This window comes from Nocardia sp. CA-120079, assembly GCF_050955745.1.
Lineage (GTDB): Bacteria > Actinomycetota > Actinomycetes > Mycobacteriales > Mycobacteriaceae > Nocardia.
The window spans coordinates 5,424,933-5,539,545 of record NZ_CP192088.1; the positions used below are offsets into that span (position 1 = coordinate 5,424,933).

The window sequence follows — 114,613 nt, forward strand, 5'->3', positions numbered from 1 at the left end:
TGCGTGGCCCCCGATTCGGCCAAGCCCGAGAACAAGCAGTGGGCCAGTGAGCCCGCGATGGCGATCGATACGGGCGCGAAGTACACCGCGCAGCTGGAAACCACCTGCGGCACAGTTGATATCGCCCTGGAGGCCGCCCGCGCACCGCGCACGGTGAACTCTTTCGTATTCCTGGCCGGGCAGAAGTATTTCGACCACACCCAGTGCCACCGCTTGACCACTGCGGGCATCTTCGTCCTGCAGTGCGGTGATCCCACCGCCACCGGCACGGGCGGTCCGGGCTACCAGTTCCCGAACGAGAACCTGGACGGCGCCACCTATCCGGCGGGCACGGTCGCGATGGCCAATGCCGGTCCCGACACCAATGGCAGCCAGTTCTTCCTGGTCTACAAGGAATCGCAGCTACCGCCGAACTACACCCCGTTCGGCAAGATCACCGGAGGTCTGGATGTCTTGCAGCGGGTCGCCAACGCGGGCGCCGCTGGTGGCGAAGACGGTCGGCCGAACGCCGATGTCGTTCTGAACTCGGTGACCACCACTCAGGGCTGATCGACATAAGCTGATGGCGGTGTCGTCCACGGCGACACCGCCATCGGTCTTTTGGTGGGCCCCCGCGAGATCTGCGGCCCGACACTTGACTTGGAGTGCACTCCAGGTCATAGCGTTGGCAGTGCAAAATCGTCTAGTACCAGGGGATCACTTCATGGAACTCGGTTTTCACCTACCGATATTCGACATCGACGGCGGCACCACCGCCATTGCCGGCGAGTTGGCCAGGGTCGGCGCCGCGGCAGAGGCATCCGGTGCGACCTGGCTGTCGTTCATGGACCACTACTTCCAGATCGAGCCGACCGGCCTCCCGGCCGAGTCCAATATGTTGGAGGGCTACACCACCCTCGGCTATCTGGCCGCGCACACCTCCCGTATCGACCTCGGCCTGCTCGTCACCGGCGTGACCTACCGGCATCCCGGCCTGCTCGCCAAGATCGTCACCACCCTCGATGTCCTTTCGGGCGGCCGCGCGGTGCTCGGCATCGGCGCCGCGTGGTTCGAACGAGAGCATCGCGGGCTCGGTGTGCAGTTCCCGCCGATCGCCGAACGGTTCGAGCGCCTCGAGGAGACGCTGCGCATCTGTCAGCAGATGTGGGATCCGCAGAACAACGGCCCCTTCGACGGCAAGCACTACCAGTTGGCCGAGACGCTGTGCTCGCCGCAGCCGATCAACCAGCCCAAGGTGCTCATCGGCGGTGGCGGCGAACGCAAGACGCTGCGGTTGGTCGCGCAGTACGGCGACGCCTGCAACCTCTTCGGTTCCGCCCCCGAGGATGTCGCCCACAAACTCGACGTCCTGCGTCGCCATTGCGACGATGTCGGGCGCGATTTCGACGATATTCGCATCACCATCATGGCCAATAATCCGCGCCCGAATCCGGACAATCGCGACGAATTCGTCCGCCAGATGGCCGATTACGCCAAGCTCGGCGTGCACACCGTGATCATTATCCCGACCACCGGGTCCCCGGCGGCATGGATCGAGGGCATGGCGCCGGCGGTAACCCAACTGGCCGAACTCGGTTAGCGGCCGTACGGCACATGCTCTTTCGCAACGAAACAATACGAAAGGGCATGTGTCGTATCCGATCTCGTCACTGGCGAGCGACTCGAGTTCGCCTACCGTCGATGGCGGGTTCTCGATAGTCTGCTGACCTCTGTACCGAGCAGAGGAGCAGCCGTGCGTGCGAACTGTCGGAACAGCGATCGCATCCGCCTGAGAGCCGGGCGCACAGCGCCGGCAGCCGCGATACTGGCCGTAACGAGCGTCGGCCTGAATGCCGGTGCCGCGACACCGCATCCGTACCTGCAATTCCGTACCGAAGCCACCGCCACCACCGACCTCGTTCGCGCCACACGCACCGCCGATAAGGACCTGTCACCGCGTTGGACGGTCGTGGGCGTCTCCCAGGGCGGACACGCCGCCTTGAACACCGGCGCCCTAACTCCTACCTACGCGCCGGAACTCGACTTCCGCGGCACCGCCGCGCTCGCACCGCCGGCCAACGTGGAGCAGGCCATCGCACCCGCGGGTCCCTACATACCCCGCGTGCCCACCTGGCCGTACCGACCTCCGGTTACCGGCAGCGGCTGCTCATCACCCAGGGCGAGCAGGACGCCACCGTCCCCTTCCCCTCGACCGCCGCACTCCTGGGCCAACTGAGCGCCTCCGGAACCCGATACCAGTTGCGGAGCTACCCAACCGACCACCTGGGCATTGTCGAAGCCTCCTGGCCCCAACTGATCCCGTTCCTCAGCGGTCTGTTCACCATCGAATAGCACCGTGGGACAACGGATATCAATCCGAACTACCGTTCACGAAGTACACCGCTTCCCACAGGTGACCGTCGGGGTCGGCGAAGTAACCCGCGTAGATACCCCATGGGCGGGTGATGGGGTGGCGGATGATGGTCCCGCCCGCTTGCTCAGCATGTTCCAGGATGCGATCGACGTCCTCGCGGGAGTCGGCGAAGAAGCCGAGGCTCATCGGCGAGCCGGTGACTCGATCGAGGGCGATGCCCGCGTCCATCGCCAGGTCGGTGCGCGAGTAGAGCGACAGAATCAGGCCGTTGTCGAGAGTGAACATAGCGACCGACCCGCCGGGGTTCTGCTCGTCGCGGACGAACTCGGCGCCGATAATGCCCGGTGAGGAGAGGCCGAGACCGTCGCGGTAGAAGCGCAGCGACCGTTCGAGGTCACTTACGGCCAAGGTGCTCGCGCGGATGTTCGTTTTCATACCGGTCCTCCTGAGCTTCGGCCCCTGCCATGGTTCAGTCAAGGTGGGTGAGGTTCGGATGTCTTGAACGAATCGGACAATACGGCTGTTCAGTCGAGGCGAAGCAGCTCGGGCCAGACCTGTGACCAGTGCTGACGTGGGGTGCAGCGCCAAATGGTGACATCGCGGGTGATGTCCGGGTAGCCCAGGCGTGCGTCGACGCGGCCAACCGGGGTCAATTCGCTACAGGTGGCACGCATTTCGTCTTCGGCATTGCCGACCCACAGCACCGTTGTCGCGGAATCCGGTGGGGTGCCGAAGTATCCGAAACCGCGGTTTGGACTGTAGACGGCGGGCAGTCCATAGCGATCCCGGTCGACATCCAAAGCGCTTGCCTGCCAATAGGAATCGGCAACGATCACCGCGTTCGCGCGTTCGGCCGGTGGGAGAGCCCGGTAGGCGTCGGCGCTCGCCTCGCGCAACTCGGGCCAGCCGAACTTGCCGTACAGGCCGATCTCGATACCGGCCTCGGCTTGACTGTCGACCGGATCGATCGACGACTCGGATTGCCACGGCATCGTGAACACCGCGATCACCACCGAAATCGCGACCAGCGGGACAGTCGCATAGATTCGCCATCGTTCGGTGTATTCGGTCCAGCGCACCGCGCCCGCCGCCATGATCACCGCGTAGCAGCCGGCCGCGTAGTAGGGGCGACCGTTGGTCGCGATGAATGCCACAGCCAGCAGCAGGGGTAGCGGCGCGAGGAATCGGTACGGCCGCAACGTCTCCGAGCGGAACAGCGCCCAGATCCCCACGACCAACAGCACACCACCGAACAACCCGGCCGCGATCAGCGCCAGCGGCAGCCAGGTGTAGCGGCCACCGATCGTCGCCTGCTCCGCCGCGACCACCGCACCCAATCGCAGCTGCGGCCAGTCGTGCCGGGCCTGCCAGATCAGCGTCGGCGCCATGACCAGGACAACGAAACCCGCGCCCAGCCACAGCAACGGCCGCCGCAGCAGCTCGCGCGGACCGTAGATCGTCACGCCGATGGCGACGGCGATCCAGAAGAATGGAATCAGCCACTTCACCTGCATATCCAGCGCCGTGACCAGCGCGGCCCACAGCAACAGGCTGTTCCGGCGGGTGCGAACCCACCGGATCAGCAGCCAGCTGATCACCACCCACAACGCGGTATCAATCGTATTGGTGGCCAACTGAGTTCCCTGCACAAGCAGGAACGGCGAGGTCGCATACGCGGTCGCGCTCAATACCTGCGCGGTCCGCGACCCACCGAACTCCCGGGCGATCTGGGCACTGGTCAGCACCGCGGCAACGGTGACCAGTGCGGCCGGAATCCGCAGTGCCACCAGCGATCCCGGTGCCAGCACATCCATCAGCCGGGCGATCGCGGGCAGCAGTGGCCCCTGATCGGCATAGCCGAATCCGAGCCGACGCCCGGCCGACAGGAAATACAGTTCGTCACCGAAGTATCCGTATCGTCCGAGCGATGCGAACAGCATGATCGCCGACACCACGGCGATCGCGCCCACACCGAGCCACGCGAACGGCGGCGTAGTTTCGGCGTTATCTTCCTGCCGCACTTCACTTTCCACCACGGTGGTCATCACGTCCCCCCTTCCGGGTCGCCAAATCGAATAGTCGGCACACATGCGCCGAGTACGTCGTCATATCGAAGTCTTTCTCCCGAATCGCCCGTCCGGCCGCGCCATCGATGGCATCGCGGATCGACTTGGCCATGACCGCCGGATCGAAGTCGCCGAATTCGCCGGTGCGCTGGCCTTCCCGCATGATGTCGATGAGCGGTTGGATGATCTCCTGCTCCCCCTCCGCCGAGGCGAACCGCGGCTTTCCATCCGCATCACGCAGATTCAGCACCACATCGGTCAGCGCCGCGACATACTTCTTGTTCGCATCGATGAAGCCGAGATTCGTCCCGATATAGGCGAGCAACTGATTGCGGGGCCCGTCCGCCGCCATCACCGCGGGCGCGATGTGCTCGCCACCGGACACATACAGCTGGATCACCAGCTGCTCCATCAGCTCGTCCTTCCCCGCGAAGTGATACGAGATGACACCTTTGGAGATCCCGGCCTGCTTCGCGATCCGCGCCAGCGAAGCCCGCCCGTACCCCACCTCCGAAATGACCTCCACCGCCGAGGCAATGATCTGCCGCCGCCGCGCCTCCTCGATGAACGACCGCTGCCGACCATCCGTCCCATTTTCTGGCCGCATGGCCAAATTTTAATCCACCCGCCCAAATCCCCACATCAACCTCGAGAATGACCCTCGATTACCCCACGAGGATGACCCCGAAAACACCGAAGGGCCGCGCTCCCAGACGGAAGCGCGGCCCTCGGTTCGAAACCTACAGGTACTGACCTGTGTTCGACTCGGTGTCGATGGCGCGGCTGGCACTGGCGTTCTTGCCGGTGACCAAGGTGCGGATGTAGACGATCCGCTCGCCCTTCTTACCCGAAATGCGGGCCCAGTCATCGGGATTCGTGGTGTTGGGCAGGTCCTCGTTTTCGGAGAACTCGTCCACGATCGAATCGTAGAGATGCTGGATGCGCAGGCCGGGGTTGCCGGTGTCGAGTACCGCCTTGATGGCGTACTTCTTGGAGCGGTCCACGATGTTCTGGATCATGGCGCCGGAGTTGAAATCCTTGAAGTACAGGACTTCCTTGTCACCGTTGGCATAGGTGACCTCCAGGAAGCGGTTGTCCTCGCTCTCGGCGTACATCCGGTCGACGACCCGTTCGATCATCGCGCGAATGCACAGCCCCTTGTCGCCGCCGAACTCCTCGAGATCGTCGGCGTGCAACGGCAGTTGCTCGGTCAGGTACTTCGAGAAGATGTCCTGCGCCGATTCCGCGTCCGGCCGCTCGATCTTGATCTTCACATCGAGACGTCCGGGCCGCAGGATCGCGGGGTCGATCATGTCCTCGCGGTTGGACGCGCCGATCACGATGACATTCTCGAGACCCTCGACGCCGTCGATCTCCGAGAGCAGCTGCGGCACGACCGTGGTCTCCACATCGGAGGACACGCCCGAACCACGGGTGCGGAAGATCGAATCCATCTCGTCGAAGAACACGATCACCGGCGTACCCTCGGACGCCTTCTCCCGTGCCCGCTGGAAGATGATCCGGATGTGGCGCTCGGTCTCACCCACGAACTTGTTCAGCAGCTCGGGGCCCTTGATGTTCAGGAAGAACGACTTGGCTTCCTTGGCATCCTCACCGCGCGCCTCAGCGATCTTCTTCGCCAGCGAGTTGGCAACGGCCTTGGCGATCAACGTCTTACCGCAACCGGGCGGACCGTAGAGCAGCACACCCTTGGGCGGGCGCAGCGCGTATTCGCGGAACAGATCCTTGTGCAGGAACGGCAATTCCACCGCATCGCGGATCTGCTCGATCTGGCGACCGAGACCACCGATGTCGCCGTAATCGACATCGGGGACTTCCTCGAGTACGAGATCCTCGACCTCGGCCTTGGGAATCCGCTCGAAGGCGAAACCGGCCTTGGTGTCCACGAGCAGCGAATCACCCGGCCGCAGCTTGCGGATCGGCGAATCGGGATCGTCGAGATCATCGACCTCGGCGACCTTGGCCAGCGGACCCGCCAACCACACCACGCGCTCCTCGTCGGCATGCCCGACGACCAGCGCCCGGCGTCCGTCGTCGAGGATCTCGCGCAGGGTGCCGATCTCACCGACGGCGTCGAAGATTCCAGCTTCGACGACTGTGAGGGCCTCGTTGAGACGGACGGTCTGACCGTATTCGAGGGTCGAGGTATCGATATTGGGTGAACACGTCAAGCGCATCTTGCGGCCCGAAGTGAACACGTCGACCGTCTGATCCTCGTACACACCGATCAGAATTCCGTACCCGCTCGGTGGCTGACCCAGCCGATCGACCTCCTCGCGCAAGGCCACCAACTGCTGGCGCGCTTCCTTGAGGGTGTCCATCAGCTTGGTGTTGCGAATGGTCAGCGAATCGATGCGGGCTTCCAATTCCCGTGCGCGATCCGGCGAATCGGCAAGTTGCCTTCGGAGTGCAGCCGCTTCGGCGCGTACCGCCTCGAGCTCTCTCCAGGCCGCCGAATCCGAATTCTCGATGGGGCTCATGTGCTGCTCCTCCCAGTCCCGGTCTATTAACGCTACCGGGCGCGAACCGTTCTCGCTTTCCGACATGGTTTCGTCGTGATCACATCTGGGCTGCGGTCGACGGCGGATACACCATGTTAGCCTGCCCTAACCAGTCCACGGCGACGCGCTTCGCCGATCGAACCGAAAGGTTGCTGACGATGCTCCTTCCCGCCAGGACGCTGCGTACGTCCATGGTTATCGCCGCGGTGGCGATGGCCGCTACCGTCGGGCTCACCGGCTGCGGGTCCGACGACAAGTCCGATGCCAAGGCCACGAGTACCACTTCCGCCGCCGCGTCCACCAGCGCTGCAGGTCACGGCGACCACGGCAACGCCGCCGCACCCACCGCCGAAACGCTCACCGCCGTCCTGGATGCCCTTTCCGACCCGACGAAACCCACCTCCGAGAAGACCAAGCTGATCGTCGACGGCGAAAAGCGCGCCGCCAATATCGACCAGATGAACCAGGCGCTCGGCGGCTACGGCAAGCTCACCTACGCGGTCGCCGATATCACCACCAGCGGCAATTCTGCGACCGCCCAGGTCACCATCACCTCACCGCACGGCACCGCCCCCGCCATGCCCCTGACCTGGGAACACGTCGACGGCGCCTGGAAGCTCTCGGATGCCAGCGGCTGCCTGATGCTCGGCTTCGCGCAGGCGCCCTGCGTGCCGGCCTGATTCAGCCCTTCGACGGACGACGCTGCGGCTTCGGGGTGACCGTGCCCTCGGCGAGCCGCCGCGCGCTGACCAGGAAGGCGGTGTGGCCCTGCATGCGATGTTCGGGCCGCACCGCCAGACCGACCACATGCCAGCCGCGCACCATCGACTCCCACGAGCGCGGCTCGGTCCAGCACTCCTGCTCGCGCAGCGCCTCGACCACTTTCGACAATTGTGTGACGGTTGCCACATAGACGATCAGCACACCGCCGGGGACCAGCGCCTTGGACACGGCGGGGAGCGCATCCCACGGGGCGAGCATGTCCAGGACGACGCGATCGACCGGCGGTCCGTCGTAGGCGGCGACGTCCGCGACGGTGATCGACCAGTTGTCCGGCCGCTCACCGAAGAAGGTCTCCACATTGCGGATCGCGTGTTCGGCGTGGTCTTCGCGGATCTCGTAGGAGACCACCTGGCCCTGCGGGCCGACCGCGCGCAGCAGCGAGCACGTCAGTGCGCCGGAGCCCGCACCGGCCTCCAGTACGCGCGCGCCGGGGAACATATCGCCCTCGTGCACGATCTGGGCGGCGTCCTTGGGGTAGATGACCGCCGCACCGCGCGGCATGGAGAGCACGTAATCGATCAGCAACGGCCGCAACGCCAAATACGGTGTGCCATTGGTGGATTGCACGACACTGCCCTCATCGGCGCCGATCAGGTTGTCGTGTTTGATACCGCCGCGATGCGTGTGGAATTCCTTACCCGGTTCCAGCACCACGGTGTAGAGGCGCCCCTTGGCATCGGTCAGCTGTACCCGGTCCCCGATGGTGAATGGCCCGGTCCGTCTGGCCGTCATGTATCTCCGTTCGCTGGTCGTCGCTGCTGTCTGTCCTGAGTGGCACCGGCGTGTCGGTGCGCCCGGATAGCCTGCCAGGTATGCATCCGCCGGTATCCACGCCCCCTGCCGACACCGCGCGGGAGGTCGCGCCCGACCGTCCGCGTCCGGCGCTGTCACCCTCGCGGGCAATGGATTTCAAGCAGTGCCCGCTGAAGTACCGGTTCCGGGCGATCGATCGGATTCCGGAGCCGCCGACCCGGATCGCGGTGCGCGGCACGGTGGTGCACGCGGTATTGGAGGATCTGTACGGACTGCCCGCCGGGGAACGCCGGTTCGAACGGGCTGCCGAGCTTGTCGAGCCCGCATGGGCCCGGGTGCTGGCCGACAGACCGGAGAGCGCCGAAGTGGTCGCAGCGGACGGGCTGGCGGGCTTTCTCGGCGAGGTGCGCGCCTTCGTCGAGACGTATTACCGGCTGGAGGATCCGACCCGGTTCGATCCGGAGTCGTGTGAGTCGCGGGTGGAGGTCGAACTCGACGACGGTGTGCTGTTGCGCGGGTTCGTCGACCGCATCGATGTCGCGCCGACCGGTGAGCTGCGTGTCGTCGATTACAAGACCGGCCGGGCGCCCGGACTCGCCCAGGAGACCAAGGCGCTGTTCCAGCTGAAGTTCTACGCGCTGGTGGTGCTGCGCACCCGCGGCATCCTGCCCACTCAATTGCGGCTGATCTACCTGGCCGACGAACAGATCCTCACCTATGCCCCGGACGAGGACGAACTACTGCGCTTCGAACGCACCCTCTCGGCCCTGTGGCAGGCCATTCTGGCGGCCGGGCGGACCGGGGAGTTCCTGCCGAGCACAAGCTGGCTGTGCGGACATTGCAGCTACAAGAGTCTGTGCCCCGCCTTCGGCGGCACACCACCGGTCTATCCGGGCTGGCCGGACAGCGGCACCGGTGAGTCAGCGGAGGAAACCTTCGCCGAAGCGGTCGCCGACTAGCTCAGCCGACGAACAGATTCAGATCGAGGCCGTGCGAGCCGAGCGCGGCGATAACGCCGATGAGCACAACTACGCCGACGGCATCACCGATCACGATGAGCGCATTGCGAAGCCGCCACCACGCCCCGATCGACTCGACACTCGGTTTCATTGGGTTCTCCCCTGTCCGTGCTCGAACGGCACTGCCCGTCCGAGGTGTTCCATAGTTGTTTCGCCGAACACGCCCCCAGTGTTGACGGCGAAGCATGAAGTTTTCGTGAGTTCGGTCCTGAACTGAACGCACACAATGCCGCCGTGATGCTCGCCGGGGTAGCCGGCGAGCACCGAAACGGCAGGTTGCCGGTGCGGATCTACGCGGTGAAGTTGTGGAACAGCAGCACGGACAGGCCCAGGCCGACGGCCAGATTGAAGACGGCCGCGGATCCGAAGACCACGATCGGACGCCAGCCCGCCTCGCGCAGGCCGCGCAGCGAGAACTCCAGACCGATCGAGACGAATGCGAAGATCAGGAACCACGTGCGCAGATCGTTGACGATCGCGATATGCGCCGCGCCCGTCTTCTTGTCCACCGACTGCAGATACAGCGTGCCGACAACGGAGGCGGCAACGAATCCGATCACGAACTTCGGGAACCGCTCCCAGAACTGGCGCACCGACGGCCGGGCCGCACCGGGGATGCGCTCGACTCGGATCGTGAAGTAGGCGGTCAGCGCGATGGCGACAATGCCGATCAGCGCATTCTGGGTGGTCTTCACGATGGTGGCGATCTGCAGCGCCTTCTCCCCCGCGATCGCACCGGAGGCCGCAACCGCCGCGGTCGTATCGATATTGCCGCCGATCCACGCCCCTGCGACGGCGTCGGAAAGACCGAAAATATCAGCGAGCCAGGGCAATACGAAGATCGACGGCAAAGCGAAGATGATCACCAGCGATGCCGTGTACGCGATCTGCTCGCGTTTGGCCTGCACCGCCCCCGCGGCCGCGATGGCGGCGCTGACACCGCAGATCGAGACGGCCGAGGACAGCAGTGCGCGCAGCTTATCGTCGAGGCCGAGTCGACCGCCCAGCCACCACGTGAAACCGAAGACCGCGGTGATCAACAGCAGCGCCTGCACGATCGACGGGCCCGCCGCGGTCACCAGGATCTTCAGATTGATCGATGCACCGAGCAGCACCACACCGGTCTTGATGAAGAATTCGGTGCGAAAGCCAGCCGAAAGACGTTCCCGGAGATCGAGTTTCGCGAGTACGACATTGCCGATCAGGCCGATGGCAATGGCGTACACCGGGAATTCGACCGACTTGGCGATCCGGTTGAACGGTGTACCCACGGCCCACTGCGGCACGTGCGTGTCGAAGTACCGGGTCAGCGCGCCGAGCAGGACGACGGCCACGACGCCGGCTCCGATCTCGGCTACCGTGGGGCGTGAAATCGACTGCAGTGCAGCGGTTTCGGATCGGACCGCAGCCTCATCGACTGCGCCGGCCTCGGTCCTTGCGTCGCTCTCCGACATCACGGCACCAACCAATCAGGGATCGCGCCGATCAGGACCAGGGCGATGAGAACCAGGCCGACGATGGCGGCCAGCCAGTCCTCATTCCATGCGAATGTGCTGCCCGAAGGTTTCACGGGCGGTGTGTGCGACACGGTGGTACTCCTTGCATTTCCTCATCGAGGCCGCAACGTACCAATCAATCGCAGGTCAGCACACCGATTGCAATCGCAGTGAATCGATCACTCGCACAAAGCAACTCGGCCCCGCCGGGTGACGGGGCCGAGTGGACGAAATCGCGTCAGAAGGCGCGGCAGGACCGGATATCGAAGGCCAGGATCGCCTTCGCGCCGAGTTCGGCGAGCTGGTCCATCACCTCATTGCCCTGCTTGCGCGGCACCATGGCGCGGATGGCGACCCAGTTCGAATCGGCGAGCGGGGATACCGTCGGCGACTCGAGCCCGGGCGTGATCTTGACCGCCTCCTCCAGCAGCTCCTTCGGGCAGTCGTAGTCGAGCATGATGTACTGCTGACCGAATACCACACCCTGGATGCGCGCGATGAGCTGATTGCGGGCCCGTTCGTTTTGATCGGAGCCGGTGCGCTCGATGAGCACGCCCTCTGAATCGCACAGGGTCTCGCCGAAGGCGACCAGATTGTGCTGGCGCAGCGTGCGGCCCGAGCCGACCACATCGGCGATGGCATCGGCCACACCGAGCTGGATGGAGATCTCGACGGCGCCGTCGAGGCGGATCACCTCGGCCTCGATGCCGCGCCGCTGCAGATCGCTCAGGACCAGATTCGGGTACGAGGTGGCGATGCGCTTGTCGTAGAGGTCCTCGACCTTCCATTCGCGCCCGGCCGGGGCGGCGTAGCGGAAGGTTGAGCGGCCGAAACCGAGTGCGAGCCGTTCCTGTACGGGTGCACCGGAATCCAGCGCCAGATCACGGCCGGTGATGCCGAGGTCGAGCTCGCCGGAGCCGACGTAGATGGCGATGTCCTTGGGCCGCAGGAAGAAGAACTCGACCTGGTTTGCCGGATCCAGAACGGTCAGGTCGCGCGAATCGGTGCGCTTGCGGTAACCGGCCTCGGCGAGGATCGAGGTGGCCGATTCGGAGAGTGCGCCTTTATTGGGGACTGCGACGCGCAGCATAAGAGGGTCCTTTCGCCGGAAGTGAACTAGGGATAGACGCGGCGGCGCGAGCGACGGCCCCGGAGGCGGTAGCGGAGCGTAACCACGCAGGGGCCCGCGAGTGCCGCAAATTCAACACCGCCGTCACAGATGTCGGTACACGTCTTCCAGCTTCAGCCCGCGGCCCACCATCAGCACCTGGACCCAGTACAGCAGTTGCGAAATCTCCTCGGCGAGCGCCTCGTCGCCCTCGTGCTCGGCGGCCAACCAGATCTCACCGGCCTCCTCGAGCACCTTCTTACCCTGGAAATGCACGCCCGCGTCCAATGCCGCTACGGTCCCGGACCCCTCAGGGCGGCTGACCGCACGATCTTGCAGCTCGGCGAACAGGGTTTCGAAGTTCTTCACGGTGAGCATTGTTTCAGACGGGTATGCGGACCCGTTGCTCCGGCCCGGCGCCACCCACCAGGCGCACTCTTCGCACCCCTTGCGGCGACCACAAGGGGTGCGAAGCCATGCGTCAGGCCGCGGTGAGGAGGGCCTCCAGGTCCGCCACTGCGGTGCGCAGGTGGTCGGCGAAGGCGTACATCTCGTCGGCGACCGGTTTCGGGGTGGCCAGGTAGATGTTCCAGCGGTCCGGCAGCAGGACGTAGGCGGTGCCGATGCACTTCTGGCTGGTGGAGCCGAAACCGAAGTAGCGGATATTGACCGACGGGGCCGAACTGGTGCTCAGGTAGTCGTCGCGCATGATCGTCCAGCCGGGACTGGTGTAGAGCGGGATCGGTTCGGTGACGCCGAGTTCGGCGCCACGCCGCCGCTGGATCCACTCGAGTTCCCAGAGATGCTGTTCGGGCGCAGCACCCGCCTGACACTGCTTGGCGCGTTCGACATGCGCGCTCGCCGCGGTCCGCGCGGCAGCGAGCCGGTCGGCCTGCGCGACCGCAGGATCCTGCATGGCGTCGACGAAGGCCACCATCTCCGGTGTCACTACCCGCATGGCCTCGGTGCGGCCGTTGCGGTATTGCCGGGTGGCAATGGATTCGTAGGTGGCCCCGGTCAATCCCTTGCTGCGCCGGTGCGCCAGCTGATAGCTCAGCTGCGCGAACGCATCCGGTGATATGCCGAGCTGCTTCGCACGGGTGGTGCCGACCTCGAAAGATACTGTCGCGGTGGCATTCTCGGCCGCATACCGGGCGAACGCCGCTCCAGCAGCTGCGATATCGGTGCGCTGCGACTGATCGAGCACGAATTCGATCGGTTCGACCGGCGGCAACCCCTGCGGCTGCGCCCCGGCCCGCCCGGCGTGTTCGGCCGCCGGAGCCTGCAGCAGCGTGTCGACGAAGGACAGGATGGTGGTGCCGTCGAGACCGCAGTGCTCGATATTGATGCCGGCCTGACCATCGGCGAAGACGATGAACGATACCGACTTGTCGAACCAGCGGTTGGCACTGTCACCGTGCAGCAGCTGATCACAAGCCTGCAGTTCATCGCGGGGCGCGAAATCCTCCAGGCACAAGCCGAACAGCGCGGTCTCGATGGTGTCCAAGGCCGCGACATTGGCGGGTTCGGCCAGCAATCCCTGTCGACTGACGGCCCATTCGGCCCGCGCCTTGGTGGTCAGATGGCCGACGGCGGTGTCGGTGCGGGCCGAGCGCGCCCCTGCCTTGAGCACCGCGCGCAGTCCGTCGGCGAGATCCTCCAGCGAGTAGGGCACACCGTCCGGACCGATCACCTCCATCCGGAACATGCTGCCGTGGAAGAACACGACGATATGCCTCGCAGCCGAGGGTCCAGGCCATTCGTCGCTGTAGGGCACCCGCACGGAATCCTGCGTCTCCCCCGGAATCCGGGTCTCGGAGAACAGGTACTTGTTCTGCCACATCGACAGCTGCTGTCCACGCTGGGTCACCGGCGGGATCGCCTCGAGATCGAGCGCCAGCTTGTAATCGACCGCGGCCGTGATGATTCCGGCCGCCCGCTCCACCTGCGACGCGCCGGTGGAGGCGGCCAGTGCGGTGTCATCGCGGAACAGGAAGAAGAAGTTGGCATTCAATGCGATGCGATCGCGACGGCCCAGGTAGCGCGACGGCCAGAACAGATCCAGCCAGCTTCCGACACCGGGGGTGGCATCGTATTCGGCCAGTGCCGCGTGCAGCTTTCGGCCCGGACCATCGGGGCGAAGCAGGTCGGCGACCGCGGCTTCGGTGGTGGCGAATTCGTCGGCGGTCAGCAGTGGCGCACACCACTGCAGCAACCGCTCGCCGCTGTCCTCCAGCGTCGGCAGGGGCACCCTTGGCAGGTGGTCGTCGGCGGCGAAGGTGCGTTCGGTCAATGCGGGTCCTCGGGGTCGGCGTGTTTCGGTAGCGGTCGCGAGATGTACAGGTTGGCGAGCAGCCAACCTGTGCTTTCCTGGCCAGCGGTGTCGATTCCGTTGGCGGCCAAGGCATTCAGCACCTGGGTGCGTTCATTGTCGGATGCGAACTTGCGTTGTTCGAACACCCCGGGGGCTCGCTCGGTGCGGTAGCCGAGCGCGGCCAGTTCCGCGGCGATCGGTTCGAAACTGAACATGCGTAGTACGAAGTGTGCCATCCACGGCCGACGACGTGGGTGCGCCGTTGCCACCCGCGCCAGCGTCTTCTCGGTGACGTATCCGACGCAGCCGGTCGAAATGACGATATCCGCGGCCGCCAGCGTACGACGTTGGGCTTCGGTGGGGTCGGTGGCCTCCAGATCCGCGTGCACCGTGTCGTGCAGAAATCCGGCTTCCTGAGCGTAGGCCAGGGCCGGGCGGGCGGCATCCATGCCGATGAACCGAACGCCGGGGAGTTGGTCACGAGTGTCCAAGCGGGCGCGGTCGCGGGCGATGAGTGTGACCTGGTCGGCGTCGTCCTCGGCGCCTCGGTAGTGGTCGGCGAGTTCGCTCACGGTGGTGTCGAAGCGCAGCAGGGCCGCGTTGACGCCGTAGGAGCAACCGATATCGAGCACGGTCGGGTTGTCCACGCGCGCGGAGGCGCGGTATTCCCGAATCTGCTGCTGGAAGTACGGTTTCGCCAGTTCCGGTATGCGGTAATCCAATTCGGCCATCCGGGCGTAATAATCGCGCGGATCGGGACGGTCGTAGATATCGTCGAAGGAAGCTTTTCCGGTCGTATGCAACGGCACTGGCATGTCGTCCCTCTCAGTCGAGCAACCGATCGCCACGGACGGCGTCGGCCGCGGCGGCTAGGTGATCGGGCAGCACCCGCCCGAACAATTGGCGGGTACGTTCCACGGTGCCGATGACACCGGGCCGATCGGTATAGGCGAAAATCGCCGAATGCCGTGCGGTGCCGCCATCGACCGGTGAAACCCGGTGCAGCGAGAAGCGGCCCTGGAACAACTGCAGATCGCCGGGCCGCAAATCGAGGTGCCGGATCAGCTGCGCACCGGATCCGGTGAGCACATCCAGCACATTGTCGAGGTTCTCGGCGTGGGGTGAGCGAATATTGGGGCAGTACTCGAAGATTCCACCGGTCTCGGCGGGCTGGGTCAACATACTGACGGTGAATTCATTGGTGTCGAAATGCCAGGGATGCGACATTCCGGGCGCCACCACATTCAGGCACAGTCCGGCCAAAGGGTCTGCGAATTCGTGCAATTCGGTCAGTCCGAAGCAGTCCGCGACGAAGCGTTGGAACACCGTGCTGATGTAGAGCCGGTGGATCAGGGCCTCGGCCGGAATGCGGTCGCGCGGAACGAAGGCGTTGCCGCGTTCCAGCACGATACGGCCCGGATGGCCTTGTGGCAGTTCGGTATTCAGCGGAATGTTGTAGGCGTTGACCCGCTCGACCTCGTAGTGCGCATCCGGTGCCATCGCCTCGCCCTGGGCACGCAAGGTGTCGATCAGCTCCGGACGGATGAACTCCCGCAGTACGGTGCAGCCACTTTCGGCAAGCTCCGCCCGCGCCCGCGCCACCGCTTCCCCCCACGCCGCGCCGGTCGGATCCCCCAGCGGATACCGTGCCGTATCGACGATCTCGTCCAGGACATCCGTCGCAGCCATGGCGTCATTTTGGTAGAGCAATCGGCGACACGCCCGGGATTCGACAAAGTTGCCGGTGACTACGGTCACACCTATCAACTGCACGCACTTGCGTTGCGGCACAGTAACTCTCACTATGCCGAGGTCGGGAGTGTCGACTCACAAACGGTGGGACTCACGATCATGTTCTGTCCCGAAAGCGCCCCAGCCCGGGTGCGCGGTTCAACCTCTGACGCGTAGCGCGTCTTCCAGATCCCGCAGGGTCATTCCCACCAATGAACTACGGAATACCCGCCCCGGCGCCGCCGAAACCGGTATCTCACACGGGATCACGATGACCGCACATCCCGCCGCACCGGCCGCGGCGGCACCGGTGGGCGAATCCTCCAGTGCCACACAGTCTCGCGGGTGCACGCCGAGCAGTTCGGCGGCGCGCAGATAGATGTCGGGTTCGGGCTTGCCGTGCGCGACTTCGTCACCGCAGACCGAGACGTCGAAGAAATCGCGGCCCAACGTGTCCAATCCGAATTCCGTAAGCGACCGCTTGGTATTGGTGACCAATGCGGTCCCGAGGCCCGCGGTACGCACCAACGAGAGCGCATCCTTCGCGCCGGGCCGCCACGGGATCGGGCCCGCCATCAATTCGGTCACCCGCCGCTCGATGAATTCACCGGCGGCGCGCACCGCCTCGGGCGTCGCCTCGATACCCAAACCATCGAAAATGAGCCGCAAGGCGTTCGGTCCGGACGCACCGATCAGCGCGTGCCGCAGTTCATCGGTCATCTCGTGGCCGTGCGCCCGTGCCAGTTCGCGCACGGCGACATCCCACAGCTTTTCCGAATCGAGCAGGGTGCCGTCCATATCCCACAGCACCCCGGCAAGTCGCGCACTCGGCTCCGTCGCCGCCGTCGCGGCTGTGCCAATGGTTCGCTCGCTTCGCTCCCTCACGTCCCGATTCGTCTCCCTCTCCTAAACACCCGAAGCGGCGATCAGCAATCGCCCGTTGTCCGACGCGACCTGGATCCATCGGTTCTCCGACGAGGTCGAGCCGTTCTTCAGGCTATAGGTAAGCGAAACGACCGCCCGGTTCTCACCGTTCGGTGTGACGGCACCCACGCTCACCGAACGAATGGTGGACCAGAACTGTGAGTAGGAGCCGAAGCCACCGGTCTGGGCCTGGTACGACGGTGTCAGTTCAGACCACCCGCCCTGCACATTGCCCGGCAGCATCCCGTAGTAGCCGTAAACGAATTGCGAGATCCGGTCCGGCGTAGCCGGACCGAACGGGGTGGTGGTGACGGTCGTCGGTGGTGCGGTGGTCGACGGCTTGGCCGACGGAGTCGGCGTCACCGTGGTGCTCGGCTGGGTGGTCGGCGCCGCTGTGGTCGTCGGCGCCTGCTGCTCGGGCTGACCCGGTTGGATCGCGATCGGTGCCTCCGGTCCGGTCTCCGAGCTGCTGGGCGCGGAAGTCGGAGTTGTCGAGCCGCCCGCCGTACCGCCCTTGTCGTCGTTGTTCAGTGACGACACGATGACCGCGACCAGCACCAGCACCGCGACCGCGGCAGCCGCGGCCACCGCGATCAGTCGGCCACGACTTTGCTCGCCGCCGCCACCGCCGGGCAGCGTGCCGCCGGACTTCGGCGGTGCGGGCGGCGGCGGGACGGTGACGGCCGGAGCCCCGAGCGCCACGACCTGCGTTGCGTCTTCCGCGTCACCCGACTTGTTCAGCACGGTGGTCGCATCCGCGCCCGGCGCGGGGAGCACCTTGGTCACCGTCGGTGTGGTCACCAGTGCCGGAGTCCGCCCCGCCGCCACGGCTTCCAGCGCCTCCTTGGCTTCGCGCATATTCGGGCGGCCGTCGATCGAGGCGGCCAGCAGCCGCATCAGCACCGGCCCGAGTTCCCCGGCGTGCCGCGGCGGCGGAATCTGCGCCCGCGCCGCGGCGTGCAGGACCGCGAGGGCGTTATCACCCTCACCGAACGGCGGACTGCCCTCGACCGCCGCATACAGCGTGGAGCCGAGCGCGAAGACATCCGAAGCCGGTTCCGGGTTCTCCCCGCGCGCCACCTCCGGCGCGAGGTAGGCGGGGGTGCCCGCCAGGAATCCGGTCGCGGTGACCGTCACGTCGCCGACGGCACGGGAGATGCCGAAGTCGGTGATCTTCACCGTGCCGTCGTCGCCGACGAGCAGATTCGCCGGTTTCACATCCCGGTGCATGATGCCCGCGTCGTGTGCGGCAGCCAGCGCGCCCGCGGCCTGCGCCCCGATGCGGGCCACCTCGGTCGGTGCGAGAGTCCGCTTGCCCGCCAGTTTCGCGGCCAGGCTCGGCGCATTCATGTACTCCATGACCAGCCAAGGCTGACCGTCCTCCTCGGCGACATCGAAGACGGTGATCGCGTTGGGATGGTGTAGTCGCGCGGCGATGCGCCCCTCCCGCATGGCCCGCAGCTTGGCCTCCAGGGCCTGGGACCGGGACAGACCGGGCGCGAGCAGCAGCTGCTTCACCGCGACGGTGCGGCGCAGCCGGACGTCGGTGGCCCGCCACACCACACCCATGGCACCGGTGCCGATCGGATCCGTCAGCCGATACCGTCCAGCGATCAACCGGTCCGCTGTCATGGTGTTGTGCCCCTCCTGCTTGCCGCCGAGCCAATTCCGCACTCCGCGCGTAAGCGGAAATCTTCGAAAATGCTACGCGCCGAAGTCCTTTGCACCCGAATTGCCGCAGGACGTTCACATCCGCCGACTGCCCCGGATGCAGTTGCAACAGTTCCGACTTTGTCACACCCGACCGACATCCATCCACCGACGCGCGAACCTGGAGGCGATACCCCAGGTCAGAGGCGCGTGGCCGATCGGATACGCCCGCGCGTCGCAAGCCCTCGTGTCGTCGGCGTCGACATTCGATCTCACATATCACGAGGTAATCAAGGCCGTCACCGCACCGGAAACGCACCGATCGAACCGATTCCGATGGGGTGAGAATCACAACGACCGGACCGGTCGGATAACGAATCCCACCCGGAAACAGACCGGTCGGCGCTTACGCGTTGAAGTACTTGGCCTCCGGATGCAGCAACACGAACGCATCGGTCGACTGCTCCGGATGCAGCTGCAACTCCTCCGACAGGACGACGCCGATGCGGTCGGCCTCGAGCAGGTCGACCAATTTCGCCCGGTCCTCCAGTTCCGGACAGGCGCCGTAGCCGAAGGAGTAGCGGGCGCCGCGGTAGCCGAGTTTGAAGTACTCCTGCACATCCGAGGGGTCGGAGTCGGCGACCGAATGCCCTTCCAGCACCAGCTCTTCGCGGACCCGGCGGTGCCAGTATTCGGCGAGCGCCTCGGTGAGCTGGACGCCGATGCCGTGCACCTCGAGGTAGTCGCGGTAGTTGTCCGCCGCGAACAGCTCGTTGGCGAAGTCGGCGATCGGCTGCCCCATGGTGACCAATTGGAACGGCAGCACATCGACCTGACCGGTTTCGCGGGCGCGGTCGCGCGAGCGGATGAAGTCGGCGATGCACAAGAACCGGTCGCGCTGCTGGCGCGGGAAGGTGAACCGGTGGCGTTGCGGCGCATCGGGATTCGGCTCGGTCAGCACAATCACGTCATCGCCCTCGGAGACCGCAGGAAAGTAGCCGTAGACCAGGGCCGCATGTTGCAGTACGCCTTCGGTGGACAGCCGGTCCAGCCAGTACCGCAGTCGCGGCCGACCCTCGGTCTCCACCAACTCCTCGTAGCTCGGGCCCTCACCGCCGCGCTGACCGCGCAGCCCCCACTGGCCGAGGAATAGCGCTCGCTCGTCGAGCAGTCCCGAATACTCGTGCAGCGAAACGCCTTTCACTACTCGGGTATCCCAGAACGGCGGCACCGCCACCGGAAGGTCCGCGGCGACATCGGAGCGCGCGGGCACCTCGATCGGCACCTCGGCCGCCTTGCGCTGTTCGGCGATCCGTTTGGAACGCTCGTGCCGCGCCTTGCGCTCGGCCGCCTTCTCGCGTTCCGCGATCGCCTCCGGGCTGTCCGGATCGATGCCGCCGCCGCGCTTGCGGGTCATGATGTCGTCCATCAGCCGCAGGCCCTCGAAGGCGTCGCGGGCGTAGTGCACATCGCCGTGGTAGACCTCGGTGAGGTCGTTCTCGACGTAGGCGCGGGTCAGCGCCGCACCGCCGAGCAGCACGGGGAACTGGTCGGAGACGCCCTTGGCGTTGAGCTCCTCCAGATTCTCCTTCATCACCACGGTCGACTTCACCAGCAGACCGGACATGCCGATGACATCGGCCTTCTTGTCGACGGCGGCGTCGAGAATGGTCGCGATCGGCTGTTTGATACCGAGGTTGACGACCTCGTAGCCGTTATTGGACAGGATGATGTCGACGAGATTCTTGCCGATATCGTGCACGTCGCCCTTGACGGTGGCCAGCACGATACGACCCTTACCGCTGTCGTCGGTGGCCTCCATATGTGGCTCGAGGTAGGCGACCGCCGCCTTCATCACCTCGGCCGACTGCAGTACGAACGGCAGCTGCATCTGGCCGGAGCCGAACAGCTCACCGACCGTCTTCATGCCCGACAGCAGCGTTTCATTGATGATCTGCAGCGGCGGCACCTCGGTCATGGCGGCATCGAGATCGGCCTCCATCCCGGCCTTCTCACCGTCGACGATCCGGCGTTCGAGCCGCTCGAACAGCGGCAGCGCCGCCAACTCCTCCGCGCGCGAGGCCCGAGACGACGAGGCCGACACACCTTCGAACAGCGACATGAGCTTCTGCAGCGGGTCGTAACCGTCACGACGGCGGTCGTAGACCAGGTCCAGTGCGGTCTCGCGCTGTTCCTCCGGAATGCGGGCGATCGGTAGGATCTTGGAGGCGTGCACGATCGCGGAATCCAGCCCGGCCTGGACGCATTCGTGCATGAATACCGAATTCAGCACCTGGCGCGCGGCCGGATTGAGGCCGAAGGAGATATTCGACAGACCGAGGGTGGTCTGCACCTCGGGATGCTTCTGCTTGAGCAGCCGGATGGCCTCGATGGTTTCGACGCCATCGCGGCGCGACTCCTCCTGGCCGGTGCCCAGGGTGAAGGTCAGCGTGTCGATGATGATGTCGCTTTCACGCAGACCCCAGTTGCCGGTGATGTCGGCAATGAGCCGCTCGGCGATCTCCACCTTCTTCTCGGCGGTGCGAGCCTGGCCCTCCTCATCGATGGTCAGCGCGACCACCGCGGCGCCGTGTTCGGCGACCAGCTTCATCGTCTGCTGGAACCGGGATTCGGGACCGTCACCGTCCTCGTAGTTCACCGAGTTGACCGCACAGCGACCACCGAGATGTTCCAAACCGGCCCGCAGGACCGGGGCTTCGGTGGAGTCGAGCATGATCGGCAGGGTCGACGCGGTCGCCAGTCGCGACGCCAGCGCCGACATATCGGTGGTGCCGTCGCGGCCGACGTAGTCGACGCACAGGTCGAGCATATGGGCGCCGTCGCGGGTCTGATCCTTGGCGATATCGAGGCATTTCTGCCAGTCCTCGGCGAGCATGGCCTCGCGGAATGCCTTGGAGCCGTTGGCATTCGTGCGCTCGCCGATCATCAGGACGGAGGCGTCCTGTTCGAACGGCACCGCGGTGTACATGCTCGATACGCTCGGCTCGTGCACCGGTTCGCGGCGCGCCTGCAGCGGTGGCAGCGTCGGTTCCACCTCGCGCACCGCCGCCGTGACCTGACGAATATGCTCGGGCGTCGTACCGCAGCAGCCGCCGACCAGCGCGAGCCCGAATTCGGATACGAAGCCGCGCAACGCGATTGCCAGCTCCTCGGGGGTCAGCGGGTACTCAGCGCCGTTCGCGCCGAGCACCGGCAGACCGGCATTCGGCATGACCGACACCGGAACCGTCGCGTGCCGGGACAGATGGCGCAGGTGCTCGCTCATCTCGGCCGGGCCGGTGGCGCAGTTCAAGCCGATCATGTCGATACCGAGCGGCTCCAGCGCCGTGAGCGCCGCGCCGATCTCACTACCGACCAGCATGGTGCCCGTGGTCTCCACCGTGACGTGGGTAATGATCGGAATGCGCCGACCCAGCTGGACCATCGCGCGCTGACTTCCGGTCACCGCGGCCTTGACCTGCAAAAGGTCCTGGCAGGTCTCGATCAGGATGGCGTCCGCACCGGCCTCGAGCATGCCCAGCGCCGCCTCGGTGTATGCATCGCGCAGCGCGGTAAAGGGGGCATGACCCAGTGTCGGCAGTTTGGTGCCCGGTCCCATCGAACCCAGCACGTACCGCGGGGTGCCATCGGCGCTCGGACCCATCTCGTCGGCGACCTCGCGGGCCAGGCGGGTGCCGCGCTCGGACAGATCGCGAATCCGATCCGCGATGTCGTAGTCGGCGAGGTTCGGCAGATTGCAGCCGAAGGTATTGGTCTCGACCGCGTCCGCACCGGCCTCGAAGTACGCGCGATGGATATTGCGCAGTACATCAGGGCGGGTGTCGTTGAGGATTTCGTTGCATCCCTCCAGACCACGGAAGTCGTCCAGGGTCAGTTCGGCCGCCTGCAACATCGTGCCCATCGCACCGTCGCCGATCACGACACGCCGACGGAGCGTGTCGAGAAGGGTGGTATCGAAGGCGACTGGGCTGGACTCAGACATGCGATCAAGCGTAGTGGGCCGCTACGACATGCCGAACCACCGTACCGGTGTCGGGCGCCACACCTGCCCAGACAGATGGATCGACGGTGCCGCGCCGACTGCGCAAATTCAACACCGCGTGCTCACACGCCGTAGGCTGACCGGGGTGAACTCCAGTGAATCTCCGGTGTCACCCGAGCCGGAACTGCCGACATTGCGGGAACCTGTACTGGTGGCCGCCTTCGAAGGCTGGAACGACGCGGGTGATGCGGCAAGTGGTGCCGTCGAGCATCTGGAACTGATCTGGGATGCCGAGCCGCTGGCCGAACTCGACTCCGAGGACTATTACGACTACCAGGTCAATCGGCCGACGGTACGTCAGGTCGACGGTGTGACCAGGGAAATCCAGTGGCCCTCCACCATGCTCTCGGTCTGCTCGCCGCCCGGCAGCGATCGCGATGTGGTGTTGCTGCGCGGTATCGAACCCAATATGCGCTGGCGCAGCTTCTGCGCGGATCTGCTCGAGTTCATCGAACAACTCGGCGTGCAGACTGTCGTCATACTCGGCGCGCTGCTCGCCGACACCCCGCACACTCGCCCTGTACCGGTCACCGGATCGGCCTATAGTAAGGAAGCCGCTGAGCGGTTCAGCTTGGAGCAGACCCGCTATGAGGGACCGACCGGCATCACCGGCGTCCTGCAGGATCAGTGTGTGAAAGCGGGCGTACCCGCCGTGTCGTTCTGGGCGGCCGTGCCGCATTACGTCTCGCAGCCGCCGAATCCGAAGGCGACCATCGCGCTGCTGCACCGCGTCGAGGATGTGCTCGATATCGAGGTGCCGCTCGGTGAGCTGCCCAAACAGGCCGAGGACTGGGAGACCGCCGTCAACGAGATGACCGTCGGCGACGACGAGATCAGCGAGTACGTGCGCTCGCTCGAGGAACGCGGCGACGCGGCCGTCGATCTCAACGATGCGATGGCCAAGATCGATGGCGACGCGATCGCGGCCGAATTCGAAAAGTACCTGCGCAGGCGGGGTCCGGGCAGCTTCGGGCTGTAATCGGTTCGCGCCGTTGCGGTCCGAGTTCGGACAATTCACCGAAAGTTCGCCATGGGGCCACGTGTAGGTATGGAAAGGCTTGCCATCTAGACTTCCCCGGTGACTATTCACCGGATCGTCGCGCACCTTCGCGGTTTCGACGACCGGATCGCCGTCCTCTGCTCTCGATCTCCATCGGCGGCCGTCACAGCAGCGGAATCGGTGCCGGATGGTTTGGAGCGGATCACCTATGCGCAGCTGGCGGCACGTGTCGAGGAGTACGCGCGGCAGCTCGGAGCGACCCGGCGCCTCGTCGCGCTCGCAGCGCGCAACGATATCGACTCGCTCGTCGCCTATCTCGGCGCGCTGAGCGCAGGCTGCGTTGTTCTGCTCACCGCGGAGGTCACCAGCGAATTGCTGGATACCTACGATCCCGATGTCGTGATCGATGCGGGCCCCCCTGATATCCGGCGGGTCCGCTCCGCACATCGCCTGCATCCGGAGTTGGCTCTGCTGCTGAGTACTTCGGGCTCGACCGGTTCACCGAAGCTGGTGCGGTTGTCCGCGGCCAACCTGATGTCGAATGCGGAAGCCATTGCCGAATATCTGGCCATCGACGCCGATGATCGCGCCGCGACGACCCTGCCGATGTTCTATTGCTACGGACTGTCGGTGGTGCACAGTCATCTGCTGCGCGGGGCGAGCCTGCTGCTCACCGACCGATCGGTCCTCGACGACGAATTCTGGGTCCAGTTCCGTCGCTACGGCGCAACATCTTTCGCGGCGGTGCCGTACACGATCGATCTGCTCGAACGCGTCGGCTTCGCCGAGATGACACTGCCGAGCCTGCGCTACCTCACCCAGGCGGGCGGGCGCCTGGCACCCGAGCGGGTCCGCGACTACGCCCGGCTCGGCAAGCGGGCGGGCTGGGACTTCGTCGTCATGTACGGCCAGACCGAGGCGACCGCGCGAATGGCCTATCTGCCACCGGAATTGGCCGCCGAACATCCGGACTGCATCGGCAAGCCGATTCCCGGCGGCCGATTCACCCTGGAGCCGGTGCCGGATACCGATGACCAGGAGCTGGTCTATCACGGGCCCAACGTGATGCTCGGCTATGCCGACGGCTCACGCGATCTCGCCCTCGGCCGCACGGTCGAATCGCTGCGCACCGGCGATCTGGCCCGGTGTACACCCGAGGGCCTGTACCAGGTGGTCGGCAGGCGCAGCCGGTTCGCCAAGATCTTCGGCCTGCGCATCGATCTGCAACGGCTCGAATCCGGTTTGGCCGCAGCCGGTTTCACGGCGGGCTGCACCGATGCTGACGACCAGTTGGTCGTCGCCGCCGAATCTCCGGTGGAATCGCTCGCCGCGACCGCCGCCGAACTGTCCGGTCTGCCGGCCGCGGCGATTCGCGCCTGCGCGGTCGAGGAAATGCCGCGCCGGCCCAATGGCAAGCCCGACTATCCGGCGATTCGCCGACTCGCCGCACCCGAACCCGAACTCCTGCCACGCGATATCCGCGCGCTCTACGCCATTGCCCTCGGCATCGATCCGGCCCGGATCCGGCCCGACAGCACCTTCGTCGACCTCGGCGGCAACTCGCTGACCTACATCACCACCTCGACCCGCCTCGAGCGCGCACTCGGGCGACTGCCCGCGAACTGGCCGGACCTGACCGTCGCCGAACTCGAGCGAGTTCCGGACGGCCACCGGACATTCGGTCGCACGGTGGACACCTCGACCTTGTTGCGCGCCGCCGGGATCGTGCTCATCGCCAGCTCGCATATCGGCATGTTCGTGCACTGGGGCGCGGCACATATCCTGCTCGGTGTCGCCGGATTCAACTTCGCCCGCTTCGCGGTGACCATGTCCCCGCTCGCCGAACGGCTGCGGCACGCGCTGCACACGGTGGCGCTCATCGCGATTCCGACCGCCGCCTGGGTAGCGCTGACACTGCTGTTCACCGACTATTACAGCTGGCAGAACGTGTTGCTGCTCAACAAGATTCTCGGACCGCGCGACAGCGACACCGCGGGGCACCTGTGGTTCATCGAGGTGCTTGTGCTGTTCATGGTCGTGTCCGCGCTGTTGGTGCGGGTGCCGTTCATCGATGCCGTGCAGCGGCGCGAACCGTTCTGGTTCGCCATGGGGCTGGTCGGCCTCACAATGGTGTTCCGGCTCTGGTCGTTCGGGCTCTACCCGCCCAAGGATGTACCGTTCTCGCCGCTGGCCTGCTGGTTCTTCGCTCTCGGATGGGCGGCCGCGAAGGCTACGGCGATCTGGCAGCGGCTGCTGGTGAGCGGGGTGCTGCTGATCTCGGTGCACGGCTACTTCGGCGTTCCCGATCGGGAGCGGCTGGTGATGTCCGGGCTGCTGTTGCTGATCTGGCTGCCCGCGGTCCGGGTGCCCGCCCTGGTGGCGGGGGTCGCGGCGCTACTGGCCGACAGCTCGTTGTTCGTCTATCTGCTGCACTGGCAGGTCTATCCGCCATTCGGGCAACACCATGTCGCGGCGCTGCTCGCATCCCTCGCAGCCGGTGCGGTCGCGACCTGGCTGGTGGCGAACCTGCGCCGCAGATCAGTCCTGGTGCACAGCTTCTTCGCCAAGAGCATCGTCTGGAAGCGCACAGCTCTCGATGGTCCACACCTGCGCCGCCGCATCCTGGGCCAGCTTCGCGAGCAGAATGTCTCGCGGAATCGTCTGGCCGGCAAAGTGATCGAGTGACGGCACCACCACGTGATGCGCGTCCGCCCGCTTGAGCTCCTGGGTCAGCTCGGCGAACGCCGTGCCGTCACCGGAGGTCGATTCATGGAATGTCGCGGCGAAGCAGAGCCCTTCCTCGCGAGCGAGGCTGCTCATCGCATCCTCGAGCTCTGCACTGTGGCCATCGGCCAGATCGTCACGCAAGTATCCATAGATCAACGCTTCCACCCGAACCTCCGTTGGATTGGGGATCTCGCTGTTCTCTTATGTGGATCACCCCCGTCGCCGAGGGGCATTGCGCACTTGCAAGAGCAGATGTCCTTACGTTTGAAGCGTGGCAAATCTTCCGCGCCCATATCCATCATGTAGGACGCAAAACTGCGACTGCAGGTGTCAACCCAGTGACATCTGCATGCCCTATCCGGGCCGCTGAGCGTTAACTGATGCGATACTACAGATGTGGCCGCTGGAGACGATCGACCCGTCTGGGCTGTCCGAATGCGCTCCGAACGTGATGCGCGGGGGTGGTCACAAGCCGACGCCGTCCGTGTGATGCGCGCGAAGTCTTCGCACAACCTGCCGACGGACAGTACCCTGCTGCGCAATTGGCGACGCTGGGAGTCGGGCGAGTCGCGTCCGGACGATTTCTATGCCCCTATCATTGCGGCCGCGTTCGATACGGTGACGGCCGCGTTCTTCCCGAAGAATCGTCCCAATCGCGACGATGAACTGCTCTCGGCAACCGGGATGGACACCCTCGAATTCATCGGCAGGCTAAGGATGTCCGACGTCTCCTCGGCCACACTCGATGCCATCCGCATCACCGCGGAGCGGCTGTGCTGCGAATATCCATTCGCCGATCCGCACGATCTGCATACCGAGGGCACATCCTGGTTGCGCCGCATCACCTCGCTGCTGGACGGCCGACTGACCCTGGCACAGCATCGCGAAATCCTCGTACTGGCCGGTTGGGTTGCCCTACTGGTCGGTTGCGTGGACTACGACCTCGGTCGGCGCACCACCGCGGAAGCCACTCGCCGCGCGGCCTATTCGCTCGGCCAGGAAGCCGAGCACGCCGAGATCACCGGCTGGAGTGCGGAAATGGCGGCCTGGTTCGCGCTGACCCAGGGCAACTATCGGGGTGCGATCGAGGCGGTCGACCCGGCATTGACAACCAGCGGCAAACTGGGTGTCGGTGTCCAGTTATGCGCACAACGTGCGAAGGCCTGGGCCCGACTTGGTGATCGGCGCGAGGTGGAAGCATCGCTGAACCGAGGGCGAGCTATCCTCGAGCGACTCGACCATCCGACCAATCTGGACAACCATTTCGTGGTCGATCCGCAGAAGTTCGACTTCTACGCCATGGACTGCTGCCGGGTGGCGGGTGAGGATCCGCTCGCGGAATCCTATGCGCGCGAGGTCATCCGCCACTCGACCCGGGCCGACGGCACGATACGCAATCCGATGCGCGTGTCGGAGGCACATCTGACCCTCGCGGTGGTCGCGGTCCGCAACCGCGATCTCGAGCTTGCACTGGACGAGGGCATGCGGGCCTTCGCGGGCAAGCGCCGGTCGCTGCCATCGCTGATGTGGATCGCGGGCGAGGCGGCGCGCGAAATCATCGAGCGCTATCCGGGCGATCCGCGCACCCGAGTGTATCTGGATCAGTTGCGGACCTTGTCCTGCGAGTGATCATTTCGGCGTACGTTTGACTCATCGCCGGCGGTAAGGGATAGGCGATGAATCGGGTTCGCGTCATTGTGCGTCGCGATGCGAACGAATCGCTACGCACCACAGTGTTCGAGGCGGGTGCGCGCATCGGTGAACGGGTAGCGCCACTGCCTGATCTGGTGGCGTGCGCGTGGGATGTGGTGGGCGGCCAACCGGAAACGGTGCGTCGAGCGGTCGTTCAGATCGGCACCGCCCTGCGGGACGCCCTATTCGAGCCACACACGACCCGGCAGCTGACGCGGCTCGTCGACGGCTCCGCTACCGAGGTCGTCTTCGATGTCGACGACGAGACGATGCTGCTCCCCTACGAGATGCTGGTACTCGCCGACGATATGCCGCTGGCCATGCGGCCGACCGCAGCCATCTCCCGCAGGCATTCGGGTAACGGGCAGCCCACCCCTGTGCCGGCACCGGGGCCGTTGAAAGTCCTCGCCGCGGTCGCCGCGCCGACCGAGACCCGCACGGCCAATGTGGCATTGGATGTGGAAGCCGAGATGCAGGCGATCCTCGACGCGGTCGCACAGGTGCCGACCGCGGATGGGGGTGGCGTGCGCATTCTGGAAGTCGCTTCGCTGCAACAGATCACCGCGGCACTGCGGGCCGAGGAGTTCCACGTACTGCATCTGAGTGCGCACGGGTCGGCGACGATTCTGGAATTGGAGGATGAGGACGGCGATCCGGATGTCGTCGAGGCCGCGGATCTCATTGCCGCGCTGCGTGCTTCGGAGCGGGCGCTGCCGCTGGTGGTGTTGTCGAGTTGCGGCGGTGTCGACGGTGGGCCTGCCGGGTTGGCGCGCACACTGATCAGCGGGGGTGTCGAGCGGGTGCTCGTCATGCAGACGCGGGTGTCGGACCGGTATGCCACGCTGTTGGCGAAATCGTTCTACGCCATGCTGTCCGCGCATCCGGCCGGGTCGGTCGCCTTCGCATTGGGGCAGGCGCGCCGGGCCCTCGAACAGGAGCGGCTCGCCGACGGCGCATCGGTTCCGCCCGAATGGTTCGTGCCGACGCTGCTCACCGGCGTCGCGGACCGGCCGCTCGGGCATCCGACGGCGTCGCCGCGGCCGCTCGGGCGCCGGACACAAGCGCCGAGCGGTGCGACGGTGCGTGAGTTGCCGGTCGGATATCTGATCGGTCGTCGTGGGCCGGTGCGCGATATCGTCCGGATGCTCGATTCGTCGCGTGGGCGACCGGGGGTGGTGATCACCGGCATGGGCGGGCTCGGGAAGACGGCGGTGGCCGGGCGCGTGGCCGCGCGCATGCGCGAGCGCGGCTGGCATATCGCCGAACATGTGGGGCAATGGAATCCGTCCGCATTGTGCGACGCGGTCCGCACGGCGATCGAGGACGACCCGGCATTGCGCACGTTGTCGGATGCGCTTGCCCGCGACAGCGGGGAGCAGGCGCTGAAGCATGTCCACCGGCTGTTGGCGGGGAGCCGGGTGTTGTTGCTGTTCGATGATTTCGAACAGAATCTGACCCGACCGGGCGGTGCCGAATTCCTCGATCCCGGTTTCGCCGAACAGTTTTCGCAGCTGTGCCGGGTTGCCGGAACAGGCCGACTACTGGTCACCTGTCGCTATCCGGTTCCCGGCGGTCTGACCGAGGTCGGCCTGACTCCGCTGAGCCCCGCGGAGTTGAAGCGAATGTTCCTGCGGCTGCCGCAGATCAACGGTTTACGCGTGGACGAGCAGCGGCTGGTCGCGCGGACGATCGGTGGACACCCGCGGCTCATCGAATTCGTCGACGCGCTATTGCGTGGTGGCGACGGCACATTGCGACCGGTCGGTGAACGGCTGCGCCGGTTGGCCGACGAACACGCCGTCGATCTCGGCCAGGACCGGACGCTGTCCGCAAACCTCGATACCGCGGTGGTGCTCGGCACCCGCGACATCCTCGTCGACGCGCTGCTCGACCTGCTCGATGCATCCGAGCGCGAACTGCTGCTACAGATTTCGCTCTCGCGGACGCCGCTGCGCGATCTGGATATCTCCCATGCCCGCTTCGGTGCCGACGCGACGCGAGACCAGCGCCGCGAAGTGATGGCGGCCATCGATACGTTGCTCAGGCTGACACTGTTGACCACCGATGACGACCGATATCTCGTGCACCCGTGGGTCGCCCAAGCCCTCGATGCCCACCACGGCACCGATCGTATTCGCCGCCACAACCGCGCCCACGCGATGCGGATGGCCCGAATCTCGGCTGGTTTCCGGGACTTCGACGACTACAGCGAGGCGTGCGGACATCTCCTCGCAGCGGGTCGGTATGCGGAACTCACCGAACTCGCCATCCCCTTCTGCCGCGAGTTGGACCAATTGCAGGTCGCCGCCCTGCTCGGCGAGATCATGCCCACACTGCCGACCGAAACTCCCGGCTATCTGGAGTTCGGTGCGCGCGAGGTGCGCGCGCTTCGCCGGACCGGGAACCTCGGTGCCGCAACCGATCGCCAGTGCGCGCTGGTCGAGGTGCTGCGGGCCCGGGTCCAATCGGCCTCGGGCAGTGCCGATGCCCGACGCGCGCTGGTCATCGGGCTGGACACCCTCGGTGAACTCGCGATGCTGGCCGGAAATCTCGGCACGGCGCGCGAGCACTACAGCCGATCCCTGCGCACCGCACGGCATCTCACGAATACCGACCCGCACAGCGTCGATATGCAACAGGTGCTCAGCCGCGCGCTGGAGAGCCTCGGCGATATCGCCGTGCGCACCGGTGATCTCACGGCCGCCCTCGCCCACCACACCGAGGCATTGGCCATTCGACGCTCCCTCGCCGATAACGACCCCACCCGCGTGGATCTGCGCCGCGACCTCGCCAATGCCTGCACCCGACTCGGCGACCTGGCGGTGCTGACCGCCGATCTCGACGGCGCACATTACCTCTACAACGAATCGCTCACGCTGCACGGCGGTCTCATCGAATCCGGCCCCGACGCCGTCGAGTCCCGCCGCGGCCTGGCCATCGCGCACGGCAAACTCGGTGACCTCGCCATGCGCGCGGGGCACGGCGAGACCGCGAGCAGGCATTACTTCGAAAAGCTGCGCATCAGTGCCGAACTCTCGCTGGCCGATCCGGGCGATACCGAGATCACCCGCGATGTCGCCATTGCCATGCAGCAGATCGGCGACACCTCACTGCTGTACGAAACTCCCGAGGATGCGTTCACCTTCTTCACCGAATCTCTGGCCATCCACCGCGAACTCGCCGAGAAGGATCCCGGCAATGCCGAATACCGACGCGATCTCGCCATCGCACTCAACCGATCCGGCGATGTGGCACTGCGACTCGGCGAACTCACCACGGCCTCGACCCACTACACCCAAGCCCTCGCCATCCACCGCGGATTCGCCGACGCCGACCCGGGCAATGCCCGAAATCAGCGCGACCTCAGCATCTCCCATGACAAACTCGGCGACTTGGCCGTCCGCACCGGCGATTATCTGGCCGCCGACCACCACTACACCCAATCCCTCACCCTCGCGAAACAACTCGCGGCGGCCGACCCCACCAATACCGAAAAGCAGCGCGACCTGAGCATCTCGCACCACCAACTCGCCAGGGTCGCCGCCGCGACCGGCGCCTTCACTCTCGCTTTTCGCCACAACACCGAGGCACTCACCATCGCCCGCCGCTTGGCCACCGCCGACCCAGAGAATCTGCAACTGCACCGCGATGTCGGTCTGATCCTGTGGGCGATCGGGGATGCCGCCGAACGCGAACACGACTACGACACCGCCGTCGAGGTCTACCGCGAGGCCCTCGCGATCGCCCGGGACATCCTCGAAACCGATCCGGCCAGCCCCCGCGCCCTCCGCGATATGGAATTCGCCTTGACCAACCTGGGGCGCGTGGTCGACATCGTCGACGCGAACCCGCTGGGGTCGACCCGCATCGACGCCCTGCTCGAACAGGGGAAGACCTTCCTCCGGCGCCTCCTGCCGCCGACGTAATTCCCCAGGTAGCGCCCCTCTCTGTAGCACTAGGCGCGGTGTCCGCTGTAAAGTCTGCTGTATGACGGTGCGCCTGAATATCTCGATGGACGACGATCTCGCGGCCCGTCTCCGCGCGGCATCCGACGATAAACTGAGCGACTACATCGCCAAGGCCGTGCGCAGGCAGTTGCTCGAGGATGAACTCAGGGCACTGCCGGACAGCACCGGGACCGAATGGGTCAAGGATGCCGAGCAGACCGCCGAACAAGTATTGTTCGGCCGTGCCAGCTGAACCCACGCACCAAGGCCAGATTTGGAATCTCGTCAGCCGGATCTCCGGGCGCCGCGCGACAGTGGTGATCGTGGATTCCGATGTGGTGATTCGGCAGCGGCCGATGTTGGTCGCCGCGCCGGTGCGCGAGGCTCGCGAAGTTCCGTCACGCCATCAGTTGCTCACCGTCGCAATGCCGCAGAGTTCGCAGGTGATCGCGCTGTACGACATCGCCATCGTGCCGAAGGACAGTCTCACCGAGCAGGTCGGCGACCTCACCTCGGAGGTGCTCGAACAGGTCAAGATCGGGCTGCGAGCCCGATTCGACCTGTGAGTCATGGCGAACAGGGGCAAACCGGACGCGGCCACGCCGAATGGGGGTCGGTCTCGACACCCGCGACCGACCCGCTACTACCCTGTTCCCGGTGACCGACTCCGTTGACGGCCTGCCGTATGCCGCGCCCGCGCTATGGGATGAGCGGTTGCGGCTGTTCTCATTCGCCACGGCCGAGAAGCGGGCGGAGTATCTGTGGGTGCTGCGGGCGTTCGACAATGCGCGGGCGGCGTATGTGGTGTTGCTGCACGCCGACGATGTCGCGACCTGGATCGAACGCAGTGCACCCGATGCACCGCAGCTGACCGGCGCGGAGATCGGACCGCTGTTGGATCAGCTGCATCAGTGGGGTGTGGTCGAGCGCAGCTATGACGGCACGCGAGCCGCGACGCTCGCGGAATATCGGAATCGGCACTACGTCTATCAGCTGACCCAGGCCGGATTCAAGGCATATCGGGCGGTCGCGGGTGTGCTCGAGGCGCGGCTGGACGAGGCGGCGCTGTCGCGACTGGTGCTGCCCGAACTGCTCACGGATCTCAATACCCTCGCCGAGGCGAACAAGGCCGGCGACGCGGAGCGGGTGTACCGGACGCTGCGCCGCCTGGATGCCGCACTCTCGGATATGGCGGCGCGGGCCGCGCACTTCTACCTCTCACTCGGCGATATGGTCCGCACCACCGAGATCACCCCGGAGTCGTTCCTGGCGCACAAGGACGCGCTGCTCGCGCATATGCGCGAATTCAGCATGGATCTGGCACGTTTCGCGCCGCGCCTGGCCGCCGCAATCGGTGAGATCGAGCAGACCGGCGTCGAGGAACTCATCGAGCGGGCGGCGCGCTGTGACGAACGGGTGCTGCTGAGTTCGGCCGAGCGGCAAGCGGATTGGCGGGCGCGCTGGCAGGGGCTGCGGACCTGGTTCGTCGCGACGGCCTCCGATGTTCCCGGCGAATCGTCGGCCACCGAGGCGGATCGGCTGCGGGAGGCGACCATGAGCGCCATTGCCGCCGTGCTGTCGTTGCTGCGGCGGGTCACCGATTCACGTAAGGGCGGGGTGAGTCGCGAATCGGCGCTGCGGCACCTCGCGGGCTGGTTCACCGCCGCACCGACCGCCGACAGCGCGCATGCACTTTTCGATGCCGTCTTCGGTCTCGGCAGGCCACGCCACATTTCGCTGGAACATCCGGATGCGGACCTGATTCCGGCAATCCGCTCCTGGTGGGAGGCACCGCCATTGGAGATCTCGCGCACCCTCGCCGAAACGGGCAGGCCGCCGCAGGCCGGGGCCCCCGCCCGAATTCAACGCAATGATGCGGGAATTCGCCGACTCCGCGAGGCACAGCTCGACGCGCAGCGCGCCCGCGCCGAGGCCGCCAAATCCCTGGCCGCCGCCTCGGTGCACGAACGCGTCCTCGACGAACGGGAGACCGAGGTGCTGCTGCGCCTGCTCGACGCCGCGTCCACCGCCTGGGTCCCTGTGAGCGGCCGCGTCGAGGGCACCACCGGCTCGGATAGCGGTGTCACCCTGACCGTCTCCGAACATCCGGGTTCGACGGTGATCCGCACCGCACGCGGGCTATTGCATTTGAACAACCGCCGCCTCGAGGTGAAGCAGTCGACCCGCGGGAGGCGCGCATGATCAACGCCCGCCGCATCGATTCGCTCGCACTCGACAACTATCAGCGCGCCGCCCGCGTAATCCTGGCCAACCACCTGGTCACCCGGACCTATCCGGACCGGATCGCACTGCCGCTGATCCGGCGCTGGGCCACCGAACTCCGCGAGGATCTGGCCGAATTGTTCGGCTACCGGCTCGAGGTCACCGAAACGACGGCCCGGGTCTTCCCGGTCATCGATCGACTCGATTCGGGCAAACCGGCCCGCTCCGTCACCGAACGCGTCTTCGACCGCCGCCGCTACGCCTATCTGGCCTTGGCGCTGGCAGCGCTCGGCCGCGCCGGCGATCAGATCACATTGTCGGAGTTGGCCGATCAGGTCGCCGCCTTTACCGGCCGGGTCGACGGCCTCGAACTGTCACCCGACCGCGCCGCCGATCGCGATGCCTTCGTCGATGCCGTCGGCTGGCTCGCGCATCGGGGTGCGCTCACGCTGGCCGATGGCGATGCGGGTGGCTGGGCCGCCGATCCGGAGGCGGGTGAGGCTCTCTACGACATCGACCGGCCGGTGGTTTTCGCGCTGTTCCGACCGCCGCGCGCGCTGCAGCATCTGCACAGTGTCCGTGGTCTGTTGACCGAGGATGCGCTCGCGCACGGTCCGACCGCGAATGCGCAGGCCGCCGACGCGGCGCGGCGGGTGCGGCGCAGTCTCGTGGAGCGTCCGGTGGTGTACGCCGAGGATCTGGCGTACGACGAACGACCGCTGTTGCTGCAGGATCGGGTGGTCGCCGATGTCGAACAGTTCACGGGGCTGCGGGCCGAACGCCGCGCGGAGGGCGTCGCATTGATAGATGTCTCCGGGCGTCTCTCCGATGTCCGTTTTCCGGGCACCGGCACATTGGCGCAGGTGGCGCTGCTGCTGGTCGGTGAGATCGCCGACCGTGTCCTGGATATCGACAATCCGGTACCGGTGCGTCCCGGCGCACCCGATCCCGCCGTCGCCCTTGCCGAGCAGCTCGACGGCGCCATCCCCGAGTCCACCGTATTCGTGCCGCTCGCCGATCTCCCATCGACCGATCCCGAAGTGGTGGAAGAGGTTTCGGATCCCGATGCGGAGGCGATGGCGTATGTGCGCGCGACGTACCCGTTCGTCGAAGCGAGCTGGGTCGGCGAGACCGTGCAGGCGCTGACCGACCGCTACGGTATCACCTTCGCCGCGCAGTGGCAGGCGGATGTGCCCGGGCTGGCCAGAGAGGTCACCGCCCTGCTCGAGCGACTGCGGCTGGTCCAGGTGGTCGAGGACGGTCTGATAATTCTGCCCGCACTGGCTCGCTACCGCGGTGCGGTCGTCACCGTCCGCACCAAGCGGGCCGCCGAATTGTTCGTCACCGCCTCGGACACGATCGGGGCCGACAGCGTTGGTACGGAAGGGATTTAAACCATGTCGCTCATCCATGGCGGAGTGCGGTTCGTCCCGACCCGCGCCGGCATCATCAACCTGTGGGATTACCGCGACCAGGAATACTGCTTCGCCGACGGCAGGCTGGTATTGCGAGGACCCAACGGTTCCGGTAAGACCAAGGCGCTCGAGGTGCTGTTCCCATTCGTGCTCGACGGCCGGATCGAACCGCGCAGGCTCAATCCGTTCGCGGGTGAAGAACGCACCATGAAGTCGAACCTGTTGTACCGCAAGCAGGAATCCGCGTATTCGTATGTGTGGATGGAGTTCGCGCGCGGTAAATGGGACGACCCCGAGGTGGTCACCATCGGCATCGGTATGCGCGCCACCCGGTCCTCCGACAAGGTGACCCGCTGGTACTTTGTCGCCGACGGCCGTGCCGGCGTCGACTTTTCGCTCATCGGGCCCGACGATCGGCCGCTGACCCGCAAGCAGTTGGCCGAGCAGATCGGCACCGACGCCATTGTCGATCGACCGGTCGAGTATCGCAATGCGATCGACGCACGCATGTTCGGTCTCGGCACCCAGCGCTATGACCAGCTGATCAATCTCATCCTCACGCTGCGCCGTCCCCAGCTCGCGAAAAACCTTGATCCGCGCGGACTTTCGCAGGCACTCACCGATGGTCTGCGCCCGCTCGACGAGCAGCTGATCCTGGACGCGGCGCGTTCGTTCAGCGATATGGAGGAGGTCGGGCGCACCCTGGAGGGGCTGGTCCACGCCGATACCGCCACCAGGTCGTTCGTCGATGTGTACCGTAAATACCTTGCGGTACAGGCGAAGACCGATGTCGATCAGGTACGGACCCGACTCGATGCGGTGACCCACGCCAGCACCGCACTATTCGCTGCCACCGCACTGCGCGAACGTCGCGAGGGCGAACGCACCGCCGCCGAGGCGCGCGCCGACGATGCCGACCGCGCCTACGAACAGGCACTCTCCGACCGGGAAACCCTGCAGCGCTCCAGCGCCTACGAGGGCAAACAGCAACTCGACGATCTCGCGGACGCGGTGCGCCGCCTGGAGACCTCGGCGGGTGTGCACAAGGATAAGGCGCTCAAGGCCAGGCAGACCCTCGATCAGCGCGGTCAGGAGGCCGAACGCGCCAAGGCGGCGGTACAGAATGCGGCCGCCGCGCTGGCCCGCGGCGAGGACGAATTGCGTGCCGCCGCCGAAGAGGCGGGCATTACCTGGGCCGGATCGGCCGACCAGGCCCGTGGCGATCAGCTGACCGCCGCGGTTCGTGGACATGCCGAAGAACGCGACGCCGACGTGCGCGCGGTGCGCAAGGCGCTCGGTCTGATGGATTCCGCTACGGCCGAACGGAATCGGGCCGAACAGCTGGCCGAACGGGCTCGGGCGCTGCGCGAATCGGCCGCCGCCGAGGTCTCGGCCGCCGAGGCGGCCGTTGTGCTGGCGCGCACTCAAGCCGCCGGTGCACTGCGCACCTGGTGGGATGCGCATCGAGAGGTGTACTCCCCCATTCAGAAAGGCCTGTTCGAAGCGCTCGACACCGCACTGACCGCGGCCGGCTCCGATGAGGCGGCCGGTGTGGCCGAGGTTTTGGCCGAACGCGCCGAACCGCTGCTCGACGACATCCGAACGCGCCGTCAGGAAGCACGCGCCACCGCCGCGCTGGCCGGTGACCGGCTGGTCGAGCTCGATGCCGAACGCGAGGAGGTCGCGGCCCAGCGTGACGAGGCCCCGCCGGTTTCGGCCGCTCGTGCGCGGAATGCGCAAGGCCGTCCGGGTGCGCCCCTGTGGCGACTGGTCCGTTTCGCTGAATCCGTGACACCAGCGCAGGCCGCAGGCATCGAGGCCGCTCTGCACGCCGCGGACTTGCTCGAGGGCTGGGTCTGCGCGGAATCCGAACGGCCGGAGTACACCTCCGACCAGTTCCTGGTTCCATTGCCTACCTCGGCGCGGCCGTCCGGGCGCACGCTGGCCGATGTCCTTGTCGTGGAGGATGATTCGGCCGATCTCACGGTGCCGAAACAGGTCATCGCAGGCGTCCTGGCCTCCATCGCCCTGTACGACAAGGACTCCGACCTCGGCACCGAAGTCGGCGTGAGCACCACCGGCGGTTTCCGCCAGGGCATTCAGGTGGGCCGCCACCACAAACCTGATGCCGAATTCATCGGCGCGACCGCCCGCGCGAAGCGCCGGGAAATCCGGCTCGCCGAGTTGGCCGCCGCAATCGAGTCCACCGAGGAGACACAGCGGCAGGCACAGGCCGCCGAGTCGGCAGCGAGCGCCGAACTAGCGCGAATCTCCGCCGCCGCCAAGGCACTACCGCGTCCCTCAGCCGTCACCGCCGCCCTGCGCTCGGTTTCGGAAGCCGCCGGCATGATGCGCTCGCGCTCCGAGGCCGTCGCACAGGCTGAACACGACCTCGACCAAGCGGTCGCTGAGGCGTCGGCCGTCGAGAAGAAGCTGCGCTCGGTCGCCCAGGCGCACCGCACACCGCGCGATGCCCGCGAGATCGATGCCCTCGCCGCCGCCATCCGGCACTTCGAGAACACCGGAACGGGCCTGTTGCGCTTGCGTGCCGACCACGAACGGGAGCGCGAACGCGAACGCGAGGGTTCGGACCGCTTCGACGAGGCCCGCGATCTGGCCGAGGCCTTCGCCGAAGAGGCCGAGGCCGCCAATGCGGGCTACCAGGAGCAGCTGCGCAAACTCGAAACCCTGCGCGAGGCACTCGGCGCGGGCGCCGCCGATATCGATCGCGAACTCGAACAGGCGCGCGCGAAGATCGAGGCGACTCGGGCCGAGCAGAAGGCCGCACGCAAGGCCGCAAATGAGGCGATCGAGGCGATCGGTGACGCGGAGGCCGCCTACCGCACCGCGCACGAGTCGCTCGGTACCGCGCTCACCGAGGTCCTCGCCGATGTGAAAGCCCTTGCGCCCTACGCCCAGCCGGATCTGCTCACCCTGCTCGGCGCACCGGCCGACAACCGCTGGCCGAGCAGCGATGCCGCCTGGTCGACGCCCGAACAACTGCTCTACCGCATTTCGGCGGCCGGGCCGCAGGTCGAACCCCAGGTGCTGCCGGATGAGGTAGCCGAACTCTTCGTCGATTTGACTGCCGCAACGTCTTCCGTGCGGGCGGGCGAGGCGGCCCGCAAATCCACGCGCAGTGCGGTGACCTCCGCACTCCAGGAATTCGATGCCGCGCTGGCCGCTTCCGGCCGCGACTACCGGCTGCAATGGGATGCCGCGGACGGCCTGACAGTCGTCCAGGTACAGGACGACAACGGGTTGTCGGCCCTCGCGGATTTCGCCACCCGCATCGACGCCGCCCGCCGCGACCAGGAATTGCTGCTCACCGACGCCGAACGCCGGATCCTCGAGGACGCACTGCTCACCGGCCTGGCTCAGCAGATTTATGAGCGCACCAGCGATGCACGCGATCTCATCGCCCGCATGGGTGCGGAAATGAAGCAGCGCCGCATGTCCTCGGGCAATACCATCGGCGTGCACTGGGTGCTGTCCGATTCACTCTCGGATGCGGCCCGGGCCATGTGCAAGCTGTTGGATCGCGACGCCTCCTCGCTCGTCGCCGATGATCTGGCGGCCATCCGCGCGCACTTCGCCGCCGAGATCCGGGCCGCGCGTGCCGCGCATCCGGAGCGTTCCTACCCTGAAATCCTGGGTGCGACACTGGACTACCGGACCTGGCGGGTGTTCTCCTTCACCCTCATCTCCGCCGACGGCAGCGAGGACAAGCTGACGGTGGCCAGGCACAGTGCGCTCTCCGGCGGTGAACAGTCGGTCTCGCTGCATCTGCCGCTGTTCGCCGCCGCGCACGTCATGCTCGACTCGGCCGATCCACAGGCGCCGCGACTGCTCGCGCTGGACGAGGCGTTTGCCGGTGTCGACGACAACGGCCGCAGCGAATTGCTCGGCCTGAGTGTGCAATTCGACCTCGACCTGTTCATGACCGGCTACGACCTGTGGATCACCTACCCGCACGTCCCCGGCTGCGCGCATTACGATCTCGCGCATTCGGCCGCCGAGAACACCGTCAGCGCAACGCTGCTGGTGTGGGACAGCGGCGATCTGCTCGCCGAACACGATGGGACCGATCTCACCACCGCGCTAGGCTCCCCCAACCGCCGCCGCGTCCCGAACTCGATCGAAGGCGGGCTGGCGCTGGACAATATGCCGGGCATCCCGGCGCCGGTCGGCTGAGCCCCGCCGCCGCAACGCCGGCGTCGTTCAGCACTTTCGCGGTCGGCTTCGGCGCACGACCGATCGGCGGTCTGCTCTTCAGCCACTTCGGTGATCGGATCGTCGCAAGACCACCCTCGTGGTCTCGCTGTTTCTGATGGGTGTGAGCACCATGTTCGTCGGGGTGATCGAGATCTCGGTCGTCCTCGGCGGCGGCCTCGCCCCGCTCATCGCAACCGCACTGTGGACCGCGGGCTCGACCGCGGCGACCTGCTATATCGTCGCAGTCTGCGCGTTGAGCACGATCAGCACGGCGGTGCTGATCGGGCAGCCGAGGGAAACGCAGAGGTCGCGGTGCCCGTACCGGTCGGCTGACTACTGCCCGAAGGAGCCGCTCGACCACGGCGGGAGCGGGATGGACGGCAATCCCGGGAGGACGGGCTGGATCGGCGACGTCGGAGCCGGGGCGGTACCGCCCTCGCTCGCGTCCGCGCGCAACGCCGGGCAGGCTCCGCCCGGGGCGGTGGCGAGTTCGAAATGCCACCATTCGTTCTGATAGATCCGGCACAGGCCCCAGCGATTCCCATTGGCCTCGAGCCACTGCGCCCCGCCCTGCGGCCCCACATCGATCGCCCGGCCCTGCACATGGGTCGACTCGTTGGGCGGCAGCACCCACCGCCGCGCCTCCTCGGGACTGCCGTAGGTCCGCACCCCGTCGTCCCAGAGCGCCTGCTGCTCGGCGGGCGTGCGGTAGCCGGAGTTTATGTACAGTCCCACCCCTTCGGCACGCGCCTGGTTCTCGGCCTGGGCGTACGCCGCGGCGAGGCCCGGTTCCAGCTCCTCGGTCCCGCTGGCAGTGCCGGCCACCTGCACGATCGGCGCGGCCGTGGCGGCGGGCATGGACAGCCCGGCCGCGCCCATCACCGGCAACAGTGCGGCGGATACGCCTAGCAGAGTCCGGGCACGAAGCGTCAGCGACATGTCAGCGATAGTAACGGCCCCGCGGCCCCGGACCCCCCATCCACTCTCCCGACGGCTCACACCGCACCTCGATCACCGCTAGCAACACACCGGCGAACGCGAGGACACGATGCTGTCCGAACGGACGTCATTCACATAGCTTTCCACATACTCACAGCACAATAAATCACCAATGTCCGAAACATCCTGTGCCACGCCCGATTTGTCGCAGCGGAAATCCCCCTGTCCACAATCTATTCCAGTGTTGTGGATCACGATCAACAATCCCCAGCAACCCCCGAGAAACCGGAAACTACCGCGCCTTCACGAGTTTCACGACCTCGCCGGAATCCCCACCGTCGACGAATTCGACCCACACGCGATCCCCGGTATGCAGTGGCACATCGGACTCGATCACCGCATCGCGTACCACGAACGCCTCGCACGACTCGGTCGTCACGACCCCGAAGCCGCCGTCCCGATCGGCAACCCAGCGCCCCACGATCGCCCACATGCGAGGCAACCCTATTGCATCGCAAGCCTTTCCGCTGCGACACGAGCGCCCCACAGACGCAGAACGGGCGGCTACCGCACCCTAGTCGAGTGCGATAGCCACCCGCTATAATGCCGAAAGGCTATGAGTCAGGGGCGCACGGAGTCCGACCCGCGGATCGCTTCGGCCGCTTCACGATTGCGGTCGATGCGCTCGATGATCTCCTGGCCGTGCGCCCGCGCGTAGGCGATGGCGATCTTGATTCTGCGGGAGTGCAGATCCGATTGCTGGCTCAGGACAGCGATACGGCGTTCCTCCGGACCGTCCAGTTCCTGTAGGCGCGCAACGACTTCCCACACCTCCGGCCCCGCGGCCAATGCCGCGCGGCGGTCGGAGATGGGGCCGCGGAAAACGATTCCGGGATGGTCGAGTTGATCGAAACCCTCCCGGATCAGGCGGTTGAGTAGTGCGGTGGAACTGGTTCCCTCACGAGCGGCGCGTTCGGCCAACCGACGGCTGGCGGATTCCGAGATACGAAACGACGTACTCATTGCCCTCCTCGACCTCCATCGACACCGGTGCAGCGATGTACCCCTAATCAAGAGTGCATCGCTCGGCGGGATTGTTACCCCGGCGAACGGGGTGACAATCCGGTGTCCGGACATGTGCCCTGATGGCCGACCGTCTCGGGCGACCTGCAAGCAGTCGCTAGCGGCCCGTTTCGAGCGACCTGCAAGCAGTCGCCAGCGGCCCGATCAGACGCGTTCCTTCGAGCGGGTGCGCACCCGCAACGCAATCGGCTTCTGCGTTTCCGCGAAGAAGTCGTTGCCCTTGTCGTCCACCACGATGAATGCCGGAAAATCTTCGACCTCGATCTTCCAGACCGCCTCCATGCCCAGCTCCGGATACTCCAGTACCTCGACGGATTTGATGCAATCCAGTGCCAGTCGCGCCGCGGGACCGCCGATGGAACCGAGGTAGAAACCGCCGTGTTCCTTGCACGCCTTGGTCACCTGGGCCGAGCGATTGCCCTTGGCCAGCATGACGAACGACCCGCCCGCAGCCTGGAACTGATCGACGTAGGAGTCCATCCGGCCCGCGGTGGTCGGGCCGAACGAACCGGAGGCGTAGCCCTCGGGCGTCTTCGCCGGGCCGGCGTAGTACACGGCCATCTCGCGCAGATATTCCGGCATCGGCTCGCCCGCGTCGAGGCGCTCCTTGATCTTTGCGTGTGCGATGTCGCGGGCGACGACCAGCGGACCGGTCAGCGAAAGCCTGGTCTTCACCGGGTATTTCGACAATTCGGCGCGAATCTCCGACATCGGCCGGTTCAGGTCGACCTCGACCACATCGCCGCCGAGGATGGAGTCGGTCTGCTCGGGCAGGTAGTGCGCGGGCTCGAGCTCGAGCTGTTCCAGGAACACACCCTCCGGTGTGATCTTGGCCAGCGCCTGCCGGTCGGCCGAGCAGGACACCGCGATGGCGACCGGGCAGCTGGCGCCGTGCCGGGGCAGGCGCACCACGCGCACGTCGTGGCAGAAGTACTTACCGCCGAATTGCGCGCCGATACCGAAGGACTGGGTGAGCTTGAAGACCTCTTCCTCGAGCTCCAGATCACGGAAAGCGTGTGCCGCGAGGGAACCCTCGGTCGGCAGGGTGTCCAAATAGTGCGCCGAAGCGTATTTGGCCGTTTTCAACGCGAATTCCGCACTGGTGCCACCGATTACCACCGCGAGGTGGTACGGCGGGCAGGCGGCGGTGCCGAGCGAGCGGATCTTCTCGTCCAGGAACTCCAGCATGCGCGTGGGATTCAGCACGGCCTTGGTCTCCTGGTACAGGAACGACTTGTTCGCCGAACCACCGCCCTTGGCCATGAACAGGAACTTGTAGGACGGATGCGCGGGATCGCCCGCCGTGGAGTACAACTCGATCTGCGCGGGCAGATTGGTGCCGGTGTTCTTCTCCTCCCACATGGTGATGGGCGCGAGTTGCGAGTAGCGCAGATTCAACTTGGTGTAGGCGTCGAATACGCCGCGGCTGATCCATTCGGCATCGTCCACACCGGTGAGCACACCCTCGGACTTCTTGCCCATCACGATGGCGGTGCCGGTGTCCTGACACATCGGCAGGATGCCGCCCGCGGAAATATTGACGTTCTTGAGCAGGTCCAGCGCGACGAAGCGATCATTACCGCTGGCCTCGGGATCATCGATGATCCGGCGCAGCTGCGAAAGATGTGCGGGCCGCAGGTAATGGCTGATGTCGTGCATCGCCTCGGCGGTGAGCAGGCGCAACGCCTCGGGTTCGACCTGCAGGAAGGTACGGCCATTGTGTTCGAAGGTGCTGACGCCCTCGGTGGTGATCAACCGGTAGGGGGTGTCGTCGGCGCCGATCGGCAGCAGATCTGAATAGCGGAAATCCGGCGCGGTCACGGACGCACTCCTTATTCGGTCCAAGGGCTGACGCACCGCCGGGGCCCTGGAAGGGCATTCGGCAGGCTGGTCACGAGCACAAGGAGCGTATCCAGCAATAGGAGGCCGACCGTGCTTAGGCAACCCTCACTCGGTGCATCCTGCCAAAAGGTTGCACGTTCAACCCCAGCAGTGCTACCTCTCAGATCTGGCAGTTGTCGCCGCGACATCATGCGGCGGGACAATTCAATGACATGTCAGAGTTTGGAGCGCTCTCGTGACCGATCCCCATTGGCTCGATGACATCGAAATGCGCGCATGGGTGGGATATGTGCGCACCAGGGACCTCATCGCCGCCGCGGTCGGGCGCGACTCATCCCGCGAGTCGAACCTCACCTACGTCGAATACTCGGTGCTGGCCTACCTGGCCGACGCACCGGATCATCGACTCACCTTCGCCGACCTCGCCGCCAAACTCGAATGGTCGCAGAGCAGGCTGTCCCATCAGATCACCCGCATGGAGAAGCGCGCGCTGGTCGCCAGGGAACCGATTCCGGACGACGCCCGCCGCACCGCCGCGCGGCTCACCCCGCGCGGCGCCGACGTGCTGGCCACCGCCGCGCCCGCACATGTGCAGAGCGTGCGCAAACATATGGTCGACGTACTCGACCGCCAGCAATTGGCCGCCCTCGCCGATATCTACGACACGCTGCTCGCCCATCATCGAAGAGCCGCGGCTCCCGAATAATCCGCCGGGTCAAGCCGACCGCACGGCCGGGTCCGGCACTCCCAATGCCCGCTCGAACCCGTCCGGCACCACCAGATCGCCCCGATCGAGATCGCCGATGCTGGTCTTGCGCAGTCCCAGCAGCGCCGAATCGATACCGCCACGCAGAATGTCGAGCACATTCTCGACACCGGCCTGCCCGTTCGCGGCGAGGCCCCACAGGTAGGCCCGCCCGATCATGACCGCGCGAGCTCCCAGCGCGACCGCCTTCACCACATCACTACCGCGGCGGATGCCGCCGTCGAGCACCACCTCGATCTGTGATCCGACCGCGTCGGCCACCACCGGCAATGCCCGAATCGCGGCAGGCGTACCGTCCAGATTGTTCCCGCCGTGATTGGACACCGAGATGGCCGCGACACCGGCATCGACCGCGCGCAAGGCATCATCGACGCGCATCACGCCCTTGAGCATGACCGGCCCGTCCCACTGTTCGCAGATCCACGCCACATCCGCCCAATCCGGTGCGGGAGTGCCCATCCACTCTCCGTAGGCACCGAAGAAGCCGGGCGCCGGACCGCCGCCGACGGCCATATTCGGTGCGGTGAGATCCGGAATACGGCCGGAGCGAACATAAGTCGCGAGCCAGCGCGGCCGCGCCAGGGTCTGCGGCGCGAATGTCAGCATGGTCTTGAAATCCAGTTTCTCCGGGATCACCGGGCTGCCCCAGTCGCGCCCGTGTGAGAAGGACCAGTCCAGGGTGAGGATCAGACCGACCGCGCCCGCCGCCTTGGCGCGCGACATCCGCTGCAGGATCTCATCTTTCGAACCGCACCAGTACAGCTGGAAGAATGTCGCCGGATTCGCCGCGATGACCTCCTCGATGGGCTTGCTCGCGAAGGAACTGAGCCCCATCGCGATCCCGCGTGCCGCCGCCGCGCGGGCCACGGCCACTTCGCCGTCCGGGTGCACCGCCTGCACGCCGGTCGGTGAGATCAGCACCGGCATCGAGAGCTGCTGTCCCAGTACGGTTGTCGACTGGTCACGATCGCCGATCGGGCCCGCGCAGTGCGGTGCGAAGCCGAGTTCGGTGAAGGCCTGCTGATTTTCGTCGATGGTCTGTCCGCGCTCGGATCCGGCGATCAGTGCGCCGTACACCGACTTCGGCAGTCGTTTCTTTGCCCGCCGCTGCGCCTCGGCAACGGTCTCGAACCAGGGGTTCACGTGAGGGATCCTTTCGGGGAAGCCACCGGCCACCACAGCCGGATCTGTTCATGCAGGTCAGTGGTCAGTTGGGTGAGCAGTGCAGTGCCTTCGTCGGCATTGGCGCCCGTTGGGTCGCCGAGCACACCGTTGGCGCTCACCGCGCGCACACCCCCGGTGCGCAGCAGCGGCAAGAGCTCGGCGAGCGGCCTCGTATCACCTGCGACGGCGAGTTCGGTCCGCACCGCATCCGGGCGCAGCGCCAATTGCATCGAGGTCTCGGCGCGGCCCGCATGCGGATCACCCGGATAGCGCGGCATGAACACCCGCACGTCCCGGGATTCGGCACGCAGCAACGCCTCCGCTTTGCGCAGGGGCTCCAGATTGCCGCCGTGCCCGTTGACGAGCACTATGCGGTCGAAAGTATCTGTGGCCGAACGGCACAACTCGACGATCAGCAACTCCAGCGCGGCCTGTCCGATGGACAGCGTGCCCGCGAAACCCGCGTGCTCACCGCTGGCGCCATACGGGATCGCCGGTGCGATGAGCACATCCGACCGCAACTCGGCCAGCCGCACGCACAACGCCACCGCGATATCGGTGTCGGTGGACAGCGGCAGATGCGGTCCGTGCTGTTCGGTAGCTCCCACCGGCACGGCAAGCATCGCGCCCGCAGCCGCGCGCGCCCCGGCCTCCGGCCAGGTCAGTCGTGCGGCCACGGTGTGTTCCGCGACACTTTCCACCATGCCGCGAGATTATCGTCAGTCACTGACATAATCAAGATCCGGCGATCGACGCCCATAATCGACAACCGTGACAGATGCCAAGGTGCGGGGCCGCCCACGCGGCACAACCAAGCGCGAACTCGAACTGATCGCCATGCGACTGTTCACCGAACAGGGCTTCGACGAAACCACCGTCGAGCAGATCGCCGCGGCCGCGGGTATCAGCGGGCGCACCTTCTTCCGTTACTTCCCCACCAAGGCGGAAGTGCTCTGGTATCAGTTCGACGCCGAGGTCGAGGCGCTGCGCGCGGCCTTCGCCACCGTGCCCGACGAGGTCCCGATGATGACGGCTGTACGCCGAGTTGTGGTGAACGCCAACCGATATCGCGCCGAAGACGTGCCCGAACTACGCGTTCGGATGCAGCTCGTCGGCGGCGATCCAGCACTGGCCGCCACCGCGGGCGCGCACTACGACGCCTGGGAGCGGGCGGTGAGCGCGTTCGCCGCGCGCCGACTCGGCGTACCGCAGGACAACCTGGTCGCACTGGCGGTCGGCCGCACGACCCTGGCCGCGGCGCGCGCTGCCTTCGATGCCTGGCTGACCCGCGCCGATGCCGACCTCACGGTCTATCTCGACGAGGCACTCGCGGCGCTGGCACGCGGATTCGCGCCGCCGAGCGAGGATGCGGATCTACCATCGAGCTAACGGCAGGTTTCACCGGCGACCGGGATGGGGTATGACTAGGCTCGGTATCGGCGCGCAGCCGAATGCACGACTATCCCGACAATCCCGTCGAAAGGGGCTGGAATTTCCATGTCCGAGGTGTCCATGAGCCTTTCGGCGGATTCCCTGCCCGTAGGACCGGTCGACAACCTGCTTCCGCAGCTGGTCGAACACCTGCGGCAGAACCGAACCGGGCTGCGTGAAGAGTGGGCAAGGCGCATCACCGAGGCCCAGCTGCTGACCGCGATGACCCCGGAGGAAATCTTCTCCGAGGCGACCTCCATGTACGACAACTACGTCGAGGTGCTCGTGACCGGTAGCGTCGAGGCGCTGCAGGCCTACGCACGCGATCTGTCCGAGCGCATTATTCCGAGAGGCGTCGACACCGACGAGGTCCTCGGCATCGTGCTGCTCCTGCGTGACGTGCTGGCCCGCTCGTTGTTCGAGAAATACCAGGCCGATTTCGAATTACTGAACGCGGTACTGGATGCCTACGAGCCCGCCGCGAACCGCATCGCGAGCACCGTGGCCATCTCGTTCGTGCAGGAACGCGAGCGGGTCATCCGCCAGCAGCAGGAAGCCATTCGCGAGCTGTCCACCCCGGTGCTACAGGTGCGTGAACAGCTGCTCATCCTGCCGATCATCGGCGTGCTCGACTCGCAGCGTGCCCGTCAGCTCACCGAACAGCTACTGCGCGCCATCCGCGCCAATCGCGCGAAGGTGGTCGTCATCGACATCACCGGTGTGCCCGAAATCGACTCCACGGTGGCCAACCACCTGGTGCAGACCGTCGACGCATCAGGCCTGATGGGCGCCAATGTGATCATCACCGGCCTGTCCTCCGAGATCGCCCTCACCCTGGTGACCATCGGCCTCGATCTGTCCAAGATGAACGCGGTCGGCGACCTCCAGGGAGGTATCGAAGAGGCCGAACGCTTACTCGGCTACGAGGTGACCCGAGTCACGGATCGAATGCTCACCGAGCGCGATGGGCGCTGATCGGGCCCACCTATGCCGGTTCCGATCCTCAAACAAGGCACCTTTTTAATCGCGTCGGTCCAGTCAGCCTTGACCGACGCGGATACCGAGCGTCTCCAGGACGACCTGATGAAGCAGGTCAGCAGATACCGAGCACACGGGATCATCGTGGACGTCACCGCGATCGATGTGATGGATTCGTTCGCGGCGAGATCGCTCCGTACCATCGCGCACATGACGCAGCTCCGCGGTGCCGAAACGGTCATCGTCGGATTACAGCCCGAAGTCGCGTTCGCCATGGTGCAGCTGGGCCTCACCTTCGAGGGCATGCACACCGCCCTCGACCTGGAAGAGGGCTTGGCCTGGCTGAACCGCAAGACTCCGGCCCGCCGCCAGCGAGATGGTCGTGACAGTGGCCGCTGAGAACTTGGTGATCGCGATCAAGGTGTCGGGTGACATCGTGATCGCACGTCAAGCCGGACGTGAGCTGGCGGCCAAGCTCGGTTTTTCTCTGACAGATATGACCATGATCTCGACGGCCATCTCCGAGATCGCCCGCAACATAACCAGTTATGCGGGCAGTGGTGAAATACGTTTGCTGGTCGATGACCGGGAGGGCCGCCAAGCCCTGGTCGTCCAGGCCTCGGACCGAGGGCCCGGCATCCGCGATATCGCCCGCGCACTCGACGACGGGTACTCCACCGGCCGTGGTCTCGGACTCGGCCTACCCGGCGCCCGCCGGCTGATGGACCGGCTCACCGTCGAATCCCCACCCGGACGCGGCACGTTGGTGGAGATGTGGAAGTGGGTACCCAACGGTGCATGAGGACGGGATCATCGGCCGGATCGAATGGGCGGTGGCCGGCCGTGCCCTGCCCGGTCAGCGAGTCTCCGGTGATCGCGGCGTGGTCCTCGACGCGGGCGGCGGCGCGGTGCTCTTCGCCGTCCTGGACGGGCTGGGCCACGGTGCGGCGGCCGCGGACGCCGCTGATCGCGCAGCGCAGGTGCTCTCGGAGAACCGCGCCGAACCGCTGGACGTGCTGATGGTGCTGTGTCATCGGGCCATGGCCGATACTCGAGGTGCGGCAGTGTCTTTGGCGCTGTTCGGCGCATCCGATACCGTGCACTGGCTGGGCGTCGGCAATGTCGATTGCCGGATTCTGACGGCGGGTCCGGTCGGGCTCGCCATGCGCGCGACGGTCCTGATGACCGGTGGCATTGTCGGCTATCGGCTACCGCAGAACCTACAGGTGCAGACCGTTCCGGTACGTCCGGGCGATCTGCTGCTGATGTCGACCGACGGCATCGTCACCGAATCCGCTGACAGCGGCATCGATCCGTCCAAATCCACCGCCGAGATCACCGCCGAAATCCTGGCCAGGCATGCCAAGGACACCGACGACGCATTGGTGCTCGCGGCCCGCCACCGAGGCGGCGTACTGGAGGCATCAGCGTGAACGGCGGAATGCAGCGGAGCGAGCGAACAAAAGGCGCAGCCGCCATCGCGGTCATGGCGGAGCCGAGCGCCGGCGAGGCGGAGACATGAGCGCGGCATTGGCCGCATTTCTCGACGCCTACTCGGATGCGTTACGGCGGCATCTGAACTCACCGACGCAGGCAAGTCTCGGTGAGGGCTACGAACTCGGGCGCCGCGCCCTCATCGAGGGCATCAGCCTGCTCGATCTCACCGAAAACCATTACCGCGTTGTACAAGCCGCGGAATCGAGCACCGCGGACGCCAAACACGCCGAGACCGCACTGGAATTCCTGCTGCAGACTCTCGCTGCCCTGGACATCGCCACCCGCGGCTATATCGATGGCACCCGTCGCGCCGAACAACAGCGTTCGCGCATCGACGATCTCGCGGGACGCGACGCCTTCCGCACCGCCCTGGTGGAGTCGCTGCAGGACGGCTTCTTCGTGGCCGACGCGCGGGGCACCATCATCGAGGTCAACTCCGCCTTCGGCGCGCTGACCGGATACGGCGCGTCGGAACTTCCGTTCCCGCTGCCGCATCCGTGGTCGACACCGGAGGGGCCGCGCTATCCCGATCTCGGTAGCGAGGCACAGCGTTTCGTGATTCCGGTCAAACATCGCGACGGCCGCACGGTCTGGCTCGCGGTGAGCACCAGCGCGATGGTCGAACCGGAGAAGTACGAGCAGATCTTCGTCGGCACCATCCGCGATGTCACCGCCGAACACGATGCACAGGCCCGCGATCAGGCCGCGTCGCGACTGGCCACCGCGGTCGGTGCGGCGACGAGCGTGGTCGAGGTGCTCGCCGTCGGGCTGGACGAACTGCGACGCACCGTCGGCGCGGAAACCGCGGTGGTGATGGTCTGGCCCAACCGCAATACCGGACCGGAGACGTATGTCTCCGGAGCCGAGGGTGTTCCGGAGGGCTCGGTGCTCGATGCTCGTGCGCGGGCGCTACTGGATCGGGCTCGCCGCCGTCCGGCGCGCAGTCTGTTCGCGATTCCGGAGGGCATCGAGAGTTCCGAGGGCATCGTCGCACCGCTCGGTGAGACCGGTGATGCCGCACTGTGGCTGCGCTTCGCCGCGCCGCGCGCCATCAGCGCCGCCGACTGGACACTGTTCTCGCTGCTCATCGGACATCTGAGTCTGGCGGTGCAGCGAGCGCGCAACTTCGATCAGGCGCGCTCGACCTCGCTGACGCTGCAGCGCGCCATGCTCGGTCCGATCGAACTGCCGCCCCGGTTCTCGGTGCATTACGAGCCGGCGCTACCGCCCTTGGAGATCGGCGGCGACTGGTACGACGTGGTTCCGCTGCGCGACGGCACCATCGGCGTCGTGGTCGGCGATTGTGTCGGACGTGGTCTGTCCGCAGCCGTTGTGATGGGCCAATTGCGTACGGCCGCACGGGCTCTCCTGCTGCGCGGCGCGGGCCCGGCGCAGCTGCTCGCGGAGCTCGACACCGTCGCGGGACGGATTCCCGGCGCGATGTGCACGACGGTCTGCGCCGCGGTCCTCGACCCGGTGCGCGGACTGGTCCGCTACAGCAGCGCCGGACATATGCCGCCGATTCTGGCCGATGTCGGCCAGCCGGGCCGATTGCTCGAGGGCGGGCGTGCGGTGCCGCTGGCTACTTTCGATACGCCACGGCGTCCCGAGGCCACCACGGCGCTCACGCCGGGTTCGACGCTGGTGCTGTTCACCGACGGCCTGGTCGAACAGCGCGGCGTCGATATCGATGACAGTTTCGCGAAGATCTCGGGTGTGCTCGCCGATACCGCGGGCAAGCTGCCGCGTGAGGTCGCCGATGCCGTGCTCTCCCGGCTGCGTCCGGCCGCGGGCTACGACGATGACGTCGCCATGGTCGTGTACCGGCAACCTCCGGCACCGCTTCGGCTGGAGATTCCGGCCAATCCGGATCAGCTCTCGGCCATGCGCAAGCGGCTCAAGGCTTGGCTCGCCGCCGCCGCGGTACCGCACGATCTCGCCTCCGATCTGATCGCCGCGGCCAACGAGGCCTGTAGTAACAGCATCGAACATGCCTACCGCAACGGCGGCCCGGTCACCCGCGCGATCAGCTCCACGGCCGAACTGCTCGGCCGTGCGACCAGCGCCGCGGCGGCCACCACCGATCCTGGACTCGTCGAATTGACCGCCGAATGTGATACCCAAAAGGTCGTCATTCTGGTCGCCGACACCGGAACGTGGAAACCACGCTCCGCCGATCCGGGGCCGCGCGGACGCGGCATCGACATGATGCGGGCTTTGACGGAAGAATTGGAGATAGACCACAGCGGGCTGGGCACCCGCGTCCGCATGTCGGTAACGTTGCCCGCGATCAAATCCCCCGTAGCGAACCCACTGCGTGGCACGAACCGCCAGGTTTCTGGCTGAGGAATGCAGCGCGAAAGGCGGGTTCATGGCAGATTGTGATGATGTGACAAACAACTCCGGAGACGCGTATCCCCTGGCGGACACGATGACCACCACAGTCGAGGCACACGATGGCGCGACCGTGCTCACGGTTTCCGGCGAGGTCGATCTGGCGACCGCGCCAGCGCTGGAGAACACCATCGAGGCCATCCTCACCGGCAAACCGGCGGTCCTGATCATCGACCTGACCGGCGTCAGCTTCCTCGCCTCGGCGGGTATGGCGACCCTGGTCGCGGCGCATCAGCGGGCAGGCGACACGACGACCATCGTGGTGGTCGCGGACGGTCCGGCCACCAGCCGACAGCTCAAGATGACGAGTCTGGACCAGGTGTTCGCATTGCACACCACCCTGGCCGAGGCGCTGGCCGCACTCCGGTAGCGCGGCCTGATTTCAACCGGAACCTTTCCGATCCCGACCACCACGGAGCGAGTCTTACCAGCGACGTTCGCGGCCCGTCTCACGGCCGAGCGGTCGAAGCGCATGCGCCGAAGGCGCAAGTCTCGACTGCTCGGCCGCGGGGCCCCCCTTCGCCCGACCACCACGCCTCATCGAATCGCTACGCGATGCTGACATCCGGGCCGCGGACACGCTGCGCCGAAGACGCTGCAATTAGGCACAGAGTTCGCGCAGTTGCTCGATCAGCTTGACCCGCTCGGCCGGGGTCGCGGCCATCGGCACCACATTCAGCACCGTGACACCCGCCGCACGAAATGCGGCGATCCGCTCCTTCACGAATCCGGCCGGACCGACCAGCGAGATGTCCCGCACCAGATCGTCCGGGACCACCTTGACGGCCTCTTCCTTCTTGCCCGCCAGATACAGCTCCTGGATGCGGTCCGCCGCGGCGCCGTAGCCGTACTTGGTGGCCAGCGTGTGATAGAAGTTCTTGCCCTTGGCGCCCATGCCGCCGATATAGAGCGCCAGATGCGGTTTCACGAATTCCAGTAGCGGCGTGACATTCTCGCCGATGGCCAGCGCGGGCCCGGCGTAGACGTCCAGCTCGCCGAGGACCGGGTCACGCTTGGCCAGACCGGCGTCCAGCGATTCGCCCCAGATTTCCTTGGCTTTCTCCGGTACGAAGAAGATCGGCTGCCAGCCCTCGGCAATCTCCGCGGCCAGCTCCACATTCTTCGGGCCCAGCGCGGCCAGCAGCACCGGAATGCGTTCACGCACCGGATGATTGATCAGCTTGAGCGGCTTGCCCAGGCCGGTGCCCCGGTCGGCGGGCAGCGGGATCTGGTAGTACTTGCCCTGGTACTCCAGCCGCTCGCGACGCCATACCTTACGGCAGATCTCCACCAGTTCTCTGGTGCGTCCGATGGGTGCGTCATAGGGGACGCCGTGGAAGCCCTCGATCACCTGCGGTCCCGATGCGCCGAGGCCGAGTACATAGCGACCGTCGGAGACGAAGTCCAGGCCGGCGGCGGTCATGGCGGTCAGGCTGGGCGTGCGAGTGTAGATCTGCAGGATGCCCGAGGCCAGCTGCAGCCGAGTGGTCTTGGCCGCCAGATATCCGAGCGCGCTCACCGCGTCGAACGAGTAGGCCTCCGGCACGAACACGATGTCGAGTCCAGCCTTTTCGAGGTCGGCCACCTCGGCGGCCGCCTCTTTGAAGCCGCCCGAGTAGTTGATGCTCAATCCGATCCGCATAGCACTCAACCTAACCGCAGCTACGCACCGGCCGCGCACCGGCCACCCCGGCGCGAGCGGTACCGTATTCGCCGTAGTTCTCCACTGTCGTCGCAGGAAAACGAAAGGCCACCCGCCGTGTCGCAGCCCGCCTTCGCTGAGGCTACCCTCGCGCAGTACCTGACCGACCTGGCTGCGAAGGTACCCGCACCGGGTGGCGGCGCCGTCGCAGCGCTGCACGCCGCTCAGGGCGCCGCACTGGTCGCGATGGTCGCGCGCTACACCACCCGGGCCAAGGATGCCGAGCACCGGCCGGTCATCGACCGGATCATCGAGGCGGCCGATGCGGCCCGCGAGCGCGCACTGGCCCTGGCCGATGCCGATGCTGCGGCGTTCACTGCCGTCGGCAACGCCTACAAGTTGCCGAAGGATTCCTCCGAGCTGGCCGCCGCGCGCAGCGATGCCATTACCGCCGCGCTGCTCGAGGCCGCCCGAGTGCCCGCCGCGGTCGTCGACGAGGCCGACGAGGTGCTCTCACTGGCCGCCGAACTGCTGCCGATCGGCAATCCCAATGTGGTCACCGATATCGGCGCCGCCGCCGATGCGGCGCGGGCCGCGGCCACCAGCTCGCAGCTCAATATCGAGATCAACGTCCGCTCACTCAGCGCCGAACAGGGCGATAAGTTCGCCACGGTGCTGATCCGCATCGACGAGATCACCGCCCGCGCGGACGCACTGCACGCCGACGTATTGCACGCCGTGCGCGGATGAATTCGACCGAACGGTCGGATCGTTTGTTCGGTGTTATGCCGGGTATGTCGCCCCTATATTGAAAACTTGTGGACTCGGACGGCCGTTACAGAACCGGTACGTCGAGTTGATCATGAAGTCCTAGAATGGATTTCTGCGTCCCACACCAGCGTGAAGGGGTGGACCATGCGGAGCGCACTCAGATACCTGTTCCTCGCGACCACGGTCGTCGCCTTGGCGGCCTTCGGATCCGGAACGGCATTCGCCACTACAATTATCGAACCCAACGCCGACGCGGTCGCGACGATCGCCCCGTCGGCAGGCCGGGAAGTCGGCATCGCGGCACCGGTGACGATTCGATTCGCCAATCCGGTCGCCAACCGCGCCCGAGCCGAACGACTGGTCGATATCCGAGCCACCGACCCACTGCCAGGCGTTTTCTCCTGGGCGAGTGATCGTGAATTGACTTGGACGCCAACGAGTTTCCTACCGGCCCTGGCGCCGATCTCGGTACAGGTCGGTAACGCGCGCACGGAGTTCCGCACCAATGCGGGCGTGGTGGCCGACGCCGATATGTCGGCGCATACCTTCACCGTGAGCGTCGGCGGCGCCCTCGCGCGGTCGGTGCCCGCATCCATGGGCAAGCCCGGCTACGAGACACCGACAGGCACCTTCCCGGTGCTGGAAAAGTTCCGTTCGGTCGTCTTCGACTCGCGCACCATCGGGATCCCACTGAGCTCGCCCGAGGGCTACGTCATCAATGGCGAGTACGCCGAACGCCTCACGTGGGGTGGCGTTTTCGTGCACTCCGCACCGTGGTCGGTGGATTCGCAGGGCTATGCCAATGTCAGCCACGGCTGCATCAACCTGGCTCCCGATGATGCCGCCTGGTACTACCAGACCGTCGGCGTCGGCGATCCGGTCACCGTGCACTGGTGAGCCGTAAACAATCCGTTTTCCTTCGCGACACCTCCCCTCAATTTCATCACGGGCAGCAAACCTGGCAGTATCCTGCCGAGGTTGATACAACTGCGGGACACACGTGATCGTATGACCTGATGAAGGTGGGGCGATGGATCGACCGGATATGACCTCGCGGGCGAATTCAGGCCCGCAGCCGGGCGCTGCGCCACAACCGCCGCTCGGTGCGCCGAGGGCATACCAGCCTCCGACACCGCCGAACCCGTTCCACCGGATCGGCTGCACGGAGGACAACGCGCCGACCGGGCCGATTCCGCGGATCCCGATCGACGGCGCACCCGTCGACACCGGTCAACTACGCCGCGTGCCGATCGACCGCGCCGCAACACAATCCGGACCGCTGCCACGAGTTCCGGTCGACCGTGCGCCGACGAATACGGACCCGTTCCGGCGCATTCGCGGTCAACAAGTTGCCGGGGGCCAGGCTCCGAATCCCCAGGGCCCGAGGCAAACCGGGCCGATACCACGGATTCCGATCCAGGAAGGTCCCGCGCGTCAGCCCCTGGTTCCGCATGTCTCGGTGGGCCAGGCGCCGACTGTGCAGGACGGCGCGCAGGGCTCGCTGACGGTGCCGGAACCGATCCGTCAGGTGCCCGTCAACCGGAACCCGAGCCCTCCTGCGCCTGCCGTGCCGCGTCCGCATGCCTCGCAAGATCCGAATTGGTATGCGCCTGTTGCCCAGGAGATGGACCAGCGTGGGCCGGTTCAGCGAGACCCCGTGCGCCAGAACCCGATTCACCCAGGGGCTTTCGACACAGAACACACTCGGCAAGATCCGAACCACTACGCACCGGACCGATACGAGCACGACCTGGCGCGACACAACCCGATTCAGGCAGCGGACGGGGAATCCGCGCAGTATGAGCTCGACTATGGAAGCGACTGGTCCGAATGGGTCGAGGAACTTCCCGCGGAGTCGAAACCGCCTGCGCCGGACTACTTCCGGCATGAGGATGCCCTGGCTGCGATGATCGACCGGTCCGGTCGGAACCGCTCGAAGCGCCGGTGGATGCCGGTGCTGGTCGGGTCGGTCGCGGCCGCCGGACTACTCGTGGTGGCGTTCGTGCAGATTCGACCGGAACCGCAACCGGCGACGGTGGCCTCGTCCACGCCCAGCCAGGTCGCGGTCTCCGGATCCACATCCGCGGCACAGTGCCCGGCCGAGCGGGTCGGGGACACCATTACCGGCAACGGAGCGGGCGGGCTGGATTCCGGACCGGGTGTCATATTCGCGTTCCAGTACGCCTATTACGTCACTCGATCCGGTGTTGCGACCCGAGAGTTCGTGGCACCCAACGCATCCGTCTCCCCCGCCGGGACGATTCAACAGGGCATCGATGGCATTCCGGCCGGCACCACGCACTGCATCAGCATTACACCGGGAGCTTTCGTCGGCCAGTACCTGGTGCAGGTGACCGAGCATCGCCCCGATGCGACATCGATCACCTACAAACCCCAGGTCGTCACGACTGCGCGCGTGGGCAACCAGACCCTTATCACCGCAATCGGCGCGGCCTGACCCTCATATCGGCGAATTCCACGGCACCAGCACGATTTTCCCGCGGACGCGCCCGGATTCGCTCAGGTGATGGGCCTTGACCACCTCGGCCATCGGCAGCACCTGATCGATCTCCACATGCAACCGGCCCGCCTCGAACAGGGCGGCCAGCTCGCCCAGCTCGCGGCCGGACGGTTCGACATAGAGCCGCTCGTACCGCGGATCGTCCTGGGCATCATTGCCCTGCGCGTCGATCAGGCGACCGCCCGCGGCGAGCACCGGCAGCGAGCGCGATCCGTAGTCACCGCCGACGAGATCGAAAACGACATCGACATCACGCACCGCCTCCGCGAAATCGGTTGTCGTGTAATCGATCACCTCATCCGCGCCGATCTCCCGCAGGAATTCGTGGTTGGCGGCACGAGCCGTGCCGATCACATACGCGCCGCGGTCCTTGGCGATCTGCACCGCGAAATGTCCGACACCACCGGCCGCAGCATGTACCAGTACGCGTTGTCCGGCAACGACTTCGGTGAGCCCCTGCCAGGCGGTCAGCACCGCGGTCGGCACGGCGGCCGCGTGGATGTGATCCAGGATCGCCGGTTTCGGTGCGAGGATATCCGCCTGTGCCACAACGTATTCGGCATAGCCGCCGGACCTGCTGAGCACCATGCCGTAGACCTCGTCGCCGACCCGGAATTGCTCGACACCGGCGCCGACCGCATCGACGATCCCAGACACATCGAACCCAAGGGTGAACGGCGGATCCCCGAGTTTGCGCACCAGCCCGGACCGCAGCTTCCAGTCCGCCGCATTCATACCGGTGGCGGCGACTTGCACCACCACCTCGCCCGGTCGGGCGCTCGGCCGATCGACCTCGACAATTTCCAGGACCCCGGGACCACCGAATGTTTGTTGCGTGATTGCGAGCATGCCACCGATTCTGCGGTCCCTTAGTATCCAAGGGAAAGAAGGCACTTCAATGATCCCGAGGTACCCGATGGATACCATCGTCGACTGGTCCGGCTCCGACAACCTGGTCAAGAGCTATCTGACCAACTGCCCGGCGCGCGAAGTGCTGACGGTGCTCGCCGACAAATGGGTGCTGCTGGTCCTCGGCGTGCTGCGCATGGCGGGCGGGCCGGTGCGCTTCAACGATCTGCGCCGTCGGCTCGATGGCATCACCCAGAAGATGCTCACCCGCACCCTGCGCAACCTGGAGCGCGACGGACTGGTCCGCCGCGCCGTCTACCCCACCGTCCCGCCGCGCGTGGAGTACTCGCTGACCGATCTCGGGGCCAGCCTCGGCGAGCTCAGCCACGCGATGGGGGTCTGGTCCGTGCAGCACCACAGCGAAATACATACCGCCCGTGACGAATTCGACGCGCGTGCGGCAACCGACCCGGAACCCGTCTGAATGCGTCAGGCAGCTTGGAGGAGGTCGCCGCCGGAGGCCAGGGCGGCGTAGCGGCCATCGGAGCCCATGAGCTCGCGGTGGGTGCCGCGTTCGATGATCTGGCCGCGATCGAGTACGACGATCTGGTCGGCGTCGCGAATGGTGGAGAGCCGGTGCGCGATGGTGATGGTGGTCCGGCCTTCGGACAGCGCATCGATGGCGGCCTGCACCTCCTGCTCGGTGCGATTGTCCAGAGCACTGGTGGCCTCGTCGAGCACCAGGATCGGCGGATTGCGCAGGATCACCCGCGCCACCGCCAGGCGCTGCTTCTCGCCGCCGGAGAACCGATAGCCGCGCTCGCCGACCAGCGTGTCGTAGCCGTCGGGCAGGCTCGCGATATGGTCGTGGATCTGTGCGGCCCGCGCCGCGGCGTACAACTCCTCGTCGGTCGCATCGGGTTTGGCGAAGCGTAGATTGTCCGCGACCGATGCGTGGAACAGGTAGGTCTCCTGCGAGACCACACCGACGGCGGCGGCGAGATCGGCAAAGGACAAGTCCCGCACATCGATTCCGTCGATCTCGACCCGTCCGGATGTCACATCGTAGAGTCGCGCCACCAGGTAGCCGAGTGTGGTTTTGCCTGAACCGGTTTCGCCGACAATGGCCAGACTGGATCCGGCGGGCACGCAGATATCGATGTCCTGCAACACATCCCGTGTTCCGGATCCATAGCTGAAGCCGACGTGCTCGAAGCGGACCTCGCCCTTGACGCCCGAATCCGGTACCGGCACCGGCGCTATCGGTTCCTCGATATCCGGCCTCAGGTCCAGGTATTCGAAGATCCGGCTGAACAGCGACATGGAACTCTGCACCTCCACGCCGGTGTTCAGCAACTGCACCATCGGCCGCAGCAGGCTCGTCTGCAAGGTCGTGAAGGCAACCAAGGTGCCGATCGAGACCAGCGGATGTCCGGCTGCCACGGTCAATCCAGCCGCCCAGTAGACGATCGCGGGCATCGCCGCCATGACGATCTGAATCGTCGACTGCCGCCACCGTCCGGCCATGCCGGATCGGATCTCCAGGTCCACCAGCCCGCGTGACTCCCGCGCGAAATCGTCGACCAGCGCGGGCGAGCGGCCCATCGTGCGCCCGAGCAGAATGCCGCTCACCGAGAGCGATTCCTCCACGATCGCCGACATGCCCGCCAATTTCTGCTGCCGCTGCGCGGTGATCTTCCTGCGTTCGTCGCCGACGCGGCGGCTGATCCAGACGAAGAACGGCAGCATGATCAGCGAGACCAAGGTGAGCCGCCAGTCGAGGGCGATCATGGCGATCACCGAGGCGATCACCGTGGTGAAGTTCGAGACCAGTGAGGTCGCGGTCGAGGTGACCGTCGATTGCATGCCGCCGATATCGTTGGCGATCCGCGACTGCACTTCGCCGGTGCGGGTGGTCGTGAAGAACGACAACGGCATTCGCTGTAACTGCGCATACACCGTGGAGCGCAGATCGTGCATGACCTCTTGACCGACCGCGGTGGAAATATAGGTCTGGAGTACGCCGAAGATACTGGTGAGTGCGGCAACCGCGACCATGCCTGCGGCGAGGGCGGTCAGCAGACCGGTGCGGCCGTGCGGCAGGGCATCGTCGAGTATGCCGCGCAGCATGAACGGCGATGCCAGCGCGACCAGTGACGACAAACCGACGAGCGCGGCGACGAGTGCCAGGCGCGCGCGATAGGGGCGAAACAGCCGGACGATCCGGCGAAGTTGATGTGGGGGCTGCATAGGCGCCTCCTTTCCGAGGACTACGTCATGAAACTGAGCATGACTCATAATTGTTCCCAAAACAATGAGTTATCCTCAACAAATGGCTACCGCGCTCGATCCCGATCTCCCCGAGCTGTTCCTGCGCACCGCGAAACGCATCCGCCGCAACCAGGTCGCGCGGCTCGCTCCCCTGGGAATTACCCCAGGTCAGGCCCGCGCTCTCCGCATTTTCGGCCACCACGACGAGCCACTGCGGATGGCGGCAATCGCCGACCACCTCGGCATCGTGCCGCGATCGGCCACCACCGTCGTCGATGCGCTCGAAACCGCAAAGCTGGTCTCGCGCGCGCCCGACCCGACCAACCGCCGCTCGACCCTGGTGACGCTGACCGAGTCCGGCCGAGCCGCGCTCTCCCAGATGGCCGCTGCCCGCCGTGCGGCAGCCGAGGAGGTCTTCGCCGGCCTGAGCGCCGAGCAGCGCACAACGCTTCGTGAATTACTTGCGGCACTCGATTCGGAGGCCTCGGTCGGCGAATCCACTGGGACGAACATCTCGTTGACTTCCCCACGGCCCCGAGGCTGAATGGCACATGTTGGACTTGCCCGCCGGTCCGATTGCGAAGGTGCAGACCGGCATTGCCGCCGGAGCACGGACCTGCTTCCTGTTGCGCGGAGTGTTCGACGCCACCGAATGCGCCGAAATTATCGGTACGGCAACAGATTCGGGCTTCGCACCGACCGGCGCGCACTATCCGGAATCTTATCGCAACAATGACCGGCTGGTCCGCGACGACCCGGCTCCGGCGGATACGCTGTTCAGCAGGATCGCCGAATTCCTTCCCGCGCGGCTGCATATCGATGGCGCCCAGTGGCGGCTGGTCGGCCCTCCGCTGGCGATGAGGCTCGCCGCACTCCCGACGGCCGTTCGGCGAGCGCCTCATACGACGGAACCGTGCGATTGTGGCGGATCCGACCGTGAACCAACCACCGGCGTAACCATCAACCGGCTCTACCCGAAGCCGCCCTGTTCGCTTGGCTCGGCATCCGCTACTCGAGAATCCGAAACCGATAACTCAGGCGGAGTGGGTGTTTTCGGCAGCGGTTACTACGTGGCGCATGAGGAGGGCGGTGGTTACCGGGCCGATGCCGCCTGGCACGGGGCTGAGGGCGGCGGCCTTGCCGCGGACGGTTTCCGCGGCTACGTCGCCGACGATTTTGCCATCGGGAGCTTCGTTGGTGCCCACGTCGATGACGGTGGCGCCCTCGCGAATGTGCTTGCCGGTGACCAGGCCGATGCGGCCGGCGGCGGCTACCACGATATCGGCGGCGGAGGTGACGGCGGGGAGGTCGGTGGTGCGGGAATGGCAGATGGTGACGGTGGCGTTTTCGGCGAGCAGGAGTTGAGCAAGGGGCTTGCCGACGATATTGGAGCGGCCGACGACGGCGACATGCCGTCCGGCGAGCGGGATTTCGTGATGCTTCAGTAGTTCGACGACGGCCTCGGAGGTGGCGGGGACGAAGCCGTCGAGGCCGGAGGCGAGCAGGCCGAGCGAGAGCGGACTGACGCCGTCGACGTCCTTGCCTGCGGCGATGGCGGAGCTCACATCGTCGAGGGTGACACCGGCGGGCAGCGGGGTCTGCAGCATGATCGCGTCGACGGCGGTGTCCGCGCTGCGGGCGGTGAGTTCGTCGCGGATCCGCCTGATGCTCGCGTCGGCACCGAGTTCGATGGTGTCGCAGGCGATTCCGAGCCGTTCGGCAGCCTTGCGCAGCGAGTTCACGTACCACGCGCTGGCCGGATCGTCATTGGCCACGATCAGGGCGAGGCGCGGCGCGGTTCCGCTCGCGGTGAGCGCGGCGGCGCGCTGCTTGGTGTCGGCGTTGATGGCGGCGGCGAGTTCCTTGCCGGACAGCGAAACGGTATCCACGTTGTCACACCTTATCGGCTGCACCGCACGGCCGGTTTCGGCGGGCACCCCGCGCGCCGCCGGGTTTGCCAAGACGCCGGAAGCAACGCCTGGCAATTACCCGACTATGGCTGTTACCAGTCGTATCGTGGTTGTGCTTGCCCATGGCTAACTGTCAGCTTACCTACCGAAACCCCGTTTCACGCGTGGAAAGGTGTCGACTGTAGTGAAGAGCTCGAGGCATTGGAAACTATGGGTCGCGACCGCGTTCGCGGCCGCGACCATCACCGGACTATCGAGCGCACCCGCCATCGCGGCGCCGGAAACCGACGCCCACTACAACTCCGCCCAGCGCGCCTTCACCGACGGCGACGATGCCGCCGGCCGCGCCGAACTCCGACAGCTGATCGCCGCCGACCCGGCCGATGCCGAGGCCCTTTCGCTGCAGGCGATCTGGTCGCATTACGCCAATGATCTGCCCGCCATGGCCGATGCACTGGTCCGCCTCAATGCCGTCGACCCGGCAATGGCCCAGGGGACCAATAATGTGCTCGGCGCAATCGGCGCCGCGGTCGCCACCCTGCCGAATCCGCTGCCCTCGATCGTCGGACCGCAGACCGGCATCGTGGTGCTCGGCTACGGCCTGCTCCCCGACGGTTCGCTGCGCCCCGAACTGGTGAACCGGCTGACCGCGGCGTGGTTGCAGGCGGTGGCCTCACCACTTTCACCGATCGTCGTCACCGGCGGAAACCCACAGAACGGGATCACCGAGGCCGAGGCCATGCGGGCCTGGCTCGTCGGCAAGGGGCTGCCCGCATCCCGGATCAATGTCGAGGGCCGAGCCGGATCGACGGTGCAGAACGCACTGTTCAGCACCGAGATGCTGCGCAATCTCGGCGCGAACAGCGCGGTCGTGGTGACCTCGCCGAACCACATCCGGCGCGCGGTCGCCGACTTCATTGTCGCGGGCACTCAGGTGGTCGGCGCGACCACCTCACTCGAGCAGCTGGTATCGCAGTTGCCGCCGCCTGCCAGGCAGGCGCAGCGCGGCATCTACCTGGACGCGACGCGAACGTTCCAGCTCGCGACCGCACGCTGAACGCGATGGGCCCGAGCGTGCTGAAAATGGCATAACTCGCGCAAATGTGCACGCTCGGCCCCATCACACCCCGTCCACACGGCACGATATCCCGATGACACCAACCGAATATGTGGTCGCGCAACTGCGCGCGGCGGGCTGTGTATTCGCCGAGGACGAGGCGCAGCTGCTCATCGCCGCGGCGGCGGCGACCGGTGCCGATCTCAACGACTTGGTCGCACAGCGGGTTTCCGGAACACCGCTGGAATACCTGCTGGGCTGGACCGAATTCCACGGCATCCGTGTAGCGGTCGCGCCGGGGGTCTTCGTACCGCGCCAGCGCACCGCCTTCCTCGTCGACGAGGCCGCCGAACTCGCCCGCGCCATGCCCGGGCACGCTGTCGTCGTCGATATATGTTGTGGCTCAGGCGCATTGGGTCTCGCGCTGGCACACACTCTTGGCACCGAAGGCCGCCCGATAGAACTCGCCGCCACCGATATCGAACCCGCGGCGGTCGAATGCGCCCGCCGCAACCTCACCCTGATCGGCGCACCCGTCTACGCAGGCGACCTTTTCGAGCCGCTCCCCCGGGAATTGTGCGGCCGAATCAATATCCTGCTCGCCAACACCCCGTACGTGCCATCGGAGATGATCGCCAGGATGCCGCCGGAGGCACGCGATTACGAACCACGCACCGCCCTCGACGGCGGACCCGACGGCCTGGACATCTTCCGCCGCGTCGTCACCGCCGCCCGTACCTGGCTCGCGCCGGGCGGCCACCTGCTGGTCGAATCCACCGAGGCCCAGGCCAGGCCCTCGATCACCATCCTCGCCGCGCACGGCTTCACCGGCCGCATCGCCGAATCCGACGAGCTCTACTCCACCGTCGTCATCGGCACCAAGCCGGACATATGATTCAGATCACCGCGCGACGCCGACACACGTTCTGAGGCCGCTACTTCTTGTGACCGGTGAACTCGTCCATCGAGTGGTACACGCCAACCGAATTCAGGAACAGATCGCGCAGTTTGATCGGCAGCAGACCGGAGATCGCCTTGTTGAGCCGGGATGTCCACGGCAGGATCACCAGCGCAGTGCCCGATTTCATTTCGCGCCACGAGGTGTCGACGACATCGTCCTGTTCGAGAATCGGCGTGAACAGGAAACCCTTTGCGCCATCGAACATTCCGGTATTGATGTAGGTCGGACAGACCGTGGTGATCCGCACATGGTCGTGGCCCGCCTGTTCCAGCTCGATGCGCACCGAATCCGACCAGCCCAGCGCCGCCCACTTCGAGGCCGCGTACACGCTCATGCGCGGATTGGAAACCAGACCAGCCGATGACGCGATGGTCATCACGCGCGCCGTGCCCGCACCGCGCACCATCGCGGGCAGGAATTCGAGCGTGATGTACATCGGCGCAAGGGAATTGATCGCCATCGTTTTATCGATATCGGCGCGATCGGTGGTCTCCCAGAAGTAGCTGTTGCCGCGCACGATGCCCGCATTGTTGATCAGGATGTCGATATCGCCGACGTCGGCGCGCACCGCCGCCGCGGCCTCGCCGATGGCGTCCTGCGCGGACACATCGACCACATAGTGATGGATGGCGACGCCGCGACCGGACAACTCGACCGCGGTCTCCTTCAGCGCGGTTTCGTTGATATCCCACAGCACCACCGCGGCCGCACCCTCGCGCACCGCCCGCTCGGCGAACAGCTTGCCCAGGCCCATTGCCGCGCCCGTGACCAGGACCTTCTTATCGGCTACCGTGTCCAGTTTCATTCGTCCTCATCTTGATTTCGTCGCGAAATGGCTTTTGACGCAATTACTTTTGGCGCAGCGCCTTCATGACGCCGAAATACAGCGTCATGGTCTTGGCCCACAGTTCATCGGACATGCCGGGCAGTGGTGCGATCGGGAGCACCCGCTGCACCGCGATCGTCTGGGTGTCGATGTACTTCAACAAGCCCTCCGGACCGTGCCGACGCCCGGTACCCGAAATGCCGAGCCCACCCGATGGCGCGTCCGCACTGCCCCAGGCCGCGATGAAGCCCTCGTTCACATTCACCGAACCCGCATTGATGCGCGCGGCCACCCGACGACCTCGATCGACATCCTTGGTCCAGACACTCGCATTCAGGCCGTATGCGGTGTCGTTGGCCTGTTCGACCGCCTCGTCGTCGCTGCCGACCCGATAGATCGAAACCACCGGACCGAAGGTCTCCTCGCGATACACCGTCATCCCGGGCCGCACACCGGTCAGCACTGTCGGCTCGTAGAAGTACGGTCCGAGATCGGGACGCGCCTTACCGCCCGCCAGCACCTGCGCACCCTTCGCGACGGCATCGTCGACATGCGCACTGACGGTGTCCAATTGGCGCTGGAACGTCAAAGACCCCATATCACTGGCGTAATCGAGCGCACCGCCCAATTCGACCGTCCGCACATGCTCGATGAATTCGCCGACGAACTGGTCATAGACCTTGTCGTGCACATAGATTCGCTCCATCGACTCGCACAGCTGCCCCGCCGAGGCGAAGCAGGCCCGAATCGCGATCTTGGCCGCCCTGGAGACATCCGCATCGGCGAGCACCAGCAGCGGGTTCTTCCCGCCGAGTTCGAGCGAATAGCCGATCAGCCGCTCCCCGGCCTGCTGCGCGATGGTCCGGCCGGTCGCACTGGACCCGGTGTAGTCGACATAATCGGCGCGCGCGATCACCTCACCGCCGATCACCGAACCACGGCCGAGCACCGCCTGCCAGAGTCCGCGCGGCAGCCCGGCGCGCTCGGCGGCATCGATGGCCCACAGTGCGGTCAGTGCGGTCTGGTTGTCCGGCCGCGCGACCACGGCATTTCCGGCGACCAACGCGGGCAGGGCGTCGGAGACGGCCAGCGCCAGCGGATAGTTCCACGGCGAGATCACCGCGACCACGCCCTTGGGCCGAATCCGCACATCGACCTGGGTCAATACCGGCAGCACACCACGCGGCTTGCGGGTGGCCAACAGCTTGTTCGCGACCGACGCGTAGTACCTGGCATTGACCGCCACATCCCCGACCTCGTCGAACGCATGCGCTCGGGACTTTCCGGTCTCGGTCTGCACGATATCGAGGATGGTGTCTTGTTCGGCCAGCACGATGTCGTGGAATTTCCGGAGCACCGCGACCCGCTCACGGACCGAGCGCCGCGCCCATTCCCGCTGCGCGGTGCGCGCGGTCGCGAAGGCGGTCTCGATATCGCCGGTCGAGGACTGCGGCAGGTCCGCGATCTTGCGCCCGGTCGCGGGTGCGAAGACCTCGACCGCGGGGGCAGCGCCCGCGATCGCACGATCTAGCAGGGGTTGTACCAGGGCCGCGGGCAGGGCCGTCGGTTCGGTCAGCTGGCGGGCGGTCGTCATTGTCGGCCCTCTCCTGGGTCGGGCGTCTGTGCTGGACGAGACGGTAAGCCGGGATCGGCTATTTCCTGAACACTAGTGTTAGATTAATGCCGGTGCCGCGCCTCGTGTCAAGCTGTCAGGTGTGGCACACAGACGGGTCAGGCTTCGAGTTGTGAGGCATCACCATGTCCACTGACACTTCCCAGACGAACGGCGCGGCCCGCCGGGGCCGACCACCGCAGACCCAGGAGCAGGCCGAGGAGGTCCGCGCCCGCATCGTGCTCGCCACCGCGGCGGTATTCACCCGCGGCGGTTCGCGCGGACTCAGCGTCGCCCAGATCATCGAACAGGCCGGACTGGCCCGACCCACCTTCTACCGCTACTTCGGCAATGCCACCGAACCGCTGCACGTCGTGCTCGAGGCATCCAACGATGGCCTTGTCGACGGAATCCGCACGGCACTGACCGGTCCCGACGAGCCGGTCGAACTCGGCATTCGACTCATCGATGCCTATCTTGCCTGGGCCCGCGGCCACGGTGCGATGCTGCGGCCGTTGTTCGCCGAACTACACGATCCGGCCTCACCGGTATCGGCCTATCGCGAACGGGCACTCGACGATATCCGCGCGCTGGTGCGCGAAACGTTCACCGAATTGGGCCGCCCGGTCCCCTCACCGCTGGATCTCGATGCGGCCCTACATGTTTGCGAGTATGTGGTCTATCGCATTGCGGCGGGTACCGCGCCCGGCGCCGAGCCGGACGCGGAAACCGTTGCCGCCGGACGGCTCACCATGATCCGCGTGCTGCTCACCACGCTCGGTACCCGCGCCGATCTCGAATATGCCATGACACTGCCGGGTATCTTCCCGCCCGCGGAGTGAAATCTACAGATCGAGTTCGAGTTCGCCACCGCGAGAACGCGATACGCAGGTGAGCATCGCACTGTTACGATCGCCGGGCAGTAGCGCGCGGTCCCGATGCTCGACCTCACCGGCGATTACACTCGCCCGGCACGTCCCACAGAAACCCTGCTGACACGAGTACGCGACACCGGGCACCGCCCGCCGGATCGCGCTCAGCGCGGACTCATCGGCGGCGACATCAACCTCGGTTCCACTGCGGCGCAATCGAATACGGAACGGCGTGCCGTCGCTGACCGGTACCGCCGAGAAGCGCTCGGTGTGCAGCGGGGCCATCGGATCATGTAACAGCAGCACCTTGCGCGCGGCTTCCGCCAATGCCGGTGGTCCGCAGACATATACCGCGGCACCGGTCGGCGTCTGCTCGAAGATCATCCGCGGATCCGGCACCCCGAACTCGTCATCGGGTCGGACCACCACATCACCACCGGTAAAGTGGGCGAGCTCGTACAGGAACGGCATCCGCCCCCGCGAGCGTCCGAAATACATGAGCCGCCACGGTATTCCGGCACGTTCGGTGGCAGTGACCATCGGCAGAATCGGCGTGATCCCGATACCGCCCGCCACGAAGAAATACTCCGGTGCGTCGACGAGCGGGAACGCATTGCGCGGGCCCCGCACCCACAGTCGGTCGCCGACGCGCAACTGCTCGTGGATCTCGCGGGAACCACCGTCGCCATCGGCGATGTACCGCACCGCGATTCGGTAGCAGCTGCGATCCTCCGGGTCGCTGTTCAGCGAATACTGCCGCTGCCGACCCGAGGGCAGGAATACATCGATATGGGCGCCCGGCGTCCAGGCGGGCAGGTCCGCCCCGCCTGGATCGCACAGGGTCAGGCTGACCACCTCGTCGGCCTCGGCCTCGATTCCCAAGATCGCCAGCTCGAAATCGTAGCCGGTGCGCCGCACCGGCTGTGGCCGCGAAAGCAGCTGCGCCGCTTTCCCTTCGGTGAACACCCGCTTGTAGGTGTCCACCGCCGACGCGATCATCCGCAGCCCGGCTCCCGGCCGGAACTGCTCCTCAACGGCGGTCATGAGCGTGCCCGTGCCGCCGGCGACTGCGCGAGGTAGCGCAGTGCGTTATCCATCGGACCGAGTTGGGAGGGATGGAATCCCGGCCGCAGGTACCGCGGAATCTCGGTCAAGAAGGTGGTGAAGTTCGGGACCACACCGCGCAGCGAGGCACTGGCCATCTGTAGCGGCCACCACCGGCCCTTGTTCGGCGATGGGTCGCGCTGGAAGAGGTAGGCACCCGAAATCACGAACAGCGCGAGCAATCCCGAGCTGGCGATCAACGCCTGACGCGCCTTGCGGGCATAGCCGCCGTCGAGATGCATGTACGCGTCGTAGACCACGCTGCGATGTTCGACCTCCTCGGCGCCATGCCAGCGGACGAGATCCAGCATTGCCGGATGCATCCCCTTGGCCGCCAATTTGTCGTTGGTGAGCAGCCATTCGCCGATGACGGCGGTGTAGTGCTCCATCCCCGCGAACAGGGCCAGTCGCTCGCACAGCCATTCGTGTCTGGCCCGGCCGGACAGTCCGTGGTCACCGAGCAGCCGATCGATCAGCCAGGCGACGCGATCCACCATCGGCCCGACCTCGAGTCCGAGGCGTTCCAACTGGTGGCGGGCCTTTTCGTGGGAACCGGCGTGCATCGTCTCCTGACCGATGAAGCCGCGGACCTCTTCCCGCAATCGCTCATCATCGATCAGCGGTAAGGCCTCGGCCAGCGCCTGCGCCATGGCCCGCTCGCCTTCGGGGAGCACCAGGTGCATCACATTGATGATGTGGGTGGCCATGACTTCGCCGGGGATGTAGTGCATCGGCACCGAATCGAAGTCGAAGCTGACGTCCCGCGCGTTGATGGCATGAGCCTGATCGGCGTAAGCAGTGCCCATCTGATGGTCCTCACGTCTGGTCCCTGGACGATCAATGTATTGCCGACATCAAATGCTGTCAACATCACATGATGTCAACTTCCCGACTATGGGAGGATCGGGCCATGAACGACGCCGTTTCCGATGGATCGATACCGGGGATGCGCCGCTGGCGCGGTACACCCCCGGCCGACCGAATCGCCGCGCGCCGCGAACAACTCGTCGAGGCCGCCATCGAGTTGATGGCCACGATCGGAGCCTCCGATATCTCCATGCGCGGGGTCTGCAGGCAGGCCGGACTCACCGAGCGCTACTTCTACGAGAGCTTCCCGAATCTGGACAAACTGCTCACCGCGGCATTGGAAGCGGTGGTCCTCGGCGCACAGGAACGCCTGCTCGCGGCGCTTGCCACCGCTCCGCCCGAACCGCAAAAACTATTTCGCCATGCCATTTCGGCATTCACCGATTATCTGGTCGAGGATCGTCGGCGCGGCCAGATCATGTTCGTGGAATCGCAGGCCACCCGGGTACTCGGCGACCGAGGCAATGAGCTCATCGAATTGTTCACCGCGCCGATCGCGCTCACGATCGGATTGGGTGACGACGGACCGCAGACCCCACCGGATCAGTACGAGAACAGCCTCAACTCGAACGCCATTTTCGGCGCGATGGCGTATATGTACCGCCCGTGGCTGGACGGCACCATCGATATTCCACGCGAACGATTCGACGACCACGCGACCAGCGTATTGCGCAATATCGCGGCCGCGCGGTCGGCGGAGCCGCACTGACCAGTCGTCAGCCCTGTGTGGATACCGGATCCCGATCCCGCGACCGTTCGAATACCATCGCGCGATCGGTGATCTTGCCGTGACGCAGCGTGACCAGATCGCGCAGGTAATTCATGCGTAGGCGCCACGGCGCCTCGGTGCCCTGGATCGGGAATTGGCTGGCGGCACGCTGGACATAACCCGGATTGAAATTCAGGAATAGCGACGCCGCGCCGACGGACGGATCGCGCACCGGTGTGCAGCGGTCGTATCCGTTGCGGTACATATGGCGTAGCAGCCGAACGACGTACTCGCACACCAGATCCGCCTTCAGCGTCCAAGAGGCGTTGGTGTATCCGATGATGTACGCGAAATTCGGCACATCCGAGAGCATCATGGCCTTGTAGGCCATGTGTTCGGCGAGGTGCACCTGCTGTCCGTCGACGGCGAGTTCGATGCCGCCGAAGGCGAGCAGATTCAAACCCGTTGCGGTGATCACGATGTCGGCATCGAGGCTCGCACCGGAGGCGAGGGCCAGGCCCGTCTCGGTGAATGTCTCGACCTTATCGGTCACGACATCCAATCGACCGTTGCGGATCGCGCGAAAGAAATCGCCATTGGGGGCCAAGCACAGTCGCTGATCCCAGGGGTTGTAGGTCGGGGTGAAATGGGTATCGATGTCGTAGCCCTCGGGCAGCCAGCGCCGCTGCCAGCCCTTGATCCGCTTGCGCATGGATTGCGGATACCGTTGACTCAGTTGGTAAATCGCGGTTGCCAGCGCCACATTTTCAGCCCTGGCCACCGCGTAGGCGGCGCGGGTCGGCAGGAATTTTCGGGCCTTGACGGCGAGGTCGTCGCGGGCGGGTGCAGAGATGATGTAGCTGGGTGAGCGTTGCAGCATCGTCACGTGCGCGCCCTGTTCGGTCAGTGCCGGTCCCAGCGTGACCGCGGTCGCGCCGCTGCCGATCAGCACTACGCGCTTGCCCGCGACATCCAGATCGTGCGGCCAGTGCTGCGGGTGGATGATCGGCCCGGCGAAACGCTCGGTACCCGCGAATTCCGGCGTGTAGCCCTCGTCATAGCGGTAGTAACCGGAGCAGCAGAACAGGAATCCGGCTGTGAGAGTGACGGTTTCGCCGGTATCGGTGCGTTCGGCGCGCACCGTCCACCGGTTTTCCCGCGACGACCATTCGGCACCGACGACGCGATGGTGGAAGCGGATATGGCGGTCGATCCCGCTCTCGGCGGCTGTGGCGCGCACATAGTCGAGGATGTCCGCGCCGTCGGCGATCGAATACTCCCCCAGCCACGGACGGAAGCGGTAGCCGAGGGTGTACATATCGGAATCGGAGCGAATTCCCGGATAGCGGAACAGGTCCCAGGTGCCGCCGATCGCGTCGCGGCTCTCCAGAATCGTGTAGCTCTTCTCCGGGAAGGCCCGCCGCAGGTGATACGCCGCGCCTATGCCGGACAGTCCGGCACCGACAATGAGCACATCGACATGCTCACCAGCGATCCTCATCGATCTCGTCCTCCGTATTCGGCGGTGCGATTCGCACCGATTTCAACCCCCAGCCTATCCGCTGCGGTTCGGTCGAGGATCGTGACGCCGGAGGCGCCGAAAACGCCCGGTTTCGGGAATCTGTGTTTTCGATGGAACCGTTTCCTCGACGCGTGCGTCTCTATGATCAGACGGGACTAGTTGAAGGGGCGACCATTATGGCTGTCGACAGTGCGTTCGACGGGTATATCGAGGATGCGAAGACCGGGGCGCTGAAGGTGCGGATGGAACCCCAGGCGTTTCTGGATATCGACGCGGCCTGCCAGAACTTGATCATCGACCTGTCCTCGGTTCAGAACGACGCGCGTGCACTCGGTGAGCGGTCGACCTGGGGACTCGGTGAAGACAACCCGCGCCTGACCTCGGCCGTCGAGCTGGTGAAACTGTTCAGGGAGAAGGCATTCGGCGGCCCGAACAACGCTTACGACACAATCGGCGAGTACATCGCGGTCGCCACGGAAATCCAGTCCCTGTTCAAGACCATCTGTGACGCCTACGAGCGCACCGATGAAGACTTCGCCCGCCGGATACGGCAGATCCGCGTATGAGGATCCGCGCCGAGCGCTCGTCGAAAGCGGCGCTGCTGATCACGGCTGCGGCCATTGTCCTCGTGGCGTGCGGTGACGGAAGCAATGCCACTCGACCGCCACATCCACCACACCTGTCACCTCCGGTACCTCGGCCACGCCGTCCAGCACATCGAACACCGCATTCGATCCCTGCGCCGCGCTGACGCCCCAGTTCCTCTCCGAACACCAATGGAACGCCCGCACCCCCACCCCCAAGCAGGATTCGACGGGCAACATCCAGTGGAACGGCTGCATGTACGTCGCGCAGAGCACGTACACATTCCGCGTCCAGACGACCAACCAAACCCTTGCCGAAGTCAGCGAAAAGTTCCCCACCGCAACCGAACTCACCATCGACGCCCGCAAGGCCCTACGCTACGAGACCCGCCCCGACGTCCCCGGCGGCTGCACCATCAACATCGATATGAAATCCGGCTCCCTCTACATCCTCGTAGACGACCCCCGCGGCCAGCACCCCCGCAAACTCTCCCCCTGCGAAAACGTCAGCGAAATCGCACAAGCCATCGCCCCGCTCCTCCCCTGAGACAGCTGACTGATCTCGCCGAGCGGGCCCTGCGGTTCAACCGACCCCAACTACCTGCGGCGCAGCAGAACTCCGCGAATGAAGGCGGCTTGGCCGGCGTGCTGGATATCGTCGTCCACGACGCTGATCAGCCGCACACCCAGGGTGACCGGCGGATCCCAGCGGGTGTCGACGATGCGGGGCAGGTCGGCATCGGTGAGTCCGGTTACGTAGTCGATCGTCTGCGTGTGCACCGCGTCGTAGTAGCCCAACAGCAGCTCGGCGGAAATCCCGCCGAGTTCGGCGACCTCCCCGGCGCGGTGCCCGTAGCCAGTCGCCTCATCGGCGAACGGCAGGTCGAACCGTTTGGCCCAGCCCGCCGCCGTCCACATCTGTTCCAGTCCCGCCACGTCAGCTATGTGGTCGTCCTGCACCCGGGTCAGATGCCAGATCAGCCAGGCGATGGAGTTGGCGTCCGGATCGATCTGCGCCGCCAGCTCGTCCTGTCCGAGCCCCTCCACCGCGCCGTGCACATTCTCCCGCACCCGTCCGAAGGCATCGACCAACAACTCAGCGCTCGTCATGACCTCATGCAAGCACACAGTCGCCGCCGATATTCCCGATCGCGCCGTCATCCGCCCAGCGGCAGCAGGAGGTCGACCGATTCGAGGTCGAGCAGGGCTCGTTTGGCGGGTAGCCCGCCCGCGTAACCGGTCAGGGATCCATCGGCCCCGAGCACACGGTGGCACGGGAGCAGGATCAGCAGCCGGTTACGAGCCAGCGCGCCGCCGATCTTGCGGGCGTCGGCGGGCGTGCGGCCGAGTTGCCGGGTCAGGGCGCCGTAGGTGGTTGTCCGGCCGTATCCCGTGGTCGCCTCGAGCGTCCGCAAGACCTCTCGAGCGAACGCGCTCATATCCGTCAGGTCCATCGGGACGGTGAATCGCCGACGTTCGCCGGTGAGGTATGCGTCGATTTGGTCTGCGGCGGTCTCCAGATGCTCACGCGCCGTGGAATTTTCGCCGGTTGATTCGGTCGGCAGCTCATCGGTGAACGCAACCAGGGTGACGCCGGCCTGGTTCGCTTCGATCAGCAGATTGCCCAGTGTCGAGCCGTGCACCAGTCGTGCGATGGCGGTATCGGACATGATGTTGCTCCTCTCTATCGAGCCTTCATCAGGTAGACGCTCCCAAGCGCCGAAACGTGAGATCACCTACCGGATTCGGCTTTCCATGCCGCGTATGCGGCGGGCAAGCAGACCGCGCACGGGCGGTAACCGGCGGCGATGGCGGTTTGTTCGTCGGCGAAGAAGACACGGTGGGCGCGGTAGTGGCCGCGTGCCAAGGCTCGCAAGGCCGACGGGCAGTCGAGGCGGCCGTACAGCTTCCCGCGCCGGTGACCGCCGTACCAGCCCGGTGTGGGGCTGGGATACGGGCGGCCGTCGGCATCGGTCAGGATGTACATCTCATTCGGCGTCGTGCAGAACCAGGCCCAGGGTGTGTCGGTGACCACTGCGAATTCGGCTGACGCCGTGGCGAATCGGAGCGCGGGACCAGCCGCGCGAGGATGGGATCGGCCGATCTCGGGTGGTGAAGACGAGTGCGTGGCCCTGTTCCAGGATGGTGACCGTCGGCTTCGATTGCGCGCGCGGCCGTTGTTCGACAAGGAGGAATTCGCCGCCGGTGTGGTCGATGCCAGGGCGGTCCAGGCCGATCGCGACTTGCAGCGGGAAGACGAGCTCGCCGTATAGGTCACGGTGCAGCGCGTTCCAGTCACCTTCGGTGTAGCGCAACAGAATTGGTGTCGGCTTTGTCTGGCCGGCGGCGTGGCAAGCGTCGAGCCAATCGTCGAAATCGTCGGGCCACGGCGTCGGATCGCCGAGTCGCTCGGCCCACGTGCGGGCGATGGGCAGCAGTTTGCGGTAGAAAGCCCTGCGCAGCCGCATGATCGGTGCGGGAACCGGGTCGGCGAAGTACCGGTAGGTGCCCTGGCCGAATCGATAGCGGGCCATGTCGATCGTCGACCGGAAGCGGCCCAGATCCTCCCACATGGCGGCGAACTCGGCGCACTCGTCCGGATTCAGCAGCGGGCCGGTCTGGGCGCAGCCATAGGCGTCGATCTCCTCGGTCAGGTCGAGCCACTGCTGCGCTTCGACTCTTTCTTCCAGTGCGGCAGAGGTTTTCATAGCGTCTCCGGCCACGCCGCTTCAAGTGTGAGCAGAGCGGTCTTGGCGGTGACGCCGCCGACGTACTGGCCGATCGAACCGTCGCTGCGCACCACGCGATGGCACGGGATGACCACCGGCAGCGGATTGTGCGCACAGGCCGAGCCGACCGCGCGAACCGCACGCGGATTGCCGACGGCCGCAGCGACATCTGCGTAGCTCTCGCGATGCCCGTAGCCGATATCGCTCAGGTGCTCGATCACCTGGCGGCGGAATCCGACGGTCAAACGCAGATCGAGTGGCAGATCGAATTGTGTTCGCGCACCGGCGAAGTACTCGTCGATCTCGCGTGCCGCGGCATCCAGACGCGCCGGGGCGGCCAGGACACGCGGGCTGATGCGCTCGGCGAGTGTGGCGAGCACGGTGTCGTGGTTCTCGCTGGGGTAGGCGACCCGCACCAGGCCCGCAGGAGTCGCCGCGAGCAGCAAGGCGCCGACGGGAGTGTCCACCGTGCGGTAGGCGACGTCGAGCAGGCCCGCGGCCTGGGCGTCGGCGGCCAGCCGTCGACGCAATCGGGACAGGATCTCGGCGGAGTTCGGGTTCAGGCCGTCGAAGAGGCCGTCCGGATCCCGGTCGATAGTGGCCATCATGTTCGATCCTTCGGGTAGAGTTTGCGCAATGTTTTGAGGCCGTCGGCCGCGGCGCGACGGGCGGCATCGGTCGAATTGCCCAGCAGCTGAGCGATTTCGGCGTGCGGTAGACCCGCCAGGTAGTGGTAGGCCACCGCTTGGCGCTGCTTGGTCGGCAGCGACGCGAGCGCGTGCCACAGATCGGGGTCGTAATCGGCCGGATCGGCATCCGGTGCCGTGCGTTCGGGCAGCGTTTCGGCCGGAACGGGTGCGCGGGTCAGTGCGCGCCCCACATCGATCGCGCGCCGGTGCGCGATGGTGACCAGCCATGCCTCGATATTCGTCTTCGGGTCGAGGTCGGGATAGGCCCGCAGGGCCGACAGAAAGGTCTCCGACCAGGCATCGGCCGCATCTGTCGGACCGAGCACGGCCCGGCATACGCGCAGCACCATCGGGCCGTATTCGGCTACCACATCCTCGAACGGAGGCAATCTCACGCTGGGTAGACGTCGGGGACGCGGAAAACGTGAGATTCCCAGGTCAGGCTCACTTCGACGCCGGGATGCGCGACAGGCCGCTGGCACGCAGGACGCGGCGGTCGATGGCGGCGCGGATCGAGTCGTCGGTACCGATGATGCGCACGTGGCGACGGGCGCGGGTGATGGCCGTGTACAGCAGTTCCCTCGTGAGCAGGGTGGATTCGGGTTCGGGCAAGACGACCGAGACGGTGTCGTACTGGCTGCCCTGGCTGCGGTGGATGGTCATGGCGAAGACGGTGACCACGGCCGGAAATTGGGTCGGATGCACCAGGTAGGGTTCGCTGCCGCGCTGCAGGGCCGCACGCAATGAGCCGTCGGGCATACGCACGATGACACCGGTATCGCCGTTGTAGATGCGCGCCTCGTGGTCGTTGGCGGTGACCAGCAGGGGTTGGCCCGGGTACCACGGCGCCTGATGCGAGTCCGGTCCCGCGCCACCGGCTGCGGCCCACTCACCGGCCATGCGGTCCCAGCGTTCGACACCGAAGGGACCTTGCCGGTGCGCACACAGGAGGCGGTGGGATTCGAGGGCGGTCAGCGCGGCCGCGGCATCGCCGTCGAGGGCGGCCGCGGTGACCTCGCGGGCGGCGCGCACCACATCGGCGCGGACGGATGCGGTGTCCTCGGGGGTACAGAGCGAGAGTTCTTCGCCGCCCGCCCGCAGCAGTGCGAGCGCGGTCTCGGCATCACCCGCGCGGACCGCGACAGCGAGTTCGGCGATCTTGCCGCCGAAGCGGCGGCCACGGGTCAGTCGGACGATGCCGCCGCGCAGCCGCGTTCGCTCGAGATCGGTCAGCGACTCCGGATCACTGTCGGCCACAATGGATTCCGCACCGAGGACCTGTTCGAGAACCGGATTCGGCGCGCCCACAACGGGTCCGGCGACGAGATCCGCGAGGACGGCGCCCGCGTCGACCGAGGCGAGCTGATCCGGGTCACCGACGAGCACTAGCCGGGTATCCGGGCGCAGCGCGGCCAGCAAGCTGCTCATCATGGTCAGCGACACCATGGAGGTTTCGTCGACCACGATCACGTCGTAGGGCAATCGGTTGAATTCGTGGTACCGGAACCGGGTCGCCCGGCCGCGCTGCCATCCGAGCAGACGATGCAGGGTTGCTGCGGTCAACTCCGGTAGCGCGAGCGATTCAGCCTGTTCGCGCACCGCTTCCTGCAGTCGCGCGGCCGCTTTGCCGGTGGGCGCGGCCATGGCGATGCGCAGCGTGGGCAACTTCGGATGCGCCTGCTGATGCGCATCGAGCAGGGCCAGGATGCGGGCGATGGTATGGGTCTTGCCGGTCCCCGGTCCGCCTGCCACCACCGTGGTCCAGTGCGTCGCGGCGAGTGCGGCGGCGATCCGCTGGCGGTCCGGTGCCGCTCCGACCGGGGCGTCGAAGAGCCGGTCGAGTTCGCGTCGCACGATGGCCGGATCCACCTTCGGATGGTGTCCGGAGCGCTCGGTGAGCACGCGGCGGATCCTCTGCTCCTGCTGGTAATAGCGGTCCAGATAGAGCAATGGCCCCGCGACCAGCCGCAACGGCTGCAACGGACCGGCCGGCCCCCCACACACCAATGGACTGACCCGCAGCGCGGCGACCACCGCATCGATGTCCGGCCACGGCAGCGTCGCCGGATCGATTCCCGCACCCGCATCCCAGGTTTCATCGGCATCGACGCCGATCTCGCGCATCCGGTGCAGTTCCAGACAGACCGAGCCCGAACGCACCGCCCGAACCGCGAGCGCAGCCGCGAACAGCACCTCTTCCGAGGTTTCCCGGCCCATCCGGCCCAATCGAAGGGCGACGTGCACGTCGGCGGCGGAGAGCACACCGGCTTCGTTGAACGTGCGCAGCAGCCCGGTTCCGCGCTGCGCCACCTGGATCGATGTCATCGGGCAGCCTCCCCAGCCAGTAGATCGGACAGGGCGACGATCAGCGCGGCCGGTGGATTCCAATCGAAAACACCACAGCCCGACGGAGTTTCGGGACCGATCATGCCGCGGACGAAAAGGTAGCGGGCACCACCGAGATGGCGCGTCGGATCGTAACCGGGCAGCCGCCATCGCAGATAGCGGTGCAGGGCGACCGCGTAGAGCAGGGCCTGCAGCGGGTAGTGCGAGCGCAGCATTTCGGCGGCCATGCGGTCGTGGGTGTAGTGATCGACGGTGAGGTCGCCGGTGCCGAGGCGGTTGGTTTTGTAGTCGACGATGACGAATCGTGGTTGCGCGCCCGAGTTTTCGGTGATCCGCAGCACCGCGTCGATACTGCCGGTGAGGTAGCCGCGCAGCGGGGTGTCGTCCAGGGACGCGAGTTGGTCGGCATAGCTGGACAAGGAATCGTCGGCCGGGAGATGGGTCCGCAGCAGATCGGCGATCCGGCGCAGCGTGACCGTTTGCGCACCCGCAAGGTCACCGCCGGCGAGCGGGAGCTCGAAGTCGAGTTCGTTGAGCCGGTCGCGGGTGGAGATGTCGGCGAGACAACCGAATCCGAGCGGGGTGTGCAGCACGGCGAGCAGGGCGTTGCCGAGTACCACCGGATCGGCCTCGGCCATCAGCTCTTCAGTCGCCGCACGGCAGCGGGTATGCACCTCGGTGGGCAGATCCGGTGCGTCGGTATCGATTCGCTCGAGCACACCGTGCACCAGGGTGCCGAATTCGGCGCCGTAGGGCAGCGCGTTCATCAGGGACGGGGCCGCATCGGCGATCGGGGGTTCGGTTTCGGCGAGCGGCGGCGTGCCGGGTTCGTCGGACGGGCCGCGGTCGTCCTCGGGTTCGGCCTCGGGGATGGCGGCATCGTGCGCACCTGCCGTCAGTGCCGAATATGAGGTGCGACGCCACTGCAGGTCCATGGTGCGGGCGAAGTGCGCGGCGGCGATGGCTCCGGTCGGGAGTTCGCTGCGAACCCGGCGGATCTCGACCGTATCGGTGTGCTCGACGCCTTCCACCGAAATGGCCTCCGGCGCACCGGCGGCCCACGCCGAAAGCATCGACACCGCAACGGTATCCGCGGGCACCGCCGCCTTGCTCGGCACGAGATCCCCACCCTCCGGGCGGCCGAGGACCATCCGATGCAGCGGCGCGTTGGCCGTGGTGATCGCGGGTGCCCACCAGGCGACGATCTGACACATCGCACGGGTGAGTGCGACGTACAGCAGGCGCAGTTCCTCCCCCGCCTCCTCGGTTTCACTGCGCAGCTTGCGCTCGCCGTAACCGGACGCGTCCTGACCACCGACATCGAGTACCCGGGCGCCGTCGTCGGTGTGGAACAGCAGGGTCTGCGGGTACGGGTTCTTCGCGTTGTCCCACGCGAAAGGCAGGTAGACGATGGGGAATTCGAGTCCCTTGCTGGCATGCACGGTCGCGATCTGCACGGCCGCGGCATCGCGATCGAGGCGGCGGCTGCGGTCGGCGACCGACCCGGAGGCGGGATCGCGGACGCGATCGGCAAGCCAGCGGGTCAGCGCAGTGAGGCCGAGACCTTCGCTCAGTGCGACCTGATCCAGCAGCTGCGCGATATGCCGCAGATCGGTCAGCTCCCGTTCGCCGTTCTCGACCGAGAGCAGTCGCTGGGCCAGATTCGCTTCGGCGGAGATTTTTTCGAAGACCGCCGCGAAACCCGCACGGGCGAATAGCCGGGCCGCCTCCCGCAGCTGGGCGGAGATACGACCGACCAGATCCGCACCGCCGCTGTCGATTTCGACCGCCGTCACGCCGAGCAGCGGTGTGCAGGCGGCAAGGCGGACACGGTCGGAGCGGTGGGGCTGTTCGAGCGCGCGCAGCAGCCAGAGCCAGTCCGTCGCACTGCTGGTGGCGAAGACGCTGGTGCCACCCGCGAGTACGGAGGCAACGCCGACTCGGTCCAAAGCGGTTCGCACCACGTCGATTTGAGATCGAGTCCGCACCAGTACCGCGATATCGCCGGGACCGATCGGCCGCGGTCCGGTCTTCGCCTCGAACAGCGCACCGGACTCGAGCAGTCGCACGATATCGGCCGCGAGATCATCGGCGACCTTGGCCCGCATGCGCCCGACGGCCGGGAATCCCGATTTGTTCAACGGGCCCGCACCGGTGCGCGGCAGACACCGCATCCGCAGCGGCGTCGTCAGTTCGGCTGGTCCGGACAGTCGCGACCAGCCGCGGGTCGCGGTGACCGGGTAGACCGTGATCTCCCTGTGCCCCAAAGCCGCACCGCCCTGCAGATGATCCAGTGCGGCAAGCAGACCCGCATCGCTACGCCAGTTGTCGGTGAGCTCCTTGCGGGTATCGGCGTGTGCGACGGCATCGAGATAGCTGAGCACCTCCGCGCCGCGGAACGCGTAGATGGCCTGCTTCGGATCACCGACCAGCACCAGGGTCGAATGCCGGTGGAAGGCCAGCCGCAAGATGTCCCACTGCAGCGGATCGGTGTCCTGGAATTCGTCGACCAGGGCGACCCGATACCGATCACGGATGCGGCGACAGGCCCGCGGCCCATGCTCCGGATCGGCGAGCACATCGTGCAGCAGCACCAGCAGATCGTCGAAGTCGCGCAGTCCCGCGAGGCGTTTGCGGCGCTCGGTTTCCGCGCGCACGGCGGCGGCGAAGGCGACCCGCTCCCCCGCAAGGCCGTCCCCCTTCGGCACCAATACGGCGTGGCGATCCTGCACCGCCGCCAGCGCGAGTGTATGCGCCTCCTTCAGCGAAAACGGCGGCTCCGCACGGGCATACCGGTTCAGGTACAGGTCATCGGCGACCGTGCCGATCAGATCATCGATCGTCTCGACCAAGCGCGACCCGGGATCATGTTCGCCCGCCAACCCGAGCTCATCGAGCATGCGCTGGCAGAAACTGTGCGTCGTCGCGATGGTCCCGGCGTCGAAATCCGAAAGCGCGGTGAGCAATCGATGCCGCCGCCGCAGTATCTCAGCCGAATCCGCCTGCGCCAGTAGCCGAATCAGCTCATCGGCATGGGCCCGAGCCGTCTCGGGATCGGCCAGTGCCGCCGCCACCGCGACGAACCGGTCCCGCGTCCGTTCTCGCAGCTCCTGGGTTGCGGCCCGACTGAATGTCACCAGCAACAGCTGCGAAATATCGATCCCGATCTCGGCGACGTATCGCACCGCCAACCCGACGATCGCATGCGTCTTGCCGGTACCGGCGCTCGCCTCGAGCACAGTGGTTCCGGTCGGCAGTGGCCCGTTGGGATCGAACCGGTCGGCGTCCAGCGAGGGCGTGGCGAATGCGGTGTCCTCGATGGTCATCCCCGCCGCCCCTTTCCGTGCCTGCCAAATCCGGTGCTCGCCTCCACCGTCCACCCGACGCCCGCTCGTATCCGGGAGGCGCGCCGAACGAGGTGCCGTCCCCTTCGATCACTACGCCGACTCATGGCTGGCCCTGATTCTCGGCGGCCAACAGCGGTGCCCACATGCGACGAGCAAGCGATCCGAAGCGGGTGGTTTCCCCGGGCTCGCCCGCGGGCGCGGGTGCAGCCATGAGGTGTTCGAGGCGAGGGGCAGGCCCCCAGATGTAGCGCAGGTGACGGTCGGTGTGGTCACCGAACGGCCCGGGACCGTTGGGCCCGCCATTGAATTCGCGTTCGGCGGCGCTCACCGCCTCGTCGGCGTTCGAGCCGCGGAAGCGACGTTCGGCGTAAGCGGCGGTAGCGGAAGGGGCGATCGGCAGCGGTTCGGTCAGACCGGTGTCACGCAGCCGCACCAGTTCCCGCAGGATCGCCAGCGCGGCAGGTGGTTCCGGCGCCATGATTTCCGAACGCCATGCGGGACGGCCGAATTGGCCGCGACCAGTGGTGACAGCACGCCACGAGCGATCCTCTGTGACGGCCAATGCCAGCAACGAAACCCAGGCGGCAATACGGTGTTTCGGGGCGAGCCGGGAGAACATGGTGCGTACCAAGGATTCACCGCGCACCTCGGGCACCGTGCCGGTGAGCCGACGGCCATTCCCGAGATCGACGGCGATATCGACCGCGCGCGGCGCACCCTCGTACTCCGGCAGCGCCGCCCGCACCAGCTTGTCCACCGTAGACTCGATCTCGTCGAGCACCGCACCGCCGAAACCGAACGGCGGCAGGGTCCCGCGCCGCCACTCCGCCGCGCGCAGCGTCGATGGATCCGCTCCGGTGAGTCGCGCGGACAGCAGTCGTTCGCCCAGCTCCCATTTCGCGAGACCGTCGAGTTCGATGGGCAGCCGGTCGGCAATGTCGTCTTCGTGTTCGGGAACGCGCAGCCCGAGGCGCTGCCACAGAAATGCCCGCGCCGGATGCTCTACGAACGAAATCAAGTCGGCCAGTGCGACATCCGTGAGTTCGAGTGCCGGCAGCGGTTCGGGCAGAAATACGGGACGCGGCTGTGCCGGTTGTCCGGCGGCCCGCGCGCCGGCGAGGGCGACGGTATCGAAGCTGAACGGGCGCTCGGCCGCGAAATTGCGACGGTCGAAGCCCTGCAACGGATGTCGGGTCACCACCGCGTCCATACCTGCCGCGCCGACGTGCGCGCGTAGTGCATCGAGCAGTTCGGCGACCGGGATGGCGGGCGGGCGATGCGCACCGGTCACCGGGTCGGCGCCGGTGTGGAAGATCAACAGCTGCTCCGTGGCCGCGAGCACTGAATCCAGCAGCAGCTGGCGATCCTCGCTGCGCGCATCCCGTTCGCCCAGTAGCGGATTGCGTGCGAGCACATCGTCGCCGTCCACACCGCTGGTGCGCGGGAAGATCTCGTCGTCGAGGCCGAGCAACACCACCACCCGATGCGGCACCGAACGCATCGGCACCATCGTGCACACTGTCAGTTCGCCGGTCCGGAAATTCGCCCTCGTCGGTCGTGCCGCGAGCCGACTCGACAGCAGCACACCGACATCCGCCAGCCGCAACGGCACATCACCCGCATGGTCGGTGGCGGCGGCCAGCTCGCGGCGAGCCTCGGTGCGCACCCACGCCTGACTGTCGGGCACATCGGTGAGCAGTTCGAGGCAGCGGCCGAGCACCGTCGCCCACTCGTGCGCCGGACGGGGTCCGCGCAGATCGCGCAGGCAGACCGCGAGCCGGTCGATGAATTCCGCGAACCGGCCGGCCAGATCCACATCATTGCTGTCCACATCGTCGAGCGGCAGCGCGAGATCCAGCCAGTCCTCGGAAGATTCGTCCGCGGTGACACCGAGCAGGATGCGGTCCACCGCGCTGTTGAGCGTGTTCTGCGCGAAGTCGGCCAGCCCGAATGCCTGCCGCTGGCGCTGCCCGATACCCCACCGCGCGCCGGATTCGGCTGCCCACTCGCGCAACCGCTCGATATCGTCGTCATCGAAACCGCAACGGCGACGGACGGTTTCGGACGCCGCGAGATCCAGGACCTGCGTCACCGTCACCCGCCCGTCGGCGAGCTCGAGCAATACCGCGATCACCGCGAGCATCGGATTGGTCACCCCGCGCCCCCGATCGGCGAGCCGCACCCGCAGCAGATGCGCGGGATGCGCCGAATCCCCCACCGACTCGACCGATCCCACCATCTTCTGCCCGAACGCCGCCCGCACCAGCGGCGCGTACGCCTCCACCTCCGGACACATGATCAACACATCACGGGGTTCCAGCGAGTGATCGGCCGCGAACAAGCCGAGCAGGCATTCGCGCAACACCTCGACCTGTCGCGCCGGTCCATGACACGAATGCACCTGCACGGTGTGGTCAGGAAAGCTCGCGGGTTCAGGGGGCCACACATCGTCGCGAATCCCGGATTGCAGAGCGGTCAACAGTGTCGGACCCGGAACTTCCTGACGGCCATCCTGATTCGATCCGACAGCCGCATGGTGCCGATCCACGGCACCGACCAGCCGCTGCTGGAGCTCGCGCACATCCCTGCCGAGCCCCGCGAGCAGCGGATGCCGCACCACCGTTGCACTCACATCATCGGCCCGCGCCACCGCCGCGGGCAGTCCACTCACCTGCGTCCACATCGCCGGACTCGGATGCGCGAGCCACAGGTGCACATCGCGCCGCTCCCCCAGCGCGGATAACACCGCGAGTTGATCGCTCGGCAGCCGCGTCACCCCGAACAGCGACAAACGCCCAGGCAGATCCACCAGATCCGGCTCGTCCCGCAATCGCGCACAGGCCGCGTCCAACCGCTCGGCCGGGCTCGGCGCCCCGACCTCGGCCCGCAACCGCCGCCACAATTCCGGTTGCCACCGCAGATCATCCGGCACCGCGCGGCCGGCACCGTCGGTATCCGAACCCGCCGCCCACTCCTTGATGAGCCCCGGCCGCTGCGCCGCATAACTGTCGAACAGCGCCGCCACATGCGCGGCGGTCGCATACCGTCGACCGACCCGATGTCCGGCGGGTTCCCCGACCCCGAGATGTCGCGCGAGTACCGCACTCCACGGTTCGCCCAGCGACGCATCGATCACCCGCAGCAATGTCCACACGACCTGCTCCGGCGCCCACGGATCCGCCTCTGCCCGCACGCCACTTGCCGCCGCTGATATTTCGGCGACCAACGCACCTGGAGACGGGAATTCGATATTCGCGGCAACACCGTCGCAGCGACCGGACACGCCGAGCACCGTCGACAACCGCTGCGTCAACCACCGCTCGACACCCTTCGCGGGCACCGCGACCACCTCGGCCGCGAAGGCGTCCGGCAATGGTTCGGCAAGCAGCGCCGCCAACGCCTCCGCCAACGCATCGGCGCGCTCGGCACGATGTATGTGCAGCGGCATCTGCGCCCTCTCGTCGGTTGGTCCGGTATGTCCGCACTGCGCGTCAAGTCGCCTATCCGGACGCCTCAGCGCTTCCGCACGTTTATACGCCCAGCGACCAGCACGCAACCTCCCGACCCCATCCCTCCGGGAGTGAATTGAGCCACACGCGAACGATTTACTTCGTCGTGTCACGTCGGATCGCGGACGTCGATGTGCAACAGTGCTCAACCGGGGAGGAACGGGATAGCTGCACGAAAGGCTGGTTCGCGTTCATGATGGCGATGGTGATTCCCCTGATGCCGAGAGGCGGATTCACGGTCCGCCGGGTCGGTGACAGATGGGAGCTGGTCAACTCGCGCTCCTATGGTCGCACCGTCGTCCTACATTCCTGGCCGCGCGATCAGCATGCCGAGGCCTTCGCCCACTGCTACCGCCTCAACGGTCGCACTGTCGAGGAATTGCACGCGGCATTCCACTAGCGCGAAAGACGCTGCGGTACAAGCACGCAACGCCGCCTACCACAGCGTCGCGCAGAGCTCAAGACGTGCGTCCGGCCCGCCGATGTGCGATCGTGTTGCCTCGTGCGTCACGCCTCCGTCTCTGTCCTCGCCGCTGCGGCGATCCTGGTCCCCACTACCACCGCGCTGATTCCATCGGCCTACGCGGCGCCTCCGGCCCATACGCAGGGCTGCATCGCCGGCTTCGATTGCGATATGAGCAGCCGAATCGCCGCTGTCGACGCGTATTTGAAGAATCGGCCCGGCGTGACCGGCTATGTGGTTCGCGACCGAGTCAGCGGTGGGGTGTACGCGAACGAGAATGCGGAAAACTCGGTCTGGACCGCCTCCACCATCAAACTGGCGATCGCCGCCGACCTGCTCAACCGCGCGCGGGCGGGCGTGATCGGTCTCGGTCCCGAGGACCGCGGCCTGATGGAATCGATGCTCGCCACCTCCAATGACCAAGCCGCCGACATCCTCTGGAACAAGTACGCCGGCCTCGATCGGATGGCCTATAACAATGCCTTCCGCGCCAGCGGCATGGTGAACCTGGTTCCGCAGCCGACGAATACCGCGATGTTCCCGGACTGGTCGTTCCAGAAGTGCACCCCCGCCGACCTGGATCGGCTGCTGGATTCGATCTTCAACAATATGCACCCGGACGACCGGAACTACCTGTTCGACCGTATGCGCGCGGTCGACAGCAACCAGCACTGGGGCGTGTGGGGTGCGGGCGCCGCGATGCGGCCCGGACTCAAGAACGGCTGGTCCGAGGAACAGGGCGGCTGGGTGGTGAACTCGGTCGGCTTCGCAGGCCCCGGCGAGCGCTACACCCTGGCCATCATGAGCTCGCTCGGCAGCGACGGCGGCTATACCGAGGGCGCCTCGACCGACACCAAGGTCGCCGAACTCCTGTTCAGCGGACGCTGAGGGGACGCAAAGATACGGGCGCACCATCCCGGGGGAACGGAATCGTCGTGAATCCCCACGGCATTCGATATTCCCCCGGGAGCTCCCATTCGTAATCTCGCACCAGCGCGGCAATGATCGTCTTCACCTCGAATGTCCCGAAGTGCATCCCGATGCATTTGTGCGCACCCGCACCGAAGGGCACCCAGGCGAGTCGATGCGATTTGTCCTCGCGCCGCGCTTCGCCGAAGCGTTCCGGATCGAACATTTCCGGCCGGGTCCACAGCTCCGGCAGGAAGTGATTGACCGTATACGCGCAATCGATCGGCGTGCCCGCCGGAATGTAGTGCCCGAGAATTTCGGTGTCGCGCACCGCCCGTCGCGGCAGTCCGGGCACCGGCGGCATCAAGCGCAAACTCTCCTTGATCACCAGATCCAGTTCGTGCATCCGGTCCAGATCGGCGATTGTCGGTGCGGCGCCGCCGATTTCGGCATCGACCGCGTGCACCTCGGCGCGCACCCGCCGCTGCCATTCGGGATGTTTGCCGAGGTAGTAGGCCACGGCGGTCGCGGTGGTCGTCGTGGTGTCGTGCGCGGCCATGATCAGGAAGATCATGTGGTTGACCACATCCGCGTCGCTGAATTCGGCGCCGTCCTCGGTGCGCGCATGACACAGTCCGGAGAAGAAATCCGCCGACTCCGTTCGTCGCTTGCTCGGCAGCATGTCGGTGAAGTACTGCTCGAGCACCTTGCGCCCGCGCAGCCCGGCACGCCAATTGCCGCCGGGCACCGGATGTCGAATAACCGATAATCCGGCATGGGTGCAGTCGATGAACGCATCGATCAGCTTGCGGCGCTGCATCCCGACATCGACGGCCATAAAGGTCTCGCCCGCGATCTCCAGCGTCAATTCCTTGATCGTCGGATAGAGCCGGACGGTGCCGCCGGTCCGCGGCACCCACCGATCGACGGCGGCCCGCGCCACCGGCGTCAGCGCCGCGAGATGGGCCTCCAGCCGCTCCCGAGTGAAGGCCTGCTGCATGATCCGGCGATGGAACATGTGCTCGTCGAATTCCAGGAGCAGCAGTCCGCGCCGGAAGAACGGACCGATGAAGTAGTCCCAGCCCTGACCGAAATCGCGACGCCGCTTACCGAGCACCTCATCGATCGCCTCCGGACCGCAGACCAGCACCCGATCCAAGCCCAGCGACGAATTCAGCGACACCGGACCGTAGCGGCGATACCGCTGCATCATTTCCGCCGGACCCCACCGCAAGTAGTGCAGGCCCCGGCCGAAATACGGAAGTCCGGCATCTCCGGTCACCGCGATCGCGGTGCTACCGCGCGGCGGTGAGGCCAGCACATGCGGACGCTCGGGAACCCGGCGCAGCAGTCGATCAATCAGGTGGTCGTCCGGGACGTCGATGAGCGACGCATTCTCGGATTCGTGCCGCACGCTGGGCTTTCCATTCCCGCTGCGGATGTGGGCGACACGGCCACCGGCGACCATGACAAACCTCCCTGAACGACAGGATCTATCGTATTCTCTTTTTCACATTCGTTCGCTCGAAAGAATCGGCACATCAACAACCGGGATCTCGCCGCGACGGCCAGCAGAGCGCCGACTACCGTAAGTCGGGTCAACACCGTTCGAGGGGCCGCACCCCAGGTTTGAGGAGCACCGACGATGAGCACTCAGTCTGTCCAGGAGAACCATCGCCACCGGGTGGTGGTGATCGGCTCCGGATTCGGCGGCTTGTTCGGTACCAAGCACCTCAAACATGCCGACGTCGACGTCACCCTGATCTCCAAGACCTCGACCCACCTGTTCCAGCCGCTGCTCTACCAGGTGGCCACCGGCATCCTGTCGGTCGGTGAGATCGCCCCCGCGACCCGGCTGGTGCTGCGCAAGCAGAAGAACGCCCAGGTGCTGCTCGGCGATGTCATCGATATCGACCTCGAGCACAAAACGGTCACCTCGCAGCTGCTCAACCAGAACACCGTCACCCCCTTCGACAGCCTGATCGTGGCGACCGGCGCGCAGCAGTCCTACTTCGGCAACGATCAGTTCGCCACCTACGCCCCCGGCATGAAGACCATCGACGACGCGCTGGAGCTACGCGCGCGCATCCTCGGCTCATTCGAAGGCGCCGAACTGGCCACGACCCAGGAAGTGCGGGATCGTCTGCTCACCTTCGTGGTGATCGGCGCCGGACCCACCGGGGTCGAATTGGCCGGTCAGATCGCCGAACTGGCCGATCGCACCCTGGAGGGCACCTTCCACAACATCGATCCGCGCGATGCCAGGGTGATCCTGGTCGAGGGCGCGGGTGCGGTGCTGGGCCCGATGGGTCCGAAGCTGGGCGGTAAGGCCAAGCGGCGGCTGGAGAAGATGGGGGTGGAGATCCAGCTCAACGCCATGGTCACCAATGTCGACGCGCATGGGGTCACGGTGAAGGATGCCGACGGCACGGTGCGCCGGATCGAATCCTCGTGCAAGGTGTGGTCGGCCGGTGTGCAGGCCAGCCCGCTGGGCAAGATGCTCGCCGAACGCTCCGACGGCACCGAGACCGACCGTGCCGGGCGTGTGATCGTCGAACCCGATCTGACCATCAAGGGCCACCCGAATGTGTTCGTGGTCGGCGACCTGATGTCGGTGCCGAATGTGCCCGGTCAGGCACAGGGTGCGATCCAGGGCGCGACCTATGCGGCCAAGCAGATCAAGGCCGGACTGAAAGGCGAAGCGCCGCAGGACCGCAAGCCGTTCAAGTACTTCAACAAGGGCAGCATGGCGACGGTGTCGCGGTTCAGCGCCGTCTGCCAGGTCGGCAAGCTGGAGTTCGGCGGATTCATCGCCTGGTTGGCCTGGCTCGCGCTGCACCTGTACTACCTGGTCGGCTACCGCAGCCGGATCATCACCGTCATCCAGTGGTTCGTGACCTTCCTCGGCCGCACCCGCGGGCAGATGGCGGCCACCGAGCAGTGGGTCTTCGCCCGGCTCGCGGTGGAGGCGGTGCAGGCCGATCAGCAGGAGGCCGACGAACTCGCGGCCGCGTTGGGGGCGCCGCCCGCGGAGAACGGGAAGGCCGCGCGTACCGAGAAGGCGACCGACCGCAAGGTGGGCTAGCCTTCAGAGCTCCCAACCCGCAGCGACGGAAGATGGGGACGATGGTCGCGGCGGGTGCAGTACCGCTCGTTCTGGCGCTGGTGGGCACCGGCACCGCGAATGCCGATCCCGCACAGTCGAATACAGCCACTCAGGAGCAGAAGCCGCAGTGGCCCGCCGCCGACGCCCCCAATGCGATGCCGTATGAGGGTCTGCACATCCCGGACGACACCAAGAGCTCGCTGCAGTGGTCACGTCCCGCGCCGGAGAAGAAATACCTCGCGCCCATCGGTGTGCTGCACGCGCCCGGCCCCGTAGCTGCGGTGCCGCCGATCGCGCCGCCGCCCGGCAAGTTCCGCTTCGGTGACGTCACCATCGACGCACCGGATTGGATCAACCAGGAGCAGGCCATCCAGATCAACGACAACTCCGCAATCGCCGAGGCCAATCTGGCGACATTCCTCGATTCGATCGGCATGGAGCGCAGCCGCTCGGACCGGATCGCCGGACAGACCATCGGCACCGCCGCGATGGGTGCAGTGGCTGGGGCCGGGGCGGCGGTCCCGGTCGCGGCAACCTCCGCGCTGGTCGGCGGTGCACTGGGACTGGTCGCAGGACTTGCGTTCGCGCCGGTGGGCCTGGTCGCGGGTCCGATGCTCGGGGCGGGCTTCGGCGCGGCCGTGATCACGGCCCCGGCGGCCGTGATCGGGGCGGCGGCCGGTGCGGCCATCGGCGCGGTCAATGCGTTCAATGCGCCGTCGCGGGTCGTCGGCGACTGATCGAGCGCCGAACCGGGGTGGGAACCTGACGACGTTGGCGGGTTCCCACCTCTTTTCATTCCCCCGCCCGGCACATCGCTACACCGCGTCGGTCCGGGCAAAGGCGCCGCTGTGATGGATTACACATTTCTCGGCGAATCGGGAGCTATCGCGTACTGACGAGCAGCGGTCCCGTTCGGGTGGACAAGGTCCCGCCCAATGCGAGCGGGAGGCGGGACGCGACCAGGCCGTCGGTTTCCACGGGGCGGTCGTCCGGATAGACGAGCTCGCTGTCCAATGCCCTTGGTGCGGCGAGATTGTCGTCGGCGGCACCACCTGCACCGAGTTCGAGTCGATGCCGCAACAGCGGCAGGGCGCCGATATCGGCGATCAGGTCACCGCGCCAGCCGCCACCGTCTTCGCCGGTGCGCCCGATCTGTACGCGTTCGCGCAGCCGTAGCCGGGCGTCGGGAGTCAATCGCACCTCGGTCACCGCGTGGTGGTGCGCGCCGCCCGCCACGATCGTCGGCTCCGGATCGAAATCCAGCTCGCCCGCGACGTCGAAATGCCAGTGCGCCAACGACAATGGCGTGCGTGTGCTCGGTAGCGCGATGGTGGCCGCGACCGAGCGCACCACCAGACGTGCGCCCGCGCCGACCACGATCTCGATATCGAGTTCATCGCCGCCGAGCGGAGTGGCCGCGGTGCCGATCAGGTGGACGGCGTCCGGACCGGTGCGCCGGGCCGCCAGCCCGCCGCTCGCGTGGATCTCGGGCAGTGTGCCGACGGCCGCGACAATGCGAACCTCAGTGCGCAACAGCGGATTCGGTGCCGGATTTGTCCTGTTCGGCGGTGGCCCGCAGCTGTTCGCGCACCCACGCGAGCACCGCGGTGGCGGCCGGATCCTCGGTCAGCGAGATCATCGCCGTGCGGCGACCCTCGCGTACCTTCGCGGCATCGCGTGCCATGACGTCGAGGTCGGCACCGACCAGCGGGGCCAGATCGGTTTTGTTGATCACCAGCAGATCCGAGAACGTCACGCCGGGGCCGCCCTTGCGCGGCACCTTGTCGCCGCCCGCGACATCGATGACGAAGATCTGTACATCGATGAGGCCGGAGGAGAACGTGGCAGTGAGGTTGTCACCGCCGGATTCGACCAGGATCAGATCCAGCGGCGGGTTGGCCGCGATCAGATCATCGATGGCATCGAGGTTCGCGGTGATGTCGTCGCGAATGGCGGTGTGCGGGCAGCCACCGGTCTGCACGGCGGTGATCCGCTCATCCGGCAGCACGGCGTGCCTGCGCAGGAAGTCGGCGTCCTCGGTGGTGTAGATGTCGTTGGTCAGCACCGCGAGCGAGAGTTCGGCACGCAGCTGTCGGCACAGGGCGGCCACCAGAGCGGTCTTGCCCGAACCGACCGGTCCGCCGATACCGATGCGCAGCGCCTCCCCGGGCGTGCGTGCGCGCTTGGGCCGGTCGTGCGAGTGATCGTGCGGTTCGCCGTCGATCAGGTGGGGTGGCATATGGTGCTCCTTTCCGCCTTCATCCTTACCGATTGCGCGCCTAGGACGCGAACAGGGGCATATCACGTACGAGGTGTCGCTGTGCGAGTACGTCCTGTAGCGGATCCGAGAGCGCGGCGAGTTCGGCCGCGGCCGCGGCGGCGGTCCGATCGCAGAGTTCGCCGAGCCGGATCGTGCAGGCGGCCACAGCGGCGGGATCCAGCGCCAGCAACCGCTGTGCCGCAGTCGCCGCGCCGGTCATGGTCGTGTAGACGACGACCGCGGCGGCCTGCTCCGGAGTCGCACCGCAGATCTGCCCGACCACACCGAAGGCCGTCGACAGATGCGGCCGCATACCGAGAACCGTCCAATCCGCCCCCGGCCAAACCTGTTTCGCCAACCGCGCCAAACCACGTCCCTGCGCCCGCGACGCCGCCCGCGCTGCCGGAGCCGGTGTCCGCGCATCGGCCTCGGCCTCCGCCCGCTCGGCGGTCATCTTCCCCGCACATACCGCCGCCGCCAACGAGGCCGCGACCAGTCCGGATGTCCGGATCCGCCGCCGCAAATACAGCTCCACCGTCGCGACATCGCGCACCATCCCGGACGCCACCGCCTCCTCCACACCGCCGGAATGCACATGTCCCCCGATCGGCAGCCGCGAGTCCGCCAACGCGAACAACGTCGCCAACCTGGTGGTCCCCGCATCCGATCCGTGCACCCGTCGATCCTATGCGTGACACGGCCGGGCTCCCTCACCCCGACCGGGCCACACATGATCTTCGGACCGGAGCGGGCTCGGGATGTCTCCTGCCACCGCTGGGGGTCTGGAAACATGGGCGCGATGGGGTTCGATGAGAGCATCATGCGCGTCGTCTCGGTCCGGCGCGCCGACGCGGTGACGCAGGTGATTCAAGGCATCGGCAATGCCGGCATGCGCATCGAGGTACTCGAGATCGTCGCCCTGGCCGGGGTATTGGCCGTGGTCGCGACGCGGAGCTGGCGGGTCGGCGGTATCGCGGCGGGAAGTCTGTTGCTGGGTGATTTCATCGCACATTGGTTGAAACAGGTGGTCAGGCGGCCGCGGCCGGCTGGCGATCTGACCTTGTGGCCCGAAATCCACAGCTGGGCAATGCCTTCCACTCATGCTGCGGCTACCTCGGCACTGGCGATGGGCATATTCCTGGCGGTGCGGTGGCGCTCGCCCCGTTTGCGCCGCGCGGCGGGCGTCGTGCTCGTTGTGGCGGTGGTGTTCGTCGGCGGGTGCATGGTGTATCTCGGTGCACACTGGCCGACCGATGTCCTGGCCGGTTGGCTGCTCGGCGCGTGCGTCGGCGCGGCCGTCGCGTGGACAGCCGACAAAGTGCGCCCGAACCGCGATACCGCCGACCACTTACCTTCCGACACGCCCGGAGTGCGATGAGTTTCGGGGACCGGCGCGGTCTATCTTCCTGAGGCCGTATCGGTCTCGCGGTTACGAGGAGGGCCGATGTCGGACAAGGAACCAACTGGACAGCGACGATTGGCGGAGCATCCAACCGTCAAACGGATGACCGAAATGGCGCGCACGACACCGGATCCGGTGCTGAATGCGGCGCGGCTGCGCGAGCTCTGCCTCGCGGCCGGAGCCGACGATGTCGGCTTCGTACCGGTCGACGATCCGAGGGTGGCGGTCGAACTCGATCATGCGCGCGAAATCCTGCCCTCCGCACGCACATTCGTGACCTTCTGTGTCCGGATGAACCGGGACAACCTGCGCAGCACCATGCGCAGCCTGGCCAATACCGAATTCAACCACGCCGACGACGAGACCAACGAGGTGTCGCGCCGCATTACCAGGGCCCTGCAGGATGCCGGGTACCGCGCCGTCTACCCCGCGCCCGGATATCCGATGGAGGTCGACAAGTTCCCGGGTCGGATCTGGGTGATCGCACACGGTGGTGGCCGAGGCGGCCGGATTGGGCGTCATGGGTATCCACCGCAACGTGATTCACCCGAAGTTCGGCAATTTCATCCTGTTGGGCACGGTGGTCACCGATGCGGTGATCGACGAGCCGAGCGCCGCATTGGATTTCAATCCGTGCCTGGAATGCAAGCTGTGCGTATCGGCCTGTCCGGTCGGCGCGATCACCAATGACGGCGGCTTCGATTTCCAGGCCTGCTATACCCACAACTACCGAGAGTTCATGGGCGGCTTCACCGATTGGGCCGAAACCGTCGCCGACAGCGACAGCGCCGCCGAGTACCGCGAGCGCGTCACCACCGGCGAATCGTTCTCGATGTGGCAGAGCCTGTCGTTCAAACCCAACTACAAGGCCGGATACTGCATGGCCGTCTGCCCGGCGGGCGAGGATGTGATCGGCGCCTACCTCGACGATCGCAAAACCCACCTCGATGATGTCGTGCGTCCGCTGCAGAACAAGGCCGAACCCGTCTACGTCCTGCCGGGATCAGCCGCGGAGGAGCACGTCACGCGCCGATTCCCGGCCAAGACGCCGAAGGCGGTGACCAATGGTTTTCCGGACGAGGTCAATGTGCTGCTCGATCAGATCGGCCCGCGTCCGCGCCGGACACGTGGCGTATAACGATCAGCGAGGAACGCGTGTTCCATGAAGCGCTGCGCCCGTCCTCGGGTCAGATCGGACCACGCCTGGACCCCCGGCGACCACCAGGGCGCGATCTTGCGTGGCTTGGCAACCACGGCGTGACAGACCAGATCGGAGGCTTCGTCGACGGTAAGCCCGGGAACGCGGCTGAAGTCGGTCGGCGCGCTCATCCTGGTGTGCACGAGCGGCATGTAGATGGAGGTCGTCCGCACCTTGTCGGCGGCGATTTCGGCTGCGGCACTGCGCAACCAGACATCGAAGGCGGATTTGGAAGCACCGTAGGCGGCCCACCGCGGGGCGGGCGGCATGAGCACGCCCCAGGTGGAGATATTGACGATATGGCCCTGTTTGCGTGCGCGCATACTCGGCAGCAAGGTGAGCAGCAGCCGGACCGGCCCGAGGTAGTTCACATCGATGGTGCGCGTGAAATCATGGAAGCGGTCATAGGATTCGTCGATCGAACGGCGAATCGACTTGCCCGCGTTATTGATCAGCACATCGATATGACCGTGCTCGGCGAGTAGGTCGCGCCCGAGTTTTTCGACGGCGTCCATATCGGTCATATCCGTCGGGTGCACGTGCGCGCTACCGCCCTCGGCGGTGATCTCGGCCGCCACCTGCTCCAGGTCGTCAACAGAGCGGGCAACCAGCAGCACGATCCCGCCGGCCGCGGCCAGTTTGCGCGCGCTCGCCTTGCCTATGCCGTGCGACGCGCCGGTCACCAGCACGGTCCGGCCCGCGACCTCCTCGCGCAGGGATTTCTCGCGCGGCCGGGATGTCGGGTACAGCAGCCAGGACGCCACTCGCTCGGCGAGCGGGCGGCCATTGCTCGATTCGGGAGTGTCGTTCACCTCTCGACTGTATGCGCCGGCCTGCCCTGTTCGCGATCATTTGCCGAGGTGCGCAGGAGCTCGGGCAGATCCTGTCGGGGCAGGTAGGCCGCGATCCGCAGACCGTCTTCGGCACGGCGCACCAGGAAGTCGCTGTAGACGTCGAGGGACCGTTCGCCGAGCGACAGCGCCCACCGGGCCGAGGTCAGCCAGCAGTGTCCGCCCAGTGCGAAAGTGGTTTGCTCGACCAGACGAGTGCGCGGCGTCGACCCCGCACCGAACTGGTCGGCGCGCGCTCGGGCAGCGGCCACGAACTCTTCCCGGCTCACACAGCGACTCGATGTCGGGGTGGTCACCAGGATCACCGGCTCGAAAAGGCTTGGCAGTGCCGCGAAATCCGATGCCGCGACGATCTCGTCGTAGCTGCGGATGAAACCCTCGATCGAGGTGATGTCATGCGAAATCATGACATCTGATTATATCGCGAATCGCGGCCGAATCCGGGGAGGCGCGCCGGTCAGCGCCGGGGCGAGAATGCGGCGACCGCTGCCATCACCACCAACAGCAGCGCACCGACCGAAGTCGCGACATGCATTCCGGAGACAAAGGATTCGCGTGCGGAATCGATCAGCGCGGAATTGCCGCCCGCATGCTGGATTGTCTCACCGAGTGTGTCCGCATAGTCGCCGCCGGACCGGAAGACCAGTGCCGCAACCGAACCCAGCAGTGCGAGGCCGAGCGCATTGCCCAATTCGAAACTGGTCTCCGAGATCCCGACCGCGGATCCGGCCCGCTCCGCCGGCACCGAGGACACCGCCACATCCGATACCAGGGTGAACGCCAGGCCGTAGCCGATGCCCGCAATCGTGGATCCCGAAAGATACCAGGCGATTCCGCCGTCCACGCCGACACCGATCAGCATCAGATTGCCGATGGCCGAGGCCAGCAGCGCCAGCACGAAGGTGGGACGCACCCCGAGCTGGTGTCCGACCCGCGCACCCCCCATCGAGCACACGAATACCGCGATCGCCATCGGAATCCCGAGCAGCGCGGCCGCGAGCGGGTCCCGTCCGGTCACCGATTGCAGGTAGACACTGGTCAGATAGCTCATCGCGGCCAGCGACATCATGCCGACCAGGCTGGAGCCGATGGCTACCGAGAACTGCGCCCGCCGGAACAGTCGCAGATCCAGCAGCGGTTCGGCCAGCTGTCGCTGCCGCCGCACGAAGATCGCGAGCAGCACCGCACCGATGAGCCCGATTACAAGCGGTTCGACATCGAACCCTTCCGCGGCGATCTGTTTCACCGCGTACACCACCGGCAGAATGCCGCCGATCGACAGCAGCACACTCGGAATATCCAGCGGACCGACCACGCCGGCGCGATGTTCGGGCAGCACGAACGGACCGAAGGCGAGCAGGATCAGCAGCACCGGAATGTTGATGAGGAATACCGAGCCCCACCAGAAGTGGTGCAGTAACAGGCCGCCGAGGATCGGGCCGACCGCGGACCCACCCGCGAAGAATGCGGTCCACACACCGATCGCGGCGGCGCGTTCGCGGGCATCCGGGAACAGACTGGAGATCAGCGCCAGACTCGACGGCAGCAGGGTCGCACCGCCCATACCCATCAGCGCTCGCGCGATGATCAACACCGCGGCACTCGGCGCGAAGGCCGCGATGATCGAGGCGATACCGAAGATCGACGCACCGACCAGCAGAATATTGCGCCGCCCGATCCGGTCGCCGAGATTGCCCATGGTGATCAACAGGCCCGCGATGAGGAAGCCGTAGATATCGAGAATCCACAGCTGCTGCGCGGCCGAGGGGTCGAGATCGAGGGTGAGCGTCGGCATGGCCAGGAACAGCACCGAAATGTCCATCGACACCAGCAGCACCGGCAGCAGCAGTACCGCGAGACCGAGCCGAGCACGCCGCGAACCGGTCGGCGCCGCCTGCGCGACCTCCACCTGTGTCATGTCGATTTCCTCTCCCGTGTCGCGTACGGCGTACGCATCAATCCGGGTACAGTGTACGCATGCGGTCCCAAAACTGGAAGCGAGTCATGGGATGACCGAGCCGAAGCTCACCCAGGCGGCCATTGTCGACACGGCGATCGCCCTTGCCGACGAGGCGGGGCTCGACGGATTGTCCATGCGACATATCGCCGAGCAACTGGGTGTCGGAGCCATGTCGCTGTACCGGCACGTCGCGAACAAGGACGAACTACTCGCGCTGATGACCGACGAGATCTCGGCCCGCAACCCGTATCCGTCGCCGGAGGGCAAGAACTGGACCTGGCGCGACCGGGTCCGCATTGCCGCCGAAATAGATTGGGCCCTCTACCAGAAGCATCCGTGGGTGCTGCTCACCTTCGCGATGCCCCGCTACAGCTTCGGCCCGCAGGGGCTGGCCTGTTTCGCCTGGCTGGTCGAGGGGCTGCGCGAGCTCGATGTCTCGACCCGCGAGGCGTCCACCATGGCCTTCGCGGTGTGGAACTACATCTCCGGGGCCACGCTGCCGCATATCAGCGGTGCGCTGGTCGCGCGCAAGGGCATGAATCCGGAGGGCTCGAACGGACTGCGGGCGTTGCTGGAAGGAACGTCACAACTGCCGATCCCACCCGCGCTCGCCGATCTGAACGGCAGTGGCGTCAGCGACCTGACCTCGGAGGATCTGCTGTATATCGGATTGTCCGCGCTCTGCGACGGATTCGAGGCACGGTGCTCGCGGTCCGGCACCGCTTGACCTGAACGGCGCTTCAGGTTGCAGGGTGGGCTGGTTCGCCGACGACTAGGAGTCACCGTGCACGCCATCCGCCTTCACACCTTCGGACCAGCCGAAAATCTCCGTTACGAAACGGTTCCCGATCCGGTGCCGGGACCAGGTCAGGTGCTCATCCGGGTCGCGGCGGCGGGCGTGCATTTCATCGATACGGCCTTGCGCCGTGGCGCTGCCGGTCCCTATCCGCCGCCCACGTTGCCGACGATCCCGGGGCGTGAAGTCGCCGGGACCGTGGACCAGATCGGACCCGACGTCGATGCGTCCTGGCTCGGCAAGCGAGTCGTCGCGCATCTCGGCCAGGGGCCCGGTGGCTATGCCGAGTTGGCTGTTACGGAAACGACTCGGCTGCACGAGATTCCGGCCGAGCTCGATCCGGCGGAGGCGGTCGCGATCGTCGGCACCGGGCGAACGACCATGGGGATTCTGTTGTTCACCGAACTCGGCCCCGGCAGTGTTGTGGTGATAACCGCCGCTGCGGGTGGCATCGGAACACTGCTTGTTCAGTATGCGAAGAATGTCGGCGCGACGGCCGTCGGGCTGGCCGGTGGACCCGCGAAAGTCGAACTGGTGCAACGCAATGGCGCGGATATCGCGATCGACTATCTTCGTCCCGACTGGCCCGAGCAGGTGCGTGCCCAACTCGGCGACCGCAGGGCGACTGTGCTGTTCGACGGTGTCGGCGGCGAAATAAGCCGCACCGCAATCGATCTGCTCGGCAAGGGCGGTCAGCATCTGATCTACGGCGCGGCCGACGGTGCTCCGCTATCGCTTTCGGAGCAGGAATCGACGACGCGCGGCATCACCTCCGAGATGGTCGTGGGACCCCGCATGCTCCAGCGTGTCGGCGGCGACCTGCGCCCGCTGGAGGATAAGGCCATGACCGAGGCCGCAGCCGGTCGGCTGCGGCCCGCGGTCCAGCGTTTCGCACTTGCCGACGCGGCCGACGCGCACCGCGCGCTCAAGTCGCGCGGCACAGTCGGCAAGGTGGTGCTTCAGGCGTAGGAGCGGTAGCCCGGTTCGTTCTCCTCGCGGAATCCCTCGACCGTTGCGCGCATCGCTCGGTCGAGGTTGTCCGTGATGACCAGCGCGTCCGCGGGGACGGCGCTGATTGTGCCGCCACTGCGCACCAGATAGCGGCCATCCGGATAGTCCATGACATGGAAGCCGCGTGCAGGCGCGGGCCGGTTGTCCCAGGCCGCACCCGCATACACCGCAACATGCACGACATTGGGACGCGGCCGTTCGAAGAACTGGGCGGCCTCCTGACGCGGTGAGCGCGAACCCACGTAGTACGGGCGGTCGTCATCCGCGCCGTCCTCGACATCGTGGCGCGAAACCTCCAGCCCTGGTCCACTGCCGCGCCGCGCGGGCGGCAACAGATCCGCCACCCGGCGCGAAACATAGTCGGCACCCATCATCGACATATGTACCGCCCCACCGCGATCCGGATCATCGGTGGGCTCCTGCCGCAGCCATACCGCGTGCTGATGCCGAACCGCGACATGCACCCGGAGCTTCGTCTTGCCCAGGAATCCGGCGACCTGGATGCGCGCCTCGGGCTGCGCGAGAATACCGAGCGCGGAGCGCAGCCAGTCGTCGAGTTGGCGGTGCAGAGCGCCCGCCTCGTCCTTCCACGCCTGGTCGTATTCGGCCAGCGTCCGTTCGGTGGAGCGGTATTGCAGCGGATACGGCAGTACATCGCGTTCCATCGCCCGCCACAGCACCTTGAAGCCGAGCGGAGTAAAAGTCCAGTCCCGCACGGTCATTCGCCGATCACCGGCGGCACCGTCTTCACCCGATGCGCCTCATCGAGACCGGTGAGCTCCTCACCGTTCTGCTGATTCACCAGGTATTCCTTCGACTTCGACTCCTTTTCGTCATCCTTGCCGCCGCCACGGGAACCCGGCATACCCATACCCGACATACCCGAACGGCCGGTGCTGCCACTGGAAGTGGACGTGCCGGTGGGGCCGGAGGTGGTGACCACCGGCGGGAGGTCGAGGGTTTTACCCGGGGACGGCGTGCCCGTCGACGGGGTGCCCGAGCTACTGAGGCCGGAGGTGCCGGAGCTGAGGCTCGGGGTGGTCCCGGTGGGAGTCGTCGATGCCGGAACGGTTGGTGTGTCGGTGGTGGTCGGCGTGGTCGAGGTGTTGGTTGCGCTGGGGCTGGTGCTCGACGTGTCGTCCGTCGTAGAGGGGTTGGTGCTCCCGGGGTTTTCGGTACCGGTGTTACTCGTCTTCGGATCCGTCCCCGTGGTGGGGCTCTTCGACTGGTTCTTACCCGGTGTGTTACCGCCGGTATCGTCACCCGGCTTCTTCGTGGTGTCGTCGGATTTGTAGACGGGGTTGTACGGCTTGGGCACCAGCGGGACACCGGTATCGGCCTCACGCACCGACGGGTAGAAGACGTTCTTGACCGTGTTCTCGGCGGCCGACTTGTACTGCTCGTCCCGATGGCTGTTGATATTCCACGTCGGACCCGGAATCCAGCTGGCAATGTTGCTGGTGATGGTGTGACCGGGCGCTTCCTGCACATTGGCCGTGGTGAGTTCGATCCCGGAACGGACGAGCTTCACCTTCTCGGCGACCAACTGCACCGACCCGACCAGACCGGCCGACTTGTCGACATACTCCTTGATACCGTCCGACGCCGACTTGGCCGAGGCGCCGTTCCACTTGCCGTCCATCGCCTTCAGGATTTCCGGCTGAAAATTCTTCAGACCGTCGTCCAGTGCGTTCTTCAGGGCATTCCACCGCTGCTCGAGCCCCTTGACATCGGTCACCGACATCGCCGAAACCCGACCGTACAGGTCGTCCAACTGGTCCGGGTTCACATATGCGGATTCGGGCACCTTCGAAGGCTGCGATTGCAGACCGAGCCCGGCACTCTCGATTTCCTTGATCCGATTCCGCGCCTGCGTCGCATCCGCACTCTCGTCCCGCGACGACGAACTGGGCGGACCGGATTTGCTCCACTCGTACAGCGCGATACCGATTTCCGGAAGAATTGGAAATACCACGACTGTTCCCCCGTTCTTTTCAGTTTTTGAAGAGCTTCGAGTAGGACTCGTCCTGCGCCTCGAGCTTGTCCACGGACTTTTGGATGGTGTCGCGGATGAGGGTTACCACCTCGATGTGCTCTTTGAGCGCGGTGTCGACGTCGCCGTCGCCGCCGATTGCCTTCGCCCCCAGCATCTCAGCCAGTGCCTCGGAGCAATGGAAACGTCCGAGACCAGTCACGCGGCTCATAATCTTCAGGTCACTGCGCAGCGCGGTATAGAGGTCGATCTGACGGTTACATGCGTCGCGGCAACTCTTCGCAACGGACGGGTCCAGATATAGCCGACCAGCCTCCGCCTCCCCGGACAGGTACTGCCAGCGCGTCTTTTCTTCTTGCATGGACACGGTTACCCCCTGAATTCAACGCGGAAAGAGCGGAACAAGCGTGTCGGCTGCCACCATCGCTTGGTCGCATGCCACGACCGGCTTGTTCGGCGAAGCTTTGAATACGGAGATCTGCAGTGCACCCTGTGCGGCTGGAAAAACCAAGTCGCAGTCCTCATTGTCCTTGTCGTTGGTCGTATGGAAGCGGAAGCCATCGCGCCCCTGCACCTTGATGCCAACGAAGTCGACGTTCTCCTTTTTCTTTTTGTACTCATCAACGTTGTGGATCGTGGAGTACACCGTAACGGTGTAATCCCACAGCGACGGGGCGCTGTTCCACGCGCAAACTTTCCAACCTGGTTCCTCGACGCCCGCCACACCAGACTTCTTCGTGGACGGAACAACCCCGACCTTCTGCAGCACCTGATCCGAAACCTGCGTGCACGGATCCCAAAGCGCCGCAGTCGCGGCCGAGGTGCCACCAGCTCCGGTGCTCGGCGTGGCCGTCCCACCCTTCGTCGATCCACAGCCGGTCACCACCAACAGCATCCCCACCGCCACCACGGTCATCGTCGTCCGTCGTCCCACCAAGGCCTCCCGTTCCAGCCATCACACGTCGCTCGAAGTCTATGACGCACCCCGCCGCTGTTCGGTTCCATCCAATCACGCCCCATCCGCCGCCCCCACGCCCGGATCACCGGCGAAATCGCGCGCCGGAGATCCGAGCTGCCGGATCAGTCGAGGGCCTCACCATTGACCACGGCGTAGGCGAAACCGTCCCACCCCTTGCTGCCGACGGTTTGCACAATGGTGGCGTCGAGGCTTGGCTCGGCGGCGAGCAGGTCCACCAGATCGCGGCTGGCCTGGACCGCCGGATCGTCCGAATGGTCGTCGGCGACAGCGCCATTGCGCACGACATTGTCGACGATGATCACCGAGCCCGGCCGGGTCAGGCGCAGCGCCCAGAGCACGTAGTTCGAATTGTTGACCTTGTCGGCGTCGATGAACACCAGATCGAACGGCTCCGGATCCTCCTCCGCCAGTACGGGCAGACTGTCCAGCGCCGCACCAACTCGGATCTCGACCCGGTCCCCGACCTCGGCCCGATCCAGATTCTCCCGCGCGACCCGCGCGTGCCGCGGCTCGAATTCCAGGGTGATGACCTGGCCGTCCTTACCGACCGCCCGCGCCAACCAGATCGTGCTGTATCCGCCGAGCGTGCCGATTTCGAGCACCCGCCGCGCCCCGATCGACCGCGCTATCAAATGCAGGAACTTCCCTTGCGCCGGCGATACGTCGATGGCGGGCAGTCCGGCCGCCGCATTCGCCGCCAATGCCGTCGCGGTCGAATCTTCGCCTCCCACCAGAGAGTCCACGATGTAGCTGTCCACGTCGGCCCACTCGAACGTCGTCATGCCATGAAGTCTGCCACCGGGTGCCCGGATACCGCCGAAACTCCAGGAGCCGACACCCGTGTTCCCGGAAACCTTGCGGGCCGCACCGCTCACGCAGTAGCGTGCCCAAGAACTGAGACCAAGCCGTATCACTTTTATTGCGGACGAGGGAGCGATCGTGAAGACCGCGGCGTCTGCGATCGACAGCATCGCGGCTGCGTATTCGACTGCCCTGCATCGGATCTCGTCGCTGGCCCCCAATGCGAGGATCTTCGTCGACGGCTGGCCGACCTACGTCCGCGACGGCGGCTGCCCCGATCTGATCGGCCTGCGCCCCGCCGACGCCGCCACCATCCAGGCCGACTTCGACCGCCTCGACGGTGTCGTCGCTCGCGAAGCCGCCGCGGGTGCGACCTATATCGACACCCGCCCGCAATCCATCGGGCACGACATGTGCGCGCCCGCTGGAATCCGCTGGTTCGACCCCATCGTCGCCACCGAAACCCTGGTTCCCTACCACCCCACCCTCGAAGGCATGCGCGGCGTCGCCGATATCATCACCCAGACCATCCGGTCATCGGGTGCTCTGCACTGATCGATACGAAACCGCTTGGAGCTGTTACGCTTTCGCCGCCTCCAGCTCGATCTGAGTGACCGCGGTGACAATTTTGATCATTTCACGGAGCAATGCGCCCAGGCTGATCAGCGCGGTGGTCAGTTTGAGCAGCATTCGGGAAACGCTCATGGTCGCCGTGGAAATTTCGAATACCGCACGGGCAATGAGCGCCGGTGATGCGGTTCCGGCGGATGCGATGAGGATGGCGGCGATCTCGACCAGAACGCCGGCCAGGCTGTTCAAGATCTCGGTGACGATGCCGCGAACCCCGTCCACGAGCTCACCCATCTTCTTGTTCACCTTGCTCAGCGAATCGGCGAGCGCGGCCTGGGTGGCGATCGACGCCATGTGTGCGTCCGCCTTCGCCCGATAGGCGTTCGCGGCGGCACCGGTCCACGCCGCGGTGCCCTGCTTGACCTCGGTCGACCAGGTCGCCGCGACCTCCTTCAGTCGCTCCGAAATGTTGTCCCACGAGTCGGAGTAGGCCGACACCATATCGGGATTACCGGCCAGCGAGTCCAGCGATTTCCGCATCGGCTCGACATGTTCGAGCATCCACCCCATGAGCAACCCGCCGACGAAGTTGAACGGGTCGAATATCGCGAGAGCTCTGCCACCGACCAGATCCGAGCCGATACTCGCGAGCTCTTTGACGTCGGCGGCGGCCGCCCACGCCTTCATGGCACCCTCGTAGAGATTCTGGCCGGTGTCCTCGCCACTGAGCGCCAGTTCGAACTTGTGGCCCGCTTCGAACGCGTCGCCGACCGAAGTGCCGCTGAGAATCCCCGCGTCGGCGTCTTCGGTCTCGCCGTCTTCCCCCTTCTTCGCTCCCTCGGGCAACCCGAGTTTCCGGAAGACGGTCGCATCCTCCTGGTAGTACTCCTCGCGGTAGTCGACACCGTTTTCGAGCAACTCGTTGTCCGGGCGCGCATCGTCGTCGAAATTGTCCAGTTGCCCGGGCAGGGGCGGCGCGTCTTCGTTGAGGAACTTGCCGACCGAATTCTCGTACGCCATCGACTACCCCTGCTGTTCGAGTTGCTCGCGCTGACGATCTGTGCCGTCGGCTCGACTCTGGTCGACGTTCTCGAAGGAGTCCGCGGCGAAACGAAGCTTGCGTGGCAACGATTCGGTCTCCTCGGTCAATGTGCGCAGGCTCTCGGTGATCCGGTCGTGCAGCGGATTCAACACCGACTTGGCGTACGGCCCCACCAGCAATCCGTATCCGTCATCCGCCTGAGCCAGGTAGTCGGCGGCCTCGCGGGACAACGGCACCCCCTCGATCGCCTGCTCCACCTTCCGCGCATGGTCGCGCAACTGATCCGGGTCGACGTGCACCCCATCTGAATTGCCCATATCGTCCTCACTGGCCGTACCTCGGATTCGCGCCGTCGAATGACGGCCCTCTGACTAGGACGCTGCCACCGGACATCCGGTTCCATCCGATCCGAATGGAACCGGGTCGTTCGGTTCGAACGCCCTATTCCAGCCAGGACTTGCGCTGGTAGTACAGATCCTCTTCGGTCGGCTCGTCCGGCACGACGATGTCATCGCGATTGGGCTTGCGCGTTCCCGATGGCGGCGGTTCGGGCTGGAAGCTGGTGGGCGGTGGGCTGTACACCGGCGGCTCGGGTACCCGGGCAGGAACTGGATCGACGGGATCGACGTCCGGAAAGCGATCGGCGTACTGGCCGATGATCGCCGCACCGGCGGCGTCGTCGCCGACCGCGTCGTGCACCATGTTCGTGACCTGATTGCGCAGTTTCGCCTGCGCGCGCCGCATGCAGGACATGATCTCGCCGGAGATGACGGCCGGGTCCATGCCACGTGCCGCCGACGACAGCCTGATATCGGTGGGTACACCGTTGGCGTCGACGGTGACGGAGATCCGGTTGTCGCTCGATGTTTCGGTCACCGTCACGGTGGCCATGCGGCCCTGCAGGCTCTGATACTGCTGAGCCTTGCGCTCGAGGTTCTCGGCCCACTTGGCGAGTTCGTCCGCCGCCTGACCTGGGTCACCGCTCAGCAACTTCATCCCCTTCGCATCGTGGCACCTACGGCAGTGCCGTGTTCGGGGGTCACGAATGCTGCGCCCCCAACGCCGGGACCGACCTTACGATGTCGAGCCGCTGCCCGCCAACCAGCCCTTCCCCGCACCGGCAATCAGAACAGGAAGTAGCGCTGGGCCATGGGCAATTCGGTGGCGGGCTGCTCGGTCCAGACCTCGCCGTCGATGCGCACGGTGAAGGTGTCCGGATCTACTTCGATCCGTGGCATGGCGTCATTGTTCGGCATATCCGCCTTGGTGACGCGGCGAACGTTCTTGACGGGAGCCAGTTTTCGGCGCAGGCCCAAGCGGTCGGCGAGGCCGTCCTGGATGGCTTGTTCGGAGACGAAGTGCAACGAGGTCGCGGCGGCGGCCAGTGGTGCGGCGCCGAACATGGGGCGCGGCAACACCGGCTGCGGCGTGGGGATGGAGGCGTTGGCATCGCCCATGGCGGCCCAGGCGATCGCGCCGCCCTTGAGAACGGCATGCGGGCGGACCCCGAAGAAGGCCGGATCCCACAGCACGAGGTCGGCGAGCTTGCCAACCTCCACCGAACCGATTTCGTGGTCGAGTCCGTGGGCAATGGCCGGGCAGATGGTGTATTTCGCGATGTAGCGCCGCACGCGGGCGTTATCGGCGGCGCCGTCGCCGGCCAGCGCGCCGCGGCGGCGCTTCATGACATGCGCGGTCTGCCAGGTGCGCATGACGACCTCACCGATGCGGCCCATGGCCTGGGAGTCGCTGCCGATCATGGAAATCGCGCCGAGATCGTGCAGGAGATCCTCCGCGGCGATGGTGGAGGGCCGAATCCGGCTCTCCGCGAAGGCGAGATCCTCCGGGATGGACGCGCTGAGGTGATGGCACACCATGAGCATGTCCAGGTGTTCGTCGAGGGTATTGACGGTATGCGGCCGGGTCGGGTTGGTCGAGCTGGGTAGCACATTGAGATGTGCGGCGACGGTGATGATGTCGGGTGCGTGCCCGCCGCCCGCACCCTCGGTGTGATACGCGTGGATGCCGCGGCCCGCGATGGCGCCGAGCGTGTCCTCGACGAATCCGGCTTCGTTCAAGGTGTCCGAGTGCAGCGCCACTTGCACACCCGCCGCATCAGCCACGGTGAGACAGGCATCGATGGCGGCCGGGGTAGAACCCCAATCCTCGTGCAGCTTGAAACCCGCTGCGCCACCGCGTAATTGCTCCCACATGGATTCGGCGCTGACAGTATTGCCCTTGCCGAGCAACACGATATTCATCGGCCAGGACTCGGTGGCCTCCAACATCCGGGCCAAATGCCAGGATCCGGGCGTCACGGTGGTCGCCTTGCTGCCCTCGGCCGGCCCGGTGCCGCCGCCGATCAATGTGGTGATGCCGCCGCCGAGTGCCTCGTCCATCAGCTGCGGACAGATGAAGTGCACATGACAGTCGATGGCGCCCGCGGTGAGGATGCGGCCGTTGCCCGCGATGATCTCGGTATTCGGGCCGACCACCAGATCCGGATGCACTCCGTTCATGGTGTCCGGATTACCCGCCTTGCCGATGGCACTGATGCGGCCGTCGCGAATGCCTACGTCGGCCTTGATGATTCCCCAGTGGTCGATGATGACCGCACCGGTGATCACGGTGTCGGGGGTGCCGTCGGCGCGGGTCGCGCGGGCCTGGCCCATGGATTCGCGCAGCACCTTGCCGCCGCCGAAGACGGCCTCATCGCCGGCGAGTCCCGGTCCGCCGCTGCGGTCCTCGGTGATCTCGATCAGCAGATCGGTATCCGCCAGGCGAATGCGGTCGCCGGTGGTCGGACCGAACAGCTCGGCGTAGCGCGCACGGCTCAGCTCACTCATGACGCACCGTCCAAACGTCCGGGGGGATTCAGGCTGATGCCGTGCACCTCGCGCGCCCCACCGAGCGGAATCAGCGAAACCCGTTGGCCGAGACCGGGTTCGAAGCGCACTGCGGTACCGGCAGGAATATCGAGCCGACGTCCGTGCGCGGCCTCTCGATCGAAACGCAGCACGGCATTGGCCTGCGGGAAATGCACATGGCTGCCGACCTGGACCGGTCGGTCGCCGGTATTCACGACATCGAGCTCGATGCGGTCGGCGCCCGCGTTCAGCTCGATAGCGCCCTCGGCGCAGAGGTATTCACCGGGAATCATGGTCGCCCTAGCCGATCGGATGGTGGACGGTGACCAGCTTGGTGCCGTCCGGGAAGGTGGCCTCGACCTGCACGTCGTGGATCATCTCCGGCACCCCGTCCATCACATCGGCACGCGTGAGAACCGTTCGCCCCGAAGACATCAGCTCCGCGACCGTGCGTCCGTCGCGCGCACCCTCGAGCACATGATCGGTGATCAGCGCGACCGCCTCCGGATGGTTCAGCTTGAGCCCGCGCGCCTGCCTACGCCGGGCCAGTTCGGCCGCGTAGCTCAGCAGCAGCCGTTCCTGCTCGTGCGGCGACAGTCGCATCCGGGCTCCTCAGCGCTCGTGGATCGGGGTGACGGTCATTCTGGCACGCCCGTTCCGGGACCGCCGATCAATCCCGGGCGGGCAGGTTCTGCAGCCGGACCTGACCGCGCGCCACCGTGCGACCCTCGCCATCGGTCAGCACGACCTGCCACAGCTGCTGCAGGCGGCCGCGGTGCAGCGGGGTCGCCTCGCCGAAGACCTTGCCGTCGCGGACCGAGCGCAGGAAGTCGGTGTTGTTGTTCACCCCGACCACGGTGCCCTTATTGCCCTGGGCGTTGTACCAGACCCCACCGCCGACGCTGGCCAGGGTCTCGACGACCGTGCAGTACACGCCGCCGTTGACAATGCCGGCCAACTGCAGCAGCTGCGGCCCCGCGGTCAACTCGCCGCGTACCCGATCCGGCGTGACCTCGGTGAATTCGAGGCCGATGAGATCGGTGAAGGTGTTCTTGCTGAGCTCGGTCATCAGCTCGGGCGTCACGTCGGCCAGCGACTCGAACTGGGCAACTTCCTGCTGTGTCATGCATTCACCTTGGCACAGGGCGCCCGGGCCCTCGCACGACGGCTACTTCCCGGCGTTCGCTCGCGGAGACAGAGCGGCGGGCTCCACACGCACATGGAGCCCGCCGCGGCAGTGGATCGGGGGTTCTCGGCAGCCCTCCGGAACACTCGGCCGATCCCAACGCCGAAATTACTATAGGTCAGGCTTACCTAAGTAAGCAACTCCTGCCGTATCGGATTCCGCTCGCGGCAATGCATTCGATCAAGGCCATGCGGACGGCCAGACACTTTCTGCCAGAACTGATTCCACGCCCAACTGGCGCCGACCGTCGACACGGCCGATGGACCGGCTCGGCACGCAACCGGCAACCACGCCGATTCATCGCGGTGACCACCGAGACGCTGCCGGTAGCCGAGCAAGCCGCTCACCCGATTGGGCCCTATCGAACCAGGCAACCCACAACGCGTCGCACCGGCAAACCACGCTCTTCCAGCGTCGACAGCAACCCCTCACCCCGGCGCGCACCGACCAGCGAATCCGTCCGCGCCAGATCCGGCACGTAAGTGGCCGCGCCGACTATGGATTCACCGACCAGCGACCAGAATCGACGCTCGCCGAGCCCTGCGCAGCCCGCCAATGTCCGCTGAATCAACCGCAACGACGGCTCACACCGATGCGCGAGCCAGACGTACATCGCCCGCTCGCATGGCAACGTGACGACCCCAGCCTGTCCTGCGAGCCGATCACCGTCGAGCACCCGAATCGTGGTGTCCGCCAGACCCGCCCAGTCGATGCCGCCGTCATTGTCGGTATGGAGCCACAGATTCTCGAGACCCGGATCCCAGACCCGACCCTCGGCCACCAGCAGCGCGACCACCCGGCCGATCACCGCGTGGATCAGCGCGGTCGCCACCACCTCGGCGGCGGTGTCGGCGCTGATCATCTCCGCGGCATGCCGTCGGTACATCAATTCGATCCGCCCCTCGCGCAATCCGTCGGCCAGCCGCCACCAGCGTCGTTTGCCCTGCTCGGACATGGCGGCCACCGCATATACCCGCGGATGTTCGGGTTGCAACGAGCGCAACCGGGCACAGGCCCTACCGAATGCCACCTGGGACTGGCGAGGCATGTAGGTCGTGGCTGGCTCGGACATCGAACCTCCTCGGGTCGGCTCCGTGATGGGTGGGGGTCGGATTGAAAAGATAGGTTAGGCTTACCAGACCTAGCAATCGGATACCAGATATCGAGTCAGGAGTAGTTCGTCGCCGTGACGGCATCAGGCACCATCGCGCCGGGGGCGCGACGAACGAATACGGCGCGCCGTCGCCGGCTCGGACTCGTCGCGTTGACCGCACTGCTCCTCATCGCCACCGTGGCCGGCATCGCCATCGGCACCCGATCACTGTCCCCCGGCACCGTCTACGACGCCGTGCACAATGCCCTCAGCTGCCCGGGCGGGCCGTTCACCTGTCCCGCCGGGTCGACCGCGGAGGAGATCGTGCGCGGACTTCGCCTGCCGCGCACCGCACTCGGGCTGGTGACCGGGCTTGCACTCGGCATCGCGGGTGCGCTGATCCAGGGCTACACCCGCAACCCACTCGCCGACGCGGGCCTGCTCGGTCTGAACGCAGGCGCGGCCTTCCTTGCGGCACTGAGCATTTACCTGTTCGCGCTGACGGCACCCGAGCAGTACATCTGGTTCGCCTTCGCAGGGGCGCTGATCGCCGGGCTGGTGGTGTTCGGTGTGTCCGCGATCGGCGGTGGCAAGGCGAGTCCGCTCAGCCTCGTGCTGGCCGGCGCCGCGGTGACCGCATTCCTGCAAGCGATGACGAATGCCATTGTGCTCATGGACAATGCTGCGCTGGACACCTACCGATTCTGGGTGGTCGGCACGGTGAACGGGCGCGACGCCGAGGTGTTCTGGCAGGTGCTGCCGTTCCTGACGATCGGCGTTGTGCTGGCCGTCGCGGCTGCGCCGGGCCTGAATCTGCTGAGCCTCGGCGACGAGGTCGCCCGCGGACTCGGGGTACATGTCGGACGCAGCCGAGCGCTCGGCCTGGCGGCGATCGTGTTGCTGTGCGGTGCCGCGACAGCGGCGGTCGGCCCGATCGCATTCATCGGATTGATAGTGCCGCATGTCGCAAGGGTTTTCACCGGTCCCGACTATCGCCGGCTGATCCCGTACTCCGGACTGCTCGGTGCATTGCTGCTGCTCGTCGCCGATGTGGTCGGGCGAATTGTGGCGCGGCCCGGCGAAGTACAGGTCGGCGTGATGATCTCGGCCCTGGGTGCTCCGTTCTTCATTCTGCTCGTTCGTCGCAAGAAGTTGGTGAGCCTGTGAGGGCGATGCCACAGCGACCGCCGCGCACGAATTCGCGGGCCACCGGGGAGCATCCATGAGCGAACGAATCATCGACGAAATCTCCCCGGATAACACCGCGACCGGGCCCAGCAGTACTCCGCCGGCGTTGCGCCACATCCGCCCCGCCCTGCGCGTCGGTCCAGTGTCGATTGTGTTGCGCCCCACCATGGCGCTCCTGGTTCTGGCGCTCGCCGCGACCGTGCTCACACTGTTCTGCCTCGATATCGCCCTCGGCGATACCCACATTCCGATCGGGCGAGTACTCGATGTGCTCAGCGGGGGCGGCACTCGATCCCAGCGCTTCATCGTGCTGGAGTCCCGATTGCCGCGCGCGCTCACCGCCGCGGTCGTCGGTGCGGCACTCGGCATCGCGGGTGCGATCACCCAATCGATACTGCACAACCCGCTCGCCGCGCCGGATGTGCTCGGCATCACCACCGGCTCGAGCCTCGGCGCAGTCGCGGTACTGGTCGGAACCGGCGGCGCGACAACCGGACTCGCCGCGAGTGTCGGCACACCGCTGGCAGCGCTGAGTGGTGGTCTGCTCACCGCGATCGTGATCTACCTGCTGGCCTGGGGTCGCAGTGCGACCGGCGACCGCGGCGTCACGCCGTTGCGACTCGTGCTGATCGGCATCGGGGTGAACGCGTTGTTGTTGTCCGGCATCAGCTTTCTGCTCACCCGCGCCAGCCTGCAGGACGCGGCTCGCGCGCAACTCTGGCTCAATGGCTCGCTCAACAGCGCGGACCGCACGAAAATCGTCCCGGCCGCGCTGGCCCTGACCGTCGTCGTGGTGGTCGCGGTGGGCTCCGCGCGAACCCTTGCCGCACTCCGTCTCGGCACCGACACCACCCGCGTGCTCGGCGTGCGGATCCAGACCCAGCAAACGCTATTGATCGGCGCAGCGGTCGTGGCCGCGTCCGTCGCCACGGCGGCTGTCGGCCCGGTCACTTTTGTGGCGCTCGCCGCACCGCAGATCGCACGCCGCCTGCTGCGAACTCCCGGCGAACCACTGATCGGCTCCGCGCTCATCGGTGCCATCCTGGTGGTCGGCGCGGATGTGGCCTCGCGCACGCTGTTTCCGGTCGATCTGCCGGTCGGTGTCGTGACCGCCGCCTTCGGCGGACCGTTCCTGCTCTACCTGCTCGTGCGTATGAATCGGAAGGCGACCCTGTCATGACCAGCGATACGCGGCTCTCCGCACAGGAAGTCACCCTCGGCTACGGCGACCGCGTCATCGTCGACGGCCTCGATATCGATATCGCACCCGGCGTCGTCACCACCGTCATCGGCCCCAACGGCTGCGGCAAGTCGACAATGCTCCGCTCGCTCGGGCGCCTGCTGCGTCCGCGACAGGGTCGAATCCTGTTGGACGGCAAAGCGATCTCGACGATGAAAACCAAGGATGTGGCACGCGTCATCGGCATGCTCCCGCAGTCGCCGGTCGCGCCCGAGGGGCTCACCGTCGCGGATCTCGTTGCGCGCGGGCGTCATCCGCATCAGTCCTGGATCCGGCAGTGGTCGGCCACCGACGAGGCCGAGGTCATGTCCGCACTCGCGGCGACGGGCATCGCCGACCTGGCCGATCGCTCACTCGACGAGTTGTCCGGCGGGCAGCGCCAGCGTGCCTGGATATCCATGGCACTGGCCCAGGGCACCGACATCCTGCTGCTCGACGAGCCGACCACCTACCTCGACCTCGCGCATTCGGTCGAGGTCCTGGATCTGATCGACCGGCTGCACGACGACCTCGGCCGCACTGTGGTGATGGTGCTGCACGATCTCAACCTGGCCATTCGCTACAGCGACCGCCTCATCGTCATGCGCGACGGACGCATCGTCGCCCAGGGCGCGCCCGCCGATATCGTCGATGTCGCGCTGCTGCGCGAGGTCTTCGATCTCGACGCCTCGGTCCTCGAGGATCCGGTCTCCGGCCGTCCGATGATCGTGCCCATCGGAACCCGGCACGTTTTGCCCGGGTATGACAAATGACACACCAGCTATCAGGTAGTTACGACGGGGTGTAGTACGCAATTGTGTCGTTGAGTCCGTAAACTTGTGGAATGGCAGGACTTGGTGAACTCGAGAAGGCGGTCATGGATCAGCTGTGGTCCAGTGACGAGCCGCAGACCGTACGGCAGGTACACGAGGCTTTGGCCGCCCGCCGTGAGCTCGCGTACACCACGGTGATGACGGTGCTGCAACGGCTGGCGAAGAAGAACCTGGTGGTCCAGCGCCGCGATGACCGCGCCCACCGCTACGCCCCGGTGCACACCCGTGATGAACTGGTGGCCAGCTTGATGGTCGACGCATTGCAGCAGGCCGATGTGGCGGGCAGCCGCGCGGCGGCGCTCGTGCATTTCGTCGAACAGGTCGGCAGGGACGATACGGACGCGCTGCGGGAAGCACTCGCTAAGCTCGAGGCATCCGAAGATACTGCGCCGCCGAAGCAGTAGTCTTGGGATCCTGGCCTCACAACGAGGTGAGACCCTGGCCCCACAACGCAGTGAGCTGAGTCGATGAACGCAACCGCGCCGGTCTTCGCCGGTCTCGCTTTGCTTCTCGCGGGGCCTGCCCCAGCGCTGCTGAGCCGCGCGACCTGGCCGTATCGGACTCCGCGCGCCGCGCTCGTGTTATGGCAGGCCATCGCGCTCGCCGCCGTGCTCAGCGCATTCGGCTCGGGCCTGGCCATCGCCGCCCAACTACTCGTCCCAGGACCGAACGGTCGCCCGACCACCTCCCCGGCCCGGGAAATCGACGCGCTCGGACTGCCACTGTGGCTGGCCTATGTCTTCGTCTTCGCGCTGACCCTGCTCGTCGGCGCGCGGCTGATGTACGCGATCGTGCGCGTCGGCGTGCACACCCGAAGGCGCCGGGCGCGCCACCGCATGCTCGTCGATCTGCTCGACCAGAGCGGACCGCAGCGCCGCGCCGCTGATATCCGGGTCCTCGCCTCGACCGAGCCGATCGCCTACTGTCTGCCCGGCCTGCGCCAGCGGGTCGTGCTGAGCGAAGGCACGTTGACCAGCCTGCAGGACGCCGAGGTCACCGCCATCGTCAGCCATGAGCGCTCGCATCTGCGCGCCCGGCACGATCTGGTGCTCGAGGCATTCACCGCAGTGCACGAGGCCTTCCCCCGGGTGGTGCGCAGCAAGGCCGCACTCGGCTCGGTGAAACTGCTGATCGAACTGCTCGCCGACGATTCGGCGGTGAAGGTGACCGGCCCGAAGCCCCTGGCCCGCGCCCTGGTGGCGTGCGCGAAATCCACCGCTCCGCAGGGCGCGCTCGCCGCGGGCGGGCCGACCACCCTGATCCGCATCCAGCGCCTGGGCGGCCGGATCGGCGATATTCGGGTGGCCTCGGCGGCGTATCTGGGGTCGGCGGCCATCCTGGTGGTCCCGACCATGGCCGTCGCGGTACCCTGGCTGGTCGAACTGGATCGACTGCTGCGTAACTGATTCCTCCGGTTCTCCCCGACACACCCGGTCCTACCGCATCCCGATGACCGGGCCCAACCATCTCGGCGGCACCACGCGTGCCCGGATCCGCCCGCGCCGAGACATGAAAGGCACACAACCCCGTTGACCTCCTCCACCCCTGCCACCACCTTCGCGGAGCTGGGCCTACCCGCCGTGCTCGTCCAGGCGCTGCGCCGCGACGGCATCGAGGCCCCGTTCCCGATCCAGGCCGCGACCGCGACCGATGCGCTGGCGGGTAAGGATGTGCTCGGACGCGGCCCAACCGGCTCCGGCAAGACCCTGGCCTTCGGGCTGCCGATGCTCGCACTGCTCGCGGGCGCGCAGGCCAAGCCGGGCCGTCCGCGCGGTCTGGTGCTGGTGCCGACCCGGGAACTGGCAGCCCAGATCGAAAAGGCACTGGACAGCGCGGCATTGTCGCTCGGCCTGCGAGTCGCTTCGGTGGTCGGCGGCGCACCGATCAAGCGGCAGGCCGACCGGCTCGCGCGCGGAGTGGACCTGCTGATCGCCACGCCCGGACGGCTGGAAGATCTGATCAACCAGCGCTCCGCCGACCTGTCCGATGTGCGGATCACCGCACTGGACGAGGCCGACCACATGGCCGATATGGGGTTCCTGCCACAGGTCACCAAACTGCTCGACCGGACGCCGAAAGATGGTCAGCGCCTG

At 66.2% G+C, this 114,613-nt stretch carries 105 protein-coding genes and 4 pseudogenes (2 of these 109 only partly in view); 49 read left to right on the forward strand and 60 right to left on the reverse strand.

Features of this window, described 5'->3' with window-relative positions:
• The 3 genes from ACQPYR_RS24995 to ACQPYR_RS25005 form a co-directional block, all read left to right on the forward strand.
• Positions 1 to 549, forward strand: partial view of a peptidylprolyl isomerase gene (locus ACQPYR_RS24995; protein ID WP_433621388.1) — the 3' portion only. 171 nt of this gene lie to the left of the window's left edge; 549 of the gene's 720 nt are visible here — the last part of the coding sequence; its start codon lies off the left edge, out of view; its stop codon occupies positions 547 to 549.
• A gap of 154 nt (positions 550 to 703) precedes the next feature.
• Positions 704 to 1,579, forward strand: coding sequence for an LLM class F420-dependent oxidoreductase (locus ACQPYR_RS25000; RefSeq protein WP_433621389.1), 876 nt, complete (start codon positions 704 to 706; stop codon positions 1,577 to 1,579).
• A 153-nt stretch (positions 1,580 to 1,732) separates the two neighbouring features.
• Positions 1,733 to 2,215, forward strand: a complete 483-nt coding sequence (locus ACQPYR_RS25005) for a lipase family protein (protein WP_433621390.1) — start codon at positions 1,733 to 1,735, stop codon at positions 2,213 to 2,215.
• Between the two features lie 135 nt (positions 2,216 to 2,350).
• Here the strand turns inward: ACQPYR_RS25005 and ACQPYR_RS25010 are convergent, their stop codons facing one another.
• The 4 genes from ACQPYR_RS25010 to arc form a co-directional block, all read right to left on the reverse strand.
• Entirely contained in the window at positions 2,351 to 2,788 is a 438-nt protein-coding gene (locus ACQPYR_RS25010) for a VOC family protein (protein WP_433621391.1), read from the reverse strand.
• Positions 2,789 to 2,877: 89 nt separating this feature from the next.
• Positions 2,878 to 4,398 (reverse strand): ArnT family glycosyltransferase, encoded by a 1,521-nt coding sequence (locus ACQPYR_RS25015; RefSeq protein WP_433621392.1) that lies wholly within the window; start codon positions 4,396 to 4,398, stop codon positions 2,878 to 2,880.
• On the reverse strand, positions 4,376 to 5,026 hold the full coding sequence (locus ACQPYR_RS25020; protein ID WP_433621393.1) for a TetR/AcrR family transcriptional regulator: 651 nt from the start codon (positions 5,024 to 5,026) through the stop codon (positions 4,376 to 4,378). The genes ACQPYR_RS25015 and ACQPYR_RS25020 overlap by 23 nt, the downstream gene beginning before the upstream one ends.
• 133 nt (positions 5,027 to 5,159) lie before the next feature.
• A complete protein-coding gene (gene arc / locus ACQPYR_RS25025; RefSeq protein ID WP_433635236.1) occupies positions 5,160 to 6,920 on the reverse strand; it encodes a proteasome ATPase in 1,761 nt (586 codons plus the stop codon).
• A gap of 179 nt (positions 6,921 to 7,099) precedes the next feature.
• Between arc and ACQPYR_RS25030 the strand changes: the two genes are divergently transcribed.
• Positions 7,100 to 7,621, forward strand: coding sequence for a hypothetical protein (locus tag ACQPYR_RS25030; RefSeq protein WP_433621394.1), 522 nt, complete (start codon positions 7,100 to 7,102; stop codon positions 7,619 to 7,621).
• A 1-nt stretch (position 7,622) separates the two neighbouring features.
• On the opposite strand, the gene ACQPYR_RS25035 is transcribed toward ACQPYR_RS25030, so the two are convergent.
• Positions 7,623 to 8,456: a tRNA (adenine-N1)-methyltransferase gene (locus ACQPYR_RS25035; RefSeq protein ID WP_040691664.1), complete on the reverse strand. Its 834-nt coding sequence runs from the start codon at positions 8,454 to 8,456 to the stop codon at positions 7,623 to 7,625.
• A gap of 80 nt (positions 8,457 to 8,536) precedes the next feature.
• Between ACQPYR_RS25035 and ACQPYR_RS25040 the strand changes: the two genes are divergently transcribed.
• A complete protein-coding gene (locus ACQPYR_RS25040; RefSeq protein ID WP_433621395.1) occupies positions 8,537 to 9,436 on the forward strand; it encodes a RecB family exonuclease in 900 nt (299 codons plus the stop codon).
• A 1-nt stretch (position 9,437) separates the two neighbouring features.
• Here the strand turns inward: ACQPYR_RS25040 and ACQPYR_RS25045 are convergent, their stop codons facing one another.
• From ACQPYR_RS25045 to metH, 11 genes are all read right to left on the reverse strand, one after another.
• Entirely contained in the window at positions 9,438 to 9,587 is a 150-nt protein-coding gene (locus ACQPYR_RS25045) for a hypothetical protein (protein ID WP_433621396.1), read from the reverse strand.
• A gap of 199 nt (positions 9,588 to 9,786) precedes the next feature.
• On the reverse strand, positions 9,787 to 10,950 hold the full coding sequence (locus ACQPYR_RS25050; protein ID WP_433621397.1) for a YeiH family protein: 1,164 nt from the start codon (positions 10,948 to 10,950) through the stop codon (positions 9,787 to 9,789).
• Positions 10,950 to 11,084, reverse strand: coding sequence for a hypothetical protein (locus ACQPYR_RS25055; protein WP_433621398.1), 135 nt, complete (start codon positions 11,082 to 11,084; stop codon positions 10,950 to 10,952). Before ACQPYR_RS25055 ends, ACQPYR_RS25050 begins: the two co-directional genes overlap by 1 nt.
• A gap of 146 nt (positions 11,085 to 11,230) precedes the next feature.
• Positions 11,231 to 12,082, reverse strand: coding sequence for an ATP phosphoribosyltransferase (gene hisG / locus ACQPYR_RS25060; protein ID WP_063037213.1), 852 nt, complete (start codon positions 12,080 to 12,082; stop codon positions 11,231 to 11,233).
• 123 nt (positions 12,083 to 12,205) lie between these two features.
• Complete coding sequence (locus ACQPYR_RS25065; RefSeq protein WP_433621399.1) at positions 12,206 to 12,469, reverse strand: phosphoribosyl-ATP diphosphatase; 264 nt, start codon at positions 12,467 to 12,469, stop codon at positions 12,206 to 12,208.
• 112 nt (positions 12,470 to 12,581) lie between these two features.
• Complete coding sequence (locus ACQPYR_RS25070; protein WP_433621400.1) at positions 12,582 to 14,393, reverse strand: choline/carnitine O-acyltransferase; 1,812 nt, start codon at positions 14,391 to 14,393, stop codon at positions 12,582 to 12,584.
• Positions 14,390 to 15,229, reverse strand: coding sequence for a class I SAM-dependent methyltransferase (locus ACQPYR_RS25075; protein WP_433621401.1), 840 nt, complete (start codon positions 15,227 to 15,229; stop codon positions 14,390 to 14,392). Before ACQPYR_RS25075 ends, ACQPYR_RS25070 begins: the two co-directional genes overlap by 4 nt.
• 10 nt (positions 15,230 to 15,239) lie before the next feature.
• Positions 15,240 to 16,103, reverse strand: coding sequence for a HalD/BesD family halogenase (locus tag ACQPYR_RS25080; RefSeq protein ID WP_433621402.1), 864 nt, complete (start codon positions 16,101 to 16,103; stop codon positions 15,240 to 15,242).
• A 201-nt stretch (positions 16,104 to 16,304) separates the two neighbouring features.
• The gene (locus tag ACQPYR_RS25085; protein WP_433635237.1) at positions 16,305 to 17,006 is read right to left on the reverse strand and encodes an HAD family hydrolase; all 702 of its coding nucleotides are present in this window, start codon (positions 17,004 to 17,006) and stop codon (positions 16,305 to 16,307) included.
• Between the two features lie 45 nt (positions 17,007 to 17,051).
• A complete protein-coding gene (locus ACQPYR_RS25090; protein WP_433621403.1) occupies positions 17,052 to 18,701 on the reverse strand; it encodes a serine/threonine-protein kinase in 1,650 nt (549 codons plus the stop codon).
• A gap of 424 nt (positions 18,702 to 19,125) precedes the next feature.
• Positions 19,126 to 22,722 (reverse strand): methionine synthase, encoded by a 3,597-nt coding sequence (gene metH / locus ACQPYR_RS25095; RefSeq protein ID WP_433621405.1) that lies wholly within the window; start codon positions 22,720 to 22,722, stop codon positions 19,126 to 19,128.
• A 136-nt stretch (positions 22,723 to 22,858) separates the two neighbouring features.
• Between metH and ACQPYR_RS25100 the strand changes: the two genes are divergently transcribed.
• The 10 genes and pseudogenes from ACQPYR_RS25100 to ACQPYR_RS25145 all read left to right on the forward strand — a co-directional run.
• Positions 22,859 to 23,761, forward strand: coding sequence for a PAC2 family protein (locus ACQPYR_RS25100; protein ID WP_387293241.1), 903 nt, complete (start codon positions 22,859 to 22,861; stop codon positions 23,759 to 23,761).
• Positions 23,762 to 23,860: 99 nt separating this feature from the next.
• Positions 23,861 to 26,467 (forward strand): AMP-binding protein, encoded by a 2,607-nt coding sequence (locus tag ACQPYR_RS25105; protein ID WP_433621406.1) that lies wholly within the window; start codon positions 23,861 to 23,863, stop codon positions 26,465 to 26,467.
• Between the two features lie 531 nt (positions 26,468 to 26,998).
• Positions 26,999 to 28,138 carry an XRE family transcriptional regulator gene (locus ACQPYR_RS25110; protein ID WP_433621407.1) on the forward strand — a complete coding sequence of 380 codons (1,140 nt, stop codon included), beginning with the start codon at positions 26,999 to 27,001 and terminating at the stop codon, positions 28,136 to 28,138.
• A 47-nt stretch (positions 28,139 to 28,185) separates the two neighbouring features.
• Positions 28,186 to 32,127 carry a CHAT domain-containing protein gene (locus tag ACQPYR_RS25115; RefSeq protein ID WP_433621408.1) on the forward strand — a complete coding sequence of 1,314 codons (3,942 nt, stop codon included), beginning with the start codon at positions 28,186 to 28,188 and terminating at the stop codon, positions 32,125 to 32,127.
• A gap of 61 nt (positions 32,128 to 32,188) precedes the next feature.
• Positions 32,189 to 32,401, forward strand: a complete 213-nt coding sequence (locus tag ACQPYR_RS25120; protein WP_063037234.1) for a hypothetical protein — start codon at positions 32,189 to 32,191, stop codon at positions 32,399 to 32,401.
• Positions 32,391 to 32,714 (forward strand): type II toxin-antitoxin system PemK/MazF family toxin, encoded by a 324-nt coding sequence (locus tag ACQPYR_RS25125; protein ID WP_433621409.1) that lies wholly within the window; start codon positions 32,391 to 32,393, stop codon positions 32,712 to 32,714. The genes ACQPYR_RS25120 and ACQPYR_RS25125 overlap by 11 nt, the downstream gene beginning before the upstream one ends.
• A gap of 148 nt (positions 32,715 to 32,862) precedes the next feature.
• Positions 32,863 to 34,350 (forward strand): TIGR02677 family protein, encoded by a 1,488-nt coding sequence (locus tag ACQPYR_RS25130; protein WP_433635238.1) that lies wholly within the window; start codon positions 32,863 to 32,865, stop codon positions 34,348 to 34,350.
• The gene (locus tag ACQPYR_RS25135; protein WP_433635239.1) at positions 34,350 to 35,765 is read left to right on the forward strand and encodes a TIGR02678 family protein; all 1,416 of its coding nucleotides are present in this window, start codon (positions 34,350 to 34,352) and stop codon (positions 35,763 to 35,765) included. Before ACQPYR_RS25130 ends, ACQPYR_RS25135 begins: the two co-directional genes overlap by 1 nt.
• A 3-nt stretch (positions 35,766 to 35,768) precedes the next feature.
• Positions 35,769 to 39,980, forward strand: coding sequence for a TIGR02680 family protein (locus tag ACQPYR_RS25140; protein ID WP_433621410.1), 4,212 nt, complete (start codon positions 35,769 to 35,771; stop codon positions 39,978 to 39,980).
• Positions 39,977 to 40,149 (forward strand): annotated as a pseudogene (locus ACQPYR_RS25145) (MFS transporter); the annotation flags it as partial. The gene ACQPYR_RS25140 and the pseudogene ACQPYR_RS25145, both read left to right, overlap by 4 nt.
• A gap of 185 nt (positions 40,150 to 40,334) precedes the next feature.
• On the opposite strand, the gene ACQPYR_RS25150 reads toward ACQPYR_RS25145, so the two are convergent.
• The 4 genes from ACQPYR_RS25150 to ACQPYR_RS25165 form a co-directional block, all read right to left on the reverse strand.
• Positions 40,335 to 40,940, reverse strand: coding sequence for a M15 family metallopeptidase (locus ACQPYR_RS25150; RefSeq protein WP_433621411.1), 606 nt, complete (start codon positions 40,938 to 40,940; stop codon positions 40,335 to 40,337).
• Positions 40,941 to 41,232: 292 nt separating this feature from the next.
• The gene (locus tag ACQPYR_RS25155) at positions 41,233 to 41,433 is read right to left on the reverse strand and encodes a hypothetical protein (protein ID WP_433621412.1); all 201 of its coding nucleotides are present in this window, start codon (positions 41,431 to 41,433) and stop codon (positions 41,233 to 41,235) included.
• Positions 41,434 to 41,561: 128 nt separating this feature from the next.
• Positions 41,562 to 41,963: a hypothetical protein gene (locus ACQPYR_RS25160; RefSeq protein WP_433621413.1), complete on the reverse strand. Its 402-nt coding sequence runs from the start codon at positions 41,961 to 41,963 to the stop codon at positions 41,562 to 41,564.
• Positions 41,964 to 42,167: 204 nt separating this feature from the next.
• On the reverse strand, positions 42,168 to 43,844 hold the full coding sequence (locus ACQPYR_RS25165; protein ID WP_433621414.1) for a fumarate hydratase: 1,677 nt from the start codon (positions 43,842 to 43,844) through the stop codon (positions 42,168 to 42,170).
• Between the two features lie 256 nt (positions 43,845 to 44,100).
• On the opposite strand from ACQPYR_RS25165, the gene ACQPYR_RS25170 reads away from it, so the two are divergent.
• Positions 44,101 to 44,571: a MarR family winged helix-turn-helix transcriptional regulator gene (locus ACQPYR_RS25170; protein WP_433621415.1), complete on the forward strand. Its 471-nt coding sequence runs from the start codon at positions 44,101 to 44,103 to the stop codon at positions 44,569 to 44,571.
• Positions 44,572 to 44,580: 9 nt separating this feature from the next.
• Here ACQPYR_RS25170 and mftD read toward each other — a convergent pair whose 3' ends face one another.
• Together mftD and mftE are read right to left on the reverse strand one after the other, a co-directional pair.
• Positions 44,581 to 45,774 (reverse strand): pre-mycofactocin synthase MftD, encoded by a 1,194-nt coding sequence (gene mftD, locus ACQPYR_RS25175; protein ID WP_433621416.1) that lies wholly within the window; start codon positions 45,772 to 45,774, stop codon positions 44,581 to 44,583.
• Positions 45,771 to 46,499 (reverse strand): mycofactocin biosynthesis peptidyl-dipeptidase MftE, encoded by a 729-nt coding sequence (gene mftE, locus ACQPYR_RS25180; RefSeq protein ID WP_433621417.1) that lies wholly within the window; start codon positions 46,497 to 46,499, stop codon positions 45,771 to 45,773. The genes mftD and mftE overlap by 4 nt, the downstream gene beginning before the upstream one ends.
• Before the next feature lie 67 nt (positions 46,500 to 46,566).
• Here mftE and mftR point away from each other — a divergent pair, with 67 nt between their 5' ends.
• The 7 genes from mftR (at position 46,567) to ACQPYR_RS25215 (ending at position 52,465) form a co-directional block, all read left to right on the forward strand.
• Positions 46,567 to 47,184, forward strand: coding sequence for a mycofactocin system transcriptional regulator (gene mftR / locus ACQPYR_RS25185; RefSeq protein WP_387292937.1), 618 nt, complete (start codon positions 46,567 to 46,569; stop codon positions 47,182 to 47,184).
• Positions 47,185 to 47,292: 108 nt separating this feature from the next.
• The gene (locus tag ACQPYR_RS25190; RefSeq protein ID WP_357475561.1) at positions 47,293 to 48,201 is read left to right on the forward strand and encodes an STAS domain-containing protein; all 909 of its coding nucleotides are present in this window, start codon (positions 47,293 to 47,295) and stop codon (positions 48,199 to 48,201) included.
• 12 nt (positions 48,202 to 48,213) lie between these two features.
• Entirely contained in the window at positions 48,214 to 48,603 is a 390-nt protein-coding gene (locus tag ACQPYR_RS25195; protein ID WP_387292935.1) for an STAS domain-containing protein, read from the forward strand.
• Entirely contained in the window at positions 48,581 to 49,006 is a 426-nt protein-coding gene (locus tag ACQPYR_RS25200; RefSeq protein WP_357475559.1) for an ATP-binding protein, read from the forward strand. Before ACQPYR_RS25195 ends, ACQPYR_RS25200 begins: the two co-directional genes overlap by 23 nt.
• A complete protein-coding gene (locus ACQPYR_RS25205) occupies positions 48,999 to 49,637 on the forward strand; it encodes a SpoIIE family protein phosphatase (protein ID WP_433621418.1) in 639 nt (212 codons plus the stop codon). Before ACQPYR_RS25200 ends, ACQPYR_RS25205 begins: the two co-directional genes overlap by 8 nt.
• 85 nt (positions 49,638 to 49,722) lie before the next feature.
• On the forward strand, positions 49,723 to 52,047 hold the full coding sequence (locus ACQPYR_RS25210) for a SpoIIE family protein phosphatase (protein ID WP_433621419.1): 2,325 nt from the start codon (positions 49,723 to 49,725) through the stop codon (positions 52,045 to 52,047).
• A gap of 85 nt (positions 52,048 to 52,132) precedes the next feature.
• On the forward strand, positions 52,133 to 52,465 hold the full coding sequence (locus ACQPYR_RS25215) for an STAS domain-containing protein (protein WP_063037258.1): 333 nt from the start codon (positions 52,133 to 52,135) through the stop codon (positions 52,463 to 52,465).
• A gap of 231 nt (positions 52,466 to 52,696) precedes the next feature.
• Here ACQPYR_RS25215 and ACQPYR_RS25220 read toward each other — a convergent pair whose 3' ends face one another.
• On the reverse strand, positions 52,697 to 53,737 hold the full coding sequence (locus ACQPYR_RS25220; RefSeq protein ID WP_433621421.1) for an LLM class F420-dependent oxidoreductase: 1,041 nt from the start codon (positions 53,735 to 53,737) through the stop codon (positions 52,697 to 52,699).
• Positions 53,738 to 53,854: 117 nt separating this feature from the next.
• On the opposite strand from ACQPYR_RS25220, the gene ACQPYR_RS25225 reads away from it, so the two are divergent.
• The 3 genes from ACQPYR_RS25225 to ACQPYR_RS25235 all read left to right on the forward strand — a co-directional run bounded on the left by ACQPYR_RS25225 (position 53,855) and on the right by ACQPYR_RS25235 (position 56,966).
• The gene (locus ACQPYR_RS25225; protein WP_433621422.1) at positions 53,855 to 54,487 is read left to right on the forward strand and encodes a cyclodeaminase/cyclohydrolase family protein; all 633 of its coding nucleotides are present in this window, start codon (positions 53,855 to 53,857) and stop codon (positions 54,485 to 54,487) included.
• A gap of 165 nt (positions 54,488 to 54,652) precedes the next feature.
• Entirely contained in the window at positions 54,653 to 55,405 is a 753-nt protein-coding gene (locus ACQPYR_RS25230) for a L,D-transpeptidase (RefSeq protein ID WP_433621423.1), read from the forward strand.
• A gap of 133 nt (positions 55,406 to 55,538) precedes the next feature.
• Positions 55,539 to 56,966 carry a hypothetical protein gene (locus ACQPYR_RS25235; protein ID WP_433621424.1) on the forward strand — a complete coding sequence of 476 codons (1,428 nt, stop codon included), beginning with the start codon at positions 55,539 to 55,541 and terminating at the stop codon, positions 56,964 to 56,966.
• Positions 56,967 to 56,969: 3 nt separating this feature from the next.
• Here ACQPYR_RS25235 and ACQPYR_RS25240 read toward each other — a convergent pair whose 3' ends face one another.
• A complete protein-coding gene (locus tag ACQPYR_RS25240; protein ID WP_433621425.1) occupies positions 56,970 to 57,878 on the reverse strand; it encodes an NADP-dependent oxidoreductase in 909 nt (302 codons plus the stop codon).
• Between the two features lie 67 nt (positions 57,879 to 57,945).
• Between ACQPYR_RS25240 and ACQPYR_RS25245 the strand changes: the two genes are divergently transcribed.
• Entirely contained in the window at positions 57,946 to 58,362 is a 417-nt protein-coding gene (locus tag ACQPYR_RS25245; protein ID WP_433621426.1) for a winged helix-turn-helix transcriptional regulator, read from the forward strand.
• A 5-nt stretch (positions 58,363 to 58,367) separates the two neighbouring features.
• On the opposite strand, the gene ACQPYR_RS25250 is transcribed toward ACQPYR_RS25245, so the two are convergent.
• Positions 58,368 to 60,128 carry an ABC transporter ATP-binding protein gene (locus tag ACQPYR_RS25250; protein ID WP_433621427.1) on the reverse strand — a complete coding sequence of 587 codons (1,761 nt, stop codon included), beginning with the start codon at positions 60,126 to 60,128 and terminating at the stop codon, positions 58,368 to 58,370.
• An 82-nt stretch (positions 60,129 to 60,210) separates the two neighbouring features.
• On the opposite strand from ACQPYR_RS25250, the gene ACQPYR_RS25255 reads away from it, so the two are divergent.
• Positions 60,211 to 60,693 (forward strand): MarR family winged helix-turn-helix transcriptional regulator, encoded by a 483-nt coding sequence (locus ACQPYR_RS25255; RefSeq protein WP_433621428.1) that lies wholly within the window; start codon positions 60,211 to 60,213, stop codon positions 60,691 to 60,693.
• Positions 60,694 to 61,183: 490 nt separating this feature from the next.
• Here the strand turns inward: ACQPYR_RS25255 and ACQPYR_RS25260 are convergent, their stop codons facing one another.
• On the reverse strand, positions 61,184 to 62,038 hold the full coding sequence (locus ACQPYR_RS25260; protein ID WP_433621429.1) for a bifunctional 5,10-methylenetetrahydrofolate dehydrogenase/5,10-methenyltetrahydrofolate cyclohydrolase: 855 nt from the start codon (positions 62,036 to 62,038) through the stop codon (positions 61,184 to 61,186).
• A 205-nt stretch (positions 62,039 to 62,243) separates the two neighbouring features.
• On the opposite strand from ACQPYR_RS25260, the gene ACQPYR_RS25265 reads away from it, so the two are divergent.
• Together ACQPYR_RS25265 and ACQPYR_RS25270 are read left to right on the forward strand one after the other, a co-directional pair.
• Positions 62,244 to 63,116, forward strand: coding sequence for an ElyC/SanA/YdcF family protein (locus tag ACQPYR_RS25265; protein WP_433621430.1), 873 nt, complete (start codon positions 62,244 to 62,246; stop codon positions 63,114 to 63,116).
• Positions 63,117 to 63,210: 94 nt separating this feature from the next.
• The gene (locus ACQPYR_RS25270; RefSeq protein WP_433621431.1) at positions 63,211 to 64,011 is read left to right on the forward strand and encodes a putative protein N(5)-glutamine methyltransferase; all 801 of its coding nucleotides are present in this window, start codon (positions 63,211 to 63,213) and stop codon (positions 64,009 to 64,011) included.
• Positions 64,012 to 64,051: 40 nt separating this feature from the next.
• Here ACQPYR_RS25270 and ACQPYR_RS25275 read toward each other — a convergent pair whose 3' ends face one another.
• Positions 64,052 to 64,882, reverse strand: coding sequence for an SDR family oxidoreductase (locus ACQPYR_RS25275; RefSeq protein WP_433621432.1), 831 nt, complete (start codon positions 64,880 to 64,882; stop codon positions 64,052 to 64,054).
• A gap of 43 nt (positions 64,883 to 64,925) precedes the next feature.
• The gene (locus ACQPYR_RS25280; RefSeq protein ID WP_433621433.1) at positions 64,926 to 66,497 is read right to left on the reverse strand and encodes a succinic semialdehyde dehydrogenase; all 1,572 of its coding nucleotides are present in this window, start codon (positions 66,495 to 66,497) and stop codon (positions 64,926 to 64,928) included.
• A 164-nt stretch (positions 66,498 to 66,661) separates the two neighbouring features.
• Between ACQPYR_RS25280 and ACQPYR_RS25285 the strand changes: the two genes are divergently transcribed.
• Positions 66,662 to 67,357, forward strand: a complete 696-nt coding sequence (locus tag ACQPYR_RS25285) for a TetR/AcrR family transcriptional regulator (protein ID WP_433621434.1) — start codon at positions 66,662 to 66,664, stop codon at positions 67,355 to 67,357.
• A gap of 3 nt (positions 67,358 to 67,360) precedes the next feature.
• On the opposite strand, the gene ACQPYR_RS25290 is transcribed toward ACQPYR_RS25285, so the two are convergent.
• The gene (locus tag ACQPYR_RS25290; RefSeq protein WP_433621435.1) at positions 67,361 to 68,431 is read right to left on the reverse strand and encodes a PDR/VanB family oxidoreductase; all 1,071 of its coding nucleotides are present in this window, start codon (positions 68,429 to 68,431) and stop codon (positions 67,361 to 67,363) included.
• Positions 68,428 to 69,297: a metal-dependent hydrolase gene (locus tag ACQPYR_RS25295; RefSeq protein ID WP_387292894.1), complete on the reverse strand. Its 870-nt coding sequence runs from the start codon at positions 69,295 to 69,297 to the stop codon at positions 68,428 to 68,430. The genes ACQPYR_RS25290 and ACQPYR_RS25295 overlap by 4 nt, the downstream gene beginning before the upstream one ends.
• A gap of 104 nt (positions 69,298 to 69,401) precedes the next feature.
• Between ACQPYR_RS25295 and ACQPYR_RS25300 the strand changes: the two genes are divergently transcribed.
• Positions 69,402 to 70,067: a TetR/AcrR family transcriptional regulator gene (locus tag ACQPYR_RS25300; RefSeq protein ID WP_433621436.1), complete on the forward strand. Its 666-nt coding sequence runs from the start codon at positions 69,402 to 69,404 to the stop codon at positions 70,065 to 70,067.
• 7 nt (positions 70,068 to 70,074) lie between these two features.
• Here ACQPYR_RS25300 and ACQPYR_RS25305 read toward each other — a convergent pair whose 3' ends face one another.
• Complete coding sequence (locus ACQPYR_RS25305; RefSeq protein WP_433621437.1) at positions 70,075 to 71,568, reverse strand: flavin-containing monooxygenase; 1,494 nt, start codon at positions 71,566 to 71,568, stop codon at positions 70,075 to 70,077.
• A 197-nt stretch (positions 71,569 to 71,765) separates the two neighbouring features.
• On the opposite strand from ACQPYR_RS25305, the gene ACQPYR_RS25310 reads away from it, so the two are divergent.
• A complete protein-coding gene (locus ACQPYR_RS25310) occupies positions 71,766 to 72,155 on the forward strand; it encodes a hypothetical protein (protein ID WP_433621438.1) in 390 nt (129 codons plus the stop codon).
• 106 nt (positions 72,156 to 72,261) lie between these two features.
• A pseudogene (locus tag ACQPYR_RS25315) lies at positions 72,262 to 72,720 on the forward strand (DUF3558 domain-containing protein); the annotation flags it as partial.
• 50 nt (positions 72,721 to 72,770) lie between these two features.
• Here the strand turns inward: ACQPYR_RS25315 and ACQPYR_RS25320 are convergent.
• The 9 genes from ACQPYR_RS25320 to recC form a co-directional block, all read right to left on the reverse strand.
• Complete coding sequence (locus tag ACQPYR_RS25320; RefSeq protein ID WP_433621439.1) at positions 72,771 to 73,283, reverse strand: mycothiol transferase; 513 nt, start codon at positions 73,281 to 73,283, stop codon at positions 72,771 to 72,773.
• A 47-nt stretch (positions 73,284 to 73,330) separates the two neighbouring features.
• A complete protein-coding gene (locus ACQPYR_RS25325; protein WP_433621440.1) occupies positions 73,331 to 73,843 on the reverse strand; it encodes a methylated-DNA--[protein]-cysteine S-methyltransferase in 513 nt (170 codons plus the stop codon).
• Positions 73,844 to 73,905: 62 nt separating this feature from the next.
• Positions 73,906 to 74,160 (reverse strand): Ada metal-binding domain-containing protein, encoded by a 255-nt coding sequence (locus ACQPYR_RS25330; protein WP_433621441.1) that lies wholly within the window; start codon positions 74,158 to 74,160, stop codon positions 73,906 to 73,908.
• A 1-nt stretch (position 74,161) separates the two neighbouring features.
• A complete protein-coding gene (locus ACQPYR_RS25335; RefSeq protein ID WP_433621442.1) occupies positions 74,162 to 74,881 on the reverse strand; it encodes a 2OG-Fe(II) oxygenase in 720 nt (239 codons plus the stop codon).
• Complete coding sequence (locus tag ACQPYR_RS25340) at positions 74,878 to 75,507, reverse strand: methylated-DNA--[protein]-cysteine S-methyltransferase (RefSeq protein WP_433635240.1); 630 nt, start codon at positions 75,505 to 75,507, stop codon at positions 74,878 to 74,880. The genes ACQPYR_RS25335 and ACQPYR_RS25340 overlap by 4 nt, the downstream gene beginning before the upstream one ends.
• Positions 75,507 to 75,986, reverse strand: coding sequence for an RNA polymerase sigma factor (locus tag ACQPYR_RS25345; protein WP_433621443.1), 480 nt, complete (start codon positions 75,984 to 75,986; stop codon positions 75,507 to 75,509). Before ACQPYR_RS25345 ends, ACQPYR_RS25340 begins: the two co-directional genes overlap by 1 nt.
• Positions 75,987 to 76,035: 49 nt before the next feature.
• The gene (gene recD, locus ACQPYR_RS25350) at positions 76,036 to 77,916 is read right to left on the reverse strand and encodes an exodeoxyribonuclease V subunit alpha (RefSeq protein ID WP_433621444.1); all 1,881 of its coding nucleotides are present in this window, start codon (positions 77,914 to 77,916) and stop codon (positions 76,036 to 76,038) included.
• The gene (locus tag ACQPYR_RS25355) at positions 77,913 to 81,263 is read right to left on the reverse strand and encodes a UvrD-helicase domain-containing protein (RefSeq protein WP_433621445.1); all 3,351 of its coding nucleotides are present in this window, start codon (positions 81,261 to 81,263) and stop codon (positions 77,913 to 77,915) included. The genes recD and ACQPYR_RS25355 overlap by 4 nt, the downstream gene beginning before the upstream one ends.
• Positions 81,264 to 81,384: 121 nt before the next feature.
• Positions 81,385 to 84,732 (reverse strand): exodeoxyribonuclease V subunit gamma, encoded by a 3,348-nt coding sequence (gene recC / locus ACQPYR_RS25360; RefSeq protein ID WP_433621446.1) that lies wholly within the window; start codon positions 84,730 to 84,732, stop codon positions 81,385 to 81,387.
• A gap of 263 nt (positions 84,733 to 84,995) precedes the next feature.
• On the opposite strand from recC, the gene ACQPYR_RS25365 reads away from it, so the two are divergent.
• The gene (locus ACQPYR_RS25365; protein WP_387292870.1) at positions 84,996 to 85,193 is read left to right on the forward strand and encodes a hypothetical protein; all 198 of its coding nucleotides are present in this window, start codon (positions 84,996 to 84,998) and stop codon (positions 85,191 to 85,193) included.
• A gap of 102 nt (positions 85,194 to 85,295) precedes the next feature.
• Positions 85,296 to 86,144, forward strand: coding sequence for a tat pathway signal sequence (locus ACQPYR_RS25370; protein WP_433621447.1), 849 nt, complete (start codon positions 85,296 to 85,298; stop codon positions 86,142 to 86,144).
• Here the strand turns inward: ACQPYR_RS25370 and ACQPYR_RS25375 are convergent.
• Positions 86,131 to 87,633, reverse strand: coding sequence for a cytochrome P450 (locus tag ACQPYR_RS25375; protein ID WP_433621448.1), 1,503 nt, complete (start codon positions 87,631 to 87,633; stop codon positions 86,131 to 86,133). The genes ACQPYR_RS25370 and ACQPYR_RS25375 overlap by 14 nt on opposite strands.
• 177 nt (positions 87,634 to 87,810) lie before the next feature.
• Here ACQPYR_RS25375 and ACQPYR_RS25380 point away from each other — a divergent pair, with 177 nt between their 5' ends.
• Both ACQPYR_RS25380 and ACQPYR_RS25385 read left to right on the forward strand, forming a co-directional pair.
• Positions 87,811 to 89,250: an NAD(P)/FAD-dependent oxidoreductase gene (locus tag ACQPYR_RS25380; RefSeq protein ID WP_433621449.1), complete on the forward strand. Its 1,440-nt coding sequence runs from the start codon at positions 87,811 to 87,813 to the stop codon at positions 89,248 to 89,250.
• Between the two features lie 32 nt (positions 89,251 to 89,282).
• Positions 89,283 to 90,008 (forward strand): hypothetical protein, encoded by a 726-nt coding sequence (locus ACQPYR_RS25385; RefSeq protein ID WP_433621450.1) that lies wholly within the window; start codon positions 89,283 to 89,285, stop codon positions 90,006 to 90,008.
• Positions 90,009 to 90,153: 145 nt separating this feature from the next.
• On the opposite strand, the gene ACQPYR_RS25390 is transcribed toward ACQPYR_RS25385, so the two are convergent.
• Genes ACQPYR_RS25390 through ACQPYR_RS25400 form a run of 3 tightly spaced genes read right to left on the reverse strand, consistent with a single transcriptional unit; the run spans position 90,154 to position 92,207 of the window.
• A complete protein-coding gene (locus ACQPYR_RS25390; protein WP_433621451.1) occupies positions 90,154 to 90,804 on the reverse strand; it encodes an urease accessory protein UreD in 651 nt (216 codons plus the stop codon).
• Complete coding sequence (gene ureG / locus ACQPYR_RS25395; protein WP_433621452.1) at positions 90,794 to 91,510, reverse strand: urease accessory protein UreG; 717 nt, start codon at positions 91,508 to 91,510, stop codon at positions 90,794 to 90,796. Before ureG ends, ACQPYR_RS25390 begins: the two co-directional genes overlap by 11 nt.
• A 40-nt stretch (positions 91,511 to 91,550) precedes the next feature.
• The gene (locus ACQPYR_RS25400) at positions 91,551 to 92,207 is read right to left on the reverse strand and encodes an urease accessory protein UreF (RefSeq protein WP_433621453.1); all 657 of its coding nucleotides are present in this window, start codon (positions 92,205 to 92,207) and stop codon (positions 91,551 to 91,553) included.
• A 123-nt stretch (positions 92,208 to 92,330) separates the two neighbouring features.
• On the opposite strand from ACQPYR_RS25400, the gene ACQPYR_RS25405 reads away from it, so the two are divergent.
• Positions 92,331 to 92,909 carry a phosphatase PAP2 family protein gene (locus ACQPYR_RS25405; protein ID WP_433621454.1) on the forward strand — a complete coding sequence of 193 codons (579 nt, stop codon included), beginning with the start codon at positions 92,331 to 92,333 and terminating at the stop codon, positions 92,907 to 92,909.
• A gap of 66 nt (positions 92,910 to 92,975) precedes the next feature.
• Positions 92,976 to 94,071: pseudogene (locus ACQPYR_RS25410) on the forward strand (4Fe-4S binding protein).
• On the opposite strand, the gene ACQPYR_RS25415 reads toward ACQPYR_RS25410, so the two are convergent.
• From ACQPYR_RS25415 to ACQPYR_RS25425, 3 genes are read right to left on the reverse strand one after another with little or no spacing between them, the layout of a single operon-like run.
• Positions 94,032 to 94,943, reverse strand: a complete 912-nt coding sequence (locus ACQPYR_RS25415; protein ID WP_433621455.1) for an SDR family NAD(P)-dependent oxidoreductase — start codon at positions 94,941 to 94,943, stop codon at positions 94,032 to 94,034. The pseudogene ACQPYR_RS25410 and the gene ACQPYR_RS25415 overlap by 40 nt on opposite strands.
• Positions 94,940 to 95,389, reverse strand: a complete 450-nt coding sequence (locus ACQPYR_RS25420) for a hypothetical protein (protein WP_433621456.1) — start codon at positions 95,387 to 95,389, stop codon at positions 94,940 to 94,942. Before ACQPYR_RS25420 ends, ACQPYR_RS25415 begins: the two co-directional genes overlap by 4 nt.
• Before the next feature lie 50 nt (positions 95,390 to 95,439).
• On the reverse strand, positions 95,440 to 96,900 hold the full coding sequence (locus ACQPYR_RS25425; RefSeq protein WP_433621457.1) for an MFS transporter: 1,461 nt from the start codon (positions 96,898 to 96,900) through the stop codon (positions 95,440 to 95,442).
• 91 nt (positions 96,901 to 96,991) lie between these two features.
• Here ACQPYR_RS25425 and ACQPYR_RS25430 point away from each other — a divergent pair, with 91 nt between their 5' ends.
• Positions 96,992 to 97,669, forward strand: coding sequence for a TetR/AcrR family transcriptional regulator (locus ACQPYR_RS25430; protein ID WP_433621458.1), 678 nt, complete (start codon positions 96,992 to 96,994; stop codon positions 97,667 to 97,669).
• A 57-nt stretch (positions 97,670 to 97,726) separates the two neighbouring features.
• Positions 97,727 to 98,707: a zinc-binding dehydrogenase gene (locus tag ACQPYR_RS25435; protein ID WP_433621459.1), complete on the forward strand. Its 981-nt coding sequence runs from the start codon at positions 97,727 to 97,729 to the stop codon at positions 98,705 to 98,707.
• Here the strand turns inward: ACQPYR_RS25435 and ACQPYR_RS25440 are convergent.
• The 5 genes from ACQPYR_RS25440 to ACQPYR_RS25460 all read right to left on the reverse strand — a co-directional run bounded on the left by ACQPYR_RS25440 (position 98,698) and on the right by ACQPYR_RS25460 (position 102,503).
• The gene (locus ACQPYR_RS25440; RefSeq protein WP_433621460.1) at positions 98,698 to 99,471 is read right to left on the reverse strand and encodes an ESX secretion-associated protein EspG; all 774 of its coding nucleotides are present in this window, start codon (positions 99,469 to 99,471) and stop codon (positions 98,698 to 98,700) included. The two genes, ACQPYR_RS25435 and ACQPYR_RS25440, sit on opposite strands and share 10 nt — an antisense overlap.
• Positions 99,468 to 100,724 carry a hypothetical protein gene (locus ACQPYR_RS25445; protein WP_433621461.1) on the reverse strand — a complete coding sequence of 419 codons (1,257 nt, stop codon included), beginning with the start codon at positions 100,722 to 100,724 and terminating at the stop codon, positions 99,468 to 99,470. Before ACQPYR_RS25445 ends, ACQPYR_RS25440 begins: the two co-directional genes overlap by 4 nt.
• Positions 100,725 to 100,743: 19 nt before the next feature.
• Positions 100,744 to 101,109 (reverse strand): hypothetical protein, encoded by a 366-nt coding sequence (locus ACQPYR_RS25450; RefSeq protein WP_433621462.1) that lies wholly within the window; start codon positions 101,107 to 101,109, stop codon positions 100,744 to 100,746.
• Positions 101,110 to 101,124: 15 nt separating this feature from the next.
• Positions 101,125 to 101,658, reverse strand: a complete 534-nt coding sequence (locus ACQPYR_RS25455) for a DUF3558 domain-containing protein (protein WP_433621463.1) — start codon at positions 101,656 to 101,658, stop codon at positions 101,125 to 101,127.
• Between the two features lie 164 nt (positions 101,659 to 101,822).
• Entirely contained in the window at positions 101,823 to 102,503 is a 681-nt protein-coding gene (locus ACQPYR_RS25460) for an O-methyltransferase (protein ID WP_397047331.1), read from the reverse strand.
• Between the two features lie 157 nt (positions 102,504 to 102,660).
• Between ACQPYR_RS25460 and ACQPYR_RS25465 the strand changes: the two genes are divergently transcribed.
• Entirely contained in the window at positions 102,661 to 103,077 is a 417-nt protein-coding gene (locus ACQPYR_RS25465) for a hypothetical protein (RefSeq protein ID WP_433621464.1), read from the forward strand.
• Between the two features lie 24 nt (positions 103,078 to 103,101).
• Here the strand turns inward: ACQPYR_RS25465 and ACQPYR_RS25470 are convergent, their stop codons facing one another.
• From ACQPYR_RS25470 to ACQPYR_RS25505, 8 genes are all read right to left on the reverse strand, one after another.
• Entirely contained in the window at positions 103,102 to 104,112 is a 1,011-nt protein-coding gene (locus ACQPYR_RS25470) for a hypothetical protein (RefSeq protein WP_433621465.1), read from the reverse strand.
• A 3-nt stretch (positions 104,113 to 104,115) separates the two neighbouring features.
• Positions 104,116 to 104,451: a type VII secretion target gene (locus ACQPYR_RS25475; RefSeq protein WP_433621466.1), complete on the reverse strand. Its 336-nt coding sequence runs from the start codon at positions 104,449 to 104,451 to the stop codon at positions 104,116 to 104,118.
• A 124-nt stretch (positions 104,452 to 104,575) separates the two neighbouring features.
• Positions 104,576 to 105,130: a YbaB/EbfC family nucleoid-associated protein gene (locus ACQPYR_RS25480; protein WP_433621467.1), complete on the reverse strand. Its 555-nt coding sequence runs from the start codon at positions 105,128 to 105,130 to the stop codon at positions 104,576 to 104,578.
• 128 nt (positions 105,131 to 105,258) lie between these two features.
• A complete protein-coding gene (locus ACQPYR_RS25485) occupies positions 105,259 to 106,980 on the reverse strand; it encodes an urease subunit alpha (protein WP_433621468.1) in 1,722 nt (573 codons plus the stop codon).
• Positions 106,977 to 107,294 carry an urease subunit beta gene (locus tag ACQPYR_RS25490; RefSeq protein ID WP_433621469.1) on the reverse strand — a complete coding sequence of 106 codons (318 nt, stop codon included), beginning with the start codon at positions 107,292 to 107,294 and terminating at the stop codon, positions 106,977 to 106,979. Before ACQPYR_RS25490 ends, ACQPYR_RS25485 begins: the two co-directional genes overlap by 4 nt.
• Before the next feature lie 7 nt (positions 107,295 to 107,301).
• Positions 107,302 to 107,604 (reverse strand): urease subunit gamma, encoded by a 303-nt coding sequence (locus tag ACQPYR_RS25495; RefSeq protein WP_387292824.1) that lies wholly within the window; start codon positions 107,602 to 107,604, stop codon positions 107,302 to 107,304.
• A 67-nt stretch (positions 107,605 to 107,671) separates the two neighbouring features.
• On the reverse strand, positions 107,672 to 108,070 hold the full coding sequence (locus ACQPYR_RS25500) for a PaaI family thioesterase (protein ID WP_433635241.1): 399 nt from the start codon (positions 108,068 to 108,070) through the stop codon (positions 107,672 to 107,674).
• A 475-nt stretch (positions 108,071 to 108,545) separates the two neighbouring features.
• A complete protein-coding gene (locus ACQPYR_RS25505) occupies positions 108,546 to 109,259 on the reverse strand; it encodes a hypothetical protein (RefSeq protein ID WP_433621470.1) in 714 nt (237 codons plus the stop codon).
• Between the two features lie 114 nt (positions 109,260 to 109,373).
• Between ACQPYR_RS25505 and ACQPYR_RS25510 the strand changes: the two genes are divergently transcribed.
• The 6 genes and pseudogenes from ACQPYR_RS25510 to ACQPYR_RS25535 all read left to right on the forward strand — a co-directional run.
• Entirely contained in the window at positions 109,374 to 110,447 is a 1,074-nt protein-coding gene (locus ACQPYR_RS25510) for a FecCD family ABC transporter permease (protein WP_433621471.1), read from the forward strand.
• 55 nt (positions 110,448 to 110,502) lie between these two features.
• Positions 110,503 to 111,648 (forward strand): FecCD family ABC transporter permease, encoded by a 1,146-nt coding sequence (locus ACQPYR_RS25515; protein ID WP_433621472.1) that lies wholly within the window; start codon positions 110,503 to 110,505, stop codon positions 111,646 to 111,648.
• A complete protein-coding gene (locus ACQPYR_RS25520) occupies positions 111,645 to 112,460 on the forward strand; it encodes an ABC transporter ATP-binding protein (protein ID WP_433621473.1) in 816 nt (271 codons plus the stop codon). Before ACQPYR_RS25515 ends, ACQPYR_RS25520 begins: the two co-directional genes overlap by 4 nt.
• A gap of 71 nt (positions 112,461 to 112,531) precedes the next feature.
• Positions 112,532 to 112,924, forward strand: a complete 393-nt coding sequence (locus ACQPYR_RS25525) for a BlaI/MecI/CopY family transcriptional regulator (RefSeq protein ID WP_040689937.1) — start codon at positions 112,532 to 112,534, stop codon at positions 112,922 to 112,924.
• Between the two features lie 63 nt (positions 112,925 to 112,987).
• Positions 112,988 to 113,926 (forward strand): M56 family metallopeptidase, encoded by a 939-nt coding sequence (locus tag ACQPYR_RS25530; RefSeq protein ID WP_063037376.1) that lies wholly within the window; start codon positions 112,988 to 112,990, stop codon positions 113,924 to 113,926.
• A gap of 123 nt (positions 113,927 to 114,049) precedes the next feature.
• Positions 114,050 to 114,613: pseudogene (locus tag ACQPYR_RS25535) on the forward strand (DEAD/DEAH box helicase) (its annotated part continues 780 nt past the right edge of the window); the annotation flags it as partial.

What these genes read in the sequence shown, in the direction of transcription:
- ACQPYR_RS25000 (WP_433621389.1), top strand. Translation starts at nt 704, where the DNA reads ATGGAACTCGGTTTTCACCTACCGATATTCGACATCGACGGCGGCACC.
- ACQPYR_RS25010 (WP_433621391.1), bottom strand. Translation starts at nt 2,788, where the DNA reads ATGAAAACGAACATCCGCGCGAGCACCTTGGCCGTAAGTGACCTCGAA.
- ACQPYR_RS25015 (WP_433621392.1), bottom strand. Translation starts at nt 4,398, where the DNA reads ATGACCACCGTGGTGGAAAGTGAAGTGCGGCAGGAAGATAACGCCGAA.
- ACQPYR_RS25020 (WP_433621393.1), bottom strand. Translation starts at nt 5,026, where the DNA reads ATGCGGCCAGAAAATGGGACGGATGGTCGGCAGCGGTCGTTCATCGAG.
- arc (WP_433635236.1), bottom strand. Translation starts at nt 6,920, where the DNA reads ATGAGCCCCATCGAGAATTCGGATTCGGCGGCCTGGAGAGAGCTCGAG.
- ACQPYR_RS25030 (WP_433621394.1), top strand. Translation starts at nt 7,100, where the DNA reads ATGCTCCTTCCCGCCAGGACGCTGCGTACGTCCATGGTTATCGCCGCG.
- ACQPYR_RS25035 (WP_040691664.1), bottom strand. Translation starts at nt 8,456, where the DNA reads ATGACGGCCAGACGGACCGGGCCATTCACCATCGGGGACCGGGTACAG.
- ACQPYR_RS25040 (WP_433621395.1), top strand. Translation starts at nt 8,537, where the DNA reads ATGCATCCGCCGGTATCCACGCCCCCTGCCGACACCGCGCGGGAGGTC.
- ACQPYR_RS25045 (WP_433621396.1), bottom strand. Translation starts at nt 9,587, where the DNA reads ATGAAACCGAGTGTCGAGTCGATCGGGGCGTGGTGGCGGCTTCGCAAT.
- ACQPYR_RS25050 (WP_433621397.1), bottom strand. Translation starts at nt 10,950, where the DNA reads ATGTCGGAGAGCGACGCAAGGACCGAGGCCGGCGCAGTCGATGAGGCT.
- hisG (WP_063037213.1), bottom strand. Translation starts at nt 12,082, where the DNA reads ATGCTGCGCGTCGCAGTCCCCAATAAAGGCGCACTCTCCGAATCGGCC.
- ACQPYR_RS25075 (WP_433621401.1), bottom strand. Translation starts at nt 15,229, where the DNA reads ATGCCAGTGCCGTTGCATACGACCGGAAAAGCTTCCTTCGACGATATC.
- ACQPYR_RS25080 (WP_433621402.1), bottom strand. Translation starts at nt 16,103, where the DNA reads ATGGCTGCGACGGATGTCCTGGACGAGATCGTCGATACGGCACGGTAT.
- ACQPYR_RS25090 (WP_433621403.1), bottom strand. Translation starts at nt 18,701, where the DNA reads ATGACAGCGGACCGGTTGATCGCTGGACGGTATCGGCTGACGGATCCG.
- metH (WP_433621405.1), bottom strand. Translation starts at nt 22,722, where the DNA reads ATGTCTGAGTCCAGCCCAGTCGCCTTCGATACCACCCTTCTCGACACG.
- ACQPYR_RS25110 (WP_433621407.1), top strand. Translation starts at nt 26,999, where the DNA reads ATGCGCGCGAAGTCTTCGCACAACCTGCCGACGGACAGTACCCTGCTG.
- ACQPYR_RS25115 (WP_433621408.1), top strand. Translation starts at nt 28,186, where the DNA reads ATGAATCGGGTTCGCGTCATTGTGCGTCGCGATGCGAACGAATCGCTA.
- ACQPYR_RS25120 (WP_063037234.1), top strand. Translation starts at nt 32,189, where the DNA reads ATGACGGTGCGCCTGAATATCTCGATGGACGACGATCTCGCGGCCCGT.
- ACQPYR_RS25140 (WP_433621410.1), top strand. Translation starts at nt 35,769, where the DNA reads ATGTCGCTCATCCATGGCGGAGTGCGGTTCGTCCCGACCCGCGCCGGC.
- ACQPYR_RS25150 (WP_433621411.1), bottom strand. Translation starts at nt 40,940, where the DNA reads ATGTCGCTGACGCTTCGTGCCCGGACTCTGCTAGGCGTATCCGCCGCA.
- ACQPYR_RS25155 (WP_433621412.1), bottom strand. Translation starts at nt 41,433, where the DNA reads ATGTGGGCGATCGTGGGGCGCTGGGTTGCCGATCGGGACGGCGGCTTC.
- ACQPYR_RS25160 (WP_433621413.1), bottom strand. Translation starts at nt 41,963, where the DNA reads ATGAGTACGTCGTTTCGTATCTCGGAATCCGCCAGCCGTCGGTTGGCC.
- mftE (WP_433621417.1), bottom strand. Translation starts at nt 46,499, where the DNA reads ATGGTGGAAAGTGTCGCGGAACACACCGTGGCCGCACGACTGACCTGG.
- ACQPYR_RS25190 (WP_357475561.1), top strand. Translation starts at nt 47,293, where the DNA reads ATGTCCGAGGTGTCCATGAGCCTTTCGGCGGATTCCCTGCCCGTAGGA.
- ACQPYR_RS25195 (WP_387292935.1), top strand. Translation starts at nt 48,214, where the DNA reads ATGCCGGTTCCGATCCTCAAACAAGGCACCTTTTTAATCGCGTCGGTC.
- ACQPYR_RS25200 (WP_357475559.1), top strand. Translation starts at nt 48,581, where the DNA reads ATGGTCGTGACAGTGGCCGCTGAGAACTTGGTGATCGCGATCAAGGTG.
- ACQPYR_RS25210 (WP_433621419.1), top strand. Translation starts at nt 49,723, where the DNA reads ATGAGCGCGGCATTGGCCGCATTTCTCGACGCCTACTCGGATGCGTTA.
- ACQPYR_RS25215 (WP_063037258.1), top strand. Translation starts at nt 52,133, where the DNA reads ATGACCACCACAGTCGAGGCACACGATGGCGCGACCGTGCTCACGGTT.
- ACQPYR_RS25220 (WP_433621421.1), bottom strand. Translation starts at nt 53,737, where the DNA reads ATGCGGATCGGATTGAGCATCAACTACTCGGGCGGCTTCAAAGAGGCG.
- ACQPYR_RS25230 (WP_433621423.1), top strand. Translation starts at nt 54,653, where the DNA reads ATGCGGAGCGCACTCAGATACCTGTTCCTCGCGACCACGGTCGTCGCC.
- ACQPYR_RS25235 (WP_433621424.1), top strand. Translation starts at nt 55,539, where the DNA reads ATGGATCGACCGGATATGACCTCGCGGGCGAATTCAGGCCCGCAGCCG.
- ACQPYR_RS25240 (WP_433621425.1), bottom strand. Translation starts at nt 57,878, where the DNA reads ATGCTCGCAATCACGCAACAAACATTCGGTGGTCCCGGGGTCCTGGAA.
- ACQPYR_RS25245 (WP_433621426.1), top strand. Translation starts at nt 57,946, where the DNA reads ATGGATACCATCGTCGACTGGTCCGGCTCCGACAACCTGGTCAAGAGC.
- ACQPYR_RS25250 (WP_433621427.1), bottom strand. Translation starts at nt 60,128, where the DNA reads ATGCAGCCCCCACATCAACTTCGCCGGATCGTCCGGCTGTTTCGCCCC.
- ACQPYR_RS25255 (WP_433621428.1), top strand. Translation starts at nt 60,211, where the DNA reads ATGGCTACCGCGCTCGATCCCGATCTCCCCGAGCTGTTCCTGCGCACC.
- ACQPYR_RS25270 (WP_433621431.1), top strand. Translation starts at nt 63,211, where the DNA reads ATGACACCAACCGAATATGTGGTCGCGCAACTGCGCGCGGCGGGCTGT.
- ACQPYR_RS25275 (WP_433621432.1), bottom strand. Translation starts at nt 64,882, where the DNA reads ATGAAACTGGACACGGTAGCCGATAAGAAGGTCCTGGTCACGGGCGCG.
- ACQPYR_RS25280 (WP_433621433.1), bottom strand. Translation starts at nt 66,497, where the DNA reads ATGACGACCGCCCGCCAGCTGACCGAACCGACGGCCCTGCCCGCGGCC.
- ACQPYR_RS25285 (WP_433621434.1), top strand. Translation starts at nt 66,662, where the DNA reads ATGTCCACTGACACTTCCCAGACGAACGGCGCGGCCCGCCGGGGCCGA.
- ACQPYR_RS25290 (WP_433621435.1), bottom strand. Translation starts at nt 68,431, where the DNA reads ATGACCGCCGTTGAGGAGCAGTTCCGGCCGGGAGCCGGGCTGCGGATG.
- ACQPYR_RS25295 (WP_387292894.1), bottom strand. Translation starts at nt 69,297, where the DNA reads ATGGGCACTGCTTACGCCGATCAGGCTCATGCCATCAACGCGCGGGAC.
- ACQPYR_RS25300 (WP_433621436.1), top strand. Translation starts at nt 69,402, where the DNA reads ATGAACGACGCCGTTTCCGATGGATCGATACCGGGGATGCGCCGCTGG.
- ACQPYR_RS25305 (WP_433621437.1), bottom strand. Translation starts at nt 71,568, where the DNA reads ATGAGGATCGCTGGTGAGCATGTCGATGTGCTCATTGTCGGTGCCGGA.
- ACQPYR_RS25310 (WP_433621438.1), top strand. Translation starts at nt 71,766, where the DNA reads ATGGCTGTCGACAGTGCGTTCGACGGGTATATCGAGGATGCGAAGACC.
- ACQPYR_RS25320 (WP_433621439.1), bottom strand. Translation starts at nt 73,283, where the DNA reads ATGACGAGCGCTGAGTTGTTGGTCGATGCCTTCGGACGGGTGCGGGAG.
- ACQPYR_RS25325 (WP_433621440.1), bottom strand. Translation starts at nt 73,843, where the DNA reads ATGTCCGATACCGCCATCGCACGACTGGTGCACGGCTCGACACTGGGC.
- ACQPYR_RS25330 (WP_433621441.1), bottom strand. Translation starts at nt 74,160, where the DNA reads ATGTACATCCTGACCGATGCCGACGGCCGCCCGTATCCCAGCCCCACA.
- ACQPYR_RS25335 (WP_433621442.1), bottom strand. Translation starts at nt 74,881, where the DNA reads ATGAAAACCTCTGCCGCACTGGAAGAAAGAGTCGAAGCGCAGCAGTGG.
- ACQPYR_RS25340 (WP_433635240.1), bottom strand. Translation starts at nt 75,507, where the DNA reads ATGGCCACTATCGACCGGGATCCGGACGGCCTCTTCGACGGCCTGAAC.
- recD (WP_433621444.1), bottom strand. Translation starts at nt 77,916, where the DNA reads ATGACATCGATCCAGGTGGCGCAGCGCGGAACCGGGCTGCTGCGCACG.
- ACQPYR_RS25355 (WP_433621445.1), bottom strand. Translation starts at nt 81,263, where the DNA reads ATGACCATCGAGGACACCGCATTCGCCACGCCCTCGCTGGACGCCGAC.
- recC (WP_433621446.1), bottom strand. Translation starts at nt 84,732, where the DNA reads ATGCCGCTGCACATACATCGTGCCGAGCGCGCCGATGCGTTGGCGGAG.
- ACQPYR_RS25365 (WP_387292870.1), top strand. Translation starts at nt 84,996, where the DNA reads ATGGTGATTCCCCTGATGCCGAGAGGCGGATTCACGGTCCGCCGGGTC.
- ACQPYR_RS25375 (WP_433621448.1), bottom strand. Translation starts at nt 87,633, where the DNA reads ATGGTCGCCGGTGGCCGTGTCGCCCACATCCGCAGCGGGAATGGAAAG.
- ACQPYR_RS25380 (WP_433621449.1), top strand. Translation starts at nt 87,811, where the DNA reads ATGAGCACTCAGTCTGTCCAGGAGAACCATCGCCACCGGGTGGTGGTG.
- ACQPYR_RS25385 (WP_433621450.1), top strand. Translation starts at nt 89,283, where the DNA reads ATGGGGACGATGGTCGCGGCGGGTGCAGTACCGCTCGTTCTGGCGCTG.
- ureG (WP_433621452.1), bottom strand. Translation starts at nt 91,510, where the DNA reads ATGCCACCCCACCTGATCGACGGCGAACCGCACGATCACTCGCACGAC.
- ACQPYR_RS25405 (WP_433621454.1), top strand. Translation starts at nt 92,331, where the DNA reads ATGGGGTTCGATGAGAGCATCATGCGCGTCGTCTCGGTCCGGCGCGCC.
- ACQPYR_RS25420 (WP_433621456.1), bottom strand. Translation starts at nt 95,389, where the DNA reads ATGATTTCGCATGACATCACCTCGATCGAGGGTTTCATCCGCAGCTAC.
- ACQPYR_RS25425 (WP_433621457.1), bottom strand. Translation starts at nt 96,900, where the DNA reads ATGACACAGGTGGAGGTCGCGCAGGCGGCGCCGACCGGTTCGCGGCGT.
- ACQPYR_RS25430 (WP_433621458.1), top strand. Translation starts at nt 96,992, where the DNA reads ATGACCGAGCCGAAGCTCACCCAGGCGGCCATTGTCGACACGGCGATC.
- ACQPYR_RS25440 (WP_433621460.1), bottom strand. Translation starts at nt 99,471, where the DNA reads ATGACCGTGCGGGACTGGACTTTTACTCCGCTCGGCTTCAAGGTGCTG.
- ACQPYR_RS25455 (WP_433621463.1), bottom strand. Translation starts at nt 101,658, where the DNA reads ATGACCGTGGTGGCGGTGGGGATGCTGTTGGTGGTGACCGGCTGTGGA.
- ACQPYR_RS25460 (WP_397047331.1), bottom strand. Translation starts at nt 102,503, where the DNA reads ATGACGACGTTCGAGTGGGCCGACGTGGACAGCTACATCGTGGACTCT.
- ACQPYR_RS25470 (WP_433621465.1), bottom strand. Translation starts at nt 104,112, where the DNA reads ATGGCGTACGAGAATTCGGTCGGCAAGTTCCTCAACGAAGACGCGCCG.
- ACQPYR_RS25475 (WP_433621466.1), bottom strand. Translation starts at nt 104,451, where the DNA reads ATGGGCAATTCAGATGGGGTGCACGTCGACCCGGATCAGTTGCGCGAC.
- ACQPYR_RS25480 (WP_433621467.1), bottom strand. Translation starts at nt 105,130, where the DNA reads ATGAAGTTGCTGAGCGGTGACCCAGGTCAGGCGGCGGACGAACTCGCC.
- ACQPYR_RS25485 (WP_433621468.1), bottom strand. Translation starts at nt 106,980, where the DNA reads ATGAGTGAGCTGAGCCGTGCGCGCTACGCCGAGCTGTTCGGTCCGACC.
- ACQPYR_RS25490 (WP_433621469.1), bottom strand. Translation starts at nt 107,294, where the DNA reads ATGATTCCCGGTGAATACCTCTGCGCCGAGGGCGCTATCGAGCTGAAC.
- ACQPYR_RS25495 (WP_387292824.1), bottom strand. Translation starts at nt 107,604, where the DNA reads ATGCGACTGTCGCCGCACGAGCAGGAACGGCTGCTGCTGAGCTACGCG.
- ACQPYR_RS25500 (WP_433635241.1), bottom strand. Translation starts at nt 108,070, where the DNA reads ATGACCGAGCTCAGCAAGAACACCTTCACCGATCTCATCGGCCTCGAA.
- ACQPYR_RS25505 (WP_433621470.1), bottom strand. Translation starts at nt 109,259, where the DNA reads ATGTCCGAGCCAGCCACGACCTACATGCCTCGCCAGTCCCAGGTGGCA.
- ACQPYR_RS25515 (WP_433621472.1), top strand. Translation starts at nt 110,503, where the DNA reads ATGAGCGAACGAATCATCGACGAAATCTCCCCGGATAACACCGCGACC.
- ACQPYR_RS25520 (WP_433621473.1), top strand. Translation starts at nt 111,645, where the DNA reads ATGACCAGCGATACGCGGCTCTCCGCACAGGAAGTCACCCTCGGCTAC.
- ACQPYR_RS25525 (WP_040689937.1), top strand. Translation starts at nt 112,532, where the DNA reads ATGGCAGGACTTGGTGAACTCGAGAAGGCGGTCATGGATCAGCTGTGG.
- ACQPYR_RS25530 (WP_063037376.1), top strand. Translation starts at nt 112,988, where the DNA reads ATGAACGCAACCGCGCCGGTCTTCGCCGGTCTCGCTTTGCTTCTCGCG.